The sequence below is a fragment of the Pseudolactococcus laudensis genome (assembly GCF_013449735.1).
Classification (GTDB): domain Bacteria; phylum Bacillota; class Bacilli; order Lactobacillales; family Streptococcaceae; genus Pseudolactococcus; species Pseudolactococcus laudensis.
Genome location: NZ_JACBNY010000004.1, coordinates 1 through 115,343, shown reverse-complemented (window position 1 = coordinate 115,343; position 115,343 = coordinate 1). Strand labels below are relative to the sequence as shown.

The window sequence follows — 115,343 nt, the reverse complement described above, 5'->3', positions numbered from 1 at the left end:
AATGGTTTTCCTGGGATTGACCAGAAGACTAAGACACATTTCGATGAAACACGCTATCCTAAAGTGAAAAAAATCGACACGTTGACGACTAAAGGTATCTTAGATTCTCAAGGTGCTGATGCCGTTGTTGATTTTGTCAAATCTCGTAAGGAAGTGCTGTTGACGGATACAACTTTCCGAGATGCTCATCAAAGTCTTTTGGCAACTCGCGTGCGTTTGCAAGATATGAAACAAGTCGCATCAGCAGTGGACCAAGGCTTACCAAATCTATTTTCTGCTGAGATGTGGGGAGGGGCAACCTTTGACGTGGCTTATCGTTTTCTGAATGAAAGTCCATGGTATCGCTTGCGTGAACTCCGAAAATTAATGCCAAACACCATGTTCCAAATGCTCTTTCGTGGGTCAAATGCGGTCGGTTACCAAAATTATCCGGATAATGTCATTCAGGAGTTTATTAAGGTTGCGGCGCAAGAAGGGATGGATGTTTTCCGTGTCTTTGATTCGCTTAACTGGCTACCTCAGATGGAAAAATCAATTCAGGCTGTTCGTGATACTGGTAAAATTGTTGAAGCGACAATGTGTTATACGGGCGATATTTTAGACAATAATCGTCAAAAATATAATATCAAATATTATAAAGATTTAGCTAAAGAGCTTGAGGCGACGGGTGCGCATATTTTAGCTATTAAAGATATGGCGGGGATTCTTAAACCGCAAGCGGCTTATCGTTTGATTTCAGAATTGAAAGAAACAGTTGATATTCCGTTGCATTTGCATACGCATGATACTTCCGGTAACGGGATTATTACTTGTTCTGCAGCGGTAACGGCAGGTGTTGATATCGTTGATGTGGCGACGGCAGCCATGTCATCAGGAACTAGTCAACCAAGTATGTCATCGCTTTATTACGCTTTGGAAAATGGTAAGCGGGCACCTGAATTGGATATTGATAATGCGACACAAATCAATCATTATTGGGAAGATGTTCGTAAATTCTATGCGCCATTCGAAAAAGGCTTAACAAGTCCGCAAACTGAGGTCTACTCGCATGAAATGCCTGGCGGCCAATATACTAACCTCCAATCACAAGCAACGGCTGTTGGTTTGGGCTTACGCTTTGATGAAGTGAAGGCGATGTATCATACGGTCAATATGATGTTTGGTGATATTATCAAGGTGACACCTTCTTCTAAAGTTGTTGGCGATATGGCACTCTTTATGGTGCAAAATGACCTCACTGAGGAAGATATCTATGAAAAAGGTGACACGCTCAGTTTCCCTGAGTCGGTGATCAGTTTCTTCGCAGGTGATTTAGGTCAACCTGTTGGTGGTTTCCCAGAAAAATTACAGAAAATTATTCTAAAGGATAAACCTTTTATCACTGATCGTCCTGGTTTGCACGCAGCTCCGGTTAATTTTGATGATGTGGTTGCTGAGTTGACTGAGAAGTTAGGCTATGAGCCTGGTCAACATGAAGTCTTGAGTTATATTCTTTATCCGCAAGTCTTTCTTGATTACCAAAAAATGCAAAATGAATTTGGTAGTGTGACGTTACTTGATACACCGACTTTCTTTAACGGGATGCGTGTAGGTGAAAAGATTTCGGTTGAAATCGAAAAAGGTAAGGTTTTACTCATTCATTTGGATAGCATTTCTGAGCCTGATAGTGAAGGTAACAGAACGCTCTTCTTTAACCTCAATGGTCAACGTCGTGAGGTAATTGTCAAGGATACGTCGATTAAATCGACAGCGATTGCCAAAGAGAAAGCAGAGCCGTCTAATCCGCATCATATCGGTGCGACGATGCCTGGTTCAGTTGTGACAGTCCTTGTTAAACCTGATGAGAAAGTTGTCAAAGGACAGCCACTCATGGTAACAGAAGCGATGAAGATGGAAACAACTATTGAGGCGCCATTCGATGGTGAGATTAAAAGAATTTATGTGAAGGCATCAGAAGCGATTGCCACGCAAGATTTATTAATCGAAATGAAATAAAATAAAGACAATAAAACTTACGATTCCAGATAGTTAATGGGATGCGTAAGTTTTTTGCTGAAGTAAAAATGATGTAAATTTATCTGTAATTTTCAGTAAATAAGTGGTAAAAATTGAAGAAAATAAAATAAATCCACTAAAAACTAGAATAATCCTTCACAAAGTGGTATAATTAACTCGTTAAATAAATTTTGGAGGAACTTAAGAAATGGCAATCGTTTCAGCAGAAAAATTCGTTGCAGCAGCTCGTGAAAATGGCTACGCAATCGGTGGATTCAATACAAACAACTTGGAGTGGACACAAGCTATCTTGCGTGCAGCTCAAGCTAAACAAGCTCCAGTACTTATCCAAACGTCTATGGGCGCTGGTAAATACATGGGTGGCTACAAAACAGCTAAATACATCATTGAAAACCTTGTAGAATCAATGAACATAACTGTACCAGTTGCGATTCACCTTGACCACGGTCATTATGAAGACGCTAAAGAAGTTATCGAAGTTGGTTACACATCATTGATGTTTGACGGTTCACACCTTCCAATCGCTGAAAACCTTGAAAAAACTAAAGAAATCGTTGAGCTTGCTCACGCTAAAGGTATCTCAGTCGAAGCTGAAGTTGGGACTATCGGTGGTGAAGAAGACGGTATCATCGGTTCTGGTGAATTAGCACCAATCGAAGATGCAGTTGAAATGGTTAAAACAGGTATTGACTTCCTTGCAGCTGGTATCGGTAACATCCACGGTCCTTACCCAGCTAACTGGACTGGTCTTGACTTGGATCACCTTAAAAAATTGACTGAAGCTGTTCCTGGTTTCCCAATCGTACTTCACGGTGGTTCTGGTATCCCTGATGACCAAATCCGTGAAGCAATCAAAATGGGTGTTGCTAAAGTTAACGTTAACACTGAATCACAACAAGCCTTTGCAGCAGCAACTCGTCAATTTGCACGTGACTACGATGCTAACGAAGCTGACTACGAAGCTAAAAAATTGTTTGACCCACGTAAATTCCTTAAACCAGGTATTGACGCAGTTCAAGCAGCAGTTGAAGAACGTATCGACGTTTTCGGTTCTGCAAACAAAGCTTAATTAAATCAATAAATATAAAAGAAAGGCTTACCAGATTGGTAGGTCTTTTTTTTATGAGTTTGGACAGTTACCAAGGTATCAAAAAAGCTTACTTTGAAAATATCAAAGCAAACTCTTGTAGTTCATATGTGACACTTTTAAAGTTCGGTTTTAAACATCTAGACGTAGAACATCTGAATATTCTGGTTTGGCTTTAAATTCCTTTTGGGCAAAGGGGCAGATTGGGAAGATTTTTTTATCTTCACGGCGGGCTTTTTCGACAACTTTAGCGACAAGTTGTTCGGCCAATCCGTTGCCCCGAAATTCAGGATTAACACCAGTATGTACGATGATAAGGGTATCTTCCGCCTCCATAAAGGCAATTTCGCCCGCTTGTTGGTGCGTGTCTGCGTTGATCAAAGCAATTTGATCCCCTTGATCTTCAAATGTAAAGTTTGGCATGGTAGTTTCCTTCGTGATTAGAGTATCTTGACCGTGGTAGAGCCATTTTAAAGCACCACTGGGACAAGAGTTAACGACAGTGATACATTGCTCAGCAGAGGCAGCATTGCTTGTGATAATCCAAGGTCTACGGCTTACCTCAAAGACATTGGAGTCTCCACGAACACAATTACCCACGTGCGCACAAATATCTTTATTGTAGAAAACATCTAGGTCGTCAGAATAATACTTCCGATAGCCGAGCGCTAATAAGTCTGACTCAGTGACTGTCTTTCCGTTGATTTTATTACCTTCCATAATCGCCTCTTTTTCTAGTATTATCTAAATACAGTCTCATATTAAAGTCTGCACTAAAAAATGAATTGACGTTCATACTTTTTAATTTTAGCATAGACTTTGATAAGCTTATTATATCATTTATCGCTTAACTAAGTGCTTGAAAAACATCGCATTTTGCGTTAGAATTTGTGTATGGCTTATAAAAAACAACAAAAAACAACTTTTCAAAAAGTTGTCATGCTCATTGTCTGGTTGATGCTGATTTTAACTGTTTTTGCAGCAGTTGCAGCAGCGATTTCAGTCTTCATCTAATCTCATCTTTGGATGAGTTTTTTTATTTGGTATCAATAATCTTATAAAATTAAATATGGTACAGAGGACTTGCCTCAACATGACTTGTATCTAAAACTTGCACATCGTTTTTGGCATCAATGTCATGCTGCATCAAAGTATTCTCCATCGTCATATGCGCCAATTCTTTTAGATTATTTTCTTGACTACGGTGACCAAGCAAGATTTTCTTAGTTTGCTTGCCGATGACAGAGATAGCCGTACTTGCGCCGTCCTCATTGGACAAATGGCCGTGATCAGAAAGAATCCGTTGTTTTAACCGCCAAGGGTAGTTACCCATACGCAGAATTTCGACATCGTGATTAGATTCCATCAGGTAAGCATCAGCATTTTCGATTGTTCCCCGCATCCGATCACTTACATAGCCAGTATCTGTTAACATGACAAAGCTTTTGCCATCTTTCATAAATTTGTAAAATTGAGGTGCAGCAGCATCATGACTAACACCAAAACTTTCAATGTCAATATCGCCAAATGTTAGCATTTTGCCCATTTCAAAAATATGTTTTTGAGTCGTATCAATCTTGCCACAAGCATCAGCAATGGCTTGCCAAGTTAGCTCATTAGCATAGAGATCCATTTTATACTTGCGGGCAAGCACACCTAATCCTGCCACATGATCCTTATGCTCATGTGTCACAAGTAAGCTATCGACATCGATTAAACTACGGCCGATTTCGTTCATGAGGCCTTCGATTTTTTTACCGGAAAGTCCAGCATCAACTAAAATTTTACGTTCAGGCGTTTCGATATAAGTAACATTACCAGTAGAACCACTGGCTAATATACTGTATTTAAATCCATTTTCTTCTGTCAATTTTGTATCCTTGCTAAAAGTAGACTACCATGATTCTTGAGAACACGCGAATCATGGTAGTTTTTCTGTTTGTTTTGTATAAGACAGACTAGTCTGTCAGTCCAGTCCAATCGTCAACCTCTGAATCAGTCTCAGCCTCAAGTGGTGCATAAGGGAGAACGACAGTGAAAGTTGTACCGGTTTCACCGTCAGACTTTGCCCAAACGAAACCATCGTGCATCTTCACGATATCACGAACGATTGCAAGACCAAGTCCTGTACCGCCTTGTTCGCGGCTACGTGCTTTATCCACACGATAGAATCGGTCGAAAATTTTAGGGAGGTCTTTTTTAGGTATGCCAAGCCCTTCATCGCTAATGCGTAAGAGGACTTGCGTATTAGTCTGCTCCAAGCTGACAGTAATCTTACCACCAGCTGGGCTGTATTTGATAGCATTATTCATCAGATTATCGATGACTTGTCCCATTTTATCGGTATCAATTTCCATCCAAATTGGTTGTAGCGGGATTTGGCGGACAATCTTAAACTGCTTTTCATTTTCATCACTATTGCCGACAATCTGGTCAAAACGATTGAGTTGATAGTGAAGAAAGGCGATGAAATTTATCACTTCTTTTTCAAGGGCAATCGTATCAGAGTCCATACGAGATAAAGTCACTAAATCTTGAATCATGCGAATCATACGATCTGTTTCCTTTAGTGACACTTTAATAAAGCCTGGAGCAATGTCTGGGTCATTGATAGCACCTTCATCAAGTGCCTCCAGATAAGATTTAACAGAGGTCAGAGGTGTCCGCAACTCATGTGACACGTTAGAAACAAACAAACGTCTTTCTCGCTCATTTTTTTCTTGCTCAGTGACGTCGTGTAAAACAGCAACGACACCTGAAATGAATCCTGATTCCCGGCGGAAAAGCGCGAATTTAATGCGTAGTGTTGTAAATTCACCCATGGCGTTTTCGGAGTCAATAATAATCTCTGGCTCATTCTCAAGCAAATCTCGGAAGGTGTAGTTAGAGGCGATATCAAGCGCGTCAATGATTTTGCGAGATAGGAGATTTTTTTCTGAGACGTTGAGATATTCTAAGGCTGCCGTGTTAGCGAGGACGATTTTACCGCGACGGTCCGTGGCGATAACGCCGTCCGTCATATAAGTTAAGATACCGTTCAATCGGGTACTAGAGGATTCTAGTCTTTCTTGCGCGTGCTCTGTTTTTTCACCGAGGTTAACAACCTTATCATAGAGTTGGTTGATTTCGGTATGGCCGGGGATTTGTTTTCTGACCGTGTATTTTTGCTCGGTGAAATCATCGATCTGGTCAGAAATCTGATTTAAACCAATGGAAATTCTCGTCGTAAACCAGATTAGTAGCAAAAGTGAGCTGACATAAAAAATGCTAAATCTCGTAAAAGATGCCTCGCGTGTCAGAAAACCATGCGCATTCCAAGCAAATAAAGCTGAAAAAAGCAGTAAATGTGAGATTACCGCTTTAAATAAAATGGTGCTTGTGAAAGGGAGTTTATTTTTCATTAGGATTACTCAAATAATAACCAACGCCACGACGTGTCGCAACGTATTCAGGACGGCTCGGTGTGTCTTCAACCTTCTCACGTAAACGACGAATCGTCACATCAACCGTGCGAACATCACCAAAATAATCGTAACCCCAAACCGTTTCAAGCAAATGCTCACGCGTCATTACCTCACCAACGTGCTGTGCCAAATAGTGCAAAAGCTCGAACTCGCGGTGCGTCAGGTCAATATGCTTATCATTTTTATAAGCCGCATATTTCTCTGGCGCAATGGTGATGTCACCAATTCTGATTTCTTTTTTATCAGCATTAGCTGAAGTAGTCTCAGCCGTCACGTTAGAGCGACGTAAATTAGCTTTGACGCGGGCTAAAAGTTCGCGGTTTGAAAAAGGTTTGGTGACATAGTCGTCCGCCCCTAATTCTAAACCGATGACTTTATCAAATTCACTGTCTTTGGCAGAAACCATGATAATCGGTACTTCTGAAGATTTTCGAATTTCGCGTGCTACCTCAAGACCGTCTTTTTGAGGCAACATTAAATCTAGTAAAATGAGGTCGGGCTGTTCAGCAGCGAAAATCTCAAGTGCCTCCTCGCCATCAAAAGCAGTCAAGACCTCGTAGCCTTCTTTTGTCAGATTGAATTTGACAATATCTGAAATTGGCTTTTCGTCATCAACAACAAGAATTTTTTTCATATGTAATTTCTCCATTATTGCCTCTATTATAACGTTTTTTAATCATTTCAGCAATCAAAAGCGTCTATAGTACGATTGCTTTTGGGAAATTTACGAATAGAATTGTTTGACAATTCAGAAATTAAGTGGTAAAATAGGCATATGTTACAACTTGTAACATGTTATCTCATTGTCGATTTTATAAAATCACATCGTATAACAAAAGACAACTAAAATATAGATAGATGAGGAGTCTCAAATGCCGCTTATAGCGTTTAAAAATGTCCAGAAATATTACGGCGATTATCATGCTCTGAAAGATATCAATTTAGAGATTGAAGAAGGTCAAGTAGTGGTATTATTAGGCCCTTCTGGTTCTGGTAAATCGACCTTGATTCGAACAATCAATGCTTTAGAAGGGATTGAATCTGGGGAATTGATCGTAAATGGTCACCATGTTGATCATGCGACAAAAAAAGATCTCGTTGAACTTCGAAAAGAAGTTGGCATGGTTTTCCAACATTTCAATCTTTACCCACATAAAACCGTGCTAGAAAATGTTACATTAGCACCAACAAAAGTTCTCAAACGTGAATTGCGTGATGCGACTGTCACCGCTGAAAAATACTTGAAGTTTGTGAATATGTGGGATAAAAAAGATGCCTTTCCAGGCCAATTGTCAGGTGGTCAAAAGCAACGGGTTGCGATTGCACGTGGTTTAGCTATGAATCCTAAGCTCTTATTATTTGATGAGCCAACGTCAGCACTCGACCCAGAAACAATTGGTGATGTTCTATCTGTCATGCAAGGTCTTGCTAAAGATGGCATGAACATGATTGTTGTCACGCATGAAATGGGCTTTGCACGTTCTGTTGCTGACCGTATTATTTTCATGGATGCAGGTGAAGTGTTAGAAGATACGACAGATGTTGCCGGTTTCTTTGATAATCCACAAGAACCGCGTGCCAAACAGTTCCTGAGTAAAATTATTAACCATTAGACTTGAGATTTATTCTTTGACAAAGTCATACAAGACAAGTCGCTCAATTCGATAAAAAAGGGAATAAAAAGGGAGAATCATGATGAAAAAATCAATTAAAGTATTAGCGATGCTCGCAACTGTTTTTGCTGCTGTCACATTGGCAGCATGCGGTGCATCAAAAGAGGACAGCTCTAAATCTGCGACCGATAACATCAAAGCAAAGGGCAAGATTGTGATTGGTGTCAAACAAGATGTGCCTAACTTTGGTTATAAAGACCCTAAGACAAATAAATTTACAGGTGTTGAAATTGATTTAGCTAAAAAAATTGCTAAAGATCTTGGTGTGAAAGCTGAATTTGTGCCAATCACTGCCCAAACTCGTGGTCCTTTGCTTGATAATAAGCAAGTTGATGCTGTCATTGGCACGTTTACGATTACGCCTGAGCGCCAAAAGTCATACAACTTTACAACGCCTTACTTTACAGATGAGGTTGGTTTCTTAGTGAATAAAGCCTCAGACTTTAAGTCAGTCGAAGATTTAGACGGTAAAACGATTGGTGTAGCACAATCTGCATCTACTAAGAATGCACTAGAAGCATTGGGTAAAGAAAAAGGACTCTCTTTCAAATATTCTGAATTGGCTGATTACCCAACTTTGAAAACTGCTTTAACATCAGGTCGTATTGATGCTTTCTCAGTTGATAAATCAATTTTGTCAGGCTACGTTGATGCTAAGACTGAAATTATGGGAGATGGCTTTGCCAGTCAAGAATACGGGATTGCAACTAAAAAATCAAACACTGAATTAGCAGACTACCTTGATAAAGAAGTTAAGACACTAAAAGCAAATGGTGAGCTTAAAAAAATGACCGATAAATATGATTTGAAAGATGCAACCGCTAAGTAAGTGCTGCTAGAAGTATGACAGCATTGTAGGTTAGAACATTGAAAAAGCATGCTTAATGCTTTTTTATTAAAGAAAGGTGTAATATGAGTCCTTTTGCTTTAGAACGTTGGCAGGCATTTTTTGCTGATTTTGGCCAATTTGCAAATGGTTTTCTCTATACGTTGGAGATTTCTATTGGTGCTTTACTACTCGCCATGCTATTAGGCGTTATATTTGGCTCGTTATCTGCCACACGAAATAAGATTTTACGTGGCATCAGTCGAGTTTATGTCGAGGTGTATCAAAATACGCCTTTATTGATTCAATTTGTTGTGGTCTATTATGGTTTTCCACTTCTAAATAAAGATTTAGTTATTTCCGCATTTTGGACAGCCATTATTTGTGTCGGTTTATATCATGGTGCCTATATCGCAGAGGTTATCCGATCTGGTATCGAAGGAGTTCCTAAAGGTCAGACTGAGGCTGCAGAATCACAAGGTTTCACGTATGGTGATACCATGCGCCTGATTATTTTGCCCCAAGCTATTCGGATGATTTATCCGCCATTGACGAATCAGGTAGTCAATTTGATTAAAAATACATCGACGGTTGCGATTATATCGGGTGCTGACCTTATGTTTACGGCCAAATCGTGGTCGTCAATGAATGTTAACTATATTCCAGCCTTTGTTGGGGTTGGTGTACTTTATTTTGTTCTATGTTTCCCGCTTGCAACTCTAGCGCGTCGCATGGAAGAAAAGAATAAAAATGCCTATAGTGTCGGCTAGAAAGAGAGGAGATGACACATGAGTTTAGCACAAGAAGCGGCGCAGGTTTTCACGGCGACCAATATTCGATTTCTCTTTCAGGGTTTAGGCTTGACACTTTTTATCGCCTTTATTTCTATCTTTCTTTCAACAATTTTTGGGACATTACTAGCAGTCATGCGTAACGGTAAAAATCCATTTTTCAAATTGATTGCGAGTGTTTATATTGAGGTGGTCAGAAATGTCCCCAATCTGTTATGGATTTTTGTGGTTTTCTTGATTTTTCAAGTCAAGTCAGTGCCTGCAGGGATTATTTCCTTTACGGTCTTTACGACAGCTGCCCTTGCGGAGATTATCCGTGGTGGTTTGAATGGTGTACCAGAAGGTCAAACTGAGGCTGGTAAGTCACAAGGGTTTTCAGATGCTCAGATTCTGATTTATATCGTATTGCCTCAAGCCATTCGTAAGATGTTGCCCGCCATTATTTCACAGTTTGTGACGGTCATTAAGGATACCTCGTTTTTATATTCAGTTATTGCTTTACAAGAGTTATTTGGTAATTCACAGATTCTCATGGGGCAGTATTTCCAAGTTGGCCAAGTTTTCATGCTTTACGGCTTTGTGGCTTTAATTTATTTCGTTATCAACTTTGCGATTTCACAATTATCACGCAAGCTCCAGAAATCTTGGGCGAATTCACTTGAATAATGTTAAAATGGAGCCGAGAGGTTCTTTTTTATATGACTGAAAAACAAACGCTGTCGGAACTAGAGTCGACACCTAACACATTAAATGAACAATTTATAGCAATTTATAAAAAAATAGAGGCATTTGCCAATAAAAAATTCAATAAAACAGGCAAGTATATGCCGATGTCACAGCTAACAGATGCCATTATGGCCTATATGCCCGGTGCGCGTGAGTATGCAATGGACTTTGAATTGTTTAATAATTTACGCAATATGATGCAGCATAAGCTATCTGACAACTATTTTGTCATTCAACCAGAAGTCGTGACACTGATTCAACACGTCTATGAGGTCCTGACTAAACCGATGACAGTTGGCCAGCTCTTTACATCAGAGGTTATCTTTGTGCCAGAATTTGCTGGTTTTGAGACCGTGATGGATTTGATTAAGCGACATCATCATACCCAGTTTCCGGTCATTCGTAATGGTAAATTTGTCATGCGTAAAATCATCACGGCCAATGCCTTAGTCCATGCATTAACGGTTTCAAAAAAACCGTCAGTGTCAGACATGTTAGCTCAGTCACAAGCGATTGTGAGGTTTATCCCAGCATCAGCCTCAATTTTTGAGGCGGAAAAAATACTGCTTGACGAAATGAAACACGGTCAAAAATCTGTCGTTCTACTGATTACCAAAGTAACGGATTATAAAAAAGTACGCCCAGTAGATGTGATTGGGTTAATCAATATCGCGGATTTGCCCCAAATTTTGGCAAAAAAATGATATAATTTAAACTATGACTAAAGGAATTTTGATCACGTTGGAAGGGCCTGAGGGCGCTGGGAAAACAACGATATTACATAAAATTTTACCGATGCTAACACAAACGGGCGCAGATATTTTAACGACGCGTGAACCGGGTGGTATTCGGATTGCAGAGAGTATTCGTGAAATTATACTGGCACCTGAAAACACTGCGATTGATGGTAAGACAGAGTTGCTCTTATTTGCTGCTGCACGTAGACAACATCTGAATGAAAAAGTACGCCCCGCCTTAGCTGAAGGCAAAATTGTTATCATTGATCGGTTTATCGACTCATCAGTGGCCTATCAGGGCTATGCGCGTGGAATTGACGTAGCGGATGTTGAAACAATTAACACTTTTGCAACGGATGGTCTCTTACCAGATTTGACTCTGTATTTTGATGTTGACACAGAAGTTGGCCTTTCACGCGTTATGACAGGTGAGCGTGAAGTTAACCGTCTTGATTTAGAAGCGCAGGAAATGCATCAAAAAGTGCGTGCGGGTTATCAAGCCATTGCTAAAGCAAATCCTAAGCGTATTGTGACGATAGATGCCTCGCAAGCGGTAGACCAAGTTTTGGCAGCGACACTATCTACTTTACAATCAAGGTTCCCGGAGATTTTTGATGGCAATTTCTGAATTACAACCTGAACTTTTTGCTCGTTTTTCTCAAGTATTAAAGCATAACAAGTTACACCATGCTTTCTTGTTTTCAGGTGGCTTTGGTGCGATGGAAATGGCTATCTGGTTAGCTCAGTCGCGCTTTTGTAGTGACCTAAAAAATAGGCTGCCTTGTGGTCAGTGTCGAGAATGTCGGCTTGTTGCGGCTAACGACTTTACGGATTTACATCTTGTAAGTCCTGACGGGCAAACAATTAAAACGCAGCAGATCCGTGATTTATTACTTACTTTTTCACAATCTGGTTTTGAAACGAATCGGCAAGTTGTGATTATAGATGGGGCTGAAAAACTTCATGTGAATGCCGCTAATGCTTTACTCAAGTCTATCGAGGAGCCAGAGTCTGAAATTTACATCTTTCTTTTAACAGCATCTGAGAACATGGTGCTTGAAACCATTAAGTCGCGTGCCCAAGTCATTACTTTTCCAAGTCAATCTCAGTTTATTCAAAACTATTTGGAGCAAAAAGGGACGCTCAAGACAGATGCTAGTATCATTTCAGAAGTTGTGACGTCCTTGCCTGAGGCTGAGGAGTTGGCAGCAGATAAGGTTTTTTTAGAAAGTGTCAAGCAGTTAGATAAATTCACTAAGGCCTTGGCTAGTAATGCTGATGATGCTTTGTTGCAAATCATGCAGTTAGCGCCTTTGTTTAAAGATAAAAGACTGCAAGGCTTGTCGTTTAATATCCTTGCTATCTTTTTTGTCAAAAGACGCCAACCTAAATGGGCGCAAAATGTATTTACAGCACAAAAATACTGGCGTGCGAATGTGAATTTCCAAGCCAGTCTTGAAAAAATTATTTTAGGATAAGGTGAACGGCTATAAAGTCGTTTCTTATTTGATTATTTAACGATGCTTTGAGGCATTAAGAAAGAAAATTATGAATTACGAAATCAAATTTACACATGGTGAGGACAATCTCTTTGTCTCAAGTAATAGTCATTATGAGATTGCTGACACTGTAGTGATTAAAACTGAAAAATATAAGATGATGGGACGTGTTGTGCGTGAGGTTTCGTCTGAGCTAGTAAGTGATGGCTATATCGTTTCTCAGGCTAATATTCTAGACTTTGAATTAGCTGACAAGGTTGCTCAGGATTCTGATGCTGCTAAGATAACAGTTAAGCGTTTGGTGCAAGACCACAATCTTGATATGAAAGTCATTGAGGTCAAGTATACGCTTGATTACAAACGCTTATATATTAGCTTTACGGCAGAACATCGGGTGGATTTTAGAGCGCTTTTAAAAGATTTAGCTAGTAGTTTTAAAACTCGGATTGAATTGCGTCAAATTGGCTCACGAGATGTTGCCAAAACATTTGGCGGTATTGGCCCTTGTGGGCGTCCTCTTTGCTGTTCAGAATTTATGGGTGAATTTCCCAACGTCAGCATTAAGATGGCTAAAAATCAGGCTTTATCGCTGAATCAGAGCAAGTTAAATGGTCTATGTGGTCGTTTAATGTGTTGTTTGAGTTATGAAGATGATTTTTACCGTCAGGCGCGTAAGAATTTCCCAGATTTTGGAGATACAATCAAGACGGCTGACGGTCAAGCACGAGTAATTGGTCTGAATATCTTATCCAATACTGTCAAAGTACGATTGGATAATCATATTCAGGACTATGATATTTCAGAAATTGAGGTGGTTTGATGACAGATAAAATGTCTTTCTTTGAGCATCTATCTGAACTTGAAGAAGGTTTGGTTGCCACACTCACGCAAGTTAGTGATATTAAAACCAACTATCAAAAATTATTAACAGAGAATACCAGCCTACGCTTAGAAAATGCGCGCTTGCGCGATCGTTTGACTGAATTTTCAGAGCCGCATAGTCCGGAAAATAAGAATGAAAATTTGACTAAAAAAGTACCAATGTCAAATTTGCAGGAAATTTACGAAGATGGTTTTCATGTTTGTCGGGATTTTTATGGTCAGCGTTTGGAACCAGGGGAGACGTGTCTGTATTGCGCGGAGATTTTGTATAGATGATGAATTTTCAGCAAAGTTTTAAGGGCGCAAAATCAGCAGGGACGTTGTATCTAGTGCCGACACCAATCGGTAATTTGGATGACATGACTTTTCGGGCGGTCAAAATTTTGCAAACAGTTGATTTGATTGCCTCGGAAGACACGCGCAATACGCAAAAATTGCTCAATCATTTTGAGATTGAGACACCACAAGAGAGTTTTCACGAGCATAATAGTGGTTTGAAACTTTCGAAAATGGTGCAATTTTTAGCATCGGGTAAATCTATTGCTCAGGTTTCTGATGCAGGTTTACCTTCGATTTCTGACCCAGGACATGACTTGGTTTTAGCCTGTATCTCTGAAGCTATTGATGTTGTTGCCTTACCGGGTGCAAGTGCGGGAATTACAGCCTTGATTGCCTCTGGTATTGCACCGCAACCACATATTTTTTATGGGTTTTTACCACGTAAAAAGTCTGAACAAGTCGCTTTTTTAACTGAAAAAGTGGCTTATCCAGAAAGTCAGATTTTTTATGAGTCACCTCACCGAGTGGCTGCAACGCTGACTAATATGTTGGCTGTTTACGGTGACCGTGAGGTGGCTTTTGTGAGAGAATTGACCAAGCTTTTTGAAGAATATCGACGTGGTCGTATTTCTGAAGTTTTGGCATCGTTAGAGACGCATCCAATTAAGGGTGAATGCTTGATTATTGTGAGTGGGTCTGATGCTATCAAACAGGATGAAACATCTGATTTAACAGATTTAGAGGCTGTTGAGGCCTTGATTCAAGCAGGTGAAAAACCTAATGCAGCTATTAAAAAGGTTGCCAAAATACGTGGTTTGGTTCGTCAGGAACTCTATCAAAGCTATCATGATTTATAAAAGAAATGATCAAAATTGGTCATTTCTTTTTTTAAAGTCGTCATACAATTTTTAAAAGCAGTCCTTTATGATTTTTATGGTAAAATGAGATTTATCAATTTGAAAAAGGGGATTTTTTGATTATGAGATTTAAAAAAGTAGCAGCGCTTGCTGCTGTCGGCTTACTAAGTGTTGCATTTTTAGCAGCGTGTGGTAAGTCAAATAAAGATGCGACGGATACATCTAAAAAAGTGACAACAATCACGGTGGCGCAAACGGCTGACTCCAAGCCTTATGCTTATAAAGATGGCGATACCTTGACAGGTTTTGATATTGAGGTATTGAAAGCTGTTGATAAAAAATTGCCTGATTATAAATTCAACTATAAAATTGTATCTGATGAAGCAATTTTAACGGATTTAGATGCAGGCCGTAGTCAAATTGGTGCCAATAACTTTGGTAAAACACCTGAACGAGAAAAGAAATATTTATTTACTTATCCGATTTCTGAAAATGTCAATGCTATCTTTTCAAGCACGAAAAATAATTATACATCAATTAAAGATCTAATTGGTAAGAAAACAGAGATTCCTGCAGGAACTAATTATGGTGCTATTTTTGAAGCCTGGAATAAGAAATATCCAGATAAAAAAATCGAAGTGACTTATTCAGAACGATCATTAGCTGACCGTTTGGCTGCGGTTGAGTCTGGTCAAATTGACTTTCTATTTGCCTCAAAATCAGCAGCTGAAAACTTAGCTAAGACACATGGTGTCACAGTTGCTAGCAACATTCCTGATTTAAAGGAATACCCGACATTTAAAACCTATGAATACTACATCTTGGATGACACACAAGAAAAACTTAAAGGTGAAATGGATAAAGCCATTAAAACCTTATCGGAAGATGGCACTTTAAAAAAACTGTCTGAAAAATTTTATGGTGGCGATTATACACCGTCAGCAGAGGCTTTGAAATAAATTAAATATTACTTGAGTTAACTATCAAAAGGTCGTGATTAGGATTTCCTATCACGACCTTTTATTATTTTTAAGACTAGGTCATTGATTCAGGGTTAAAATGGTAAGAGAAATATGGTAAAAATATGATGCTGTTTAAGGAGGGAATATGGCTAGTCAAATGATGTCCGAAGCTTTGCAGCAGTATATACATGCAATGGGCGTCACGTTAAAACTTGCAAGCATTGGTATTGCACTTGCTTTAATTATTGGTTTGATTTCGAGTTTTGTCATCTATTTTAAATTACCAATTTTTCGGCAAATTGCCAGTGCCTATACAGAAATATCACGTAATACGCCTTTATTGATTCAACTCTTTTTCCTATATTATGGCTTGCCACGTATTGGGATTCAACTAGAAAAAGAAACAGTTGGCATTATTGGGTTAGCCTTTCTAGGTGGCGGTTATATGAGCGAAGCTTTTCGAGGAGGGATTGAATCAGTTGCAAGGATTCAAGTAGAAAGTGGTCGTGCGCTTGGTCTGACAAGAGTACAATTGGCACGTTTTATTATTTTTCCGCAAGGATTTGCCAATAGTGTCCCAGCTGTTGGTGCGAATGCGCTCTTCTTACTGAAAGAAACTTCGGTTTTTTCAGCTATTGCTATTATGGATTTGACCAATGTGACACGGGATTTGATTGGTATGTACTACTTGACTCGGGAATACTTGCTGATGTTGGTTATTTCCTATGCGGTCATTTTAATACCTTTGTCACTCATTATCAGTTATATCGAAAGGAGAGTTCGCCATGGCATCTTCGGGTCTTAATATCCTTTTTGATGGTAACAACATGTCCCGAATTTTGGGTGGTATGTGGTTAGCTGCTAAAATTTCAGTTGTTTCTCTCGTCATTGGTTTACTACTAGGTGTGTTATTTGGTATACTCAGAACCTCGAATTCAAGGATGATCAAACTGATTTTCAAGATATATTTGGAAGTTTTTCGGATTATGCCCTTACTGGTTTTACTATTTGTTTTTTATTACATCCTGCCAGAAGCTTTAAATTCGGATATTAGCCAGTTCACAGTTTCTGTACTAGTCTTCGTCCTTTGGATTTCCTCCGAAATGAGCGATGTCGTCAGGTCAGCGTTGATTAGCGTTCCGAAAACACAAATCGATGCAGGACGTGCGCTTGGTCTGTCTAAAAGACAACAATACTGCTATATTTATTTGCCTCAGGGTCTACCACTTGTAATCCCCGCAACCCTGAATCTTATAACGCGCGTCATTAAAACAACCTCCATTCTCTTGATAATTGGCGTACCAGAGATGATTAAGGTAGGTCAGCAAATCATAGAAAATTACACGATTAAAATTCCGACAGCCTCACTTTGGGTCTACGGTTTCATTTTCTTCCTGTATTTTATCCTCTGTTGGCCCTTATCAGTACTAGCTAAACGCCTAGAAAGGAAGGCACGTACATGAGTGTTTTAGAAGCTCAGAATATCCATAAGAAATTCGGCAAAAGCGACATATTAAAAGGCGTATCGCTAACCATTGACAAGGGAGAAGTACTCGTTTTACTTGGTCCTTCCGGAAGTGGTAAATCCACGCTACTTCGTACGCTCAATGGTCTAGAGACAATTGATAGCGGAGAAATTATTTTCAACGATAGAATTTTAGAACTTAGTGAGCTAGCTTGGCAGAAAATTAGACCAGAGATTGGGATGGTGTTTCAGTCCTATGACCTCTTTCCAAATTTAACCGTGCTAGATAATATTTTATTAGGCCCCCTAAAAGTTCAGAAACGTGAAAAAACAGCAGTCGCATCAGAAGCCATTGCCCTTTTGGAACGGATTGGACTAGCTGATAAGGCTGAAAGCTATCCCCGTGAATTATCCGGAGGTCAAAAACAACGGGTTGCCATTATCAGAAGTTTGGTCATGCAGCCACAAGTTTTACTTTTTGATGAAGTGACAGCCTCCCTTGACCCAGAAATGGTGAGAGAAGTCCTAAGCGTGATTCAAGGGCTTGCTTTAGAAGGTATGACCATGTTGATTGTCACACATGAGATGAATTTTGCTAGACAAGTCGCTGACCGTGTTATCTTTATGGACGCAGGTCAAATTCTCGTAGAGACAAATTCAGAAGCTTTCTTCACAACAGAAGACAACCCTCGTGTTAAACAATTTTTATCTAGTTTAGCCTATTAATAAAAATATATAAATTGAGTTTCGGCTCTTTGAGGCTATGAAAAACAGTCGCCTCAACATCTTAAATGGAGAATCAGATTATGAAAATTTGGAAAAAAGCAGTCGGTATTTTAGCAGTTGCAGGTGTAGCTCTTTCACTTGTTGCGTGTGGTACATCTGGAGACGAAAAAGACAATACCGCGAAGGATAAGAATCCCTCAAGTGTTGATGCTATTAAAAAACGTGGTGAAATTAAAATTGCAGTATTTGGTGACTTATCACCCTATGGGTATCTGGATGCTGACGGTAAAAATCAGGGCTATGATGTCTATCTCGGCAATCAAATTGCAAAAGATTTAGGTGTTAAGGTTAAATATGTCATTGTCAATGCAGAAGAACGTGTGGATGCCCTCAAGTCTAATAAAGTTGATTTAGTCCTTGCTAATTTTACTAAAACACCTGAACGTGAAAAAGTGATTGATTTTGCTAATCCCTATATGAAAGTCGCAATCGGAGTGGCAAGTCTTAAAGAAAAACCTATTACAGAAGTTTCACAGCTTAAGGGTAAGAAAGTCATTGTTAATAAAGGGACAACAGCAGAGGCCTATTTTACAAACAAACAACCAGATGTAACACTTGAAAAGTATGAATCTAAAACACAACAATTTCAAGCTCTGAAAGATGGCCGTGCGGATGCAATTGCAGATGATAATAGTTACTTGTACGCTTGGGTTAAAGAAAACCCAGAGTTTGAAGTTGGTATTAAAGAGCTAGGTGACGTCTCAACGATTAACCCAGGAATCAAAAAAGGGAATCAATCCTTGCTCGAATGGACAAATCAGGAACTTGAAAAACTTGGGAAAGATGGCTTTTTTGCCAAAGACTATGCCGCAACTTTGAAAGATTTCTTTGGCAGTGATATTACAGCTCAGGACATAGTCCTTGAAGGCAAGGACCAGTAAAATAGCAACTTAAAATATTTTAAAAAATGCAAGATGAAATGCCTTTCTCTTGCGTTTTTTAACAGTTTTGAAAAACAAAAATTTTCAATCTAAATGTTGGCGCTATCTTATGTTTTGAGGTAGAATGAAAGTATAACATAACTCATCAATCAGAGAATTAAAGAAAGAGGTACCAACATGGCACACACACTTCCAGAACTACCTTACGCATATGATGCACTCGAACCATTTTTCGACGAAGCAACGATGAAATTGCACCATGACAAACACCATGCAACTTACGTGGCTAACTTGAACGCTGCAATTGATAAACATCCTGAATTGGCTGACAAATCAGCGCTTGAACTCGTTAAAGATTTGGCTTCAGTTCCTGATGATATTCGTACTGCTGTTCAAAACAACGGTGGTGGTCATGTTAACCACAGTTTCTTCTGGGAAATCTTGGCACCAAATGCTGGTGGTGCGCCAACTGGTGCAATCGGTGAAGCTATCGTCGCTAAATTTGGTGACTTTGATGCCTTCAAAGAAATATTCAAAACAGCAGCAACTGGTCGTTTCGGTAGCGGCTGGGCATGGTTGGTAGTAGATGCTAATGGTGAGCTTAAAGTGACATCAACAGCAAATCAAGACAATCCGATTACAGATGGCGAAACACCTGTACTTGGTTTGGATGTTTGGGAACACGCTTACTACCTCAAATACCACAATGTTCGCCCTGACTACATCGCAGCATTCTTCGAACTCGTTAACTGGGATAAAGTCAACGAACTTTACGCAGCAGTGAAATAACTAGCAAATATAAACCCCCACAAAATTGATTTTTTGTGGGGGTTTTACTATAAAAATTTAGTGGTCAATAGCACAAGTCATGCCAGAGCTGTCTAAACGTTTTCACGACGTTTATAACTAATCGTTCCTAAAATGGTTAGAACACTCATGATAAGAAGTGCAGCTGTTACCGAAGTATTGCCTTTAGCCTTATGATTCGTTTTGGCAACCGCTCCCGTAGGCGCTGCTGTTGACGTTGCTTTAGCTGTTATTGAAGGTGTCGCTGTTGTTACGGCAGGGTCATTTGTCGTCGGAATGGATTGACTTGTTACAGGAGGGGTTACAATAGCAGCTCCTGGTGTGACTTCAATCGTGGTCCCCTCCACAGCAGTTTCTTGATGTATAAACTCTACATCTGGATATTTATCTAAACTATCTTGAGAGACTTTATAGGTATAGCATAACGTTACCGTGCCAGTTTTTAACGCTTGCCACTCACCATTTTTAGAAACTGCTAAGATACTTGGGTCAGTCACTGAAAATATTGTTTCAACATCTAAGTCATAACCTTCGGTATCCCATGAATACGGTGCAGAAAATTTACCAGATGTACCGACAATAACTTTTGTTGGAATTTGTGATGTATCAAAACGAGGACCGAGTGAAACCACTGTTTTACCAGCAGCGCTAACCTTACCACCAAAACCAATGAAACAAACGATTGACAGTAAAGCAATTAAGATTTTTTTCATTTTAAAATTCTCCTATTTTTTGACTAACTGAATTTGGATGGCTTCTAAGCGTAATGATTGTCCAGTCGTGCCAGTCATCTGACCGTTACTTTTCCAAGCTTGCCAGCCGATACCTTGCACATGAGAGCGGTAGCGAACATTATAAATCTTCGCCAACTCTCCTGTCAGCTTGATTTCCAGTGCCTCTAGTCGATTAGACTGTCCTGTTGTTCCAGCCATTGCGCCATTTTTTTGCCAGCCTTGCCAACCGATATTTTGAACGTGTGCCCGATATTCAATATTGCCAGAATAAGAGCTGTCTGAGAGGCTAAGGTTGATAGCTTCTAACCTTTTGGATTGACCTGTCGTCCCAGATATGCCTGTATCATTTACCCAGCCTTGCCAGCCGATATTTTGGACATGACTTCTATAGGACAATATGGCGGTATCCGCTATTTTTTTAGCTATCTCAAAATTTTGGAGATTCATTCTAGTACCAGAATTGACTGTGCCATGAGCGTAGGCATGAACGCCGATGACTTGATTACCAGTATTGTAAACTGATGAACCACTTTGCCCGCCTTCAGTATCCAAATCATAATAGATTTTATTTGCTGCACTATTTTTAAGCTTGCCTTTTTGAGAGTACATTTTATAGCCTCTATCTCGAGGGGCAGGAAAGCCTGTTAAGCTAATATCATTGCTTAAGGTTGTTGTCAATCCCAGCCAACCAGTTGTTTTCCCAAGTTTTTGGTCTAACTTGATATAACCTATGTCATATTCTCTATAGTCATATTCCTTAGATGTCAAATTAATCCACCTATCTAGGGTATAAAACGATTTGCTGTTTGCTTTGCCAAAAGGAGAGTAGCTCCCATCTCTTCCAGCATAAACTTCTATGCGAGTAGCCCAACCACCATATCTTGTGTCATAAACACAATGTCCAGCTGTTAAAACGGTATCGCTAGAAATTAAATTACCACTTCCGTATGATATTCCGTCAGGAAAAGTGATGACTAATAAACATGATGTTCGATAAGGAAAAAGTGTGGTATTTGAAACGATTGATCTATTATCTGTTCCGATGATACTCTCTGGTATAGCCGGAATAGTGGCGTCTGGAATAGGTAAAACGGTGTCACCTTCCTGCACCATACCTGTTCCCTCAAATGCTGGGATTCCGACATTTGTAGTTTCAGAGGTAGCAGATAATGGCGGTGTCGTTATCTGCTCGCTTCCGGGATTAGAAATGATGTCCCAATCCGCTGCCTTGACAGGAATGGAAAAAGTCATCAATAATAAAATGATGATAGTTAGAAAAATAGAACTGCTTTTGATTTTTCGCATCTAAAAACTCCCTTCTTTTGTTAGAAATTTACTATAAGAAATATTAAATCATGATTAGCTTACAGTATAATTATAACAAAAGAAAGATAGCTATATTTTTAGGAGTCGTGAATGCGCTTCAAAATAGCATAAGCGTTATTCTTAATCGCCAGTGTCAAGTATTTAGTGCGTTCACGACGATATTCTATTCAGTCATGACATGAAAAAGGAATTTTAAATATATTTTGATATACTGAAGATAATGAAAATATTTATTTATGAAGAAGAAAAAATTTATAGGGACAGGCTTCAAAATCTAATAGACGATTTTTTAGCTGCAGAAGAAATTAAACCTTTAGAGCAATGTATCATCGAAAATGATGCGCACATTCATAAATTGATGACAATCATGTCACAGCATAATATTTATTTTATTGATTTAGAAAATGACGGCTTGAACATTGCGCGTACCGTTCGAGATTTAGATCCGTTAGGCTATATCATTTTATTAAGTCAAGAAAACTTTGATTGTAAAGCTATATTTAATAAAAAAATATCTGCTTTAACACTTATTCATAAAAATGATAGTTTTGATTTTGAGCTTATAGATGTCTTTAAATACATTGCAAGGCGATATAAACAAGTTAGAAAAATAGATAATGTTATTGAGATTCAGTCTAAACCTAATCAGCTCACGTTTGTTATAAATGAAATCGTTTACTTTGAAGCCTCTAGCCTTCCCCATAAAGTCTGGATGTACGGTCACCATCGTGATATTGAATTTTATGGTACACTATCAGCTGTTGAGCATGCGTCTGAACAATTTGTCCGTGTACATCGTGGCATTATCGTCAATATTGCGAATATTGATTACATTGATGACTCTAGTCGAGTGATTTATTTATCAAATGGTGATAATGTACGATATAGTCAACGGAGTAGGAAAATATTATTTGAAAAATATCACACCTTTCAAAAACATAGGAATAGAAATCGAAGTAATAAGAAAAGAGTTTAAATAAGCCCTTATAAGATATAATATGTGATAATAGCTTATACCATCAAGACGCTTTCAAGCCCTAAAATTTAAAAAACTCGCCAAATGAGACGAGTTTTTGTTCCTGTCTTTCTTGATGTTCCTATTGACTAGATTTTTCTGATTATCAACGCACATCTTGATAGTGTATTAGTAGAAGTCCTATGATAAAGCAATTCAATGTCCAGAAAAATTGAACAAGCAATCGCTGATAACCATTTAACAAGTTTGGGGCATGATTTGAAAAGAACAAATTCATCGTTGCTAAATCGGGTAAATATTTCGCAAACTTAGTTAGAGCAGCAAACATTTGACTGAGTCCTAGAATAAGCGAAAACATAATGGCAATCGGTATGGTTTGTGATTTGGTTACGAGGATCAAAGAGGCTGTCAACCAAGTGATGAATAACCAACTCAACATAGCAATCATGACTTGAGTTAAAAAGTTGTTGACTAGTGGAAAGGTTAGTATCCTCTGGTATTGTCCAATAATTATACCTAAACAGATGAGATTTGAAATAATACCTATTCCCAAAACGATTATTGATAGCACTAGTATCTTAGATATAACAAGTTTCATCCGAGAAGGAATGGTTAATAATGTTGTACGTAAATAAGCATTTGAAAATTCTTGTCCAAAAAAACTAGCAGCGATAATGACAAGTCCCGCTTGGCTTAAAAATAGATTTCGTAGACTAGCAGATAATAAGCGATTAAGATTTTTTTCATTTTAAAATTCTCCTATTTTTTGACTAACTGAATTTGAATGGCCTCTAAGCGTAATGACTGACCTGTTGTCCCAGTCATCTGACCGTTACTTTTCCAAGCTTGCCAGCCGATACTTTGTACATGAGAGCGATAACGGATATTATAATTTTTTGCCAAGTCCCCTGTAAGTCTGATTTCCAGTGCCTCCAGTCGCTTAGACTGTCCCGTAGTTCCAGCCATTGCGCCGTTTTTTTGCCAAGTCTGCCAACCGATATCTTGAACGTGTATCCGATATTCAATATTGCCAGAATAGGAACTGTCTGAGAGGTTGAGATTGATAGCCTCTAGTCTTTTGGATTGTCCTGTCGTACCAGTTGTACCTGTATCATTTACCCAGCCTTGCCAGCCGATATTTTGGACATGACTTCTATACGACAGCATGGCAGTATCGGCTATTTTTTTAGTTGTCTCGAAATTTTTGGCATTCATTCTAGTTCCCCAATTATATGCTACGTCGCCATTGGTATGAACACCGATGATATTATTGTTAGTATTGTAAACTGCTGAGCCACTTTGTCCGCCTTCAGTATCTAGCCCATAAAAGATATTATTTTCGGAACTATTTTTAAGTTTACCTTTTTGGGTATACATTTTATAGTCTCTGTTTTTGGGCGTAGGAAAGCCTGTTAAGGTAATATCATTGCTCAATGTTTTTGTAAGTCCTAGCCAACCAGTTGTCTTTCCGATTTTTTGGTCTAATTTGATATGACCTAAGTCGTATTCTCTACGTTTATCTATCGTAAGTGAGAGATTAAGATACTCACTTGAGACGTAAAAAGATTTGGCATTAACTTTGCCAAAAGGAGAGGAGAACCCATTTCTTGCGGGATAGACTGCTATGCTAGTCGCCCAACCGCCAAGTGTTTCATCGTAAATACAGTGTCCAGCTGTCAAAATAGTATCGCTAGAAACTAAATTACCACTGCCATATTTTATTGCGTCAGGAAAAGTTGTCACTATAAAACATGATGTTCGGTAGGGAAAAAGCGTAGTGTTGGAAACAATTGAGCGATCATCTGTTCCGATAATACTCTCTGGTGTCGTTGGGAATGTAGTGGCATCTGGAATAGGGAAAACGATATCACTTTCTTGCGTAATACCTTTCCCTTCAAATGCAGGTAGGCTGTTATTTGTGGTTTCGGGAGTAGGTGTTGTAATCTGCTCACTTCCGGGAGCAGCGACGATATCCCAATCAGCTGCCTCTGTCTCACTGGTAAGGCAAATAGATAACAATGCTACTGCTGCTAAAAAAACTAAATTACTTTTGCGTTTTTTCATGTCAACTCATCCTTCTTTCTAATTTTAGTGTAGATATATCATTATAAGTATATCAAAAAATAATACTAGTATTTAAAAGAAGTCATAAACGATTAATAATATATCTTAAACGTTATTAATTTACTATTTTTATGACATTTTATAATATTAAATGAATATTTTGATAATTTTTTTGATACAATATAACTATGAAAATACTTATTTATGAAGAAGAGAAAATCTATAGAGATAGACTTCAAGATAGGATAGATGATTTTTTAGCTGAAAAAGATGTGAAACCTTTGGAACAATTAGTCATTAAAGATGATACGCAAGTCTACCAAATAATGGCAACTATTTCTCAGAATAATATTTATTTTATTTCTTTAGAAAACATCGGTTTGAACATTGCACGTGTTATTCGTGATTTAGACCCTTTAGGCTATATTATTTTATTAAGTTTGGGATTTCCTGATTATCAAGCTATATTTAATAAAAAAATATCTGCTTTAACAGTGATTCATAAAGACGTGAACTTTGATTATGAGCTTACGTCTATTTTTCAATATATTCTAAGGCGATACAGACAAGTTAGAAAGATAGTGAATGTCATTGAAATTCAGTCTAAACCCGTCAATCTTGTGCTAGTTAAAAATGAAATCGCTTACTTTGAAGTTTCTAGCATTCCACATAAAATCTGGATGCACGGTAATAATCGTGACATTGAATTTTACGGTACATTATCAGTTATTGAGGCTATGTCTGAACACTTCGTACGTATTCATCGAGGGATTATCGTCAATATTGCTAATATTGATTTGATTGATGATGTAAATGCGACAATTTATTTATCAAATGGTGATGATGTCCAATATAGTCAACGGTGTAAGAAGGTATTGTTAAAAAAATATCATGCCTTTCAAAAATATATAAGCAGGAATGAAAACGGTAAAAAATAATGAGTCGTTAATTTAATAAGATTAAGCAGACTACCTGACTGATAAGCAATCTGTTTAAGTCAGTATTTATTTTAAAATAAAAAAACGTCAATTTGACGTTTTTAATTTTGAGGTTTATAAAAAATTTATTCCCCGAAATCATAAAGGAAAGTAGAGAGATAGCGCTCACCATTGTCAGGCGCAACAGCAAGGACTTTTTTGCCTTTTCCAAGTTTCTTGGCGACTTGTTTGGCTGCGTAAACAGCTGCACCGCCTGAAATGCCGAGAAGGAATCCTTCTTGGCCGCCAATGACACGACCAGCTGCAATGGCATCGTCAGAGGTTACACGGATGATTTTATCGTAAGATTTGGTATCAAGTGTGCCAGGGATGAAACCTGGTGAGATGCCTTGAATTTTATGCGGTCCTGGTTTCTCACCAGAAAAGACCGCTGATTCATCAGCTTCTACAACATAGATTCCGATATTCGGATTAGCTTTTTTGAGGATATGTGACACACCTGATACAGTGCCGCCAGTGCCAGCACCTGCAACAAAGGCATCTAAACCATTTTCGCCGAAGGCGGCGATGATTTCAGGGCCGGTCGTTTCTTCGTGAATGCGTGGGTTGGCTGGATTTTCAAATTGTAAGGGTAAGAAGTAGCCATTGTCTTCAGCCAGTTCTTTGGCTTTGGCAATGGCAGCGCCCATGCCGCCAGCAGCGGGGGTTAAGACGAGTTCTGCGCCGTAAGCTTGGATGAGGCGACGACGTTCAATTGAGAAAGTTTCAGGGAGGACGATGATGACTTTGTAGCCAAGTGCTGCACCAACGAAAGCAAGACCAATCCCAGTGTTGCCTGAAGTTGGCTCAACAATTGTGCCGCCAGGTTTGAGGGAACCGTCAGCCTCAGCTGCACGAATCATGTTCAAGGCGATACGGTCTTTGACAGAACCGCCAGGATTAAAGGCCTCTAACTTGACATAGACATCAGCCGAGTCTTCGTCGACATGACGCAATTTGACGATAGGTGTATCGCCAATTAAATCTGTAATATTGTCGTAAATTTTTGACATGTCAGTGTCCTCCAAAATGTTAGTAAATAGTTTATAATACTATTATACAGCTTAAAAAAATTTTCGGCTTATCAAAAAACGAAAACGGGTATAAAAAAAATTTATGAAGATTAAACATATCACGCCGATGGGTTATTGCTACGGTGTTATCGACGCTATGGTTATTGCCAAAAATGTCGCGAAGAGTCCGGATTTACCGCGCCCTATCTATATTCTAGGTATGATCGTGCACAACCACCATGTGACGGAAAGCTTTGAAAAAATCGGGGTGCAGACGATAGACGGTGAAAATCGTCTAGCCATTTTAGAAAATATTGACCATGGTACTGTGATTTTTACAGCGCATGGTATTTCTGACGCCGTAAGACAGCGAGCCGCTGAAAAAGGATTAAGGGTAGTCGATGCGAGCTGTCCTGATGTTCTGATCACGCATGAAATCGTCAAGAAACGCTTGGCAGATGGTTATGAGGTCATTTACATTGGCAAGAAAGGACATCCAGAACCAGAAGGGGTATTAGGGATTGACCCTGACCGTATTCATCTCTTGTCTAATTTACAAGATTTAGAGGCGCTTGAGTTAACTGGCAAAGTTTTCATGACCAATCAGACGACCATGAGTATGTGGGATGTGTCGGATATCATGGCTGCAGTACATGAGAAATTTCCACAAGTCGTGGAGCATAGTGATATTTGTCAAGCAACATCTGAACGCCAAGAGGCTGTTGCTGAGCAGGCGGTCGGATGTGATTTGACAATCGTCGTTGGTGACCCACGTTCAAATAATACGAATCGTCTCGCAGAAGTCTCTCGAAATCAAGCTGGTGTGCCTGCTCATCGAGTGGCAGATGTGTCGGAAATTAAGCCAGAATGGTTGAGCGATCTGCCAGAGGATGCGACAGTTGCGGTTACCGCGGGTGCCTCGACACCAACAGCCATTGTCCGTGAGGTCATGGATTATTTGAAACAGTTTAATGGACAGACCGCGCAAAGTCATGTCACTTATGAAGATATTATCCCTCGTGGTGCCGTTCGTGATTTGACTAAAAAACGGGAGAATCGCTTGCAAAAACTGCGTGAACAGGCATTTGAGGGTGAAGATTAAGACAGGTGACAGTAATGTCGTGTAGCACATGGCAAATGTAAGTAATGGAAGAAGTAGGGATATTTTATCCCTGCTTTTTTATTGAATTGATAATAGGGATTTTACCGATTTCGCATTGTTTTGGCAAAAGAATTCCAATTTGGTAAAAAATCAGTGTATTTCTGCCCGATTTCGTATTGTTTTGGCAAAAGAATTCCGATTTGGTAAAGAATCAGTGTATTTCTGCCCAATTTTGGATTGTTTTGAAAAAATGAAGCTATCATTTAAAGATAGAGAGCATCGTTTAGAAAACTGTTGGGACAGAAGTTATCTAAATTAAAAGTTTATTATTTTCAGAAAATTCAGTTGACAAATTCTGTGAAATATTTTACAATAGCTACTAATACTGAAAAATAAACGGTATTTGCGTACCATTTAAGAGGTAAGTACAAAGGAGAAGTTATGAGTGAAATTACGAATTATAAGTATTATGTTGGTGGCAAATTTATCCAGTCGACTTCCGGTAATTTGATTGAGATTATCTGTCCATATGATCAAAGTATTATTGGTCGCGTTCAAGCTATTTCAAAAGAAGAGGCTGACGTAGCTATCGCTGCTACAAAAGCAGCGCAAAAAGATTGGGCTGATACTGATTTATTTAAACGGGCAGATCTTTTAAATAAATGGGCAGACCAACTAGAAATAGATGCAGAAGAAATTGCTCAGATGATTATGCGAGAAGTCGGTAAAACCTGGAATGATGCGGTGAAAGAAGTAACAAGAACGGCAGAGTTCATCCGTTATACCGTGCAAGAATTTATCCATACCAATGATGCTGCGATGTCAGGTGCCAACTACCCAGGCGGCTCTAAAAATAAATTCGCTATCATCAAAAGAATCCCACTTGGAACGGTGCTTGCGATTTCTCCCTTCAACTATCCAGTTAATTTATCCGTTGCGAAACTCGCACCCGCATTAATCGCCGGTAACGCCGTTGTCTTTAAACCAGCGACACAAGGTGCAATTTCTGCCGTGAAACTCATCGAGTCTTTCGACAAAGTCGGTTTTCCAGCGGATATTTTGCAGTTAATCACTGGCAAGGGCTCAGACATTGGCGATTATGTTAGCGAACATGACGGAATTGACATGATTTCATTTACAGGTGGTGCGACGACTGGGCGTCATTTGTCGAGCTTTTCGACCATGAAACCGATGGTGCTTGAGTTGGGTGGTAAGGACCCAGCTATCGTCTGTGAGGATGCGGACATCGATAAGACCGTTGCTGAAATCATGAGTGGCGCTTTTAGCTACTCGGGTCAGCGCTGTACGGCGATTAAGCGCGTTTTGGTCCATGCTACTGTGGCTGATGAACTTTCTGAAAAATTGAAAACGGCAGTAGAAAAACTCTCAGTCGGCATGCCGATAGATAATCCTATAATTGTGCCATTGATTAACGAAGGGGCGGCTGATTACGTTCAAGGTCTCATTACAGATACCATTGCTGCAGGTGCTGAGTTACTCGTTGGCAATAAGCGTGAAGATAATTTGATTTATCCGACACTCTTTGACCATGTCACGACAGATATGCGTTTGGCTTGGGAAGAACCATTTGGGCCAGTCTTGCCGATTATTCGTGTGGCATCAGACGCTGAGGCTATTGAGATTGCCAATGCCTCTGAATATGGTTTGCAGGCATCAGTCTTTTCACAAAACTTTTCACGTGCTGTTGCCATTGCTGAAAAAATAGAGGCGGGTTCTGTCCAAATTAATGGCCGGACAGAACGTGGCCCTGACCATTTCCCGTTCCTAGGTGTAAAAAATTCAGGCATGGGCGTGCATGGGATTTCTCGAACGATTGAATCAATGACGCGTGAGAAATTACTGATTATTAATGTTTAAAATTAAAAACGCTGCTTTTAGCGTTTTTTTCTAGGGTTCAGACGGACTTTGTATCGGAAAAAAAGGCTGACTTTTGCTATAATAAGGAAAGCAGAGCGCAGGTATGGGCATGCGGTTTAAATCTTTGACCATTTTTGACCAATGCGCTATAATAGAATCTATAAAAAAGAAAATAAAGGAGTTAATCACATGGCACTCATTCCTACAGTCATTGAACAATCAAGCCGCGGTGAACGCGCGTATGATATCTACTCACGTCTTTTGAAAGACAGAATCATTATGTTGACAGGTGAAGTTGAAGACAATATGGCTAATGCAGTCATTGCGCAACTTTTATTCTTAGATGCACAAGATTCAACTAAAGATATTTATCTCTATATTAATTCACCTGGTGGGTCAGTCTCTGCAGGTCTTGCGATTGTGGATACAATGAATTTCATTAAATCGGATGTTCAGACAATTGTTATGGGCGTTGCTGCGTCTATGGGAACAATCATCGCGTCTTCAGGGGCTAAAGGTAAACGTTTCATGTTGCCGAATGCTGAATATTTGATTCACCAACCAATGGGCGGTACTGGTGGTGGTACGCAACAAACAGATATGCAAATCGTTGCTGACCACTTGTCAAGAACTCGTAAAACATTGGAAAAAATCTTGGCAGATAACTCTGGTCAAACAGTCAATAAAATCCATAAAGATGCTGAGCGTGACCGTTGGATGTCAGCAGAAGAAACTTTAGAATACGGTTTTATTGATGAAATCATGAACCGTAATGATTTGAAATAAGAACTATGAAGTTAGGCTGGGATAAAAGTCCTCAGTCACTAAAAGAGAAAAGTAACCGAGCAAGGTTACTTTTCTCTTTTTTGGTATTACTCGCTGAAAAATACGAGTTTATCACGAAATACCGATAACGTATTGTTTTACCAAAAGAATGCCAATTTCGCACAAAAACATCATTTTTCTTACCAATAACGTATTGTTTTGTCAAAAGAATACCAATTTCGTATTGTTTTCAATGAATCATCATGTTGTTTTACGATTTTTGTCTTACACTCTTGTGATGGTTGGTCAGAATCACCAATTTTTGATATAATAAAACTAATGTTGATAATTGATGAAAAAATAATAGAATTAGATGAATTGGCAGATAGAGTGGCAGCTGCTTTCATGAAATTGGATGTGGTGGCTGATTTTAAGGCACGAAAGCTAGCCTTTGAATCAGATGATGAGCTACAACAAAAATTACAGACGTTAGAAGAAAACAGAGATTATATCACCTATCGACCAGAAATTCGCGCTTTGCAGCAGGAAATCTTGATGACTGATGCCATTTACCAGCTTAAAATAGCGGAAAATGATGTGCAGATGTCGCTTTCGGATTTGGCTAAGGCGATTTCGGGTGTGATTTCTGATGCAATTGTTGTTGATGAAAATCTTCCCTTAAAGAAAGGAGGTCACCATGGCCATCACCACTGAGGTTGAAAAAACGGCGATTCCTCCGCTTGATATTGTAGGTAGGACTGCTATTTATGTTTTTTACAGTAGTTATAAATATGTGCGTCAGCTAAGTCGATTTGGCGATTTGGGTTATAGCAGTAAAAAAGCTCGTTATGCGCTTTTGTATGTTGATACGGCAATGCTTGACGAGGTTGTACCTAAATTGATGGATTTACATTTTGTAAAAGCTGTTAAGGTTTCTGAATTTGATCATTTGAATCGAGATTTTTCAAGTGCTTTTCAAGAAACGATACAAGAAGCTAAAAATGAAGAGATGAAAAAAGCAGTTGAACTTTAAAGTTCAGCTGCTTTTTGATCTAAATAAGCAAAAATTTGACTTTGTGGGCGGTGCTCGATTTTGATAGCATCGTCTTTGAAGTAAATGAAAGTTGTCGGTAGTGTGCTTAGTTTTTCTGAATGGAAATTACGTTGACTACGAACTAAACTTGCCCTAGCGTAGGGGAAATGTTTGACAAAGTCGGAGATATTGAAGTTGAGTTGGTGTAGGATTTTGAAAAGCATTTGATTATTATAATCAAGTGGGGTTTTGCCGACCATTTCAGCTTGGAGTGCGAGAAGGAAACGACGTCCTGTATGCCGCCCAGCAAAACTGACAGTCAGAAAGTCTAGGGTAGCCTTATAAACGCGATCAAGGACGGCATTATAAGTTGTGACATCCTTAGTTAATTGGTAGGTGTCGCGAATTTTTCTGACCGCTTTTGGCGTAACGACGGGATTTAGGAACCAGTCGTGTATCTCTGTTTCAAAATAGCTGAAATCGTCATTAAAAAGTGTAAAGTAGTGTTGGATTTCACTAGTCATGATCATACCTGAATTTCTTAATAGTCTGTCATCTGAAAAAGTATAAAATTCCAATAAAATGTTTAAGCTAGTTTTCGATAAGACGGATGAACCATGTCACTGTCCCGAGATATAGCGTGTCAAAGAGTAGGGAATAGAAAAAAGTTTTTCGATGTATGTGTTACTATTATTCTACCAGAATATCGGCTGATACTAAAGTAATTTGATATGGAAAATGAGCGTGAAAACGATTACTATGTTGGTGTTAAAGGCTTTGAGGAGAGAAGTGTCTTGTGAGAACGTTATTTATAAAATTTAAGGCATTTTACCGATAGATTCTAAGAATCTGACAACTTTGCTACGGGCGTAACGGTATTCAATCTGATTGTCTTTTAAAAAATGATTGAAGTTTTTTTCGCCACTCAGTGCATCGGCTACTTCTAATTCCAATTCGTAATCCAATTTACCTGAATATTCATTTTTGTCTAGTGCCATGAGACCAATATTTGTCTCGTACTCTCGTCGAGTTGTTGTAAGTGAGCCTAGAACATGAATCGCAGAGATATTAATCTCGTAGCTGTTTAAAATCTCAAGGATGCTTTGGATATTGATACAGTTCTGAGGGAGTGTTTTGGTCGCTAAAATCGCCATAGCCTCTTCTGAGGTCAAAGCGATATTATGCTCTAAATTACCAACTTTTTGTGGGATTTTGAGCGTCATTTCGGCCGCATTATCAAAGGTACGAATGCGTAAGGATAATTTATTTCCTCTTAATCTAAGGTCAGGTGTATCAAAGTAATGATTTGTTTGGCGGACGGGGGCAATGTGGCTAAACCGTTTACCTAGCTGATCGAATTCGGATAAGCTGAGTAAAGTTTTATATTCAATTTCAAGATTAGTTTGCATAGAAATCCTCTTTTTTAGGGTTGAATTGGACAATTTTTCAAAAATCCCGATAAATAGCAGTTTAGAGCTATTTTAAAATTTGTTAGCTTTTTTGTCAACTATCGGTCATAGTTTCTATCATCTAAAATGACATATTGCGCTAATTGAAAAAGTCTAAAGCCAGCAATCGCTTGCTGACTTTAATTTTAATAGCAATTTGTATTTAGATGCTTTCAAATACAAGTGTAACCATTAAACGACCTCCAAGACTTAATCCTTTACTACCACCATTTGCAGTGGTAATTGTGTGCAAGCGATAGCCTTTAGCGCACTGTTCGTTGATAATCACTTCCAGCTCAGGTAGATTTTTAGAGCCTTTTCCGACAAACCTTTCATCCAGGACGACCTCCAAAACAACATAATTAGGGATCATGATTGCCTCCTTTGCCAACTTCAAGATGGCTAATAGACATGTTTGTTATAAATAAATTGCGCGACCGTTGTTAGTGTGCCACCTATTTTCAACTATATTTTAGCACAAAGTGATAGAAAATAACATATTTTTAATATTAAATAACAAAATATTAATAGATATATATGTGTAGCTATTAATAGAAACTTACGGTGTATCGAATTTAATCTGCGTTGGTAAAGATCAAGAAAATAGGAGAATCAAGCTCTGTTTTGATTTTTTTGTTATCAACTATTGTACATGTCAGCTCGGTTAATTCTTTATTTTGCTTGACACTGACAAGGTATTCAGGCGTTGGCGCTTGTATTTATTTTATGGTAAAATAAGTAAGAAATATTGAATTTATTGTACTAAAAAAGGAGAGATAGCAAATTTTTACCACTAGGATATGGGGGGAATTTAGAGCTAGTCAGGTGTGATTGAAGTATATGGACAGCGTCTGCGTCTGTTTAACTGCTCTTACAAGTCATATAACTAGTTCAGAACAGCTTGATAAGAAACGCTTGTAATCAAGTCATGTCTAGTAAAAATGCGCTATCCAGACCACATTATGACAGAAAAATTTAACTGGGAAGCCTTTCTCGATCCGTATATTCAAGCGGTCGGAGAACTCAAAATTAAACTACGTGGCGCGCGTAAACAATATCAAAAGCAAAATCGTCATTCGCCGATTGAATTTGTGACGGGTCGTGTCAAACCTGCTGAATCTATCAAGAACAAGGCACGTTTGCGCGGATTTAAACCTGAAAATATTACAGAAATGCAAGATATTGCGGGTGTGCGCGTGATGGTGCAATTTGTAGAAGACGTAGAAGAAGTCTTAAACTTGTTACGCCAGCGTAAAGATTTTAAAATTGTTCAAGAACGCGATTATATCAATAACCAAAAGGAGTCGGGTTATCGCAGTTATCATGTGATTATTGAGTATCCAGTTGAAATGGTTGACGGTCGAAAAAATATTTTGGCAGAAATTCAGATCAGGACCTTAGCAATGAATTTTTGGGCGACAATTGAACACTCGCTCAATTATAAATATCAAGGTGCTTTTCCTGATGAACTCCGGAAACGTTTGGCAGTCACAGCTAAAATTGCTTATGCTTTAGACGAAGAAATGAGTACAATTCGAGAAGAAATTCAAGAAGCTCAGCTTTTGTTTAATCCATCACGACGTAAAGTTGATGATGGTGTAGAAAATCGGGATGATTTTGATGAAGAACACAACTGGTAAGAAGATTTGGATTGTTAAGAATGCTTATAAAAAAACCCAAGCCATTGCATCAGCATTGGAAGCTTTATGCCTAGAGGCTGGGTTTATTTTCGATGAAGAAAATCCAGAGATTATTATCTCTGTCGGTGGCGATGGCACGCTACTTGCTGCGCTTCATTATTATGAAACCCAATTAGAGACAGTCCGATTTATTGGTGTTCATACCGGCCACCTAGGATTCTATGCAGATTTTCAAGAACATGAATTGGAGCAGGTCGTTGAAACAATTCAAAATGAAAAACCAGAAGAAGCCTTCAAATATCAGCTCTTGAAGGTACAAATTCATTTTACTGATGGCCGCCTCAAGACGCATTTAGCTTTGAACGAATCAGTTATTAAGCGAGCATCAAAGACCCTGGTCGCGGATGTCAAGATTTCAGATTTTCTTTTTGAAAAATTCCGCGGTGATGGTTTGTCTGTCTCAACTCCAACAGGCTCAACAGCTTATAACAAGTCAATTGGTGGGGCGGTCATGCATCCTCGTGTCCACGCTTTTCAAGTGACAGAGGTCGCCTCTTTGAATAATCTGGTTTACCGTACATTAGGAGCACCGATGATTATTGCTGAAAAAGATACAGTCACGATTGAGCTAGAAAATGCTGATGATTATTTATTAACGGTGGATCAGCTAGAATACTTTTATGATCAAATCGCTTCTGTTACATATAGTCTGGACGGTGGTGAGATTTCCTTTGTCAATGGGGGACATACTGGATTCTGGCACCGTGTAAAAAATTCCTTCATTGGTGAAGTCAAATGAGATTCGATTTCACAGTCAATACAAGGCAAGACGGTATCTTATTAAAAACTTTGCTCAAACAACACGGTATTTCTAAAAATTTATTAGCTAAAATCAAGTTTGATGGTGGTGATTTATGGGTCAATGGTGTCAAACAAAACGCTATCTATAGAGTATCTGAAGGCGAAATTGTGAGTATTCATATTCCTGCTGAGACAGCCACAGTGCCCTTGAAACAGCAAGAAATGCCCTTGACTATTGTCTATGAGGATGATCATTTCCTCGTGCTTGATAAGCCAGCAGGTATTGCAAGCGTCACAGGCGTGAACTATCCAGATAGTACGATGAGTAATTATGTTGCAGGCTATTTAAAAGCACAAGATTATGAAAATAAAAAAGTACATGTGGTTACAAGATTAGACAAAGATACATCTGGTCTCATGCTTTTTGCCAAGCATGGGTATGCCCACAGTTTGCTAGATAAAATGTTACAGAAAAAAGGCGTGACGAAGCGATATTTTGCCTTAGTCCACACATCTGTTCAACTGGAACAATCAGCTGAAATCCAGGTGCCGATTGGTCGTAAAGAAGGGTCAATTATTGAGCGTGCAGTAGTAGATGCTGAGCATCCAACTGCTAAATTTGCACATACATCCTACGAAATTGTTCGCTCACAGCCCCACTTTACTTTAGTAGACATTCAACTTCATACAGGTCGGACACACCAAATTAGGGTTCATTTTGCGCATTTAGGTGCGCCTTTATTGGGAGATGACTTATATGGGGGCAGGCGTGATAAGATTTCACGTCAAGCTTTGCATTGTCACTTTCTTAGTTTTAAACATCCATTTACAGATGAGATGATCATGTTAGAATCACCCTTGCCACAGGATATGCAATTGCTTTTAGAACAGACTTAAAAATGGAAATTATCAAAAGGACTTCTCGTCATTTGTGAGCGAGAGGTCTTTTTTTGTAATTTAATCAATGCTTTTACAGAATATGATATCATCTTTAAATTTAATAATAAATGAAACTAAAAATGATAAACATTGGCGCTTGATAAAAAAATAACATTATATAATTAAAATATTAAATAAACAAGTCGTCTCTATCATCATACACTCAAAGAAAGTATCTTTCTACGTGCTAAAAGGGCTGTAACATACGTTAAATGTCTTGTATCTGAAAGGAATACACAATGTCCCCCAATTTAAGAATACTGTTTACCTCTCGCATTTTTAGCGAATTTGCAAGAGCGATGTATCCAGTAGTATTGCCATTATTTATCTTAAAAATGACAAATTCACTTGCCATCTCAGGACTATTTTTTACATGTGCGATGTTGCCACAGATGTTTCTAATGCCACTTGTTGGCGTATGGATTGAAAAACAGTCAAAGAAAACAGTTGCTGTTTTAGGCTTGTTAGGTTTGTTGACCTTAACGACGATAGAATTTATTATTTTGCTATTGGGATTCAAGCCTCTCATCGTGATTGGGATTATTTCAGCTCTGATGAGCTTACTCGCTGCAACGGTTGAGTTAGCAACTAAGGTTTTATTTACAGAGATTGTCTCCAAAAATCAACTTGAGAAATATAACGGTCTGAAATCTGTTTGGGATAACATTGCCACTTTCGGTGCACCTATGTTATCAACTGTTATTTATGGATTTTTCGGTTTCAAATTCGTCGCACTGCTATGCGCTATGATGTATCTGATTGCCAGTCTTGTTCTGTCATAAATGCTTTATCAGGTCAATCGTGATGAAGAAGTAAAAGAAACACATGGTTTTATCAGCAATTTGAAAGAAGGTGTGGTATTTGTCAGGGAACATAAAGGGGTAAGGAATTTTTATCTTTTGGCATCTGCCTTGAATTTTTTTGTAGCCAATCAAGAAGAAGTCATTTTTCCAGGGATTGTGATTCAAAAATATCATATTTCGTCTCAGTTTTACGGTTTACTTTTGGTTATCTACACACTTGGGGTTATTTTGGCAGGTCTCTATCTATCCAAAAAATCTGAGGGGAATTCACGACAGTTACTTTCAAAGCTATTCATTGCCAATTCGAGTGTGATGGTCGTCATGGGGTGTTATCAGTTGTCTTTCATGGACAAGCAAGATTTGTTTTCTTCTCCATGTTTTTGGCGCTAGAACTTGTCCTCGGTTTTATTACGATACTCATTAATGTTCCGATGACTTCTTATTTTCAAAGTGTGGTGCCAGTAGGCTACCAAGGGCGTGTGTTTGCACTTCTGAGTTTTATTTCAGGTTTTTCCATTCCGCTTGGTGTGACTTATTCCGGTTTTCTAGCCTCAAAAATTGGTGCTGACTGGGCTTATATTATGAATAATATTTGTGTGATTTTAATTGTGCTCCTTGTTTTTAGCAGACAATCTGTTAATGAGCGTAAAAAAATATAGGACTTAAAGTAAAATTTAAGAAATGAAAGAGGAGCAATCATGTTTGCAGATAAGTATATAGAACGAGTGATTAGAACAAGATCACATCTTTGTGTCGGGTTAGACCTTATCTTGGACAGGTTTCCAAGTGTCATTCTGGAAAGAGCAGAAAAAATGTATGGTAAAACGCCTAAAGGTGCTGGTCATGCTATTTTTGAATTTAATAAACTAATCATAGATACCATTGCTGATAAAGTACCTATAGTGAAACCACAACTGGCTTATTATGAAAAATATGATCATTTTGGCGTGGCAGCTTTTTGGCAAACAGTCGAGTATGCCCAGAAACGAGGTTTACTTGTTATTGCGGATGCTAAAAGAGGGGATATTGGGACGACTTCTCAAGCGTATGCAGAGGCGTTTTATAAAAGTACTGAGGATGAATGGGTATCATCTATAGCTGTCGATGCCGTGACTGTTAATCCTTACTTAGGAAGTGATGGGTTAGAGCCATTTGTTAATTTAAGTATTGGCAATGATAAAGGAACGATTATATTAGTCAAAACAAGTAATCCCTCCTCAGGTGAATTTCAGGATCAGATTACTGAGGCTAGTGGGAAATCAATTTCAGAATCAGTTTGTGATTATATTAATAGCCGCTCAAATCCGATTGGCAAATACGGTTTTTCAGATGTTGGCGCAGTTATTGGTGCGACATACGCGAAAGACTTGGCTAGATTCAGAGAAATATTGCCCAATAGTTTATTTTTAGTACCCGGAATTGGCTATCAAGGAGGGGACGTTGAACAATTAGCGCTAGCATTTAACGAAAAAGGACTGGGAGCCATTATCTCATGTACTAGAGCTATTAATTATGCCTACCAAACCGTCGGTGTGAGCGAAGAAGAAGTGAAAGCTAGTATTTTAAAAGCAGTTGATAGTTTTAATCAGTCAATCAATTCAGCATTGATTGAGGCTGGTAAATTTTTTAGTGATGAAGTGTTGATGTGAAGTATTTTGAGTTGAGGAGAAAAAATGAATCTTGAAGTGATTGACGGCTATTTACAGATAGGGACATTTAAATTAGACTGTATCAATCTTAGTTTTGCTCCGGGTGCATATCACATTATTATTGGCAAAAATGGTTCAGGTAAAACACAACTATTAAAAACATTGATAGGTCTCAATAAACTTAGCTCAGGCGTTTTAAAAGCCAATGATTCAGTTCTCACCTCAAAGACTCAAAAACAATATTTAAAATCAATTAACTATATATCTGCTGATTCAAGACAACTTTTTCCAGAGTTAACAGGCTGGGAAAATTGTCTGTTTTTTGCAAAGCTTTATGGGATTAAAAAGTCGTCCGCAACCGAAAAAATTATAAAACTGGCAGCTGATTTTGAATTGACAAATCAAGATTTGTTAAAAAAGTTATCAATTTATTCGAATGGTATGTTACAAAAAATACATTTTATTCGTGCTTTTTTAAATGAGCCCAAAATTATTTTTCTTGATGAACCTACAACTGGATTAGATATCATACAAACTAGGAGAATGTATGACACATTGAAAAATAAACAGAAACAAGGCTTAACAATTATTAGTGTGGAGCATAACTTGGTTGAAGTTAGTCAATATGTTGATACAGTAACAATGGTTGCTGACGCCTCAGTTGTTTTCACTCAAAGTAAAAAAGAACTGTTAAATAGATATCCTAAGGTATTGCAATTCATTGATTTTGATGTTTGTAATGAACAGCATATACGAGATGCTTTGTTAAAAAAAGAACAATTATTTTTTTCTGATACGCCAGAAAATAATTTGATTCAAAGGTTTGTTAGTCCAGATGAAATAGAAGTATCTCAGGGTCAGATTATTCGCTCTGGTACAAGAGCAACAAATTTATCAGATGTGTTCAGAATTGAAAGTGGAGAATGGATAAAATGATTGGTGCTGTTAAGTTACTTTTAACGAAAAAAATTTTATTAGATAAACAAAATATCATTCAAACTTTTGTTAGAATACCGTTTTCTTTAATTTTCCCAATACTTTTTCTAGGTCATTTCTTACATCTAGGTCAAAATAATATAATTGTATCGGTGATTATCTGGACATGCTGCACCACTGTTTTTTTCGATAGTTATTTGATAACAGATTATGAGTTGAAAAATAATTATGTGACTTATATCAAGTTGACAGGACATTCCTATTATAGTTTTAGAATGGTTTCTAATTGTCTATTATTTGCAATAAATACGATACTATATAGTATTTTAATTGTAGTATTAATCATAATAAAAATAGTAAGGATGAATCAATTATCCTTTAATTCTCTATTACCGATAGCTTTTTCCGTATTCATCTCTGTTAACTTTGTAAATTCCTTACAAGTCAGATTTAAAGGGAAACAGATGTTCAATATTTTCAATAGTGTAATTGACATATTGTTTATCGTCTCAGGTGTGATGTTTCCAATTCATTATTTGGGCCAGCGTGCGATAATCTTATATTTAATTCCTACAGCATTACCGTTTGCTTTATTGAATGGAGAGTCGATGATTTCGTGGACTGAACCAATTTTGTTCCTCTTATCTATATCAGTGATGTTATATGTAACAAGTAAAAATTTTAAGGTAGGAAATGAATGATATCTCTGTTGTATTTATCTCAAATCAGATTTAAGTTGCTATTTAAAAACATTACTGATACGCTATCTATTCAGATTAGAACTGTGACGACAGTGTTACCCTTTTTAATCATGACGATAGCAGAGACATCGCAAAATAATAAAATTATTTTTGTTTTAACTTCTTTTTTATTGACCTTGTTTATTGGTAATAATGTGATTATGTGCAGTATTTATGCTTTGGAAGAAAAGCGAATGGGTCGAGGAAACTATTATCAAGTTATAGGTATCAAGCCGAATATTATTGTGCTTGGGAATATGGTACCATGGATAATAATTTCTTTTTTATCAACGATTTTAACTTTTAGTCTGTCAATCTATGCTTTTCATCTTTCTTTTTTATCAAGTAATTTGTATGAGGTCATATCTATTATAGTCCTCTTGACTATCCAAAGTTATTGTATCGGTTTTATAATTGCTTATTTTGCTGTTATAAAAAATAATATCAAAACGACTTTTTATATCTTTACCTTAATTCAATTTTTTTCAGGGTATATTTATCCCGTTGATCATATCCCGATGCCATTTAGATTTTTTGTCTATATGAATCCATTTTTTTATGGTGTTGATAGTTTTAGACAATCACTTCACTTAGATTATGATTTAGACATCCCTTTTTATATAAAATTAAGTTTGATATTCTTGATTACAGTGTTGTTGTTAGGAGGCCTCAAAATAATTTCTACTAGGAAGTGGCAGTGGGATGATGCTTAAGCAGTGAAATCAAGTGTTATGTTGAAAATAGATTTTTCTTAAACTTGATAAAATAAGGGTTAGGAAAGAGATAAAAACGAGAATGCTGTCATGTTATTTCAAGGAATAACAGATGCTTTGAACGGCAACCAAACCTATTTTACTTCAGTAAAAAAAATAAATTTTCTCATATAAATATCTAGCCAAGTAGAATGTAAAGTGATACAATAAAATGGTATCTAGGTAGTCTGATAAGACACAAAGGGCTAAGGATTAGACCTAATACCTAAAATGTGTGAGTATTCCCACTTTGTCAGTGTATAGATAACTATATTTTGTTTCAAATAAAAATCATTGTTAGATGAGGCTCCTATACTGGAAATATGCTGCAGCCGCGAAATGTCGAGAGACGCCAAGTTGGTTAAACAGATGTGATCGTGAAGGTCAATGTCAATGTAGCTAGATTTTATCTTACGCCGTATAGTGCTAAAGTTCAACGATAGGCCAATGTACAAAGTAATCAACAGCTGTACATCAACTTATGGTTGGTGTACAGTTTTAATTTGTTTAATTGGTACCATAAATAACAAATAGGAAAGACTTTGAGCGGACCAAAGTTCGCGAGTGACCTCGCTTGGTAAGAGCGCTAGCGTGGGTCAAGTTTCAAGATTTCACAAGAAGTGAAATCGTAGAAAGGAGTCCTTAACATAAATGAATAATGAAGATTTGACGACACAAGATGTTTTCGAAAATTTACAAGAACTCCTAGAGCATAATGAAATTAGAGAGTTCCGAGAAGCTTTTCTGGATCACCATATCTATGATCAAACGCAATTTTATCTGGATTTTACGGATGATGAGCGTTTAGAGCTTTACAGTATTTTATCACCTCAGGAATTGTCAGAGATTTTTGAGAATATTGATTTTGATGAAGTTGATATTAAACCTTATCTCAAGGAAATTTCGCCTGAATATTTATCAGCGATGTTTGATGAGATGTCATCAGATAATGCGGCAGATATCTTAACAAATCTGACTAAACGAGAACGCAGAGCTATCTTTTCACAGATGACCCCCGAAAATGTGACGGAGATTCGTAACCTCATGCATTATGATGAGGAAACTGCCGGTTCATTGATGACAACGGAGTTTGTTGCTGTTGTGGCTAATCAAACTGTAAGTTCTGCTATGACGGTTATCAAAGCCACAGCCGAAGATGCCGAAACAATTTATTATGTCTACGTGTTGGATAATGACAAACAACTTCTAGGCGTGATTTCCTTGCGGAGTCTCTTGATTTCTCATGATGATACATTGATTTCAGATATTGTCAATGAACATATTATTAAAGTTGATGTTGAAGAGCCACAAGAACGAGTCGCTCGATACTTTAGGGACTATGACTTGCTTGCGTTACCAGTTATTAGTCATGATAATATCATGTTGGGAATTGTTACCGTCGATGATATCATCGACGTTATCGATGATGAAGCGCAAAGTGACTACTCTGGTTTGGCGGGGGTTAACACCGATAATGTCAATCAAAATCCAATTCAATCTGCTGCAAAACGCTTACCTTGGCTTGTTGCACTCTTGTTTTTGGGAATGGGAACGGCAAGTTTGATTGACCATTTTGACGGGTTGGTGAGTAAGGCCTCTGTTCTGGCAATTTTTATCAGTCTGATTACCGGAACAGCCGGGAATGCTGGGACGCAGTCCCTCGCGGTCTCTGTTCGTAGAATTTCACTTAATGATGAAGAAAATCGCTCCTTCTTTGGTTTGATTTTAGCTGAAATTGCGACGGGGTTAGTGACTGGAGCGGTGACTGGCCTGACGATTTTTATCGTAGTCAGTCTATGGAAAGGTAATATGATTCTTGGTCTCGCAGTTGGTGTTGCTATGTTTTGTGCGATTACTGTTGCGAATTTGGCAGGCTCTTTGATACCTGTTGCTATGGACCGGTTAGGGTTTGACCCTGCTGTTGCCTCAGGACCTTTTATTTCAACTATGTCAGATTTAACCAGTGTCTTTATCTACTTCTCTATTGCAGGTATTTTTATTCACTTCTTTTAAATAAATAAGAGAAACAAAAAAATGACGGGTTAGCGGATAGCTAACCTGTCATTTTTTTTGAAACGTTGGGGATCTTATTTTTTAGAAAGGATTTCGACAACGAATTCAAGTGGACCAGATGTTTCAGCTGATGGTGCTTGACTACCATAAGCCATGTCTGCTGGCATAGTCAATTTGTAAATACCACCCACTTTTTTACCAGCCAAGCCTTTTGTCCAACCAGGGATAACACCTGTTAATGGAAACTCAATCGGCGTAAGCGGTGCATCTGCAGATTTTTTAGTTGAGTCAAAGATGACACCTTCAGCGTTCCAACCCGTGTAGTTGGCTTTAATCGTGTCAGTTTCAGCAACCACATCACCGTCTCCAGCTTTAAGTTCTTCAACTTTCAACTCTTTTACCTTCGCAGCGTCGAATTTCTTAGCTTTGGCGAGTTTGGTAAAGACTTGCATACCGTTTTTAGCTTGGACAGCAGACTTATCTGCCGTTGAGCTTTTACTTGGTTTGTTTGCGACAAAGACCAGTCCCGCAGTGATAGCTGCAAAAGCTACAACCAGGAGGACAAGCCATAAAGGATTATTTTTAGTTTTCATACTCATTATTCTACCATAATTCCCCTATTTTTTCTAAAGAAAAGCTATTTTAGGGATAAATCAGAAAATCTGTCACAATTTTCAGAAATCATGCTATAATTGAATATATTACACAATGGAGAGAATATGTCCTATATTATAGAAATTTTACCACAATTATTGGATGGCCTGAAATTAACAGTTCTAGTCTTTATTTTAACGCTTATCCTATCAATTCCCCTAGGCATGGTTTTGGCCTTCCTACTTAGGATTCCAATCGTCAAATGGTTCGTAAACCTCTACGTTTGGATGATGCGCGGCACACCACTCTTGGTACAGCTCATCATCATCTTCTACGCCCTCCCTATGGTTGGTCCAACCTTGCCACGCTTTCCAGCAGCCCTACTTGCTTTCACTTTGAATTATGCCGCCTATTTTGCTGAGATATTCCGAGGCGGTATTAAGGCTGTGCCTAATGGTCAATTGGAGGCAGCAAAGGTGTTGAAACTAAGCAAGTGGCAGACGATTCGATACATTCAAATGCCACAAGTGGTAAAAATTGTTTTGCCGTCAGTCTTTAATGAAATCATCACCCTCGTAAAAGATTCATCTTTGATTTATGTTGTCGGACTTGGTGATTTATTGCGGGCAGGTAAAATTGCCATGAGTCGTGATGTGTCACTTGTACCGATTATGATGGCAGCTTTGATTTATTTGATTTTTATTGGTATTTTGACCATTCTATCGAAGAAAATCGAACAACGCTTTGATTACTATAAATAGGAGGTCAGATGCTAGAATTAAAAAATATTACTAAAAAATTTGGTGACAAAGTGATTTTTGATGGTTTTGATTTGACTATCACAAGTGGCGAAGTTGTCGCCATTGCCGGTCCTTCAGGTGGCGGTAAAACAACCTTGTTAAGAATGCTTGCCGGTCTTGAAACGATAGATGCTGGACAAGTTATTTTTGACGGTGAGACAGTTGAGCTAGACGCACTGATTACTCGAAATCTACTAGGATTCGTTTTTCAAGATTTTCAGCTTTTTCCACATATGACAGTATTAGAGAATCTTATTCTCTCACCTATGAAAACCATGCAAGTCTCAAAAGATATAGCAATTGCTAAAGCTGAGGAACTTTTGAGTAACTTGGAAGTTATCGAGCAAAAAAATGCCTATCCCTTTAGTTTATCAGGTGGGCAAAAGCAACGGGTTGCACTAGCTCGTGCCATGATGATTGATCCTAAAATTATCGGCTATGATGAACCAACCTCAGCTCTTGACCCTGCCTTGCGAGATCAAGTAGCCAATCTCATTTTGGAAAATAAAAAATTGGGCATGACACAAATCGTTGTCACCCACGATATGGATTTTGCCGAGAAAATCGCGGATACTATCATCAAGGTTAATGCTAAATTAGACTGATTTCAGTTAAATAAATTTTAGGAGAAATGACGTAAATGAACTTGAAAAAACTTTTAGGGATGGTAGCTGTTTTAACAGCTTTTGTAACATTAGCGGCTTGCACTCAAAAGACTGAAAAAGATAGCTGGCCTGAGATTCAAAAGAAAAAAGAAGTCGTGATTGGTTTTGATAATACGTTTGTTCCGATGGGATTCAAAGATGAAAACGGGAAAAATGTTGGTTTTGATATTGATCTCGCCAATGCTGTTTTTAAAAAATATGATGTCAAAGTTAAGATGCAGCCGATTGATTGGGATATGAAGGAAACTGAGCTAAAAAATGGCTCAATTGATCTTATCTGGAATGGTTATTCCGTGACTAAAGAACGTGAGAAAAAAGTTCTATTTACCAATCCTTACATGAAAAATGAACAAGTACTCGTGACTAAAAAATCAAGTAAAATTGACGATGTTGCAGGTATGAAAAACAAAGCTCTAGGTGCTCAACAAGGGTCTTCAGGCTATGATGCCTTTACCAAACAACCTAAGATTCTTATGGACATTGTCAAAGACAATGATGCGACGCTATACGATGATTTTAACTCAGCTTTACTAGACTTAAAAGCTGACCGCATTGACGGCTTGTTGATTGATAATGTTTACGCGAATTATTATCTGACTAAAAATGGTGAGATTAAGGACTATAATATCCTGTCAACTGGTTATGATTCGGAAAATTTTGCAGTTGGCGCACGCAAATCAGATAAAGAATTAGTTGATAGTATCAACAAAGCTTTTAAAGAACTGCACGCGGACGGTGAATTCCAGAAAATCTCTGAAAAATGGTTCTCTGAAGATGTTTATCCAGGAAAATAAAAAATAACTAAAAAAAACTTCTCTTACTTAACGTATAAAGTTAATAAGAGGAGTTTTTTTATTGTTGCGTTTATCATGAGAAATTGTTAAACTTTAGGTAATCATATCCATGCTATCGCTATATCACAAGCTATGAGCGAGTTACAAATCAAAAAAGGAAACTAAAAGGGACGGTCTATGAAAAAAATGTTGGTGCTATTAACGATGGTAGTCATGACTTTTGGTGTGACAGTTGCTCATGCTGAGGCGAACTATGTCAAAGATGATGCGGGAGTCTTAAATCAATCACAAGTTCAAAATTTGAATGAGATGTTGAACGTGCTTGTGATGAGTCAAACAAAATCTGGTGAAATGGCGCATCTGGAGTATGCCATTATGACGGTTGAATCGCTCAAAGGGGATGATGTTGAAGATTATGCGCGCGATATTTTCAATAAAAAACAGATAGGTGACAGTCAGCATAATTTAGGGGTTCTGTTTCTCATTTCGATTAAAGATCATGAGTATCGCATTCAATTAGGAGATGGCTGGGAAAAGACTAAATATGTCAATGAAGACAACATCAAAAAATGGGTTTATACGGATAATGTGACAAGGATGCTACGTTCAAACAATTATGGTGAAGCGATTGAGACGATAACAGAGAACATGATTGCGCTTGTAGGTCAGGATGTTGTATTACCACAGTCACAAGAGGCATTTGCTAAATCATTAGGTGTTCGAATTGCCAAGTCAGAGGCAGCGCATGCCAAGCGTTTAGCAAATTTGAAAACATTTGGTCTAGGAACAGTTATCGCCTTATTAGGCGGTGGCATCAGTTTTTTTAGTGTAAACAGTTGGCGGAAATTTGCCAAAAAACGCTACCTTAAAAAGCACCGTGCCTTAGTCTTATCAATTTTAGAGTTAGAACTTGGTTTTTACGCTGAGAAAGAACGCTTATATATTTCAGATGAAAGTTTAGCAGATGCTTTTAATGAAACAAAATTACCCCCAACGATTGAAAATGTTCAGATGTTCCTTGACAATTTTAAATGGCATGATGCTTTGATCAAGCAAGGGGATGCACAATATAAGGAAGACCGTAAGCCTCGTGAACAAGAGGAGATGGCGCTTAGAATCACGAAAAAGAAACCTAGCAGACGTTATCATGATTTTAATGACATGAATGATAGTTTCAGACACGATAGATTCTGGCGCGGTTATTATTATGGTACTTTGCTCTATCCAGTAGCTGCACCTCAAACGGCTTTTGCTGATCATGATAACTCCGATTCAAATTCTGGTAATGATACTTGGACTGGATTTGGTGGCGGTGGTGGGTTCTCATCAGGTGGTGGTGCCTCTGGCAGTTGGTAAGGCAATTGAAATAAGCTAGGAATTATCTAACAATTCAAAATTTTTCTGCTTTTTCCTTGACAAGTGTCTTATAAAACGATAAACTATAATAAAAATAAGAAAGGTTCTACGGTTGATTGAATGAAAACGTCAAACACAAACTTGCGATTGTTGGTGAAGGGCACACGCTAAGAGATTACTCTTACTGTTGTGTCCTGTTTGGCGTTCATTCATCAAGTAGGACAGGTTCAGCGTCTTGCTTAATAAGTGAGACGCTTTTCTTTTACCAACTATTATTAGACAATTTAATTTAATTTCGGTTCCTTGGTGTTAGGAAAATAGATAAAAGGACGCACGAACGTTGTTCGTTTACGCCTTTTCCTAATTCACTCCTGCGATTACTTGTCGCGGAAAAGAATTCTACACACCAAAACAGTCGCCTCAACATCTTAAATAATTGAGTTTCGGCTCCTTGGTGTTAGGAAAATAGATAAAAGTACGCACGAACGTTGTTCGTTTACGCCTTTTCCTAATTCACTCCTGCGATTACTCGTCGCGGAAAAGAATTCTACACACCAAAGCAGTCGCCTCAACATCTTAAATAAGGAGAATATTATGCGTAAAATAGAATTTTTAGACACTAGCCTTCGGGATGGGGAACAAACACCAGGCGTCAACTTTTCAATTAAAGAAAAAGTTGCCATTGCCAAACAACTTGAAAAATGGGGCATCTCAGCCATTGAAGCAGGTTTTCCTGCAGCTAGTCCTGACTCATTTGAAGCAGTCAAACAAATCGCGGATACCTTAACGAAAACGTCAGTGACAGGTCTGGCTCGGGCTGTCAAATCAGATATTGATGCAGCTTATGATGCCTTGAAAAATGCCAAATATCCACAGATTCATGTTTTTATCGCGACAAGTCCAGTCCATATGCAGTATAAACTTAAAAAGACACCGGATGAAGTTATTGCATCAATCACGGAACATGTAACGTATGCTAGAAGTCTCGTTGATATTGTTGAATTTTCACCAGAAGATGCGACGCGGACGGAGAAAGACTTCCTCCTCAAAGCAGTTCAAGCAGCGGTGAATGCGGGGGCAACCTACATCAATATCCCCGATACAGTCGGCTACACAACACCGACGGAATATTATGAGACCTTCAAATTCTTGATTGAAAATGTCACATCTGATCGAGACATCATCTTCACCCCCCATTGTCACGATGACCTTGGAATGGCGACAGCCAATACTTTGGCAGCAATCAAAGGTGGCGCGGGTCGTGTCGAAGGTACGATCAATGGGATCGGAGAGCGAGCAGGTAACGTAGCATTAGAAGAAGTTGCGGTTGCACTTAAAATTCGGGAGGATTACTACCAAGCATCATCAGATATTGTCCTTAGTGAAACTTTTGCAACATCTGAAATGGTTTCGCGTTTTTCAGGGATTCCAGTTCCGAAAAATAAGGCAGTTATTGGTGGTAACGCTTTTGCACACGAGTCTGGTATTCATCAAGACGGCGTTCTTAAAAATCCTGAAACCTATGAAATCATCACCCCTGAACTGGTTGGGGTTAAGAAAAACTCTCTGCCATTGGGTAAACTGTCAGGTCGTCATGCTTTTGTGACGAAACTTCAGGATCTTGGCTTTGACGAGGTAACAGAAGATGATATGAAAGAGCTCTTTTCTAAATTTAAGGTTCTGGCTGACAAGAAACATGAGATCACTGATGCTGATATTCGTGCATTAGTCGCTGGAACGACAGTAGAAAATCCAGAAGGTTTCCAATTTGATAACCTGTTCATCAGTTCTAATGATGATGGCACACAAACGGTGACCATTAGCTTGAAAAATGAAGGGGAAGAAATTATCGAAACAACTGCTAATGGTAGTGGCTCGGTAGAGGCAACCTTCAATGCTATCGATCAATTCTTCAATCAGTCTGTTAAACTCGATAGTTATAATATTATCGCAGTAACTGAAGGGATTGATGCTCAGGCAGAAGTGCATGTTACTGTTGAAAATAATGACACGGGCACAATCTTCAATGCTAATGGACTTGATTTTGATGTCTTACGGGCGAGTGCTATCGCCTATGCTAATGCCAACACTTTGGTTCAACGTGAAAATGCAGGGATTATTACTAGAAAAATTTCTGAAAAAGCAAATCCAGAAGACTAAGATAGTGTAAGCTAAGTCTCCTTATAGGTAGAAAGAATGAAAAGAAACATGACAAAAAAAATTGTAACCTTAGCAGGTGATGGGATTGGACCAGAAATCATGGCAGCGGGTCTGGAAGTTTTAGCAGCTGTTGCACCGAAAATTAATTTTGACTATACAGTAGATGCGCAACACTTTGGCGGTGCGGCCATTGATGTTGAAGGACATCCATTGCCAGAAGCAACCTTAGCGACTGCAAAAGAGGCTGATGCGATTCTCTTAGCAGCCATTGGTGGCCCACAATACAATGAAGCAGCAGTTCGACCAGAGCAAGGCTTGCTCGCCCTACGTAAAGCATTAGGTCTGTTTGCCAATATCAGACCCGTACAAATTTTTGAAGCCCTCAAACACTTGTCACCCCTTAAACCAGAAATTATTGAAGGGGTTGACTTTGTGGTTGTCCGTGAGTTGACTGGTGGTATCTACTTCGGTGAACATACCTTGAATGACCGTAGTGCGCGTGACATTAATGACTACACATATGAAGAAATTGAGCGAATTATCAAGATTGCTTTTGAGATTGCGCGTGGTCGTGGTAAGAAAGTGACCTCAGTTGATAAACAAAACGTGCTTGCGACTTCGAAACTCTGGCGTATCGTCGCTGAGGATGTCGCAAAAGAGTATCCAGATGTGATTCTTGAGCATGCACTTGTTGACAGCCTTGCTATGAAAATGATTACTAATCCTAGCGATTTTGACGTCATTGTCACAGAAAACCTATTTGGCGACATCTTATCAGATGAATCAAGCGTGCTCCCAGGTACTTTAGGCGTTATGCCCTCTGCCTCTCATGCGGCTAATGGTCCCAGTCTTTATGAACCGATCCACGGCTCAGCGCCTGATATAGCGGGGTTAGGCATTGCTAATCCAATCTCTATGATTTTGTCAGTGGCTATGATGTTACGTGAAAGTTTTGAAGCAACAGCTGGGGCTCAGTACATTGAAAATGCAGTCAATAAAACATTACTAGAAGGTGTTTTAACAAAAGATTTGGGCGGCACAGCGAGTTTATCAGAAATGACAGCAGCGATTATTGCTAATTTATGATGATAAAAAATGTTTTAATAGGCTTACTTATTCTTTGGAATTTGGTGGTTTTCGGGCTCTATACTGAAGACAAACGTCGTGCCAAGCGTGGGCTCTGGCGAATTAGCGAAAAGACTTTGTTATTCTCATCCTTCATGTTTGGGGGTATCGGAGCTATTATTTCAGCACACATTTGCCACCATAAAACGAGAAAATGGTATTTCCAAGTCGTTTGGTGGTTAGGTGTGATACTGGATATTTTGGTCATCGTGTTCATCTTAAAAAAGTAAATGATGTTGCGTTAGTTAAATAGAAGGAAGTATTTTATGGGAAAAACAATTTTTGATAAACTTTGGGAGCGTCATGTGATTACGGGTGAAGTTGGTGAACCACAACTGCTTTATGTGGATTTCCACATGATTCATGAAGTCACTAGCCCACAAGCTTTTCAAGGCTTGCGTGATGCTGGTCGGAAAGTTCGTCGTCCGGATTTAACTTTTGGGACAACTGACCATAATGTACCGACGGTTGATATTTTTAATATCTCAGATTTGATTTCGAAAAATCAAATTGATACGTTAGCGCGTAATGTCGAAGAATTCGGGATTGATGCTGCGACGCATGGGTCATCTCGTCAAGGGATTGTTCACATGGTGGGACCTGAGACTGGAAATTCACAACCTGGTAAGGTTGTTGTTTGTGGTGACTCTCACACAGCGACAAACGGGGCTTTTGGAGCTATTGCTTTTGGGATTGGCACAAGTGAAGTTGAGCATGTTTTTGCGACACAAACACTTTGGCAAGTGAAACCAAAACAGATGAAAGTTAACTTTGTTGGCAAACCTGCTAACGGGGTTTATTCTAAGGATTTTATCCTAGCCTTGATTGCTAAGCATGGGGTTGATGCTGGCGTTGGTTATGCTGTTGAATATACAGGTGAGGCGATTGCGGCACTTGAAATGGAAGAACGCATGACGATTTGTAATATGGCCATTGAATTTGGCTCAAAAATTGGGCTCATGAATCCAGACCAAAAAACGTATGATTATGTGACTGGTCGTGATTTCGCACCGAAAGATATGGCTGCAGCAATTGCAGACTGGCAAACTTTGCCGTCTGATGAGGATGCCGTCTATGATAAAGTTATCACGATTGATGTCTCAAAACTTGCGCCTATGGTAACTTGGGGAACTAACCCGGAAATGGGGATTGAATTTACAGAAACGTTCCCAGAAATCAAAGACTTCAATGATGAACGTGCTTATCAATATATGGATTTAACACCAGGCGGTAAGCCAAGTGATATTGACCTAGGTTATGTCTTTATCGGATCTTGTACTAATGCCCGTCTCAGTGACTTACAACTGGCTGCTGAGATCGTCAAAGGTCACAAAATTTCTGATAAGCTGACAGCTATTGTCGTGCCAGGCAGCCGCCCAGTAAAAAAAGCGGCGGAAGCACTCGGTTTGGATAAAATCTTTATAGATGCTGGCTTTGAATGGCGTGAGCCTGGTTGTTCGATGTGTCTGGGTATGAACCCTGACCATTTGCCAGAAGGCGTTCATTGTGCGTCAACGTCCAACCGTAACTTTGAGGGACGTCAAGGCCATGGCGCGCGGACACACCTTTGTAGTCCGGTCATGGCAGCTCTAGCTGCTATCAATGGCAAATTTGTAGACGCACGGGAGGTGCTTGCCTAATGGAAAAATTTACAGTTTATAAAGGCACAACCGTGCCACTGATGAATGATAATATTGATACCGACCAAATCATTCCCAAACAGTTTTTGAAGGCAACAGATAAAACAGGTTTTGGTAAAAATATGTTTTTTGAATGGCGTTATCTGAGTGATGGTGAGGCAGAAAACCCTGACTTTATCCTCAATCATCCGGAATATCGTCAGGCAACGATTTTGATTTCAGGGGATAACTTTGGCTCTGGATCATCTCGTGAACACGCGGCTTGGGCGATTAAGGATTATGGTTTTCGCGCAGTAATTGCTGGTTCGTTTTCCGATATTCACTATAATAATGAGCTAAAAAATGGGATTCTCCCTATTGTGCAACCTATAGAAACTCGTGAAATTCTAGCAGCTTTATCGCCAGATGAAACGATTGAGATTGATTTGCCTCATCAAGTCATCAAAACATCAAAAGGTGATTTTACTTTTGACATTGATGCGGAATGGAAGCGAAAACTTGTCAATGGCCTTGATGATATTGGCATTACGTTACAATATGAAGAACTAATTACCGCTTATGAGAAGCAAAGACCAGCCTATTGGCAATAAAATGACCAACTAAACTCTTTATCTTTTGATAGAGAGTTTTTGTTATTTTTTTTGATATTTTTCTAATAAAAAAACATAGCAAGATAAACTTAAAATGTAAAACACATCCGACAAAACCTTGCTACTATTGCGATTAAGGGTATTATTTTTTTCGATTAAAATAAAAAAAGTAATAGAAAAGTGGCAAAAAAGTGATATAATAAACCTATACAAAAAAATGTAAGCGCTTGCCAAATTTCTGTTTGAGAAACTTGGTAAGTTGACGGGTCATTAGTTGATAATCATGAAGGGAGTAACAGTAGTGATTGAAAGAAAAATTGTTCAAGCTGATTTTGTTGAAACAGAAAGTCAAAAAGAAGAATTTGAAATGGCGCTATCACGATTAGGAAGCCAACGAGGGGCACAGATGCCCTTATTGCAGGAAACGCAACGGATTTATGGCTATCTACCAAAAGAATTGTTAGAACGAATGGCAAAGGCTTTAGATGTGCCATTAGAAGAACTCTACAGCACTGCAACATTCTATTCGCAATTTTCTTTTGTAGCAAAAGGAGAGTATACGATTAGCATCTGTATGGGAACGGCTTGTTACGTTAAAGGTGCTGGTGATATTTTGGATGATTTATCCACACTATTAGCTATTAAGTCTGGCGAAACGACAGAAGACAAAAAATTTACTTTGGAGTCTTGTCGTTGCATAGGTGCTTGTGGTTTGGCGCCTGTACTAAAAGTTAATGAAGAAGTTTATGGCCGATTAAACAAAAAGAAAAGTGAAAAGGTTCTTGCGACTTACCAAAAGGAAGCGTCGGGTGTTTAAAGTTCAGTTTCAGGTTAAGTTTCAAGATTTCACGGAGTGGAATCGCAGAAAGGAGTGAGTAGGTTTGATCAAAAATTGGAAGCAATTAACTGATTTACGAAATGTCAATCGGCAATCTGTCGCTATGCGGATGGAAGAAGCGGGTGATCACCCGTTTGATTTTGAGATCATGGTCTGTGCAGGGACGGGATGCCTTTCTTCAAAAAGTGATGATTTTGTCGCAGCTGTAAAAGAAGAGCTAGCTAAAAATGACATGACGGATAAGGTTAATGTTGTTCGGACGGGGTGTTTTGGACTTTGTGCGCAAGGACCGATTGTTATCGTCTATCCAGATGGTGTTTTTTATCATCAAGTTAAACCAAAAGATGCCAAGAAAATTGTGAATCAGCATTTGATAAAGGGTGAGTATGTTGAAAAGCTCTTATATCATGATCATAAAACAAAAGAAGTTGTCAATAAGCTAATGGATACACCGTTTTATCATAAACAAAAACGGGTAGCGCTTGATAACTGTGGTCGAATTGATCCAGAAAAAATCTCAGATTATATCGCTTTTGATGGCTATCAAGCCTTAGCTAAAGTTGTCAACGATTATACGGCAGACGATATCATCAAAATTTTAGAAACTTCAGGATTGCGTGGCCGTGGTGGTGGAGGCTTTCCAACTTTTCGAAAATGGGCATTTGCTAAGGCGAGTGTTTCAGATCAGAAATATGTCATTTGTAATGCAGATGAAGGAGATCCAGGCGCTTTTATGGATCGTTCTGTTTTAGAAGGAAATCCGCATGCTGTTCTTGAAGCAATGGCGATTGCAGGCTTTACAATTGGTGCCAATCAAGGCTATATTTATGTTCGTGCAGAATATCCCACCGCTGTTGAACGCTTAGAGATTGCAATTGAACAAGCTCGAGCATTAGGTCTACTTGGTCAAAATATATTTGGCACAGGCTTTGATTTTGATATTGATTTACGTTTAGGCGCGGGTGCCTTTGTCTGTGGTGAAGAAACAGCCCTTCTTGAAAGTATTGAAGGACGTCGAGGGGAGCCACGACCAAAACCACCATTTCCTGCAGTAAAAGGCTTGTTTGGCCAACCGACGATTGTCAATAATGTCGAAACTTATGCTAATATTCCGAAAATCATTCTTGAGGGTCCGGAATGGTTTGCAAGTATGGGGACTGAAAAATCCAAGGGAACCAAAGTTTTTGCACTTGGTGGCAAAATTGAAAATACAGGATTGGTTGAAATTCCATTAGGCACCACATTAAGAGAAATCGTTGAAGATATCGGTGGCGGTATTCCAGATGGTAAGCAATTTAAGGCAGCACAAACAGGTGGGCCATCTGGTGGTTGTATTCCGATGCAACATTACGATATTCCAATTGACTATGATAATTTGATTGAAATCGGCTCGATGATGGGCTCTGGTGGTTTGATTGTCATGGACGAGGGCAACTGTATGGTTGATATTGCCAAGTTCTTCCTTGAATTTACAGTTGAGGAAAGCTGTGGCAAATGTGTGCCTTGTCGTATTGGTACCAAACGTTTACTGGAAATACTTGACAAGATTACCATGGGTAAAGCGGCACTAGAAGATTTAGATAAAATGGAAGAGCTTTGTGACCATATCAAAGGCAATTCCTTGTGTGGTTTAGGACAAACTGCACCAAATCCAGTCCTGTCAACTCTACGTTATTTCCGGGATGAGTATGTCGCACATGTTGTAGACAAACGGTGTCCGGCAGGTGTTTGTAAGAATCTCATTCGCTATGAGATTCAACCTGATTAATGTACAGGTTGTACAGCTTGCGCTAGAAATTGTCCGGTAGCGGCGATAAATGGCGAGGTCAAAAAAGTGCATGAAATTGACCAAGAAATCTGTATTAAATGTGGCGTATGTTATGACACTTGTCGCTTTGATTCGATTAACATTGTCTAGAAGGAGTTGTTGAAATCATGGCCTGCCCTGGTGGTTGTGTCAATGGTGGCGGACAACCCGTACAGCCCGGTTCTGTTAGGAATTTCGTGGATTTGCAGTCCAAGCGCGCACAAGCACTCTATGTTGAGGACCGTGGAAAAGGCTTGCGCCGTTCGCACGAAAATCCTGTCCTACAAAGGATTTATCAAGAATTTCTTGAAAAACCAGGTAGTCATAAAGCACATCATATCTTGCATACGAGTTTTCAAAATCCTAATCTTATAGAAGAATAGGCAATCTCGTCAAGCAAGTATCACTTAATATTTTGGAGGAAAAAAGATGTCAGATTTTGAAAAAACATTAGCGTTGATTAAAAATGGAGAATTGACAAAATTAGAACTGCAACAACTCAGTATGGCTATCCAGTCTAGAATTTTAAGTAAACCTTCTGTGCAAGCAGATATTAGTGTCTAAGTAATCTAAATAGAAAGAGGTAAAAGATAGTTTCAAGACATGTGAGCTATCGAATAATTATGAGTAAAAAAGCCTTAACGCTTACCCAAACAGCCGTTTTATTAGCTCTGATTGTCGTTGTTGAGTATTTAATGGTGGGACCCCAGTATATTCTAATTAAAGGGTCAATTGTTAATTTAATTTTAGTAGTTGCAACTCTTTTAGTTGGTTTGCCAGCGGGCATATTAATCAGTATTTTTACCCCACTGCTAGCAGTCGTAACAGGACATCTGGCAATGCCAGTTTTAGCTCCTGTTGTGGCGGTTGGTAATCTTGTTTTTGTTATCTTGTGGTGGCTGATTGTTCGCCATGTCAAGGTAGTACAGTCTTTGATTAGCTATGTTGTAGCTACGATTGTCTCATCACTTGCAAAATTTGCTTTTCTATATTTAGCTGTTGCTTGGTATATCTTACCTGTCATGCTAAAAGGCATTGTAGCCAAAAAACCACAAATCAAAGTTGCCTTACTTGCGCAATTTGGCATGCCCCAGTTAATCACTGCAGTGATTGGTGGTGTAATTGCCATGCTTATCTTGCCGCGTTTGGTCAAAGCTATCCAATCAATAGAAAAAAATTAAATCTATAAACACATCAAACAACATGAACACATTTTTGAAAGAATAAGAAAGGTCGTAAAACACATGACAGTTGTAAAAATCGTATTTTCAAGCACAACAGGAAACACTGAGGCATTGCAGAAATTTTAGAGGAAGAATTCCAAGCACTAGATGCTGAAGTAGAGGTTATCGATGCAGACGATGATGTAGACGAAGACGTCTTTGAAGATGCAGATGTTTGTGTGGTTGCCACCTACACTGATGGAGACGGAGAAATACCATTTAACTTGCAAGAATTTTATGAAGAACTACCAGAGATTGATTTATCAGGTAAAGTATTTGGCGTTGTAGGTAGTGGTGATAGTGAACTTTATCCAGATGCGTTTTGCCAAGCAGCGATTGATTTTGAAAAAGCTTTTGAAGCAACTGGTGCAACAAAAGGGGCAGACACGGTGAAAATTGAAAATGCCGCTGAGGATGATGACATTGATACTTTAAAAGCTTTTGTTGCTGCCTTACTGTAAACGATGAATTTGAAGAGTTAAGCGTCTTAAACTTTTTGACAAATCAAAGCCGATTAATCAAAATCTCGCGCATTGGCGTAAGCCTTATGTAGGGGTAAAATATATCAAGTATAAGGATTGATGCCTTTGAGGTATCGGTTTGAGCGCTTAAAAGAGGTGAAAATAAATGAAAAAAACCAAAACAATGGATGGGAACGCTGCTGCGGCATATATTTCTTATGCGTTTACAGAAGTTGCTGCAATTTATCCAATTACGCCAAGTTCGACAATGGCAGAATATGTGGATGAGTGGGCTGAGCAAGGACAAGAAAATATCTTTGGTGAGCCTGTTCGCGTGATTGAAATGCAAAGTGAGGGTGGTGCAGCAGGTACTGTCCATGGCTCTTTAAAAACAGGTGTGTTGACATCGGCTTATACGGCCAGTCAAGGTCTGCTTTTGATGATTCCTAATATGTTCAAAATTGCAGGTGAGTTATTGCCGAGCGTCTTTCATGTGGCGGCGCGTGCTGTGACAACAAATGCGCTTAGTATTTTTGGTGACCATAGCGATGTGATGGCAGCGCGTCAAACAGGTTTTTGTATGCTGGCAGAGGCGAGTGTTCAAGAAGTAATGGATTTATCAGCTGTCGCGCATTTGGCAAGTATCGAAGGTAAGTTGCCTTTCATGAACTTCTTTGATGGGTTTAGAACCAGCCATGAGTTGCAAAAAATTGAAGTTCTAGATTACGAAGATTTGAAGGCGATGGTGGATTGGGAGGCACTTGCTGATTTCCGAGCGCAAGGGATGAATCCAAATCATCCGAGTATTTCAGGGACGGCACAAAATCCGGATATCTATTTCCAACAACGTGAAACGGTTAATCAATTTTATGACCGGATGCCTGCAATTGTTCAAAAATATATGCAACAAATCAATGATTTGCGTGGTACGTCTTATGACTTGACTGATTATTATGGTGACCCAGAAGCGACAGAAGTTATCATTTCAATGGGTTCAGTTTCACCGACTATCCAACAAACAGTTGATTATTTGAACAAACAAGGTCGCAAGGTTGGGCATATTAATATCCATTTGTATCGCCCGTTTCCTGCAGAAAACTTGCTTGACAAATTACCAAAAACGGTGAAAACTGTTGCTGTTTTGGACCGGACGAAAGAACCTGGTTCAGATGGTGAGCTACTCTTACTAGATGTACAAAGTGTCCTCTATCGTCATGAAAATCGTCCGATTGTTATTGGTGGTCGTTATGGTATCGCCTCAAAAGACATCACACCAGACCAGATTGTAGCCGTTTATGACCATATGTTAGTGCCAGCTGAACAGATGAAACTACGCTTTACGGTCGGTATTGTAGACGATGTGACGAACTTGTCATTGCCAATGGGAGAAATCCTTGACTTAACACCAGATAGTACTTTCCAAGCTAAATTCTGGGGCCTTGGCTCAGACGGTACCGTTGGTGCCAATAAACAAGCCATTAAAATTATTGGTAACAACACCGATTATTATGCACAAGCCTATTTTGCTTATGATTCTAAGAAATCAGGTGGCTTGACAATTTCTCATATCCGTTTTGGACAAGAACCGATTTTATCGACTTACAATGTGGACCGTAGCGACTTTATCGGCTGTCATAACAGCGCCTATCTGCATAAGTATGACTTGATTAAAGGGCTTAAAGACGGCGGTACTTTCCTCTTAAATACTGTTTGGGACGAAGAAAAAGTCAAACAACATTTGCCAATACGACTGAAACGTTATTTGGGCGAACACAATATCAAGTTCTATACAATCAATGCCGCAGGAATTGCGCAAAAGTTAGGCTTGCAGGGTCGAATTAATACGATTATGTCAGCAGCTTTCTTTGAACTGTCGACCATTATGGACAGAGACACATTTTTGCCGCTGATGTGAGATGAAATCAAGGCTGCTTACGGCAAAAAAAAACAATGAAAATTGTTGAGATTAACTGGCAGGCGATTGACGCAACATTTGATGCCCTAACTCAGGTCGAAGTACCCGCTGAATGGGCAACGCTTGAATTGCCAGAAGAAAAAGCTGATACAGCAACAAAACCAAGTTATATCACAAATATTTTGGAGCCAATCAACCGTCAAGAAGGTAACGATTTATCAGTTGGCGATTTGATTGACAACGGTATGTTAGGTGGCTTTATGCCAATGGGAACATCTGCTTATGAAAAACGTGGTGTCGCCTTAGAAGTACCTGAATGGTCAGTTGATAAATGTACCATGTGTAACGAATGTGCCTTCATTTGTCCGCACGCTGCGATTCGTCCGTTCCTAGCTGATGAGGCAGAACTTAATGAAGCACCGGAAGGCTTTATTACACGAGAAATGCGTGGCGCAGATGGCTTACAATATCGGATTCAGGTGTCACTTGAGGACTGTACTGGTTGTGGACTCTGTGTTGAAGTGTGTCCAGCTAAAGAAAAAGCCTTGGCATTGAAGCCTTACGATGCACAAAAAGAACAAGCTATTAACTGGGCATTTGCCATGACCTTGAGTCAAAAAATCAATCCTGTCAAGAAATTCTCAGTTAAGGGCTCTCAGTTTGAAAAACCATTGCTTGAGTTCTCAGGGGCTTGTAGTGGGTGTGGTGAGACGCCTTATGTCAAGCTGTTAACGCAGCTTTATGGGGATCGCATGATGATTGCGAATACGACAGGGTGTTCGTCTATTTGGGGAGCCTCTTCGCCAGCGACACCTTATACGACAAATGACGCAGGGCAAGGTCCGGCATGGAGTAACTCGCTTTTTGAGGATAATGCTGAATATGGTTTAGGGATGCATGTTGCGAATCAAATTAAGCGAGATCGATTAGCCAATAAAGTGACTGCAGCGCTTGCAGCAGAGCTTGGGTCAGATGATACAAAAGCTTTGCTAACAGATTGGTTGACTAATAAAGACGAGGGTGAAGGTAGCCGGCAACGTGCGAGCAAACTCGCTGCTGCCTTGAAAACTGAAACAAATGAAGGATTACAAGCTATCTTAGCTGATGAAGATATGCTAGTGAAACCAAGTCAATGGATTATCGGTGGCGATGGCTGGGCTTATGATATTGGTTATGCAGGGATTGATCATCTGCTTGCGACGAATGAAGACGTCAATATCCTAGTCATGGATAATGAGCTTTATGCCAATACTGGTGGTCAAATGTCTAAAGCCACACCAACTTCTGCGATTGCTAAATTTGCAGCTGGTGGTAAGAAGACTAAGAAAAAAGATTTGGGCATGATGGCGATTGCTTACAACGATGTTTATGTGGCGCAAATTGCCATTGAAGCCAATCCAATGCAAGCCATTAAAGCGATTCAAGAAGCAGAAAACTATCCTGGTCCTTCTTTAATTATCGGCTACACACCTTGTATTAATCATGGTTTACGTGGTGGCATGAGTCAAACCATTAAGGAATCAAAAGATGCTGTTGAGTCTGGCTATTGGCAACTTTATCGCTATGATCCACGCCTAGCTGCTAAAGGTAAAGATCCGATGCGAATTGATTACAAAAAAGCTGACTTCAGCAAAATGTCAGATTTCCTTGAGCAACAAACACGTTTCTCTGCTTTACGTAGCGTTAAGAAAGATGAACAAGAAGTTCAAGATATGTTACATCATACAGTCGAAGCAATGACGGAGCGAAGTGAGAATTATAACCGTCTCGCAGCTTATAAAAAAAGTAAAGTTTAATGCTTGTTAACTATCTTGGTTATTGATAATCGAAAATCGCCTAAATTGGCGATTTTTTTATGGTATAATAGAAGAACGACTACTAGAAAAACGAGAAAAATATGCAATTCACAGATTTTAATTTTAAACCATTTATTAACGACACTTTAGAAAGCATTCGCTTTAAAACGGCGACACCAGTCCAAGAAAAGTTGATGCCAATTGCGCTTGAAGGGCGTGATATTGTTGGCGAATCTAAAACAGGTTCTGGTAAAACACATACATTTTTACTCCCAATTTTCCAAAAATTAGATACAACGATTGATGGCGTCCAAGCTGTTATTACAGCACCCTCACGTGAGCTTGCAACGCAGATTTACAATGCAGCGCAAGAATTTACAAAGTTTGATGACAGTATCCGCATTTCAAACTTTGTGGGTGGTACGGATAAAAAACGTCAGATTGAAAAGTTATCTGGTAATCAGCCTCATATCGTCATTGGTACGCCAGGTCGTATTTTAGACTTGATTAATGCGCAAGCTTTGAAAACTTATACGGCGAAAATTTTCGTTATTGATGAAGCAGACATGACTTTGGACATGGGATTTTTAAACGAAGTGGACCAAATCGCAGGTACTTTTGACAAAAAGGTGCAGATGCTTGTGTTCTCAGCAACCATTCCGCAAAAGCTCCAACCTTTCCTAAAAAAATATCTCAATAATCCAGTCATGGAAAAAATCGCAACCAAAACGGTAATTAGCGACACTATCGACAACTGGTTGATTTCGACTAAGGGGCGTGGTAATAATAGCGCGATTCTTGAAGTACTACAAACGCTTAATCCGTATTTGGCGATGATTTTTGCCAATACCAAGGATAGAGCCGATGAGATTCATAGCTTTTTAGCCAACAATGGCTTTAAAGTTGCGAAGATTCATGGGGGCGTGCCGCCACGTGAGCGCAAGCGGATTATGAAGGCAGTGCAAAATCTCGACTATCAATATGTTGTGGCGACAGATTTGGCAGCGCGTGGGATTGACATTGAAGGTGTCAGTCATATTATTAATGATGGGATTCCTCGTGATTTGGAATTCTTCGTTCATCGTGTTGGTCGGACTGGTCGTAATGGGATGACTGGGACAGCGATTACGCTTTACCAACCGTCTGATGATGCTGCTATTCATGAACTTGAAAAAACAGGTATCAAATTCACACCAAAAGTCATCAAAAATGGTGAGATTACAGATTCTTACGATCGCGATCGTCGTGAAAAGCGTGAAAAATCTAAAGAAGCTCTTGATATTACCATGATCGGGCTTGTGAAGAAGAAAAAGAAAAAAATCAAACCTGCCTACAAGAAAAAAATCGGCTGGGAAATTGATAAGCAAAAGAAAGCTAAGAAACGAATTGAAGGTCGTGCGCAAGGTCGTGCTGAGCGGAAATCTAAGCGTCAATCTTTCTAAGCAACTATTGAAAATGTCTGACCGACTATCAAAGGTCAGGCATTTTTTATATTTGTGCAAATTGTATAGTAGTCATGTGCAATCTGTTTATCAAAAAATGAAAGCGGTTACGGTATAATGAGTTATCAAATAAAAAGAGGTAAATACAATGACAACCCTTAAATTAGAACACGTAGACAAAGTATATCCTAATGCCAAAATCAAAGCGGTAGAAGATTTTAATTTAGATGTTAAAGATAAAGAATTCATCGTTTTCGTAGGACCTTCAGGTTGTGGTAAATCAACAACACTTCGGATGATCGCAGGTCTTGAAGATATCACAAGTGGTGAATTCACGATTGATGGCGTGCGCATGAATGATGTGGCACCTAAAGACCGTGACATCGCTATGGTCTTCCAAAACTACGCCCTCTACCCACACATGACTGTATTTGACAACATGGCCTTTGGTTTGAAATTGCGCAAATACAAAAAAGATGAAATCAAAAAACGTGTTGAAGAAGCGGCTGCTATTCTTGGCTTGACAGAGCTCTTAGATCGTAAACCAGCTGATATGTCTGGTGGTCAACGCCAACGTGTGGCAATGGGACGTGCCATTGTCCGTGATGCTAAAGTCTTCCTTATGGATGAACCTTTGTCAAACTTGGATGCCAAACTCCGTGTATCAATGCGTGCTGAAATTGCGAAAATTCACCGTCGTATCGGAGCAACAACAATTTACGTAACCCATGACCAAACAGAAGCGATGACACTTGCGGATCGTATCGTTATCATGAGTGCATCTAAAAGTGCTGATGGCACAACTGGTCGTATTGAGCAAATTGGTGCGCCTAAAGAACTCTATAACGAACCTGCTAACAAATTTGTCGCTGGCTTTATCGGTAGTCCAGCTATGAACTTCTTTGAAGTAAATGTTGACGGTGCGAGCATGACAAATGGTGCTGGTCTTGATATTGCTATTCCAGAAGGTCAACAAAAAGTCCTTAAAAATGCTGGCTATGACAAGAAAAAAGTTTGGTTTGGTATTCGTCCAGAAGATATCTCCGCAGACGGTCTTGTTCAAGAAGTCTTTCCAAATCAAAATGTTAAAGCTGAAGTTGTTGTTTCTGAATTGCTTGGTGCTGAAACAATGCTTTATTCTAAAATTGGTGATACTGAATTTGTTTCAAAAGTGGATGCGCGTGACTTCCGTCAACCAGGTGATGAAGTTGATTTGACATTCAATGTCAATAAAGGACACTTCTTTGACTTTGACACTGAGCAACGCATTGTCGGCTAAAGCAATAGACTGAAAAAACGTCAATGACGTTTTTTTGTTACATTTTATTTTTCTCTCAAGGTGTAAAGGCTAGTTAATCGATATTTGGCACTAAAACACATTTTTTTGATAAAATAGTCTTATGAAAAAATTTTTATTCAGTTTATTTTGTATCCTATCCGTAATTGTCTTATCTTCTTGCCACAAAGCTGTTAAATCTGAACAACATGGCACAGCAACATTAATCGTCAAATACGATAATGCAACAGTTAAGACTTATCAAGATATACCTATTCAGACTGATGAAACAGTATTAGAGTTACTGCAATTAAAGACAAGAGTAACCCTAAAATCAGGTATCATTACAGAAATTGATGGCATTACTCAAATTGAGTCAGCTAATCTTTATTGGCTCTTTAAAGTCAACGGTAAGCTCGCAGACAAGGGAGTCGCAGAAACCAAAGTGAAGGCAGGCAGTAAAATTGAATTTTATCTGGGAGAATTTAAATAAAGGACTAGAATATTGTGATATAATAAAAGATATTACTATTTTCAGAAAGTAGAGTCTTATGAGTTTTAATTTTATCGATAAATTCCTGCCTTATTTTAATGACGGCTTGATTGTTACCCTGATGATTTCGGCTTTTGTTGTCGCAATCGGTACCGTACTTGGGACACTGATTGCCTTAGCAAAGTTATCAAAGATACGCATTTTACGCTGGTTGGCTAATGTTTACATCGAAGTTTTTCGAGGAACACCGATGTTGGTCCAAATTATGATTGGGTTCCAAATTCTTGGAAAAATGCCACTGCCAGAGTTTCAATTGGGTATTTTGACTGAAGATTTATCACGTTTGGTACCAGGGATTATCGTTTTGTCAATGAACTCAGGTGCTTATGTTGCTGAAATCGTTCGTAGTGGAATTAATGCTGTACCTAAAGGACAGACAGAAGCAGCTTACTCGCTCGGTATCCGACCGCATCAAACAATGATGAAGGTTATCCTACCACAAGCAATTCGTAATATCTTACCTGCCTTAGGTAATGAATTTGTGACCATTATCAAAGATAGCTCGCTTTTGGCAACGATTGGTGTTATGGAACTCTTCAATGGTGCGCAAACAACAAGTTCAACAACTTATCAAAGTTTGTCACCTTGGTTATTAGTTGCGGGCTATTATTTTGTGGTAACCTTTATCACAAGTCGACTCATCAATCTACTTGAGAAAAAACTTGGGAAAGGATACGCAAAATGAGCACACATAATTTGATTGAAATTAAAGATCTGCATAAATATTTCGGTAAAAATGAAGTGTTGAAAGGTTTGGATATCCAGATTAAAAGAGGCGAAGTTGTTGTCATGATTGGCCCTTCTGGGTCTGGTAAATCAACTTTTCTTCGGACTATGAATTTACTTGAAACGCCAACTAAAGGTGATATTTATTTTGAAGGCACAAATATTGCTGATAAGTCAGTTGATGTCTTTAAACATCGCGAAAAAATGGGCATGGTATTCCAACAGTTTAACCTTTTTCCAAATATGACCGTGCTTGATAATCTAACTTTGGCACCAATGACAACTGGTAAACTATCAAAAGAAGAGGCAGTTGAAGTTGCGATTGAGTTATTAGCTAAGGTTGGGCTGTCTGAAAAAGCTGATGCTTATCCTCAAAGTTTATCAGGGGGACAACAACAACGGGTAGCGATTGCTCGGGCACTAGCTATGAACCCTGACGTTATGCTATTTGATGAGCCTACATCTGCTCTCGATCCTGAAATGGTTGGGGATGTCTTAAATGTCATGCAAGATTTGGCAAAAGACGGGATGACTATGGTTATTGTGACGCATGAGATGGGCTTTGCTAAAGAAGTTGCGGATCGTGTGATCTTTATGGCGGATGGCAAAATTGTCGAGAGTGGTACGCCAAACGAGTTGTTTGATCATCCTAAAGAGCCACGGACTCAGGAATTTTTGGCACAGATTTTATAAGATTGATAGAGCATCGCAATCACTCAAAAGCGCTATTTTTAGCGCTTTTATGGTATAATAGATGTTCAGGGAATCTGAAGTAGATGAGTTCCCTGAAACGAAATGTGAGGTTAGTACGATGGAATATAAACAAATCAATGATAAAACAATAAAAATTTCCCTGACTTTTGAAGATTTAAAGGCGCACGATATTAAAATGAGTGATTTCTTGGTCAATCAAGGAATGGTCGAAAAGTTATTCTATGAGTTGGTTAGCGAATTAGAAATTGAAGATAAGTTTGCCAATACTGGGATGATGACTTTTCAAGTTCGCCCTCATCCACAAGGTGTGGATTTGCTAGTGACGGAAGAAGTCAACATGGAGAACATGCAATTTCCTGAAGGCTCAGAGGGCTTACAAGAAATGATGGATGAGGCCATGGAACAGATGGGTGATATGGCAAATCTCATGGATAGCATGTCAAGTAAACCAAATTTTGATGTGATGGATGACCATGCAGACTTTGTCTACTTTATCCTTAAATTCAATAAAATATCAGATGCGGTGAAACTGAGCCAGGCTGTAATTGATGATGTAGAAGAGTCTGAACTTTTCCAATTTCAAGATAATTTTTACCTGACTATTCTTGATAATCAAAAACGTAAAGGTTTTAAAGAAGTGAGTCTACTACGCGCTAGAATGTTGGAATATGGTGAGCCGTCTGATTTTTCACGCGAGGCATTACTGGAGCATGCTAAGACGATTTTCCGTGAGGAAGCACTTGAAAGTCTGCAACAGATTTGAAGTTAAATCAAGAAAAATTAATAACGAGAAATCGTTATTTTTTTGTTTGCATCTTAAAACAAGCCGATTATAAAAAAACTGAAAAATTCATACTATTTGGGTTATAATAGATTTAATCAGAATGAAAAGGGGAAATAGGGATTCGTTATCGTGTGATTATATTTGATTTGGATGATACAGTATTAGATTTTAAAGCTGGCGAAAAAAAGGGACTAGAGACGGTTTTCAAACACTTTGATACGGTGGGTGTGAACTATGAGGCCTGGGTGATAGCCTATACAGACGTTAATAAGCGTATTTGGCAAGCGATAGAAAAAGGGGCTGAGCCGCAGCCGCTTTTGAATCAAAGGTTCTCAGAAACTTTCGCTGTTTTTAATCAAGACATTGATGGTGTAGCGGCAGAAGTAATTTATCGTCAGGTTTTGGATGCTAACGATGCCATTATAACAGGTGCTGATAAGGTGTTAGAAACATTGCACCAAAAGGGCTATAAATTAGTAGTTGGTACAAATGGTAAGACGGCAACGCAGTACCAACGCTTGAAATTGACGGGTTTTCATCGGTATTTTGAGCATGTTGTTATTTCACAAGAGATTGGTCATGCAAAGCCGAGTCAGGCCTTTTTTGAACACATTTTAGCACTATATCCAGAGCAACCCAAATCGGCATTTTTAATGGTTGGTGACACACTAGCAACTGATATTTTAGGTGCTAATCAGGCTAATATTGCGAGTGTCTGGTTAGAGCAATCAAAACAGCAAAGACTTGCGCGTGCATATGAGCCAACATATAGCATAGCAAGTCTATCGGAACTTCCGTCTGTCCTAGCAAATTAAGCATTTTTAGTGAAGTAGGGCTGATATGCAATGTGTTAAGATACGAGAATGGACGACAAGGCAAATGGTATCTTGTCGTTTTTTGATAGGCTTGAATTAGAAAATCGACTTTAAATGAAATTCTAGTAGACCAGAAAACTAAGGTTTTTAGCTCAGATTATCACATATAAAAAAAGAAGAATATGGTATAATAATGGTATATGCATAACTTATCTGAATTTCCTTTTACGGTCAAATATATTATTATTTTATTAGTAACGGCTATCATTGCTTTGATTCTAACACCTATTATGGTGGTAGTATCTCGCAAAATTGGTGCAGTTGATAATCCAAACGCCCGTCGTATTAATGTCAAACCGATGCCTTCAGCAGGAGGTGTTGCTATTTTTATTGCCTTCTCTGCTGTCACGCTGTTAGTTTTACCACGATTTGTCAGCATGCCAAATTATAAAGGGATTAATGAGTCGTATCTTAGCTATGTCTGGCCTTTTGTTTTAGGTGGTGGTATTGTAGCTGTGACAGGACTGATTGATGATATTGTAGAACTTGGTGCAAAAAGTAAATTATTAGGTCAAATCGCAGGTGCTTGTGTCATTTGGTTTTTCACGACGAGTCATTTTGATAATTTCAAGATACCTTTTGGTGGACCACTCTTTGTTTTCCCAGATTGGTTGTCTTTTTTAGCCACTATTTTCTGGATTTTAGCGATTACCAACGCTGTTAATTTGATTGATGGTTTAGATGGTTTAGCTAGTGGTGTGTCAATTATTAGTCTGACAACCATGGGTTTGGTCGCTTATTTCTTTTTGGGGACGACTAATGTCTATCTACCGATTACGATTTTTGTTCTCGTCTTTGCTATCGCTGGCTTTTTCCCCTATAATTTTCCACCCGCCATTATTTATCTTGGAGACACGGGTGCCTTATTCTTGGGATTCATGATTTCAGTGTTGTCCTTGCAAGGCTTGAAAAATGCGACAGCTGTGGCTGTCGTCACACCAATGCTGATTCTAGGAGTACCATTGACCGATACGGTCGTAGCGATGATTCGCCGTAAACTCAATGGTGGTAGTATGGTTGAGGCCGATCGGATGCACTTGCATCATCGTCTTTTGAGTTTGGGTCTAACCCAGCATGCGGCTGTTTTAGTCATCTATGGGATTGCAGGGATATTTTCATTTATCGCTTTGATTCTTAATGTGTCGTCACGTTGGGGCGGTACCTTTTTGCTTGTCTTTAGTTTGATTGGGTTAGAAGTGTTGATTGAGCTGATTGGCGTGTTAGGTGAAAATCGAACACCTCTCTTAAATGTCGTTAAATTTATTGGCAATAGTGAGTATCGCCAAGAGGTTAAAAAACGGCGAAAAATGTAAAAGTTTATAGACAGAATAATGTTATTTTGTCTTTTATTTTGATAAAATAGTGATTAGAACAATAATTGGAGGAACCTATGTCTACATTAGAAATTAAAGATTTATACGTCCGTGTTGAGGAAAAAGAAATCCTTAAAGGTGTGAACCTGACAATCAATACAAATGAGATTCATGCTATCATGGGACCAAATGGTACCGGGAAATCAACACTTTCTGCTGCGATTATGGGTAACCCTAATTTTGAAGTAACCCAAGGCGAAATTTTGCTTGACGGTATTAATGTATTAGAACTTGAAGTAGACGAACGCGCGCGTTTAGGTCTTTTCTTGGCTATGCAATATCCAAGTGAAATTGCTGGTATTACGAATGCTGAATTCATGCGCGCTGCAATGAATGCTGGCCGTGAAGAAGATGACAAAATTGGTGTCATGGACTTCTTGAAAAAATTGGACAGCAAAATGGACTTGCTCAATATGGACGAAGCCATGGCTGAACGTTACCTCAATGAAGGCTTTTCAGGTGGTGAGAAAAAACGTAACGAAATTTTACAGTTACTCATGCTTGAACCTAAATTTGCTATCCTAGATGAAATCGACTCAGGTCTTGATATTGATGCCTTGAAAGTCGTTTCTAAAGGTGTGAATGCGATCCGTGGTGAAAACTTCGGTGCCTTGATCATCACTCACTACCAACGTCTCTTGAACTACATCACACCAGATGTAGTGCACGTGATGATGGAAGGTCGCGTTGTCATGACAGGTGGCCATGAATTAGCAGCACGCTTGGAAACTGAAGGTTACCATGGCATCGCTAAAGACCTTGGTATTGAGTACAAAGAAGAAGCTTAAGAAGGAGCATAATATGGCGAAAGAAAATATTATTGCTTTTTCACAGGCACATGCGGAACCAGAATGGTTGCAAGTGCGCCGTCAAACGGCATTTGATAAAATCAGTGAATTGAAACTCCCCTTAATTCAGCGTGTCAAGCTTGACCGTTGGAACTTTGGTAACAACGATATCACTGAATCTCTTGACAGTTCAAACGTGCCAGATTTTACAAACTTAGGTGAAAATCCTAAATTGATTCAAGTCGGCACGACAACTGTTTTCCAACAGTTATCACCAGATTTGGCGAATAAGGGTGTGATTTTCACAGACTTTTATTCAGCCTTGGAAGAAATTCCAGAAATCATTGAACAGTATTTTGGGACAGCCTTGCCTTTTGACGAAGACAAGTTAACAGCTTACCATACTGCTTATTTTAACTCAGCGGCAGTCTTATACGTGCCAGATAACGTTGAAGTGAATGTACCAGTCGAAGGTCTCTTTTACCAAGATTCTGACGAAGCGGTACCTTTCAATAAACACGTTTTGATTATCGTCGGAAAACACGCCAAGTTGTCATACTTGGAACGTTTTGAAAGCCTTGGCAAAGATAGCGTTAAAAATACAGCCAACATTGCAGTTGAGGTAATTGCACTTGAAGGCGCACAAGTTAAATTTTCAGCGATTGACCGTTTAGGTAGCAATTTGACAACTTTCATCAGTCGTCGTGGTCGCTTAAATAAAAATGCACAAATCGACTGGAACCTTGGCGTGATGAACGAAGGTAATGTCGTTGCTGATTTTGACAGCGACTTGGTCGGTGAAGGTAGTCATGCAGAACTTAAAGCGGTGGCGATTTCTTCAGGCAAACAAATTCAAGGTATCGATACACGTGTGACCAACTATGCGCCACATTCGATTGGGCATATTTTACAACACGGTGTCATTTTAGAAGCCGGAACCTTGACGTTCAACGGCATTGGCCACATCATCCGCGGCGCCAAAGGTGCTGATGCGCAACAAGAATCACGTGTCTTGATGTTGTCTGATAAGGCACGTTCGGATGCTAACCCGATTCTTTTGATCGATGAAAATGATGTGACGGCAGGTCACGCGGCGTCAATCGGTCAAGTTGACCCAGAAGATATGTACTACCTCATGAGTCGTGGTCTTGACCAAGATACTGCTGAGCGTTTGGTCGTTCGTGGTTTCTTGGGCGCTGTCATCGGTGAAATTCCGGTTAAGGCCGTTCGTCAAGAAATGATCGACGTGATCGAAAGTAAACTAGACAAACGCTAAGTCTCACAAGTGGTAGAGATGAGCAGTTTAATGTAGGAGTGAGACTAGATGACCTTAGAAATCTCAAAAATCCGGAGTGATTTTCAAATTCTGGATCAAATCGTCAACGATGAGCCTTTGGTTTATCTGGATAGTGCGGCAACAACGCAGAAACCTCGACAAGTCTTAGATGCCATTCGTGCTTATTATGAGCATGATAATGCCAATGTGCACCGTGGTGTGCATACTTTGGCAGAGCGTGCAACAGCTGATTATGAAGCGAGTCGTGATAAGGTTCGCGCCTTCATCAATGCCAGTTCTCGTAAGGAAGTGTTGTTCACGCGTGGGACAACGACTGCCTTAAACTGGGTGGCAAAATTTGCTGAGCAGATTTTACAACCTGAAGATGAAATTGTCATCTCAATCATGGAGCATCATTCTAATATTATTCCTTGGCAACAAGCGGCAGCTAAAACAGGTGCAATCCTGAAATTCGTTTACCTTAAAGACGGTGAACTGGATATGGTTGACTTACGGGATAAGGTCACAAATAAGACAAAATTTGTCAGTATCACTCATGTTTCTAACGTCTTAGGTGTGATTAACCCTGTCAAGGAAATTGCCCAGATTGCCCATGAACATGGTGCAATCATGGTCGTGGATGGTGCCCAATCGACACCACATATGACGGTAGACGTACAAGACTTAGACTGTGATTTCTTCGCGCTATCTGGTCATAAAATGGCGGGACCTACGGGTATTGGTGTTTTATATGGCAAAGAAGCCTTGCTTAATCAGATGAATCCGATTGAGTTTGGTGGCGAAATGATCGACTTTGTCTATGAACAAAGTGCAACCTGGAAAGAGTTACCCTGGAAATTTGAAGCGGGAACGCCAAATATCGCAGGCTCTATCGGACTTGGTGCAGCAGTTGATTATCTGACTGAAATAGGCCTTGACAATATCCATCAACATGAGCAAGATTTGCTGAACTATGTCATGCCAAAATTGCGTGAGATAGAAGGTTTGACCATTTATGGTCCAGAAGATAATCAACGTCGTGGTGGTGTGATTGCCTTTAATCTGGACGGTCTTCATCCCCATGATGTCGCAACTGCGCTTGACATGGAAGGTGTTGCCGTTCGTGCAGGACATCACTGTGCACAGCCACTGATTGATTATCTGGGCTTGCCTGCAACAGCTCGCGCTAGTTTTTATATCTATAACACTTTTGCTGACTGTGATAAGTTAGTCGAAGCGATCAAATTAACCAAGGCGTTCTTTGGCGTTTAATATTGTATGTTTAAACAGATTGTGCCAAACGACTTCGCCAACGTATGACCAAAGGAGTAAGCATGGCCCTTTCTAAATTAGATAACCTCTATCGTCAGGTGATTCTTGATCATTCAAGTCACCCGCATCACCACGGCCAATTACAGGACGGTGAGACGGTAGATTTGAATAACCCAACCTGTGGCGACGTAATCAAACTCTCGTTGAAATTGGACGGCGATACTATTTCAGATATCGCCTTCGACGGCTCAGGTTGTAGTATTTCGACAGCCTCAGCCTCAATGATGACCGATGCTGTGATTGGCAAAAAATCAGGAGAAGTTCTTGAGTTGGCAGATATTTTCTCTGAAATGGTCCAAGGTAAAACAGATGAGCGTCAAGAAAGATTAGGCGACGGTGCCTTGCTATCTGGCGTTGCCAAGTTTCCACAACGGATTAAATGCTCAACTTTAGCTTGGAATGCTTTGAAAAAAGCCTTAGAAAATAGTAACGGCAGCTCTGAGGTTGCCAATTTATCAGGACACTGTGAAATTTAAATGACTCGAAATAAAGAAGCCTTAACGTTTGATATCAAACGTAAAATCCCCAATACCTTGGCACGTAGTGGTACGATTTCAACGCCACATGGAGACATCCAAACGCCAGCTTATATTGGTGCTGCAACAGCCGCAACCATGAAAACTTTGACAAATGCTGAGATTGATGCCCTTGGGGCCCAGTCAATTTTGTCAAACACCTATCACTTAATGTTACGACCAGGTGCTGATTTGCTGGCTAAGGCAGGTGGCATTCACAAATTTATGAACTACCACAAACCAATGTATACCGATTCAGGTGGTTTCCAAGTTTATTCACTAGGCATGGCTTTTAAAAAAGGCTTGGATGCGACCAGTCATACGACAAAAGGCTCAGCTGAAAATGCCGTGATGAGTGCTGACCAGTTAACCAAGGTTGAGAAGGAAGGCGTCTGGTTCAAGAGTCATCTCAACGGTGATAAGATTTATATGACACCGGAATATTCAATGGAGCTCCAACACCAAATCGCAGCCGATATCCACATGGCCTTTGATGAATTGACCTCTCCTCTAGCAGGTCGTGAGCAGATCAAATCTGCGCTCGACACGACACATGCCTGGGCAGAACGTTCATTACGTCGTCATGCGGAGCTCAACACTGTTCACGCTGAAAAAGGTGAATTGCAACAAGCCCTCTTTGGTGTCGTACAAGGCGCCCGTGAAGAAGACTATCGTCGCGAAAGTGCTGGTTTCCTAGGCGGTTTAACCCTTGAAAATGGTGAGCAGTTTGACGGTTTCGGGATTGGTGGGACTTTTCAACCAGAGGAATTGCCAGACGTGTTAACTTGGATTAATGAAACCCTTCCAGAAGGAAAACCAAGACATTTATTGGGGATGGGCGCACAGCCTGCTGATTTATTCCTCGGTGTTGAGTATGGTTGTGACACCTTTGACTGTGTTGCACCGACGCGTCAAGCCAGAAATGGTGCCATTTTTACTTATGATGGCCGCATCAACATTAAGAACAAGAAATTTGAAGATGATTTCACCCCACTTGATCGTGATTGTGATTGCTATACTTGTGAGAATCATACCAAAGCCTATCTCCGGCATTTGTTTAAGGCAAATGAAGTGACAGGCATGGTCCTTGCAAGTATTCACAATGAGCGTTTTGTGGTGAGAACAGTAGAAGAGATTCGTCAGAAATTAAACGACTCTGAAAATGCCTTCTGGGCTTATAAACGTGACTTTTTAGTCCGTTATTATGGTGAGGAGCGCGCCCGCGATTTCCTTTATACCAGTCCAGCAGAATGGCAATAAATAGACGGGTTTACCGTTAATTAAAAAAATGAAAGGCACCAAAAAATATGGCAGAAGATATTATCAAACCCAACATTGAAGAAGTCGACTTAGGTGACTATCAATTTGGTTTTCACGATGACGTGACACCGATTTATTCGACAGGCCGTGGCCTGACTGAAGAAGTCGTTCGCGCCATCTCAGCTGAAAAAGAAGAACCAGAATGGATGCTTGATTTCCGTTTGAAATCGTTAGAAGCTTACCACAAATTGCCACTCCCTAAATGGGGACCAGATTTATCAGGTGTCAATTTTGACGATATCATTTATTATCAAAAAGCATCAGATAAACCTGCTCGTTCATGGGATGATGTCCCTGAGAAAATCAAAGAAACCTTTGAACGTATCGGGATTCCAGAAGCAGAACGTGCTTATTTGGCAGGGGCCTCAGCTCAGTATGAGTCAGAAGTTGTCTACCATAACATGAAAGATGAGTTCACGAAACTCGGGATTGTCTTTACTGATACGGACTCAGCCTTAAAAGAATATCCTGAAATTTTCAAGAAATACTTTGCAAAACTTGTGCCGCCAACTGATAATAAATTGGCAGCACTTAACTCGGCTGTTTGGTCTGGTGGGACTTTCATCTACGTCCCTAAAGGTATCAAAGTTGATATTCCTTTGCAGACTTATTTCCGGATTAACAACGAAAATACAGGTCAGTTTGAACGGACCCTCATCGTTGTTGACGAAGGTGCCAGCGTGCATTACGTCGAAGGCTGTACAGCACCGACTTACAACAGTAACTCGCTTCACGCGGCAGTTGTAGAAATCTTCGCACTTGACGGCGCTTACGTGCGTTACTCAACCATCCAAAACTGGTCTGATAACGTCTATAACTTGGTAACCAAACGCGCTCGTGCTTTGAGCAATGCGACTGTTGAATGGATCGATGGTAACTTGGGTGCTGCGATTACGATGAAATATCCAGCGGTTTATTTGGATGGCCCTGGCGCGCGCGGTACCATGTTATCTATCGCCTTTGCCAATCGCTCACAAATCCAAGATACTGGGGCTAAAATGATACACAATGCCCCAAATACATCAAGCTCGATTGTGTCTAAGTCCATTGCCAAAGGTGGTGGTGAAGTCAACTACCGTGGTCAAGTGACCTTCAATCCAGCAAGTAAGAAATCAGTCAGCCATATCGAATGTGATACCATCATCATGGATGATATTTCGAAATCTGACACGATTCCCTTTAATGAGATTCACAATTCGCAAGTTGCCCTTGAGCACGAAGCGAAAGTGTCTAAAATTTCTGAAGAGCAGCTCTACTACCTCATGAGCCGTGGCTTGACAGAATCCGAAGCGACAGAAATGATCGTCATGGGATTTGTTGAACCGTTCACGAAAGAATTACCGATGGAATACGCGGTTGAATTGAACCGCTTGATTAGTTATGAAATGGAAGGGTCTGTGGGTTAAGACCCCAAAAGCTATATAAACATTTTGTTTATATAGCTTTTTTATGCGTTAAAATGCTAAAAGGAGAAGTGATACATACCTTCTAAAATCCCAAGATAGCTTGCCTGTTTTGTGATAAAAAACACGGTTTTTTATGAATTTAAAATAAAGTTCAATAAATTTTTTGAAAATTTTGGAAAAAGGCGTATAATAAAATCATGAACGTATGACTCAGGCAAGATATCAAGGAGGATATCAGATGACATCAATCGGAAAATACAAAATCAAAGACATTCAAAAAAAGAATCCTTTATTTTCAGCGATTAGAGCAACGGTCGAAACGGCCTTTTATGCGAATAATGTCGAGAAAATTGAGACGGTTGCTGAGGCCTACGCCTTAGCCAAAGAAACGTCAGGAACCATTATCAATGATTTGCCAATTCATGAGCCAGAGATTCACGGCTTTCCGGAGAACAGTAAAGTCCTTGTTTTCAACGATGGAGAAGTCGTCGGGCGAACTTCAGCGGCCAGGAAAATTATTGGCCAACCAGACGTAGACACAGCTTATTTTGCACGTCTTGTGCGTGAGGCAGTGTTTGGGGTTAGTCGAAGAAAAGTTTATACAACCGAAGTTTATGTCGGATTGAACCCCGAGTTTATGCTCAAAAGTCACCTGTTGTTGCCTGCTGCGTATGCCAACACCGTCTTAAATTACTTACTTAATTTCCAGCGGGAAACGACAGAATATCAAAAAATGTATGCTGAGTCTAAGCCCTATCAGACCGGTGATTTATATGTATTTGGCGACCCAGACTGGCAACATCCGGATTATCCTAATGGTCTAGCACTCTTTGACCCTAAGCATAATGTTGCTGTCATTTTAGGGTTACGGTATTTTGGCGAGTATAAGAAGGCGACTTTGACTCTGGCTTGGGCGACAGCGCATGACAATAATTATATTGCTTGTCATGGTGGGATGAAACAGTACACCTTGAGTGATGGTAAAAAGTATACCATGGCGGCATTTGGTTTGTCGGGTTCAGGAAAGTCAACGATTACGCTAGCTAAGAATGATAGTAAATATCAAGTGACCGTCTTACATGATGATGCCTTTATTATTAATCATCAAGATGGCTCGACGACAGCTTTGGAGCCTGCTTATTTTGATAAAACGCAGGACTATCCGATGATGAGTGAAATGGTCAAATATTTCTTGACCTGTCAAAATGTTGGTGTCACGCTAGATGAAGTTGGGAAGAAAGTTATTGTTACAGAAGATATTCGAAATGGTAACGGTCGAACAGTCAAGTCTAAACTGGTCACGCCGAATCGTGTGGACCATATTAAAGAGAAAATCAATGCTGTTTACTGGATTATGCAAGATGAGAGTTTGCCACCAGTTGTCAAGGTCAGCGACCCTAATTTGGCATCTATTTTTGGTTTAACACTTGCGACCAAACGCTCAACGGCTGAAAATATCGTTGGGGATATTGATGTAAATGAAATTGTGATTGAACCTTTTGCTAATCCGTTTCGCTCATATGCACTGGGTGAAGATTTCACGGCCTTTAAAAAGTTGTTTGAGGATAAAGCGATTGACTGTTATATCCTGAATACGGGTTATTTTAATGGTGCAAAAATTAAGCCACATCATACACTAGGCGCGATTGAGGCGATTATTGATGGTATTGGTAATTTTGTGCCTTTTGGACCAATTGAAGGTTTATCTTATCTGCCAATCAAACATCTCAATCCCGACTTTGAACATGAGGGTTATGTTGCATCCTTAAAAGCAAGTATGACAGAACGTTTACGGTTCATTGAGTCTAAAAAATTGGAAATGAATGCCTACCATGCCTTACCATTGGGGACAGAGGATGCTGTTAAAAAGATTTTAGCGGCGCTTGGCTAAGCAAAAAAGCAAGATAATCACGTTTATCTTGCTTTTTTTGATGGTTGGGAGCAACTATTTGTTAGTGATTAACTGCGAACATGAAAGACTTTATCCTTTAATTCATAAGTCACATCACTGCGTTTGGCAATATCGCTATCGTGGGTGACTAAAATGACGATTTTATTTTGCTCATGTGCAATTTTTTCAAATAAGGCAATCATCTCGCGTCCTGTTTCTTCATCTAAATTGCCTGTTGGTTCATCCGCAACGATGATATCAGCACCTGTAATCATAGCACGGACGATTGCGACTCGTTGCTGTTGTCCACCAGATAACTGTGCGACTTTTTTATGGTGCAAATCTTCGGTGATGGCAACTGACTTGAGACTTTCAGTAATGAAATCACGTTTATTTTCTTTTTTGACACCACTGATTTCAAGCGCACTACTTACATTTTGATAGGCAGTCATATAAGTCAAAAGATTGTAAGCTTGAAAAACATTGGCAAGATGCTGTCTTCTAAAGCGCGTTAGTCCGATTTTATCCAAGTTCTCTGAGTTGTAGAGAATGGCACCTTCTTTTGGCGATTCAAGGGCAGAAATGAGTGACAGAAAGGTTGTCTTGCCACTGCCACTTTTTCCGAGAATGGCATACATATTACCTGGTTCAAATTGTAAGTTAACATCCATAAATAAGGCATTTGCAGGGTCTTGATACCAAAACCCTAAATTTTTTGTTTCTAACATGTGTCTTCCTCCGATGGTTGGTTTATCTTTCGTCTGTTTAATTAGTAGTCAGTATAGCCTTTGGTTCCAACCTTAAAATACCGATAGAGGCGACAAATATCGCAATTAAAACAATTCCCAAAGCTAAAGCACCGAGTAGATAAATTGTTTTTGGTGTCATTTTAACATTCATCCGCTCAATTTGTTTTGCCTCTTGCTTACTTGGTGTGAATGGTCCACTAAGGTCGCCCATGAATCCTCCCCCACCTTGAGAAGTAGACGCGTTTTGTTTCTGCTCTTGTTGTGTTGTATTTTGTTGTGTCAAAAGCTGATTACCAATAGCATTACCGATGACATTTCCGGTTAAGCTGGCAAGACTCACACTAACAAGCATAATGACAAATAGTTCAATAAAAAATTGCCCAATAATTTTGGCTTTATTTTCACCCAGACTCATTAAGACACCAATTTCAAAGCGACGTTCTCGAATGCTTAGAATAACAATTAGACTAAGAATAATCACACCAGCAACCGCAACTAGAATGACGATATTAGTTGCAAAACTCGCGACATTGTTCAATGGTGTCAGCATTTGTTGATAGGCTTGGTCATTAGCAGTCAAAGTCATGGTATCAGTATCCAGTTTTTGACTAGCCGTTGCCACGAATTTGGTCATTTTCGCTGGGTCTTTCAGATAATAAACCGCGCTATCAATTGTTTGTTGACTAGTATCTGTTGCCCCTTCTTTAAAACTATTGGTCAAAACATAATGTGCATAAATCGTGTTGGCAGGATTTAATGAAGTCATTCTTTGTGTTGCTGCATCCGCAACTTTTGTCGTTTTGTAAATACCGACAACTTTAACTTCACGGTCTTTACTATCTTCATCTTTTAAAGTAAAGGTACTACCGACAGTTAGCTTATTAGCAGTTGCCAATTGACTTTCGATGACAACATTATTGGTGTTTTTATCCTTTTCAGTGATTGCACGCCCAGAAATGATTTTAGCTGTCCCATCCTCAAATGTAGGTAGTGTAAGTAAATTATTGACACCAGTAATATGGAAATCGGGATTCATAGCAACAGTGCTTTTTGAGGTGTCGACTTCCTCACCAGCTCTACCGCCCCCAAATCCCTGTTGGCTTGATGTATCGGAATTTCCAGTAATTGGTTTAATATTAGTACTGGCAGCAGCATTAGCAGACGTAGAAAAAGAATAGTCTTTGACATCAGACATTTTTGACACTTTTTCTGCCTGTTCAAGTGGCACAGGTGTTTCTTCGATACGAACAGGTGAGCCATCATTATTTGCGACGCTCATTGCTTTACGCATCATCTTATCGCGGTCGACTGATAAGGTAACAGATGCCCCAACTTCTTTTTTAGCATTCTCTGTCGCTTTAATAGCGGCTTGCCGAATGGTTAAACCAGCTAAAACAAATACCTTAATGGCAGTAAAAACGAGCATTAAGATAGCTGTTTTCCCCACTTTTGCTGTTAAATACAGCCACGCTCTTTTGAAAAAATTCATTCATTCCACCTTTCAATTTGACACTCCGAGAGTGTTTCTGTGATGACAAGCCTAAGTGTATAGGCTTTAACTTAAAAGAACCTAAAGATTTAGAAAAAGTTTACAATTCTCAGGCAATTCTTGTTTTTTAGTGCGCTTGAAATGAGAGAAGGAACATAGCTAATATAAGGTATTATCTCTTGAAAACAAGCTTAAAATATGCTATAATGTTTTAAAGAGTTTGTCGGCAAAATGCTAGGAAATATTGTCCCTAGTGCTTTGTGAGCAGCGAGAAGTTTTATTTTCGTTGCTTTTTTTGACGTCTTGAGCAGTGAAAACTGCAAAATGTAACGCAAAAAAAATCTTTCTGAAAATTCTTAACTTTTTCAGAAAAGTTCGTTGACAAACTAGAAATGGTCACTTTATCACGGTAAATTGACCACATTGCACACAATCCACTTTAAAGGTTGTCTCTTAATAACTTATAGAAACAACCGGAAGTATTAGAAGTGAGTTTAGGCACCTTGGGTTTAGAAAATTTCCGAGTTAATTCGGACGAGTGTTAATTCGTCTACATTAATTTCAGAAATTTCCAAGCTTTCAAGGCAGCTAACTCAACATCTTTTTAGAGGAGAAGATCTTGGCAGGACATGACGTAGCATACGGTAAACACCGTACTAGACGCAGTTTTTCGCGAATCAAAGAAGTACTTGATTTGCCGAATTTGATCGAAATTCAAACCGACTCTTATCAACGTTTCTTAGACCAGTCGTTGGCTGATGTATTCAAAGAAATGTTACCAATCGATAACTTCGCAGGCACAAAAGACCTGGAATTTGTCGGTTATGAAATGAAAGAACCTAAATACACAATTGAGGAAGCGCGTGCACATGACGCCAACTACTCAGCACCATTATTTGTGACTTTCCGTTTGGTTGACAAAGAATCTGGCGAGTTGAAAACACAAGAAGTGTTCTTCGGCGATTTCCCACTTATGACAGAAATGGGTACTTTCATCATCAATGGTGCTGAACGTATCATCGTTTCTCAGTTGGTTCGCTCACCTGGTACTTATTTCCATCCAAAAGTTGACAAAAATGGTCTGGAATCATATGGTCATACAACTATCCCTAACCGTGGCGCTTGGTTTGAGTTAGACACTGATGCCAAAGGTATCGGTTACGTCCGCATCGACCGCACGCGTAAATTACCATTTACGACAATCATGCGTGCCCTCGGTTTTGGCTCAGATGAAGGTATCTTTGAAATCCTTGGCGATAGCGAATTGACTCGCGCAACAATCGAAAAAGACATCCATAAATACGCTGGCGACACACGGACAGAAGAAGCCCTTAAAGACATCTACGACCGCCTTCGTCCTGGTGAACCTAAAACAGCTGACAGCTCACGTAGCCTGTTAACAGCTCGTTTCTTTGATCCACGCCGTTACGACTTTGCACCAGTTGGTCGTTACAAAGTTAACAAAAAATTAGCTCTTAAAAACCGTCTTTTGGGACTCACGCTTGCAGAGCCATTAGTTAGTGGTGAAACTGGCGAAATCTTAGTAGACAAAGACACAGAATTGACACGTGACGTGTTGGATAGCATCGAGACTGAACTTGATAATGGTTTGAACACTGTTACACTTTATCCGTCAGATGATGCTGTCATCACAGAGCCAATCGATATTCAAGTTGTTAAAGTTTACTCACCAAAAGATCCAGAAAAAGTGATCAACGTGATTTCAAATGGTCAAATCGCACCAGAAGTCCGTCACTTAACACCTGCTGATATTATCGCAAATGTTAACTACTGGTTAGCGCTTAACGAAGGTATTGGTCGTGTGGATGATATTGACCACTTGGGTAACCGTCGTATTCGCTCAGTTGGCGAATTGCTCCAAAACCAAGTTCGTATCGGTTTGAGCCGTATGGAACGTGTCATTCGTGAACGTATGAGTTCAGCTGATGATGAAAACATGACGCCACAATCTTTGATCAACATCCGTCCTGTAACGGCAGCTATTAAAGAGTTCTTTGGTAGTTCACAGTTGTCACAGTTCATGGACCAACATAATCCACTGTCTGAGTTATCTCACAAACGCCGTTTGTCAGCCCTCGGACCTGGTGGTTTGACACGTGACCGTGCCGGCTATGAAGTACGTGACGTACATTATACCCACTATGGCCGTATGTGTCCGATTGAAACACCTGAGGGACCAAATATCGGGTTGATCAATAACTTGTCATCATTTGGTAAAATCAATGAATATGGTTTCATCATGTCACCTTACCGTCGTATTGACCGTGCGAATGGTGTTGTAACCAGCGAAATTCATTATTTGACAGCTGATGAAGAAGATAACTACATCGTTGCCCAAGCTAACTCACCATTAACAGAAGATAATAAATTCTCTGGTGAAACAGTTATGGCCCGTACACGTGGTAACAATATTGAAGTTGAAGCGGATAAAGCTGACTTCATGGATGTATCACCTAAACAGGTAGTCGCAGTCGCAACAGCTTGTATTCCTTTCTTGGAAAACGATGACTCCAACCGTGCCCTCATGGGAGCCAACATGCAACGTCAAGCAGTACCATTGATTGATCCGCATGCACCATTTGTCGGAACAGGTATGGAGCATCAAGCAGCGCATGATTCAGGTGCTGCCATCCTTGCTAAACATGAAGGAACAGTTGAATTTGTTGACGGTGGTGAAATCCGCATCCGTCGTACAACTGGTGAATTAGACAAATATACGGTTACAAAATACCGTCGTTCAAACTCAGGAACATCTTACAACCAACGCCCACTTGTTCAAGTTGGTGACAAAGTTGAAAAAGATGAAATCATCGGTAACGGACCTTCTATGGAAGGTGGGGAAATGGCCCTCGGTCAAAACCCACTTGTTGCCTACATGACTTGGGAAGGGTATAACTTCGAGGATGCCGTTATCATGAGTGAACGTCTCGTTAAAGACGACGTTTATACATCAATTGCGATCGAAGAATATGAATCTGAAACACGCGATACAAAGCTTGGACCAGAAGAAATTACACGCGAAATTCCAAACGTTGGTGAAGAAGCCATGCGTCATTTGGATGAGTTCGGTATCATTCGTATTGGTGCTGAAGTTAAAGAAGGCGATATTCTCGTTGGTAAAGTCACACCTAAGGGTGAAACAGATCCAACACCAGAAGAACGTTTACTCCGTGCTATCTTTGGTGAAAAAGCGCGTGAAGTTCGCGATACATCACTTCGTGTGCCACATGGTGCCGATGGTATCGTTCATGATGTGAAGATTTTCCGTCGTGAAAATGGTGATGAACTTCAAACTGGTGTGAATACACTTGTTCGTGTCTTTATCGTTCAAAAACGTAAAATTCATGTTGGGGATAAAATGGCCGGTCGTCATGGTAATAAAGGGGTTGTATCCCGCATCTTGCCAGTAGAAGACATGCCTTACTTGCCAGATGGCACACCGGTTGATATCATGTTGAACCCACTCGGTGTACCATCACGGATGAATATTGGACAAGTTATGGAGCTCCATCTTGGTATGGCTGCTCGTACACTTGGTATCCACATTGCAACACCTGTCTTTGATGGGGCACGTGATGAAGACATCTGGAACACTGTTAAAGAAGCAGGCATGGCAGATGATGCTAAGACTGTTCTCTATGATGGTCGAACAGGTGAAGCCTTCGATAACCGTGTATCAGTTGGTGTCATGTACATGATCAAACTTCACCACATGGTTGATGATAAACTTCATGCCCGTTCAGTCGGACCTTACTCACTCGTTACCCAACAACCACTCGGCGGTAAAGCGCAGTTTGGTGGACAACGTTTTGGGGAGATGGAAGTTTGGGCACTGGAAGCCTATGGTGCTGCTAATATTCTACAAGAAATTTTGACTTATAAATCTGATGATGTCGTTGGTCGTACTAAAGCCTATGAAGCGATTGTCAAAGGTGAAAAAATTCCTGCACCAGGTCTACCTGAGTCATTCCGAGTTTTGGTAAAAGAATTACAATCACTTGGTTTAGATATGAAAGTCTTGGACGTCGATGATAATGTCCTTGAACTTCGTGAATTGGATGAAGATAATGATCCACATAACAATGACAAAGTAGAAGTAACAGTTGAAATGTTAGAAGCCAAGGAAGCAGAAGTTGCTGCAGCTGTTGAAGCTGAAGAAGTAGCAATTGAAGAAGCTGGCCAATAAGCATTCGTGCAAACACTTTTCAACTCGGTGTCAGAACAGAAAATCGAAAACAAAAGATTTTAGTTATTGTTTAATCAAATGATGACTAAAATCTTGCTGAGATTATCTTTAACAAGATTATCGCGATTCGTCGCAATTAAAGATAATTTCAATTTACAGGAGAAAAAATGGTCGATGTAAATAAATTTGAGAGTATGCAAATTGGGATTGCGTCTCCTCAAAAAATCCGTTTTTGGTCTTTTGGTGAAGTCAAAAAACCTGAAACAATTAACTATCGTACACAAAAACCAGAACGCGAAGGGCTCTTTGATGAACGTATTTTCGGTCCATCAAAAGACTGGGAATGTAGCTGTGGTAAGCTAAAAGGCGTTTTCTATAAAAACCAGGTCTGTGAAATTTGTGGTGTCCAAGTCACACGTGCGAAAGTTCGCCGTGAGCGCATGGGCCATATTGAATTAGCAGCACCAACATCACACATTTGGTACTTCAAAGGGATTCCATCACGTATGGGATTAGCCTTGGACATGAGTCCTCGCTCACTTGAAGAAATCATCTATTTTGCAAGTTATGTGGTGATTGACCCTAAAGAAACAGCACTTGAGAAAAAACAATTATTGACTGAGCGCGAATATCGCGAACAAATGCTCAAAAATGGTTTTGGGTCATTTGTTGCTAAGATGGGTGCTGAAGCCATTCAAGATTTACTTAAAAATGTGAATTTAGATGTTGAAATCTCAGCACTTAAAGAAGAGTTACAAACTGCAACAGGTCAAAAACGTGTCAAAGCTATCCGTCGTTTGGATGTCTTGGATGCCTTCAACAAATCAAACAATAAATTAGAGTGGATGGTACTCAATGTTTTACCAGTCATTCCACCTGATTTACGTCCGATGGTTCAACTCGACGGTGGTCGTTTTGCAACCTCTGATTTGAACGATTTGTACCGTCGTGTGATCAACCGGAATAACCGTTTGAAACGTTTGATGGAATTGAATGCACCAAATATCATCGTTCAAAACGAAAAACGGATGTTGCAAGAAGCCGTGGACGCGCTTGTAGATAATGGTCGTCGTGGTCGTCCGATTACTGGTCCAGGTAACCGTCCACTTAAATCTCTCAGCCATATGCTGAAAGGGAAACAAGGGCGTTTCCGTCAAAACTTGCTCGGTAAACGTGTTGACTACTCTGGTCGTTCGGTTATCGTCGTTGGTCCAACACTTAAAATGTACCAATGTGGTGTGCCGCGCGAAATGGCGATTGAGCTCTTCAAACCATTTGTTATGAGTGAAGTTGTTAAACGTGACATGGCACCTAATATCCGTGCCGCGAAACGTAAAGTTGAACGTCAAGACCCAGATGTTTGGGATGTGCTTGAAGATGTGATTAAAGAACATCCAGTTCTACTTAACCGCGCACCTACGCTCCACCGTCTCGGTATTCAAGCGTTTGAACCAGTCCTTATCGATGGTCGTGCGATTCGTCTTCACCCACTTGTGTGTGAGGCCTACAATGCCGATTTCGATGGTGACCAAATGGCGATTCACTTGCCACTTTCAGAAGAAGCCCAAGCAGAAGCGCGTATCTTGATGCTAGCTGCTGAGCATATTCTTAACCCGAAAGATGGTAAACCAGTTGTTACACCGTCACAGGATATGGTTTTGGGTAACTACTACATTACCATGGAAGAAGCTGGTCGTGAAGGTGAAGGCATGGTCTTTGCTAACGCTGATGAGGCAGAAGTTGCTTGGCGTAATGGTTTCGTTCACTTGCACACACGTGTTGGGATTGCAACGAAATCATTGAACAAACCTTGGACTGAAAACCAAAAAGATAAGATCATGGCTACGACTGTTGGTAAAATCCTTTTCAATGCGATTATGCCAGAAGAGTTCCCTTATCTGAATGAACCAACACAAGAAAACTTAACATCACAAACGGATGACCGTTTCTTCATGGCGCCTGGTGAAAATGTTACTGAATTCATCCAAAACCTTGATTTGGTCCCACCATTCAAGAAAAAACATTTGGGTAATATCATCGCAGAAGTCTTCAAACGTTTCCGTACGACTTTGACATCAGAAATGCTTGACCGCCTCAAAGACCTCGGTTACCACCATTCTACTAAGGCTGGTTTGACAGTGGGTATCGCTGATATCCCGGTTGTTGCAGATAAACATCTCATCATTGAAGAAGCACATGATAAAGTAGCACAAATCACGAAAAAATTCCGTCGTGGTGCGATGACTGATGATGAACGTTATACAATGGTAACAGACGTATGGCGTGGTGCTAAAGAAGAACTTGAGCGTCGCCTGATTGAAGCCCAAGACATGTCGAATCCAATCGTTATGATGATGGACTCCGGTGCCCGTGGTAATATTTCCAACTTCTCACAGCTCGCGGGTATGCGTGGGTTGATGGCAGCGCCGAATGGTAAAATCATGGAGCTCCCAATCATCTCAAACTTCCGTGAAGGCCTGTCCGTTTTGGAAATGTTCTTCTCTACTCATGGTGCCCGTAAAGGGATGACCGATACGGCCCTTAAAACAGCCGATTCAGGTTACTTGACACGTCGTCTCGTTGACGTTGCCCAAGATGTGATCATTCGTGAAGATGACTGTGGTTCTGACCGTGGTCTTGTGATTAGCGATATTGCGACAGGTAAAGAAATGGTTGAACCATTATCTGAACGTCTCAATGGTCGTTACACACGTAAAACAGTTGTTCATCCAGAAACAGGTGAACAAATCATCGGTGAAGATGAGTTGGTTACAGAAGCCATTGCAGCGCAAATCGTTGCAGCTGGCATCAAAGAAGTAACAATCCGTTCAGTCTTTACATGTAAAACACGTCATGGTGTATGTAAACATTGTTATGGTGTCAACTTGGCAACTGGTGATGCAGTTGAAGTTGGTGAAGCAGTCGGAACAATCGCTGCCCAATCAATCGGTGAACCTGGTACACAGTTGACCATGCGTACCTTCCACACGGGTGGTGTAGCGTCATCTGAAGATATCACACAAGGTCTCCCTCGTATCCAAGAAATCTTTGAAGCTCGTAACCCTAAAGGGGAAGCGGTCATCACTGAAGTAACGGGTGAAGTCATTGAAATCACTGAAGAACCAGCGACTCGTAAGAAAGAAGTAACAGTCAAAGGTGAAACAGATACACGGACATACGAAGTACCATTTACAGCACGTATGCACGTTGAAGTTGGTGATTTCATTCACCGTGGAACGCCTCTGACAGAAGGTTCTATTCAACCAAAACACTTACTTCAAGTTCGCGATACACTCTCAGTTGAAACTTACTTACTTGCAGAAGTGCAAAAAGTATATAGAAGCCAAGGGGTTGAGATCGGCGACAAGCACGTTGAGGTAATGGTCCGTCAAATGCTCCGTAAAGTCCGCGTCATGGATGCCGGCGATACAGATCTCTTGCCTGGTACACTCATGGACATTGCTGATTTCGAGCAAGCCAACCAACAAATTCTATTTGATGGTGGCGTACCTGCGACATCTCGTCCAGTTCTTATGGGTATCACTAAAGCATCGCTTGAAACGAACTCATTCTTGTCAGCTGCATCCTTCCAAGAAACAACACGTGTCTTGACTGATGCTGCAATCCGTGGCAAGAAAGATCCATTGCTTGGTCTTAAGGAAAATGTTATCATCGGTAAAATCATCCCAGCTGGTACTGGTATGGCACGTTACCGTAACCTTGAACCATTAGCAAAAGTTGCTGAAACACAAGAAGTTGTTGCAGAAGTAACTGAATAATCAATCAAAGGCTAGGACAAAAAGTCCTCAGTCAACAATATAGAAAAGCAGATTAGGGCAATCCATTTGATTATCCTAGTCTGCTTTTTTGTATTGTGTTAGGGAAGACATTAGGATTTAGCGCAAAATCGATAGTTTTTACCAAATTAGTATTGTTTTGCCAAAAGAATGCGAATTTCGCATAAAAATAGCAATTTTCTTACCAATTTAGTATTGTTTTGGCAAAACAATTCGAATTTCGCACAAAATCAAAAGTTCTTACAATACAACTACAATGCTTTACAATTTATCAATAAATAGCAATCGTTCATTACATATTTTTATTTCGTGATGATATGCTTTGGGGTTGTCATAAGTTGGTATCTCACCGTAAGAAAGCGCCACCATATTTCTTGAGAATTTAAACTAAATTAGATATAATATAAGTATGATAAAAAGATAAGATAAATACAAAACGGTGTCATAAAACTTTGGTTTTTATTAAACAAAACAAGAAATAGGAGGGACGACCTAGGGGATTTAAGAAAACTGATTCTGCTGTACTTTTAGTAAGGTAATATCTCAACAATATTACCTAAAATAATAGATGGAGGGAACGGATGGCACAGAAACAAAAGAAAAAACGACTAAGAGAGCACAGATTTTTAGTTCAAGCGGGCGCTTTTTTAGCAATTGTCGCGGGTGCTCTCAGAGTTGGATTTGTTGGTGTAAATGACCAGGTAGAAGAAACGCTAGACCCTGAAAAAGCAGTCGCTGAAACAAAAGAAACAACCTGTTTGATTAAAGATTTTAATGATATCAATGCGGCAGAATTGGGACATTTGTCACATACAGCTACAAAGATAGATACTGCAATAAATGACAGAACAGATGACGCCACTGTCTATGCAGATGAAGTGGCACCCAAAGGTCTGACAAATGTGAAACAAGTGTCGAGCGCAGACCACAATGAAACTAATTTAACTTATGAGCAAGCTAATCAAGTGGCAGATGCAAATGGCGCAGTAGTAACACCGGATAAGAACAATTCAGTCATTGGAACACCTGAGAATAAATCACCAGACGAAGTGAAAAATACCGTATCTGGTTTTTCTGATGTCATACCAGATTCAAACGGCAATATCTCAAGTGGTACGTACACCGCCTCAGATCACTCTCGAACAGCAATCGTTGGTAATGTGACTGACACCATTGGCACGGGGGTTCATAAATCAACAGAAAATGGCGATACTCTGCCAACTTATGATAGAACTTCTGGAAAAGTTACGGATGGCAAAACGATTATTTCGAATGTTACGACAACATCAAAGGATGGTGCTAGGACAGCGCATGCGACAGTCAATGGCGATGTCGCACCAAGTACGGTATATGATGAGAATGGTCGGCCCGTTCAATTAGAGGCTGCCCAAGTCGGTCAAACCTATTATACTGATGCGCAGCAAACATCTAAAATCATCTTTACGCAAAATAAACAAGGGAAAGTCGTAGATGAAACAAAAGGTTTTGCGATACCTAAGCAAATCAGTGATACTGTAACGGGACAAAATATCATCAACAGTGCAAGCCTAGACCAAGCAAATAATGTCATTCAGCTGACACCGGACAAAAACGACCAGGCAGGAACAGCTATTTTAGGTAGCGATAAAGGGATTGACCTCTCGCAAGATTTTGACCTGGATGCTAGCGTTAATCTGGGTAGCAATAGCGTCGAAAAAAGTGGTGGTAGGACCAATAAATGGGTCAAACAAAGTGATGGTACATGGGTGCAAGTCCACACCGGTTCTGAAAAAGGTGGCGATGGCATCTCTTTTGGTTTCAATCCAATCGGAAATGATGACGTCGGACATTGGGGAAATTCCTTTATGCGCAAAACAGAAGACGAGGCAGGTCAAATCATTGACACTGCCAATGCAACAGCCCAACAAATCATCAGTGATGCCCAAGCGGAAATCACTGAAAAAGAAGCGCAGTCTAGAGAAGAACTTGACCGACTTAAAGGTCGTATCGACCACTATTCAACTCAAATCAATGCCGCAGCGCAAACGATTGATACCTTATTAGGGACGATTAGCAGTTTGTGATTGAAATAAGATGAAAGCTTAAAACAAGGAGAGAAAATGACTATTTTTGATTTGAATAACTAAAAAAGAGTAAGGTCTAAATTGACCTACTCTTTTTTTTGAAAAAATGCGTTCTTTTAATTCTCAATGGGTTTGATACTTGCATCTCTTCTATTTGGTTTTTAGTGAGATAGTAAGGACACAAGGCGCTATTTTTGGTATAATAGACAAATGAAAACTAATGAACAAATCGAGAAAATTTCAACTCTACTTTCAATTTCGCCTAAGCAAATCAAGCAGGTATTAGACTTGACGAGCGAGGGCAATACCATTCCTTTTATCGCGCGTTATCGGAAAGAAGCGACGGGTGATTTGGATGAGGTTCAAATCAAGGCAATAGTGGACGAAAACGACCGTGCTATCAAATTGGATGAGCGTAAAACGGCTGTCCTTGCTAAAATTGAAGAATTGGGTAAGCTGTCAGATGACCTGAAGAAAAATATATTGGCAGCTGAAAAGTTATCAGAAGTTGAAGAATTTTACTTACCTTATAAGACGAAACGTCGGACGAAGGCGATGATTGCTAAAGAACGTGGCTTGTTTGGGTTGGCTAAAGTCATTATGCAAAATGGTGACGTCGCAACAAGTGCTGAAGGTTACTTAAACGAGGAGGTGCCCTCAGCTAACGATGCAATTTCAGGTGCGCTTGATATCTTATCTGAGGCCATTTCTGAAGATGTGAAGATGCGGGCTTGGGTGCTCAATGAAATCAAGCAAAACTCACGCTTGATGACGACTGAAAAAGATGATAGTCTGGATGAGAAAAATGTCTTTCAGATTTACTATGATTTTTCGGATAAACTGTCTGAAATCCCGAACTATCGAGTTTTAGCGGTTAATCGAGGTGAAAAACTTGGCGTTTTGTCGGTCAAGTTTGAGCACAATATTGATAAGATGACGCTCATGTTTGAGAGTCGTTATAATGCCAAGGCCAATGCGTATCTGAAAACAGCTATCAATGAGGCACTCAAATCGAAAATCATCCCAGCTATGGAGCGTAATGTTCGTGCTGAGCTTAAAGAGCGTGCGGAAGATGGCGCGATTGAAACCTTTGGTAAAAATCTGCGGAATCTCTTGCTTGTGGCGCCTTTGAAAGGTAAAGTTGTCCTTGGTTTTGACCCAGCTTTTAGAACTGGGGCTAAGATTGCCATTGTCGATAAAACTGGCAAAATGTTGATGACGACAGTAATTTACCCCGTTAAACCGGCTTCAGCTAAGCAAATTGAGCAGGCAAAAGTTGAACTTACCAAGCTGATTACAGATTATGACGTTGAAATGATCGCCATTGGCAATGGGACAGCATCACGAGAAAGTGAGCAGTTTGTTTCAGACGTGATTAAAGACAATCACTTATGTGCCAAATACGTTATCGTATCGGAAAGTGGTGCGTCTGTCTATTCAGCTAGTCCATTGGCGAGAGAAGAATTTCCAGATTTGACTGTTGAAAAACGCTCAGCCATTTCAATTGCTCGGCGCTTGCAAGACCCGTTAGCTGAATTAGTGAAAATTGAGCCAAAAGCGATCGGTGTTGGTCAGTATCAACATGATGTATCTGAGAAAAAATTGACAGAAAATCTGGATTTTGTCGTCGATACAGTGGTCAACCAAGTCGGTGTCAATGTCAATACGGCAAGTGCTAGCTTGCTCTCACACGTTGCAGGTTTGAATGCGACTATTGCTAAAAATATCGTGGCTTACCGAGAAGAAAACGGTGTAATCAAGTCACGTAAGGAAATCAATAAGGTGCCGCGTCTAGGGGCTAAGGCTTTTGAGCAGGCAGCAGGTTTCTTGCGTATTCCAAACAGTGCTAATATCTTAGACAATACAGGCGTTCACCCAGAGTCATACAAGGTTGTGGACCAATTGTTTTCTGAATTTGGTATTCAGGAGTTGGATGATGCGGCACGCGCTAAATTAGAAAAAGCTGACCTTAATCAATTAGCTGATAAACTTGAAGTTGGTAAAGCGACATTGAAAGATATCATTTCAGATTTGCTGAAACCAGGCCGTGATTTACGAGATGATTTTGATGCACCAATCTTACGCTCAGATGTTTTATCGGTCAAAGATTTACGTGTGGGTCAAAAACTGGAAGGTGTTGTCCGTAACGTTGTCGATTTTGGTGCCTTTGTTGATATCGGTATCAAAGAAGATGGTTTGGTTCATGTCTCACGCATGGCTAAAAAGTTCGTTAAGGACCCGTCAAGTGTTGTGGCTGTTGGTCAGATTGTAACCGTTTGGGTTTACCAAATTGACCAAAGCCGTGGCAGTAAAGTGGGCTTGTCAATGGTTGAACCTAAAGCCTTACCTGAAACAGATGACAAACAAAAATGATGCGTTACTAGCTTTTGTTCAATGGGTATCGTTAACGGATTTTGGCAAACCCTTTGAACATGAAGTTAAGTTTAATCGCCGATTAAAATCAACGGGCGGACGATTTTTTCCAAAAGATTTATATCTGGATTTCAATGAAAAAATGTATGATGTCTTTTCAGAAGATGTCTTTCGTAAAATCGTCCAACATGAGCTTGTCCACTATCATCTTTACCGTGAAGGCCGTGGCTATAAACATGCTGACCGTGAATTTAAAGTGTTGCTGTCGCAAGTTGGTGGTTTACGCTTTGCCCCACCGTTACCGGATGTTCAATATCTGACCTATACTTGTTTATCATGTGGTCAAACATATCGACGTCGCAGGCGATTGGACGTCAAGAAATATCGGTGTGGTAAATGTCGTGGTAAATTATATTCATTATAAGCAAAAAAATGTTTGCTTTGCTTTCTTAAATGACTATAATACTTGTGTGGAATAGGATAGAGGAGGGAGTAAGCTATGAAAAAATCGGAGCAAAAAAAATTAGTCAAATCAAGCGAGAAAATATTTAATAGTTTGACGAAAACGCAACAACTGATTGTCTTGGTTGTTCTTGTCCTTGGCTTTCTAGGCTACTTTGTCTTTTCACAATCAGGCAATAATAATCCTTTTTCGCAAGAAAAGGTGATTAAAGCAAGCAATGCTGATGAGCTACTCAAGCTACAATGGAACGGCTCTGATACTTATTATGTCAAGTTAAATGGTGGTAAGTCGACTTTTTCTGCTGGGGCACTAGCGCAGGATTCAAATCAGGACGACTGGCTAAAATTTTCTCCTCTTGATAGTTTAGGTAGAGCTAATCAAGCCAATGCACGTCTGAGTTACAATCGGTATATGCAAGTCAAAACCATGTCACGACCAAGAATTCCTAATAATCCAGCAGGTTGGTCTTACAATGGTCGGTCTAATAATCAGGAAATTTATTTTGAGAATGGTCTGGTGACGCTTTATAATCGGAGTCATTTGGTGGCTTGGATGTTTTCGGGTGATGCGGGCAGCAAGGAGAATTTGGTGACGGGCACGCGGGCTATGAATTCGCCTGGGATGCAAGATTTTGAGTCGCAAATTTCGGATGTTTTGTATTATAAGAAATTACATGTGCGCTATCAGGTTACGCCAGTTTATCAGGGCAATGAGCTCTTGCCTCGTGGGGTGCAGATGATGGCGAAATCTATCGAAGATGGTGGCAAAAGCTATGATTTGAATGTCTATGTATTTAATGTTCAGCCGGGTTATCAGATTGATTATCTGACTGGAGTCGGACAAAAAACTAAGTAAAAGAGATAGGAGTGGCTTATGCGGACATCGCGAGCAACAATTGAAAAGTTACCTAAAATAGAACTGCATTGTCATTTGGATGGCTCAATTTCGATGCAAACGATTCGGCAACTGGCGCAGCAGGCAGGAATAGAGTTGCCAGTTTCAGATGAGGATTTGCGTCTAAAAATTACTGCACCTCAAAATGCTGAAAGCCTGATGGATTACTTAACGCCTTTTGACTTTGTATTGCCGATGTTGCAAACTGAAACTTCGCTTGAACTGGCAGCCTATGACATCCTTGAGCAAGCGCAGAAAGACAACATCCGCTATATGGAAATCCGCTTTGCTCCAACCTTGCATACGGCAGCTGGCTTGACGCTATCACAAGTGGTTGCCGCGGTTACACGAGGCTTGGCAGCAGGTGAACGTGATTTCCAAGTTAAAGCCAATGCCTTACTCTGCGGCATGCGTCATGAATCAGTCGACAGTGTTCTAACAGTCGTCGATTTATTTGCAGACGGTGGCTTGACACATCTGGCTGGATTCGATTTGGCAGGAGTAGAAGTAGATGGTTTTCCAGAACACTTCGCATCAGTCCTTGAAAAGGTCAAGTTAAATCAGATTCCGTTGACCTTACATGCGGGTGAATGTGGTTGTGCTCAAAATGTTTTAGGCGCTATCAAGGCTGGTGCTAGTCGGATTGGCCATGGTGTGGCCTTAAAAGATGTACCAGGCAATTGGGAGGCTTTAGTCGCTGATAAAATTGCGATTGAAATGGCCCCAACCTCTAACTTCCAGACCAAGGCTGTCGATACTTTGGCTAATTATCCTTTCAAGAAACTCTTGGATGCGGGTGTCAGAGTGACCATTAATACAGATAATCGGACTGTTTCAGGCACGACCTTAAATGATGAATATGAAAAAATTGCTGGTTGGTATGACTTGAGTGAGGCGGAGTTTCGTCAAATCGGTCGTCATGCCTTTGAGGCAAGTTTCATGTCTCCTGAACAGCGTGATGCTTTAATCAGTGAGTTTTAAAGTCTCAACGACCAAAAAGAGAAAAGCAAACTGGTTAGTTTACTTTTCTCTTTTTGGTATCGGCAATTTTTTTACCCCGATTTCGTATTGTTTTGGCAAAAGAATACTGATTTGGTATAGAAACACCAATTTTTACATCAATCTTGTATTGTTTCTGATAAGAAAATCATTATGCTTGATAATTTATCGAAAGCTGATACAAAAATAGGCTATGAACGATTCTGATTAACATCAGAAAAGGTTCATAGCCTATTTTTTAGGTGGCATTTATCCTAGCCCCTTTGTATCATTTATTTTTTATCAGGTGTCAAGACCATTGGAATAATGATCGGTTCGCGTTCTAACTCACGATAGAAGAAAGGTTTAATTGCCTCTGTCATGGCGCGTGCAACACTTGCCTCATTAGCATTTTCATCATTCATGGCTTTACGAATGGCATTGAACAAGACGCGTTGCCCTGAGCGAATCAAATCACCAGACTCACGCATATAGATGAAGCCACGGCTGAGCATGTCAGGACCCGCTAAAATCATCTTACTCTTGAAGTCTACTGTTGCAACAGCGAGGACCACACCGTCTTCTGACAATTCATGACGGTCACGAAGGACAGCGTTGCCGATATCTCCGATACCATTACCATCAACGTAAGTATCTTGGGCGTTAAAGTGACCTGCATAACGAGCAGAGTCAGCAGTCAGTGCTAAGACATCACCATTTTCAAAAATGAAACAGTTTTCTTTTGGCACACCAGTATCTTGAGCGAGACCGGCATGGATTTTTAACATCCGGTACTCACCATGGACTGGCATGAAATATTTCGGTTTAATCAAGCGGAGCATGAGTTTTTGTTCTTGCTGACCACCATGACCAGATGTATGAATGTTGTTCATTTTACCATAAATGACTTTAGCACCAGCCTCAGAAATACGGTTAATTAATTGATTCACACCATGCGTATTCCCAGGAATGGCATTAGATGAGAAGACAACGGTGTCACCCATTTGCAAGGTCACAAAACGGTGCATGCCATTTGCAATTCGACTGAGTGCAGCCATTGGTTCACCCTGTGAGCCAGTACACATGATGAGTAATTCATGCGGTTGGTACTGGTTCACTTCACCAGGTTCAATAAAAGTGTCTTTTGGTGCTTTGATATAGCCAAGTTCAATCCCGTTAACAATGGCTTTCTCCATTGAACGGCCGAAGACAACGATTTTACGACCAGTCTTAACGGCACCTTCAACGGCTTGTTGCAAACGGAAGATATTTGAGGCAAATGAAGCGAAGATAATCCGACCTTCAATGCGCTCAAAGATTTTTTGAATAGAAGCGCCGACAACTTTTTCAGAATGTGAGAAAGTTGGAATTTCAGCATTTGTTGAGTCAGAAAGTAAAAGTAGTACGCCTTCTTCACCAAGTGCAGCCATACGGTGCAAGTCAGCAGGTTCACCAACTGGTGTGAAGTCAAACTTGAAGTCACCAGTGGCAACGATTTTACCTTGCGGTGTATCTATGACCATGGCGATAGGCTCTGGAATTGAGTGAGTCGTGCGGAAGAATGAAAGTTTCAAGTATTTGAAAGCAATCTCATCATCAGGATGAATTTCAAAGAGTTTAGCATCACGCAAGAGGCCATGTTCTTCAAGTTTTCCGCGGATTAAAGCAAGTGATAATGGGCCAGCATAAATGGGCACATTGGCTTGTTTCAGGAGGAAAGGAATCCCACCGATATGGTCTTCGTGACCATGGGTGATGAAAACACCTTTAATGCGGTCTTGATTATCAACGATGTAGCTATAGTCAGGAATGACATAGTCAACGCCGAGTAAATCGTCTTCTGGGAATTTGATGCCGGCATCAACGATGATAATCTCATCTTGATATTCGACACCATAAGTGTTTTTACCGATTTCACCGAGTCCGCCAATGGCGAAAACCGCGACTTCATCGGGTTTGATGTTTAGATTGGTGTAGCTATTAGTAGTCATCTTTCTCTTTTCTTTTTTATATGATCTATTTTTTTAGTTTATTAAAAAACTTGTGATGAATCTCACAAGTTGTAAGGTTTCTTAAAAGGTTGTGATGTTGAAGCCTTCAGATTCTCTTTCGTATGCTGCTTGCTCATCACTGATGGCATCGATAAATTCAACATGGTAATCTGTATTGTCGCGCATGATTTCGCGTGCTTGGATGACACCTTGACGAACGTCAGTCGTGTCAAGCTCTAAATAGAGCGAATGTGTTGTTTCGCGTTTTGGGCTACGTTTTTTAGTTTCTTGATAAAAGACTTTGAAAAGCATATTTTTTCTCCAGTATAGTAATTTAATTTTACAGGTGCACCTTTAATAAAGGTCGCATTATTGCAATTACTTATATTTTAGCATAAAATAGTAATATACTCAACCAACACATATTTTACCCAATTTCAAGTGGTAAACTGGTATGTTTGGTTGTAAAACATTAGGAAGATAATCCCAAGAAATGAAATTATTAGCTTTTGATACCTCAAGTCAGGCGTTATCTGTTGCTTTGACAGAAGACGACAACCTGCTTGGGAAGATTGATTTAAACATCAAGAAAAATCACAGTATAACGCTCATACCGGCGATTGATTTTTTAATGACGCATGCAGGGATAAAGCCAGAAGAACTGGACCGAATTGCTGTAGCACAAGGACCTGGTAGTTACACGGGTCTTCGAATTGCAGTAACAACGGCTAAAACTCTAGCTAGCACGCTTAACATCGACCTCGTTGGTGTGTCAAGCCTTGCTGCCATTGCGGCCAATGTTGATGTGACAGGCAAAGTTGTGCCTCTAATTGACGCTAGACGGCAGAATGTCTATGCTGGTATTTATGAAAATGGTCTTAGCATGAGTCAAGAACAGCATATGTCACTCGACAAGTTATTGGATACTCTAAAAAATGAGGAAGTGCTATATTTTACAGGTGAGGTAGCTAACTTTCGTGAGCTGATTTCACAGACTTTACCGCAAGCTAAGTTTGTTGAAAATGCAGAGCGCAGATTGCCTAACGCCTATCAAATCGCGCGCTTGGGCGCAGGTTATGAACCAGTAAATGTGGACGCATTTGTCCCAGTGTATTTGAAAAAAGTTGAAGCGGAAGAGAAATGGTTGGAGACACATGCAAAAAATCAAGGAAATGATACAAACTATATCCAAAGTATTTGAGGCTCAGGATTTTCGACAATATCGTGCTTTTGATGATGTTGATTTGGATGTGGTGATGGGTCAAACGCGCTACCGTATCGCTGAGCGTGAGGATATCGTGAGTTTTCTTGCGATTGAGCGTGATGTTTATGGTGGCGACACACCGTGGACATTTTCGCATTTTGAGCATGAAATCATGACTAATGACCTTGCGATTTTTATCACGGCAGAGGCAGATGGCAAGATTGTTGGTTTTATCGGGGGACGTGTGGTTCCTGAGAATAATTCAGTTCACTTATCAAATTTAGGTGTTTCAAGTGCTTTTCAGCGCCAAGGCATTGGGTCAAATCTGGTGAAGAGGCTGGCTGAATTAATGCGACAATTGGGCGTCGATTCACTGACTTTAGAAGTGAAAAGAAATAATTTACCTGCCCAAGCCATGTATCGTAAGTTGGGGTTTGAGACAAAAGAAATTTTACCTGGCTACTATGAAAATGCGCAAGATGGTCTTTGGATGGTGAAACAATTAGCAGCAATAGGTGATAAGCAAGCGGTATGATAACGATTAGAAAACTCAATTTTTTGACAGATTGTTATCGTGATTTTGCAGGAGATATTCAGGCGATTTTAGACGATTTATATGAGGAGTCGCCATGGACATTTGAGCAGACATTTGCGGACCTCTTACGAGAGGAGTCTGTTTACTATCTGGCTTTTACAGAAGAACAAAAAGTTGTTGGTTTTTTGGCATTATCAGTTGTCATGGATGAAATTGAAATCACCAATATTGGCGTTGCTAAAGCTTATCAATCGCAAGGAATTGCAAGCCTATTGCTCAAACAATTAACAAAACTTGAAGGAAAAATTTTCTTAGAAGTCCGTGCATCAAATGAAAGAGCGCGGCATTTATATGAAAAATTCGAGTTCGAGGCTTTTTATCAAAGAAAAAATTATTATCAAAATCCGCAAGAAGATGCGATTTTAATGAAGAGAGAAAAATGACAGATAATTATATATTAGCTTTTGAGACTTCTTGTGATGAGACGAGTGTTGCGGTCTTGAAAAATGGTCAGGAGCTGTTAAGTAATGTGATTGCGAGTCAAATCGAGAGTCACAAACGTTTTGGTGGTGTTGTACCGGAAGTTGCTAGTCGTCACCACGTCGAAGTAATTACCGCCTGTATTAATGAGGCAATGGCAGAGGCCGAGATTACACCCGCTGATTTGACGGCAGTAGCTGTTACTGAGGGACCCGGTCTTGTTGGCGCACTTCTAGTAGGTGTTGCAGCAGCCAAAGCTTTTGCTTGGGCGAATCACTTGCCACTTGTACCAGTCAATCATATGGCTGGTCACTTGTGGGCAGCTCGTCAGGTTAAACCACTTGAATTTCCATTAATGGCCTTGCTCGTCAGTGGTGGTCATACAGAGCTTGTCTATGTGGCAGCACCTGGGGATTATAAAATCATTGGTGAAACGCGAGACGATGCCGTTGGTGAAGCCTATGATAAGGTTGGGCGTGTGATGAACTTGACTTATCCTGCAGGGAGAGAAATTGATGGTCTAGCTCACCAAGGGCAAGACGTCTTTAACTTTCCACGGGCTATGATGAAACATGACGACCCTGCCCTTGAATTTAGCTTTTCAGGTCTTAAATCAGCCTTTATTAACACCGTTCATAATGCGGAGCAAAAGGGACAGACATTGGATAAAAAAGACTTGTCTGCGAGTTTCCAAGCTGCCGTGATGGATGTTTTGTTGGCTAAAACTAAAATAGCTTTAGAACAATTTCCGGTGAAAATGCTAGTGGTTGCAGGCGGTGTGGCAGCGAATCAAGGGTTACGTGAACGTTTAGCCGCTGAAATCACAGCTGTTGATGTGGTGATTCCACCACTTAGACTTTGTGGTGATAATGCTGGGATGATTGCCTATGCTAGTGTCTGCGAGTATAACCAAGGACATTTAGCAGGACTAGGCTTAAATGCGCGACCTAGTTTGACCTTTGAATCAATAAGTTAAATCGTTCAAAGTGATGATAGGTGGTAAGTGGTAAGAGGAATGCTTTTTAATTAGAATAAAAGCCTTTGTCAAGGGGATTATAAAGCTGGTTGACATGACGTTGGGGGAGACGGAAAATGACATACTACGTAGGATTTGATATTGGGGGAACAGCAGTCAAATATGGTCTGGTAAATGAAACAGGCAAGATAATTGAAAAAGGCTCGTTTGCGACAACACCAAATGACGGCGAGCAGTTAATTGCCAATATGGCAAAGCAAGTCGCAGCTTATCAGGAAAAGTATGCTATTCTAAGTGTTGGTGTTAGTGTGCCAGGCATTGTACGTAAAGACGGTTATATGATTACTGCAGGTGCCGTTACAGCTTTCTTTGATATCAACCTCAAGACAGTATGCGAAACAGCCTTTCAGTTGCCTGTTGTCGTTCAAAATGATGCCAATTGCGCTGCTTTGGCTGAGCAATGGATTGGTAATGCTCAAGGCGTTGAAAATTACATCGTGATTTCCTTGGGAACAGCTGTTGGTTGTGGGATTATCATTAATAATGCTATCTATCAGGGGGCACACGGTGCAGCTGGTGAAGTAGGCTGGACAATGCAGCAACCGCTTGATTATACACAAGACCTTGAAGCAGGCTCTTGGAACTTTACAAGTGGCGTTGTGCTTGGTCTCTATAATCGGTATCAACAAGCGACTGGTAAAGAAGTGACAGATGCGCGCGTGATCCTGGATCTTGTTCGTCAAGGCGATGCGCAAGCAAGCAAAGTCATGGATCGCTACTATGAAGATGTGGCTAAAGGCCTGCTCAATCTTGTCTGTGCCTTTGATCCAGAGGTGATTTTACTTGGTGGTGGCATTAGTGCCAACGATGAATTCTTAGGTCATTTGTCAGAGCGAATCGATAAGATTAAACAACATCACAAGTCATTAAACCACTTAACTGGTGTGACTGTTGCGGGTATCAAACCGTGTTTATTGCGTAATGATGCCGGCTTAATTGGTGCCGTTTATCAAGCTAAACAAATTATTGGATAAAATAAAAGAGGCTGAGACAAAGTCCTCTAAAAATAGGCGATGAACCATTTTCGAAGTTAATCGGAATCGTTCGTCGCCTATTTTTGTATCGCTTTGGATTAATGGTTAAGCAGCAAGATTACCAAATTGGTAGAAAAATGCTGTTTTCTAGTGAAATCGGTATTCTTTCTGAGAAAGATTACCAAATTGGTAAAAAAAATGCTGTTTTCTTGCGAAATCGGTATTCTTTCTGGGAAAGATTACCAAATTGGTATTCTTTGGGAAAAACAATATCAAAAAGAGAAAAATAAATGGAACACATCATTGCCAAGTCAGCTTTAATCTATTGGTAGCCGAGATTTTGTACTTGGTCCTTTTTAGTTGAGAAAAAATAGCGATGCCACCTGATCAATTCAGGAGACATCGCTATTTTAATGACAGCTAGTCAGCGCTTATTTGCGTTGTTTACCAGCATTACGATTTTTCTTTTTATTAGTTGAAATAGCCTTGTTAAAGTCTTGTTTAGCTTTGACAACGTTTTGTGGTGTTACATCTTTCAAGCCAGCAGTTTTAACAACAGGTGGGTTGGCTTCAAATTCTCTGTCAATTTTCTCACGTAAGTGAGGTTTGATGATGAAAGTCACAATGACTTGTTGGATGATACCGAAGATACCACCGATAACCCAGTAAAGGGTGACACCGGCAGGTGAACTGAATGAGAAGAAGACGATCATCAAAGGACTCATGAACATCATCGTTTTCATTTGTTTCTTCTGTTCTTCATCAATGCCAATAGTTGATAGGTAACTTTGAACGAAGTAGAAAACACCTGCAACGAGAGTTAAGACGATACTTGACTTGCCTAGGTCAATGCCCAGGAATGTCGCTGTTGAAATACCATCTGTATAACGTGCTGCGTAGAAGAGGGCAGAGAAGAAAGGCATCTGAATCAAGAGTGGTAGACAGCCCATCGAGCCGAACATACTAACACCATTTTCTTTTTGCGCAGCCATGAGTTCAGATTGAGCAGCCATTTTTTCTTCATTGGTCGTTGCGTTTTTCATACGGTTTTGGATTGGTTCCAAAACAGGTTTCAAATAACGCATTTTTTCTTGCATGTAGCTTGATTTGTAGGCTTGATTGAGACCAAGTGGCAAAATGACCAAGCGCACAATCACCGTTACTAAAATAATCGCTACACCGAATCCGAAACCAAGGTTATGCGCGAAGAATTCAACCGCAGCACTCATTGGCTTAACGAGAATGTTATAGACCAAGCCATCACCAGTTGGTTTACCATTTTTTGTTTTCACACAGCCTGTCAAAAAAAGTAGTGCCGTCAGCATAAAACCTGACAAAAAAAGTCGTTTAGTTGTTTTTTTCAAGATTTTTCCTAATTTCTAATGGTCAGCTTTGAAAAAGCGCCAAAAATATATATAGTCCTATTTTACCATAAAAAAAACAAGATTTTCAATAAGTCCTCAGACTGAAGTCTTGTTTTTTCAATTACAGCTATAAATATCGAATGTCTTATTTGATGAAAGCTTTGATTTCAGCATCAAAAGCTTCAAGTTTAGCAGCAGACAAATCCTGCGTTTCACCAACCGCAGCCAGATAGAACTTGATTTTTGGTTCAGTCCCAGAAGGGCGAACCGCAATCCAAGAGCCGTCTTCAAGATGGTATTTGAGCACGTTTGATGGTGGCGTTGTCAAAGTTTCGACAGAGCCATCAGCAGCAGTAGCAGTATTTTCAAGGAAATCTTCTGTCAAAGCAACTTTGATACCATTGAAGGCAGTTGGTTGATTGCCACGGAATTTATCCATAACTGCTTTGATTTGAGCCGCACCATCAATTCCCTCAAGGGTAACAGAAACTGTATTTTCAAGGTAGAAACCATATTCAGCATAAATATCTTGAATGCCGTCGTACAAAGTTTTGCCTAAAGATTTGTAATAAGCAGCTACTTCACAGATCAAAAGCAAAGCTTGAATGGCATCTTTATCACGAACGAAAGGTTTGATCAAATAACCAAATGACTCCTCAAATCCCATCATGTAAGTGTGGCTACCTGTTTCTTCAAATTCTTGGATTTTCTCAGCAATGAATTTGAAACCAGTTAAGACGTTGAACATCTTAACGTCGTAAGATTTGGTAATCGCTGTCACCAATTCTGTCGAAACGATCGATTTAACAACTGCAGCATTTGCAGGGAGAGTGCCTGCTTGCTTGTGTGCCTCAAGGATATACTTAGCCAAAACAGCACCGATTTGGTTACCAGAAAGCGGTTGGTAATCACCATTTGGCAAGCGAACTTCCACACCGATACGGTCAGCATCAGGGTCAGTTGCGACTAACATGTCAGCGTCTACTTCACGACCCAATTTTTCTGAAAGTTCAAAAGCAGCTTGGCTTTCAGGGTTTGGCGATTTGAGAGTTGGGAAGTCACCATCAGGAATAGCTTGTTCTTCAACAACAGCAATCTTTTCAAAGCCAGCTTGTGCTAGTGTTTTACGACCAAGCATTTCACCAGTACCATGAAGTGGCGTGAAGACGATATTGAGGTTTTTACCAAATTCATCAATAACAGCTTGATTAATCGTAACAGATTTCACATTTTCCAAATATTTCTTGTCAATGTCATCGCCGATGATGGTGATTAGCTCACTATTTTCATCAGCAAGTTCGATATGGAAGATATCCTCAATCTCATTGATATAGTCTGTCAATTGATCCGCATCTTCAGGCGGCATTTGTCCGCCATCTTCGCCATAAACCTTGTAACCATTGTACGGCGCGGGGTTATGAGAGGCAGTAATCATAATCCCTGTCAAAGTGTTCAATTCGCGGATGGCAAATGATAGCTCAGGCGTTGGGCGCAATGATTCGAAAACGTAAGACGGAATATCATGAAGGGCGAGGATGCGTGCTGCATCAAATGCAAACTCGCGTGAAAAATGACGTGAATCATAGGCAATTGCGACACCACGTTTTTTAGCATCGCCTTTAGAGTCCATGAGGCGGGCAAGACCTTCTGTTGTTTGACGAACAGTGTAGATGTTCATACGATTTGTGCCGACACCAATCAAACCACGTTGACCTGCCGTACCGAATTCAAGTGATGTATAGAAGGCATCTTCTTTTGTGTGCTCATCCATTGTTGCGAGCTCATTTTTAAGATAATCAGGTAATTCTGAAAAATCAGCCCATTTTTGATAAGATTCTTTGTAAGACATTCTGTCTCCTTTCGCTTTATAAGCATCTTTAATTTAGTTTTTAGAAAGCATTTTCATACAAGACTATTTTAACAAAAAAAAACGTGAATTTCACGCTTTCCGAAGTTTAATTACGAAATTTCATTAAAATAGGGACAATACTTGCCGTTAAAATGGTTGCAGCAATGGCCTCAGCGATTGAATTTGTCGCGATGATTGAGGCAATTAATGCCCTGAATGTCATATTCAGTTGGTTGTTGAATAATAGAAAAGCCGAGGTGAGGACCAAAATTGTGTTGGTAGCAGAGCCTAGAAAACCAGCAAGTCCAGCACCGAAACGATTTTTTGCCAATTGATAAATGAAAAATGGCAGAATCCCAACAAGAATTCGAGGGACAAAAGCGACAAAGAGTGACCAAATATTACCGTGAGGTGCAAATGGTGAGAATAAAAATGAAGTCGGAATTGGCGCAATTGTTGAGTTTAAAAAAGAAATCATCCCCATGACAAAGCCGAGAACAGCACCTTTACGCCAACCTAGAATGATTGAGCCTATAATGACAGGGATATGAACCAAGGTAGGCTGAATCGGAAAAGGCCAAAAGGTGTAGACAATTTTGGATAGGAGATGAATCACCACCATAATCGCGATAAAAATACTAAGTGTCGCAATATCAGAAGCTTTAGAATTATTTTTTTGGGGAGTCATATATGTGAGCGAGTCAGTTATGTGAACTGAACTCAGGTCCTTTCTATAAAATAAAGATGGGAAGACGATGTCAGATAAACATCATCCTTTACAAATATCCTGAACATATTGAACGATATCGGCGACATCAGCAAGTGCCCCGCGCCCAACATCTCCACAAGCAAGCAAGGCAACTTTAGGTTCAATCATCTTGAAACCAAGATCAAGCAAGGTTTGGATATTACGCTGGGTTAAAGGATTTTCATACATATTTGTATTCATAGCGGGTGCGATAACTTTTTTGACATCTTGTGGCAAAGCCAAAGCAACAGCTGAGACGATATCATCAGCACGGCCTTGCGCTAGGCGAGCAATCGTATCGGCAGAGGCTGGTGCGACTAAGAAAATCTCTGTCTCTTTAGCTAAGTCAATATGATTGACACTGTCAGCCTTATCTTCCGCCATGACATTCGTATGAACAGGGCGTTTAGAGAGGACTTGTAAAGTTAGTGGTGTGATAAAAGCCTGAGCAGCATCTGTCATTAGAACGGTCACTTGGTGACCAAGCTTACCCAATGCTGACGTGATATCGGCAGCCTTGTAGGCTGAAATGCTACCGGTTATGGCGAGTGTGATGTTTGTCATAAGTCTCCTCACTTTTTCGGACGATTAAGTCGGCAATTTCATGCTTCGTGTTTATTTCTATTATAGCATCTTTAGGGTTTTGACTGAGCAGTAATCCGTGATGCGTCGTTGCGGTAATCTCAGTCAGGTCATTAGCTAGGACATAGTCTGCTTGGTTTTGGCTCAATGCTGCCTGAGCGACGGAAATTAGGTGTTCTTTTGAAACATCAACCAAGAGTTTGAAGCCAAATAAGATAATATTTGGATTGTGCTTTTTAATAGAAGTAATCACCTTGGGTGTCTTTTTCAAAAACAAGACTTGATAGTCAGACTGAGAGGCTATCTTATCTTCTGTATTACTTTTGGCAAGAAATTCTTGAAGGTCAGATGATGTAGCTACCGTGTCGAAATCAGTCATGTAAACTGGTGTGTAATCAGAGACAGCCATACTATGGATGAAAACATCAGCTTGGGGTGTCCATTTAGCTGTAGCGGATAGTAAATCTGCGACATCAGTAATAGGTAGAATGGTTAATTTAGGATGCGGTTCAGGTAAAACAGCGCCTCGACCGGCTAATAAAATAACGTCATGATTTGCCATTAAAAAACGCTCAGCAATAAGTTTGCCTAAGTTACCCGTCGCAAAATTAGTGATCCCTCGAACTTGGTCAATGTTTTCAGTCGTCCCACCAGATGTGATAAGAATGCGCATGATAAGCCTTTCAAATATGTTTTTATCATTATATCACAAAAATGAAGGGGAGTGAAATATCTAATTTATCATTTTGTAATATAATTGTAATTGACAAATATAAATAACAAATATATAATAGAAATATAACGATTGGAAGGAGGGCGGGGTATCGAAATCGGTAGTATTATTACATGTCAACCTATTTCTTTCTCAGAAAAAATAACAGGAGTTGTGAGGAAAAAATACGTTAATACTTTTCTCGTAGAGGTGATGTCTTGGGAGAGTGAGGAGCATCATGACTTGATGGAACAATTTCGCTATGTCCTTGTTAAAGGATGAGCATTGCCTACATCGCAATCTTTGTAGTGTCCCGAGGCAGCGGGAAGGTTATCGCCACCATGAAAAGCGATTTTAGTAAGACTAGCAAATGACTAGACTTCAATAGATTTACAATAAATTACATAGTAACATCTGCCTACACATATTTAAATAATCGTTAAGTTAGACTGACGTTTAAATGAAAAAAATGAGTTCTGACAACATAACCAGAACTCATTTTTTTATTGATTTGCTTTTTTGATTTCACCTTGTGGGAAGTAAGTTCCTTCCTTCATATCGTTAATGAAAACATGGATGGCAGATTTTGGTGCACCTGTATTTTTGATGACAACTTCGGTGATATCGTGTGCAAGTGCAATTTTTTGTTCGTCAGTACGACCTTCGAATAAATCAACATGGACAAATGGCATAATGGTTACCCCTTTTCTTATATAGAAGTATTTTGACATACTTTCAAAAAAATATCAAGTTAAGTGTCGTGTCATCATTAAGCTAACAATTAAGAAATAATCAGATAAGAGATTTTTGAGCAATCTAATTTATTTTTAAAAAAGGTTTGACAAATTGGTATAGACCTGTTAAAATAATAAATGTTAACAGATGTAAACGATTTCATGTGACTAGATAATACTAGGCATGGCACAAGTCTGAAAAAAGGGAGATAATCCCTATTTCAGCTACGCCATGCCTATTTTTTGTCCGCATGGAGTGATTTATTTCTTTTCTGCAGGAGAAAGAAAATGATGGAAATTCAAAAAGCATTAAATCAAAATGCGGTACTTGTCCTTGACGAAGGACAAGCAAAAGTCGCAATTGGTAAAGGAATAGGTTTTAAAGCAAGACCAGGTGAAACAATTGCGCAAGACGCAATTGAACGCTTATTTGTCTTGGAACCTGAGGGTGTTAAGAGACTGCAAACACTATTAAGTCAGATTGATGAAAAGTTTTTCTTTGCTACTGAGGACATCATTGTTCATGCAGAGGCGGTGCTTGGGGAGAAGTTAAATCCTCATATCAATATTGGCTTATGTGACCACATCGCATTTGCGGCTGAAAATATTCAAAATCATATTTTTGTGCGCAATAAACTGTTGAAAGAAATTGAAGTCCTCTATCCCGAAGAGTTTTCAATTACCCAGTGGGCAGTCGACTATCTCAAGCGGGAATTGGATATTCCTTATAGCTTTGATGAAGCGGGGTATATTGCTATCCATATTCACACTGCTAGATGTAAAGACTCGGACAACAGTGAAAGTATTCGTGAGATTACGATTATTTCAGAAATTGTGCGTTTGGTTGAGCGTGAGCTGCAGTTTTCTTTTGACGGAGAAGACTTTGCGTTAACGTATTCTCGTTTGGTTAATCATTTGCGATTATTTATTCAACGCTCTCAAACGAATCGTTACGTAGGGTTAGACCAGGAAATTATGGGACTCGTCCAAGAAAAGTATCCTGAAAGCTTTGCTATTGCGAAAAAAATCCAAGTTTTGATGCAGCAGGATTTCAATTATTTAGTTTTAAATGAAGAATTAGGTTATCTAGCTATCCATATTGAGCGATTGCGGATGATTAAGAAATAAGACTTTACATGATTAATTATTTTTTATATTAAATGGAGGAACACATGCTATGAAAGCATACATGCAAAGAATGGGACGCTCATTGATGCTCCCAGTTACAACATTACCTGTTGCAGCACTTTTTTCAGGGATTGGTTACTGGATTGACCCAACGGGTTGGGGCGCAAACAATATTGTTGCTGCCTTCTTGTTAAAAGCAGGTGACTCAATTTTAGCCAATCTAGGTGTCTTGTTTGCCGTCGGTTTGGCACTCGGAATGTCAAAAGATAAAGATGGCGCATCAGCTTTGACTGGTTTGGTCGCATTCTTGGTACCAATGCAACTCTTGAATCCAGCAGCAATTGCTGCTTTCCAACACATTGACCTTGATAAAGTCAATGCGGCCTTCACAAAAATGAACAACGGTAACGTTTTCGTTGGGATTTTGGCAGGTTTATTAGCAGCAGCTATGTATAACCGTTTTTCAAATGTCAAGTTGCCAATGGCGCTTTCATTCTTTAGTGGGAAACGTTGTGTGCCTATCGTGACAGCAGCTTTGATGCTTGTTGTATCGGCTGCACTGATGTTTATCTGGCCACCAATTTTTGGTGCACTTGTCGCATTTGGTGAAACAATTGCCAAAATGGGAGCAGTGGGTGCTGGTCTCTATGGTTTCTTCAACCGTTTGCTTATCCCAACTGGTCTGCACCATGCCTTGAACAATGTATTCTGGTTTAATACCGCAGGTATCGATGATATCGGTAAATTCTGGGCTAACGAAGGTACTAAAGGGATCACCGGTATGTATCAAGCTGGTTTCTTCCCAGTTATGATGTTTGGTCTCCCAGCTGGTGCTTATGCTATCTACCGTCAATCACGTCCAGAAAAAAGAAAAGCAACAGCATCATTGATGCTTGCAGCAGCTTTTGCGTCATTCTTTACAGGGGTAACTGAGCCACTTGAGTTCTCATTCATGTTTGTTGCTTGGCCTTTATACGTGGTACATGCATCCTTGACTGGTATCTCAATGTTTGTCGCGGCGCTTTTCTACTGGACTGCTGGTTTTAACTTCTCAGCTGGTCTTGTCGATTTTGTTTTGAGTTTACGTGTGCCAATCGCTAACCAACCTTTGATGTTAGTTGTCTTAGGTTTGATCATGGCAGTTGTTTACTACTTCGTCTTTACTTTCGTCATTAAAACGTTCAACTTGATGACACCGGGTCGTGAAGAAGGCGAAGGCGAAGAAGATTTGGACCTTGATGCATCGCTTGGTGATAATAAATTCAAAGCTGACCAAGATAAAATCAAAGCAACTGGCGTACCAGGTGTTCGCGTCATTGACAAGGAAAACATCCAAGTCATTGTCGGAACAGAAGTTCAGTTCGTCGCAGATGAAATGAATAAAATGCAACAAAATGGTGGTGTGAGTGCTGTTGTAGCTGAAAGTGCTGCGGCGAAAGTAACACCAGTAGCACCTGAAACATCAGCGACTAGTGCTGCTACAATTAATGTTTATTCACCAGCACAAGGAACAATGATTCCAATGAATCAAGTTGCTGATGAGGTTTTCTCAACTAACATTATGGGTGATGGCTATGCCATTCAACCAACAGAAAATACAATTTACACACCAGTTGCTGGTAAAATTTCAAGCATTTTCCCAACACAACATGCTTTGGGGATTATGACACCAACAGGTCTTGAAGTCTTGCTGCACATGGGTGTAGATACAGTTGATCTTAAAGGTGAACCTTTCACAATGAAAGTTAAAGCTGGTCAAGAAGTTAAAGCTGGTGACGAAATTGCGATTATGGATCTTGCGGCTGTTAAAGCTGCTGGTAAAGGGACAGATATTATCGTTGCTTTCACTAATGGTGATGTAGTTGCTAACGTTGCTTTGACAGAACTTGGTAAAGCAGTAACGCCGAATCAAACCGTTGGTCAAGTGACTACTAAATAATAAGTAGAATACAAAAAAACTGTGAGACTGAAACAAAAGTCTTCTAAAAAATAGGCTATGAACAATTTATGATGTTAATTGTTCATGGCCTATTTTTATATCAATTAAATGAATTGTAACGCAACATAGTTATGTTATGAGAAAGATAAAGAAATTGGTAAATGATTAGCATTTTCGTGTGAATATGGTTATCTTTCTCAGAAAGACTACGAAATTGGTAAATGATTAGCTGATTTCGAGTGAATATGGTTATCTTTCTCAGAAAGACTACGAAATTGGTAAATGATTATCTGATTTTGTGTGAATATGGTTATCTTTCTCAGAAAGATAACGAAATTGGTAAATGATTATCTGATTTCGTGTGAATATGGTTATCTTTCTGAGAAAGATAACGAAATTGGTAAATGATTATCTGATTTCGTGTGAATATGGTTATCTTTCTGAGAAAGACTACGAAATTGGTAAATGATTATCTGATTTTGTGTGAATATGGTTATCTTTCTGAGAAAGACTACGAAATTGGTAAATGATTATCTGATTTCGTATGAATATGGTTATCTTTCTCAGAAAGACTACGAAATTGGTAAATGATTATCTGATTTCGTGTGAATATGGTTATCTTTCTCAGAAAGACTACGAAATTGGTAAATGATTAGCTGTTTTCGTGTGAATATGGTTATCTTTCTGAGAAAGACTAAGAAATTGGTAAAGCAATAGCTGATTTCATACGAAATCGTATCCTTTTCTATTTCGGTGACGGTGGTCTTTTTTTCTAGACGCTTTGTTTTTGATGTTTTAAATCGAGTTATCGCGTTATGAAGTGCTGAGTTTAGCTCATCTATGCTTTTATGGAGTTAAACGACCCTAGTTTTCAGATGTATTGTTTCAGAAAAGAGAGGGTTTGATCGTAACAGGCTTTTGCCTCGGGTGTCGCGTAGTTAAACTGATATTCATGGGGGATTTGTTTTTTGTCATTGTTGAAAAATAGGCTGGTGACGGGTACTGATAAGGATTTGAGGCGCTTTTCTAGTGCTATACCTTGGTCTTGGAAGGAGTAGAAGTTGCCGTCGGTGATATAGGTTGGCGGGAAGTTTTGGTTGACGTGGTTGACGAGGCTGCCTTGGTCTAATTTGAGGTTGGTCTGCCAGTGTTTGTCGTTAAGGAGCGACCAGGCAACTGTTTTGATGAAGAGCTGCATGGCATGATTGGGTGACTCTTCATGTGATAATTGTTTTAAATTGACTGGTCCGCTGTATGAGATAACGCCTTTAATGGCGTTTGGTAGGGTTTGGGGCATTGTCATTTCTTGGGCATAACTGGCATTGGTTTGTATCGTGGCGTACTGTAAAGCGATTTGTGAGCCCGCGCTGTCGCCACCGAAAAATAAGGTATCAAGATTGAGTATTGCCTTGTTGTTTTGTTGAAGTTGCTTGACAAGTTCATCCACTTGCATGACCTGGCTAGGGTAGTGGGCGTGGGGTGCTAGTTCATAGTTCATGGCTACGACTGCGATATGAGCATCTGCAGCGATTCGTGTCGCAAATTCTTTCATACCTGATTTATCCCCTCCAACAAAACCACCACCATGCACCCAAATTAAAACGGGCAATGGTTTGTCGGCGTTTTTAGGTGTATAGAGGTCATAGGTATTTTTGGCTTGCTTGGAGGTGTAGGTGATGTCTTGGGTGATATCAACTTGCTCGCGAGCTGCTTTGTAGGCTTGTTTATCGCCTATTTCAACTGGGCGATTAAACATCTGAGCAAATATATAAGCACCGGGTTTTGGTGACACTTGAAAAGCAATCCAGATAACTGCAATGAGCGTGATAATGGCAGAGAGTAACCATAAAGCGATTTTTAATAGTTTTTTTGTCATTAATTATCTCCTAGAATTGATACTGTTATCTCTATTTTAGTCTATTGTGAAATAAAAAGATAGTTTAAAGCAATAGAGCATATATTTGGGTATTTTGCGAATGATACAACTTTTTTCTTTAAAAAATATATCACTATAAGTATATCGCGTAAAATGGGGATTACATCAATAGGCGGATACAAAACTGATAGACACGATGAACATGGAGGCAATGTCTTTGTTTCTTGATTAAAAATAGTGAGAGGTTGAAATTAGGTTCGGGGTTAAAGGTGTCGGAGGGGAAGTTTATGAGTTTTATTTATTTAATGTTTTTAATCGGAAAATTCGAATTTTATCCCTAGTTGCAAAATTGACCAGAATCACTGAAAAAGGTGTGTTAACATGATATAATAGAGAGTAAATTGTCTACTCTCTATTTTTCTATTTAAAAATTAGTGCTATAATTTTGTAAGATGAATGCTTAGTTTTATAGAAAAAAACAGACAAGACATACAAAAGCGAATTCAGTTGTATCATCACTGAAAATTGCTGACAGCATATGCTGGATTGCGTAGGCTGAATACATAATAATTAAGGTAAAGGTGACATGGCACAATTATATTTTATATATGAGATTGAGCTGAATTAGTGTATATACAGTAGTCCTAGAAGATAGTCAGTGAAATTTCTGGGCAAAATCTGGGCAAATATTTAGAGAGTGGCCATTGTAATTTGAATAAAGAATAAAGTCTATCAGAAAGAAAAACTGGTGGGTTTTATTTTGTATTCAAATGTTTGACAGTTAGTACGTTTATTCAATATTTTTTTTAAAAAATAGAAGTACAGATGCATAATTTATTAAATCTTGCATCTGTACTTCTTGACGTAATCTCTATTGTTTTGAAACTGGTAAATCAAATTGTATTTCATCATTATATAGCTCTGAGGTGAAGATAAAGTTTATTCTTTCACTCGGTGTCGCTAACAAAACTGTTGATGTGACAAGTTTTGTTTCATCATTTTCAACTTCATAATTCTCTTTTTTTGTTTTATATTCATTATCCAACTGATAAGTGCCAAACTCAGTTGAACTAGAGTTCTCGTTTTTCCATCCTCCAACATTAGTTATACCGGCAGAATCTTTAATTTTTATATCGTCTAAAAATGGAGCACTGATTGTTTTTCCACTTGAATTTGATATTTTAATGGTAATGCTTACAGCTTGTTTTGCTTGATTTGAAGAATAAAAATCAAGATAATTCGAATCGTTTATTGATTTGTTTTTAGCTTCTTCAGTTACGTCTATAACTTTGGTTACTTCTAACGTATAGGCAACTTTACTACCATTTTTTATAGTTCCTAAAATATTAATATCTGAAATTTTTTGCATCGAATTAGATTTTTTATTTATTTTTGTGTTTTTTTCATTTTTATCAGTTGAAGAAGTATTTGGTTTTATTTGATTTTTATTTTCACTTGTAGAAGAGCATCCGGTTAGTAATGTTGTTAATAATACTACAATTAAGAGTGTGAGTTTTTTCATTTTTTCCTCCGAGAGATGTTATAAGAATGGTTTAAAGATAAAGATTAAAATGATAAAGTTACAATTTCTGTCAATACTTAGTATATCATAAGCCAGGTATCTTTCCTAGCCTTCACTTTTTAATGCTTGTTCATTATAATTTATCAGATTAAAATATGACGATAAAAATAAGTCCAGATAGCTTTTTTAAAAAAGAGATAGAATTACATAATGTTAGAACTGTCTTTTAGTCAGTATATGGTAATATGCTTTGGGTACTTGTGGATTTTCTCCTCATGCTTTACGCTATTCTCACATTAAATATTAGTGAAATCGGGTACTAATCTAGTTGCGATTATGGAGAGAATATGGCCTTCAGATCCTAATATTACTACTAAAAGTCTCCAAAAAAAGGTATGTATTAACTAAGTATAAATAATTGAGTAAAAAATAAAATCTATCAGTAAGCATAAACTGATGGACTTTATTTTGAAACAATATGTTTTATACTAGGGGACATGCCAATTTTATCAGATATAATGTTGTTAAATTCATACATAATTATACCATCGAGATGATAACGGAGTTTTAAAATTTCTATCAGGCGAAAATTCGTTTTGTCGCTTAATTATTTTATGATCTATTATATTAATTAGTCTTTTGCTTCAAATTCTAGATTATCGTTATGATCTTATATATAGTTAAAGTTAATATTTTTTAGATTGAAAATCTAAAATATCTGAATCGATAATTTTTCCGTTTTCTATGATAGTTGCTTTACTTAAAACTTCATTTTCAGTTTTAAATATTAGATCATCAAGAAAGGGGAATATTGCTTGAGAGATACTTTTAGATGCGGTTCTATAAAGTAAACTGGGAGTATGATCAATAACATAGTGGTTGATTTGATCTTGTGTATATAAAGGGGTGTTCATCGTTGTAATATGGGAACTTTCGATACCACCCGCAACATCAGCAGAAATATCTATAATTAAAGTTCCAGCATTCATCTGTGCTAAATCATCAAGAGATATTAAGTGATCATGTCTGTTAACATCCCAAAGAGCAGCGTTTACAATAACATCATATTCATTAAGGGATTTACTTAATAATTCCTCTTGATTATGTTTAAATACCGTAACGTCGGCACCAAGACCTTGTAATATTTTTATTGCGCCAAAAGCAACATTCCCTCGACCTATCACTGCAACTTTTGTATCGTAGGGCATTTGTCCTGTTAGAAGAAAGGCATGCATAATTGCTGCCTCACCAGCAAGTTCGTTATTACGCCAAAAGATATGTCGATTATCTGAATACATTTCTTCCCAAGCAATGGCACGAACTTTGGTTTCTAAAAGTACATTTGTAATATCTTGATTTTGTTTTGCATGAAGCCATCCAAAAACAGTCTGATGTTTCTGTAATCGATGTAAAAAATCAGACTCACCAATCTTTGGATCACAAATAATGTCTTGCTCTAACGCAACATCTCGAGATACAATATGAGCACCTAAGTTTGTGTAATCATTATCTGAAATTCCTAAATCACTGCCATAATTCTTTTCCAAATAAATTGAATTTGGATCTACTAATTTAGATAATTCCTGAGGTAATAATGCGATACGACGTTCATACTTTTTATGACTTTTTAAAAAGCCAATTGTATTTTGATTGTTCATATTGCTCCATTCGTTGAGCGACTATTAATAGTTTCTGACAATCGTTCTAGTCTAAGTATAACACGAAAACGATTTCATTAACGAAAAGATTAATAAACACTGCTTAACTAACAATAATAAAGTAAATATAAAAAGTACTAATTGATTGATTTGCTATTTTTTAGTGGTACTAATGTACCAATTTTGGTTATAATAAATGCAATTGATAGAGAAAATTTAAATATTTTCAATCTAGTATAAAACTGATATTCTATTATACTAACATTCTTGAGACCAGCTTTCAAAAACATACTTTTATGTAAGTTTCAATAAGCTTTAATATCATGGTTTTCTTGAGTTTTCAACGTTAATCATTTCCACTGATTTCAATCAGTTTCAACTGAATGGTGTGAATTTTTCCGTCAAAATATATGAATTGAGCTGATTAATACTAAAAATTCACACCATTTCATCGTTGAATAAAAAATAAAGTCTATCAGCAAACATAAACTGGTGAATTTTTATTTTCTTTGGAAAGTCAACGAAAAACTAGACACGGAGTTAAGAGAATTTAAGAATTATATTTTTCAAAGTCTTTTGGAGACTTGTAATCAAGAGCTGAATGCATCCTTTTTGTATTGTAATAGGTCTCAATGT

At 39.4% G+C, this 115,343-nt stretch carries 105 protein-coding genes, 6 pseudogenes and 1 riboswitch (1 of these 112 running past the window's edge); of the genes and pseudogenes, 84 read left to right on the top strand and 27 right to left on the bottom strand.

All coding sequences use genetic code 11. The features are described 5' to 3' along the window. Positions 1-1,995, top strand: partial view of a pyruvate carboxylase gene (locus HZR21_RS04050; RefSeq protein WP_180746554.1) — the 3' portion only. Its footprint begins 1,419 nt before the window's first position; only the last 1,995 of its 3,414 coding nucleotides appear in the window; the start codon falls outside the window, past its left edge; its stop codon occupies positions 1,993-1,995. A 208-nt stretch (positions 1,996-2,203) separates the two neighbouring features. Further along, entirely contained in the window at positions 2,204-3,085 is an 882-nt protein-coding gene (locus tag HZR21_RS04045; RefSeq protein ID WP_003137602.1) for a class II fructose-bisphosphate aldolase, read from the top strand. Positions 3,086-3,235: 150 nt separating this feature from the next. On the opposite strand, the pseudogene HZR21_RS04040 reads toward HZR21_RS04045, so the two are convergent. Next, positions 3,236-3,511: pseudogene (locus HZR21_RS04040) on the bottom strand (GNAT family N-acetyltransferase); the annotation flags it as partial. 54 nt (positions 3,512-3,565) lie between these two features. Further along, positions 3,566-3,823 (bottom strand): annotated as a pseudogene (locus HZR21_RS04035) ((4Fe-4S)-binding protein); the annotation flags it as partial. A 174-nt stretch (positions 3,824-3,997) separates the two neighbouring features. On the opposite strand from HZR21_RS04035, the gene HZR21_RS04030 reads away from it, so the two are divergent. Continuing rightward, positions 3,998-4,117 carry a DUF4044 domain-containing protein gene (locus HZR21_RS04030; RefSeq protein ID WP_003137598.1) on the top strand — a complete coding sequence of 40 codons (120 nt, stop codon included), beginning with the start codon at positions 3,998-4,000 and terminating at the stop codon, positions 4,115-4,117. Between the two features lie 49 nt (positions 4,118-4,166). On the opposite strand, the gene HZR21_RS04025 is transcribed toward HZR21_RS04030, so the two are convergent. The 3 genes from HZR21_RS04025 to yycF all read right to left on the bottom strand — a co-directional run bounded on the left by HZR21_RS04025 (position 4,167) and on the right by yycF (position 7,201). Then, positions 4,167-4,973 (bottom strand): MBL fold metallo-hydrolase, encoded by an 807-nt coding sequence (locus HZR21_RS04025; RefSeq protein WP_180746553.1) that lies wholly within the window; start codon positions 4,971-4,973, stop codon positions 4,167-4,169. Between the two features lie 88 nt (positions 4,974-5,061). Then, a complete protein-coding gene (locus HZR21_RS04020) occupies positions 5,062-6,504 on the bottom strand; it encodes an ATP-binding protein (protein ID WP_180746552.1) in 1,443 nt (480 codons plus the stop codon). Then, a complete protein-coding gene (yycF, locus tag HZR21_RS04015; protein ID WP_180746551.1) occupies positions 6,494-7,201 on the bottom strand; it encodes a response regulator YycF in 708 nt (235 codons plus the stop codon). The genes HZR21_RS04020 and yycF overlap by 11 nt, the downstream gene beginning before the upstream one ends. A 238-nt stretch (positions 7,202-7,439) precedes the next feature. On the opposite strand from yycF, the gene HZR21_RS04010 reads away from it, so the two are divergent. The 16 genes from HZR21_RS04010 to HZR21_RS03935 all read left to right on the top strand — a co-directional run bounded on the left by HZR21_RS04010 (position 7,440) and on the right by HZR21_RS03935 (position 19,720). Next, on the top strand, positions 7,440-8,180 hold the full coding sequence (locus HZR21_RS04010) for an amino acid ABC transporter ATP-binding protein (protein ID WP_003137591.1): 741 nt from the start codon (positions 7,440-7,442) through the stop codon (positions 8,178-8,180). Between the two features lie 82 nt (positions 8,181-8,262). Continuing rightward, complete coding sequence (locus tag HZR21_RS04005) at positions 8,263-9,069, top strand: transporter substrate-binding domain-containing protein (protein ID WP_180746550.1); 807 nt, start codon at positions 8,263-8,265, stop codon at positions 9,067-9,069. 83 nt (positions 9,070-9,152) lie between these two features. Then, complete coding sequence (locus HZR21_RS04000) at positions 9,153-9,836, top strand: amino acid ABC transporter permease (RefSeq protein WP_180746549.1); 684 nt, start codon at positions 9,153-9,155, stop codon at positions 9,834-9,836. An 18-nt stretch (positions 9,837-9,854) separates the two neighbouring features. Further along, the gene (locus tag HZR21_RS03995) at positions 9,855-10,523 is read left to right on the top strand and encodes an amino acid ABC transporter permease (protein ID WP_003137586.1); all 669 of its coding nucleotides are present in this window, start codon (positions 9,855-9,857) and stop codon (positions 10,521-10,523) included. 32 nt (positions 10,524-10,555) lie between these two features. Beyond that, positions 10,556-11,287: a CBS domain-containing protein gene (locus HZR21_RS03990; protein ID WP_180746548.1), complete on the top strand. Its 732-nt coding sequence runs from the start codon at positions 10,556-10,558 to the stop codon at positions 11,285-11,287. Between the two features lie 13 nt (positions 11,288-11,300). Next, positions 11,301-11,948: a dTMP kinase gene (gene tmk / locus HZR21_RS03985; RefSeq protein ID WP_180746547.1), complete on the top strand. Its 648-nt coding sequence runs from the start codon at positions 11,301-11,303 to the stop codon at positions 11,946-11,948. Next, complete coding sequence (locus HZR21_RS03980) at positions 11,935-12,798, top strand: DNA polymerase III subunit delta' (RefSeq protein WP_180746546.1); 864 nt, start codon at positions 11,935-11,937, stop codon at positions 12,796-12,798. The genes tmk and HZR21_RS03980 overlap by 14 nt, the downstream gene beginning before the upstream one ends. 70 nt (positions 12,799-12,868) lie before the next feature. Continuing rightward, positions 12,869-13,639 carry a PSP1 domain-containing protein gene (gene ricT / locus HZR21_RS03975; RefSeq protein ID WP_180746545.1) on the top strand — a complete coding sequence of 257 codons (771 nt, stop codon included), beginning with the start codon at positions 12,869-12,871 and terminating at the stop codon, positions 13,637-13,639. Further along, entirely contained in the window at positions 13,639-13,977 is a 339-nt protein-coding gene (locus HZR21_RS03970) for an initiation control protein YabA (protein ID WP_180746544.1), read from the top strand. The genes ricT and HZR21_RS03970 overlap by 1 nt, the downstream gene beginning before the upstream one ends. Then, entirely contained in the window at positions 13,977-14,837 is an 861-nt protein-coding gene (gene rsmI, locus HZR21_RS03965) for a 16S rRNA (cytidine(1402)-2'-O)-methyltransferase (protein WP_180746590.1), read from the top strand. Before HZR21_RS03970 ends, rsmI begins: the two co-directional genes overlap by 1 nt. 122 nt (positions 14,838-14,959) lie before the next feature. Continuing rightward, positions 14,960-15,796, top strand: a complete 837-nt coding sequence (locus tag HZR21_RS03960; RefSeq protein ID WP_180746543.1) for a transporter substrate-binding domain-containing protein — start codon at positions 14,960-14,962, stop codon at positions 15,794-15,796. Positions 15,797-15,944: 148 nt separating this feature from the next. Beyond that, positions 15,945-16,604, top strand: a complete 660-nt coding sequence (locus tag HZR21_RS03955; RefSeq protein WP_180746542.1) for an amino acid ABC transporter permease — start codon at positions 15,945-15,947, stop codon at positions 16,602-16,604. After that, on the top strand, positions 16,585-17,262 hold the full coding sequence (locus HZR21_RS03950) for an amino acid ABC transporter permease (protein WP_180746541.1): 678 nt from the start codon (positions 16,585-16,587) through the stop codon (positions 17,260-17,262). The genes HZR21_RS03955 and HZR21_RS03950 overlap by 20 nt, the downstream gene beginning before the upstream one ends. After that, complete coding sequence (locus HZR21_RS03945; protein WP_138492571.1) at positions 17,259-17,990, top strand: amino acid ABC transporter ATP-binding protein; 732 nt, start codon at positions 17,259-17,261, stop codon at positions 17,988-17,990. Before HZR21_RS03950 ends, HZR21_RS03945 begins: the two co-directional genes overlap by 4 nt. Positions 17,991-18,070: 80 nt before the next feature. Continuing rightward, on the top strand, positions 18,071-18,931 hold the full coding sequence (locus HZR21_RS03940; RefSeq protein ID WP_180746540.1) for a transporter substrate-binding domain-containing protein: 861 nt from the start codon (positions 18,071-18,073) through the stop codon (positions 18,929-18,931). A 177-nt stretch (positions 18,932-19,108) separates the two neighbouring features. After that, on the top strand, positions 19,109-19,720 hold the full coding sequence (locus HZR21_RS03935; protein WP_180746539.1) for a superoxide dismutase: 612 nt from the start codon (positions 19,109-19,111) through the stop codon (positions 19,718-19,720). Positions 19,721-19,812: 92 nt separating this feature from the next. Here the strand turns inward: HZR21_RS03935 and HZR21_RS03930 are convergent, their stop codons facing one another. Further along, complete coding sequence (locus tag HZR21_RS03930; RefSeq protein WP_138492568.1) at positions 19,813-20,451, bottom strand: hypothetical protein; 639 nt, start codon at positions 20,449-20,451, stop codon at positions 19,813-19,815. 12 nt (positions 20,452-20,463) lie between these two features. Beyond that, positions 20,464-21,777: a trypsin-like serine protease gene (locus HZR21_RS03925; RefSeq protein ID WP_180746538.1), complete on the bottom strand. Its 1,314-nt coding sequence runs from the start codon at positions 21,775-21,777 to the stop codon at positions 20,464-20,466. 241 nt (positions 21,778-22,018) lie between these two features. Between HZR21_RS03925 and HZR21_RS03920 the strand changes: the two genes are divergently transcribed. After that, the gene (locus HZR21_RS03920; RefSeq protein WP_180746537.1) at positions 22,019-22,774 is read left to right on the top strand and encodes a LytR/AlgR family response regulator transcription factor; all 756 of its coding nucleotides are present in this window, start codon (positions 22,019-22,021) and stop codon (positions 22,772-22,774) included. Between the two features lie 145 nt (positions 22,775-22,919). Here the strand turns inward: HZR21_RS03920 and HZR21_RS03915 are convergent. Further along, positions 22,920-23,477, bottom strand: a pseudogene (locus tag HZR21_RS03915) (ABC transporter permease); the annotation flags it as partial. 56 nt (positions 23,478-23,533) lie between these two features. Then, positions 23,534-24,838, bottom strand: coding sequence for a trypsin-like serine protease (locus HZR21_RS03910; protein WP_180746536.1), 1,305 nt, complete (start codon positions 24,836-24,838; stop codon positions 23,534-23,536). Between the two features lie 188 nt (positions 24,839-25,026). Here HZR21_RS03910 and HZR21_RS03905 point away from each other — a divergent pair, with 188 nt between their 5' ends. Beyond that, positions 25,027-25,776, top strand: a complete 750-nt coding sequence (locus tag HZR21_RS03905; protein ID WP_180746535.1) for a LytR/AlgR family response regulator transcription factor — start codon at positions 25,027-25,029, stop codon at positions 25,774-25,776. Between the two features lie 125 nt (positions 25,777-25,901). Here HZR21_RS03905 and cysK read toward each other — a convergent pair whose 3' ends face one another. Then, complete coding sequence (gene cysK / locus HZR21_RS03900; RefSeq protein ID WP_180746534.1) at positions 25,902-26,828, bottom strand: cysteine synthase A; 927 nt, start codon at positions 26,826-26,828, stop codon at positions 25,902-25,904. A 103-nt stretch (positions 26,829-26,931) separates the two neighbouring features. Here cysK and HZR21_RS03895 point away from each other — a divergent pair, with 103 nt between their 5' ends. The 5 genes from HZR21_RS03895 (at position 26,932) to HZR21_RS03875 (ending at position 31,606) form a co-directional block, all read left to right on the top strand. Beyond that, on the top strand, positions 26,932-27,930 hold the full coding sequence (locus HZR21_RS03895) for a 4-hydroxy-3-methylbut-2-enyl diphosphate reductase (protein ID WP_180746533.1): 999 nt from the start codon (positions 26,932-26,934) through the stop codon (positions 27,928-27,930). A 441-nt stretch (positions 27,931-28,371) separates the two neighbouring features. Then, positions 28,372-29,808, top strand: coding sequence for an NADP-dependent glyceraldehyde-3-phosphate dehydrogenase (locus HZR21_RS03890; RefSeq protein WP_180746532.1), 1,437 nt, complete (start codon positions 28,372-28,374; stop codon positions 29,806-29,808). Between the two features lie 189 nt (positions 29,809-29,997). Next, positions 29,998-30,594, top strand: coding sequence for an ATP-dependent Clp protease proteolytic subunit (locus tag HZR21_RS03885; protein WP_003137559.1), 597 nt, complete (start codon positions 29,998-30,000; stop codon positions 30,592-30,594). A 318-nt stretch (positions 30,595-30,912) separates the two neighbouring features. Next, on the top strand, positions 30,913-31,287 hold the full coding sequence (locus HZR21_RS03880) for a hypothetical protein (RefSeq protein ID WP_180746531.1): 375 nt from the start codon (positions 30,913-30,915) through the stop codon (positions 31,285-31,287). Next, entirely contained in the window at positions 31,271-31,606 is a 336-nt protein-coding gene (locus HZR21_RS03875; RefSeq protein ID WP_180746530.1) for a DUF2129 domain-containing protein, read from the top strand. The genes HZR21_RS03880 and HZR21_RS03875 overlap by 17 nt, the downstream gene beginning before the upstream one ends. Here the strand turns inward: HZR21_RS03875 and HZR21_RS03870 are convergent. The 3 genes from HZR21_RS03870 to HZR21_RS03860 form a co-directional block, all read right to left on the bottom strand. Continuing rightward, on the bottom strand, positions 31,603-32,130 hold the full coding sequence (locus tag HZR21_RS03870) for a DsbA family protein (protein WP_180746529.1): 528 nt from the start codon (positions 32,128-32,130) through the stop codon (positions 31,603-31,605). The two genes, HZR21_RS03875 and HZR21_RS03870, sit on opposite strands and share 4 nt — an antisense overlap. Positions 32,131-32,424: 294 nt before the next feature. Further along, positions 32,425-33,015 (bottom strand): CYTH domain-containing protein, encoded by a 591-nt coding sequence (locus HZR21_RS03865; RefSeq protein ID WP_180746528.1) that lies wholly within the window; start codon positions 33,013-33,015, stop codon positions 32,425-32,427. 202 nt (positions 33,016-33,217) lie between these two features. Continuing rightward, complete coding sequence (locus tag HZR21_RS03860) at positions 33,218-33,427, bottom strand: DUF4177 domain-containing protein (protein ID WP_219605568.1); 210 nt, start codon at positions 33,425-33,427, stop codon at positions 33,218-33,220. A 589-nt stretch (positions 33,428-34,016) separates the two neighbouring features. Between HZR21_RS03860 and yjbM the strand changes: the two genes are divergently transcribed. The 11 genes from yjbM to mgtE all read left to right on the top strand — a co-directional run bounded on the left by yjbM (position 34,017) and on the right by mgtE (position 43,327). Further along, positions 34,017-34,694 carry a GTP diphosphokinase gene (yjbM, locus tag HZR21_RS03855; protein WP_040525941.1) on the top strand — a complete coding sequence of 226 codons (678 nt, stop codon included), beginning with the start codon at positions 34,017-34,019 and terminating at the stop codon, positions 34,692-34,694. Next, positions 34,675-35,493 (top strand): NAD kinase, encoded by an 819-nt coding sequence (locus tag HZR21_RS03850; protein WP_180746527.1) that lies wholly within the window; start codon positions 34,675-34,677, stop codon positions 35,491-35,493. Before yjbM ends, HZR21_RS03850 begins: the two co-directional genes overlap by 20 nt. Continuing rightward, positions 35,490-36,392: an RluA family pseudouridine synthase gene (locus HZR21_RS03845; RefSeq protein ID WP_180746526.1), complete on the top strand. Its 903-nt coding sequence runs from the start codon at positions 35,490-35,492 to the stop codon at positions 36,390-36,392. Before HZR21_RS03850 ends, HZR21_RS03845 begins: the two co-directional genes overlap by 4 nt. Positions 36,393-36,733: 341 nt before the next feature. Continuing rightward, complete coding sequence (locus HZR21_RS11730; protein ID WP_246307797.1) at positions 36,734-37,216, top strand: MFS transporter; 483 nt, start codon at positions 36,734-36,736, stop codon at positions 37,214-37,216. Beyond that, entirely contained in the window at positions 37,217-37,627 is a 411-nt protein-coding gene (locus tag HZR21_RS11725; RefSeq protein ID WP_246307796.1) for an MFS transporter, read from the top strand. It begins immediately after the preceding gene. Next, positions 37,618-37,896, top strand: a complete 279-nt coding sequence (locus HZR21_RS11720; protein ID WP_246307795.1) for an MFS transporter — start codon at positions 37,618-37,620, stop codon at positions 37,894-37,896. Before HZR21_RS11725 ends, HZR21_RS11720 begins: the two co-directional genes overlap by 10 nt. A 39-nt stretch (positions 37,897-37,935) precedes the next feature. Beyond that, positions 37,936-38,886: an orotidine-5'-phosphate decarboxylase gene (gene pyrF, locus HZR21_RS03835; protein WP_180746525.1), complete on the top strand. Its 951-nt coding sequence runs from the start codon at positions 37,936-37,938 to the stop codon at positions 38,884-38,886. Positions 38,887-38,910: 24 nt separating this feature from the next. Further along, positions 38,911-39,822 (top strand): ATP-binding cassette domain-containing protein, encoded by a 912-nt coding sequence (locus tag HZR21_RS03830; RefSeq protein ID WP_180746524.1) that lies wholly within the window; start codon positions 38,911-38,913, stop codon positions 39,820-39,822. Beyond that, complete coding sequence (locus tag HZR21_RS03825; protein WP_180746523.1) at positions 39,810-40,523, top strand: hypothetical protein; 714 nt, start codon at positions 39,810-39,812, stop codon at positions 40,521-40,523. Before HZR21_RS03830 ends, HZR21_RS03825 begins: the two co-directional genes overlap by 13 nt. Next, positions 40,520-41,275, top strand: coding sequence for an ABC transporter permease (locus HZR21_RS03820; protein ID WP_259276381.1), 756 nt, complete (start codon positions 40,520-40,522; stop codon positions 41,273-41,275). The genes HZR21_RS03825 and HZR21_RS03820 overlap by 4 nt, the downstream gene beginning before the upstream one ends. Positions 41,276-41,600: 325 nt before the next feature. Further along, positions 41,601-41,766: riboswitch (M-box (ykoK) riboswitch) on the top strand. A 199-nt stretch (positions 41,767-41,965) separates the two neighbouring features. After that, positions 41,966-43,327, top strand: a complete 1,362-nt coding sequence (gene mgtE / locus HZR21_RS03815) for a magnesium transporter (RefSeq protein WP_246307794.1) — start codon at positions 41,966-41,968, stop codon at positions 43,325-43,327. 74 nt (positions 43,328-43,401) lie between these two features. On the opposite strand, the gene HZR21_RS03810 is transcribed toward mgtE, so the two are convergent. Continuing rightward, positions 43,402-43,920: an FKBP-type peptidyl-prolyl cis-trans isomerase gene (locus tag HZR21_RS03810; protein WP_180746521.1), complete on the bottom strand. Its 519-nt coding sequence runs from the start codon at positions 43,918-43,920 to the stop codon at positions 43,402-43,404. Positions 43,921-44,046: 126 nt separating this feature from the next. Here HZR21_RS03810 and HZR21_RS03805 point away from each other — a divergent pair, with 126 nt between their 5' ends. The 32 genes and pseudogenes from HZR21_RS03805 to HZR21_RS03660 all read left to right on the top strand — a co-directional run bounded on the left by HZR21_RS03805 (position 44,047) and on the right by HZR21_RS03660 (position 77,362). After that, positions 44,047-44,682 carry an amino acid ABC transporter permease gene (locus HZR21_RS03805; protein ID WP_180746520.1) on the top strand — a complete coding sequence of 212 codons (636 nt, stop codon included), beginning with the start codon at positions 44,047-44,049 and terminating at the stop codon, positions 44,680-44,682. An 8-nt stretch (positions 44,683-44,690) separates the two neighbouring features. Next, positions 44,691-45,326 (top strand): amino acid ABC transporter ATP-binding protein, encoded by a 636-nt coding sequence (locus HZR21_RS03800; protein WP_180746519.1) that lies wholly within the window; start codon positions 44,691-44,693, stop codon positions 45,324-45,326. 35 nt (positions 45,327-45,361) lie between these two features. Beyond that, the gene (locus tag HZR21_RS03795; RefSeq protein WP_180746518.1) at positions 45,362-46,180 is read left to right on the top strand and encodes an amino acid ABC transporter substrate-binding protein; all 819 of its coding nucleotides are present in this window, start codon (positions 45,362-45,364) and stop codon (positions 46,178-46,180) included. A 177-nt stretch (positions 46,181-46,357) separates the two neighbouring features. Next, a complete protein-coding gene (locus HZR21_RS03790) occupies positions 46,358-47,536 on the top strand; it encodes a TPM domain-containing protein (RefSeq protein WP_180746517.1) in 1,179 nt (392 codons plus the stop codon). Positions 47,537-48,130: 594 nt separating this feature from the next. Continuing rightward, positions 48,131-49,696 (top strand): 2-isopropylmalate synthase, encoded by a 1,566-nt coding sequence (locus tag HZR21_RS03785; protein ID WP_180746516.1) that lies wholly within the window; start codon positions 48,131-48,133, stop codon positions 49,694-49,696. 48 nt (positions 49,697-49,744) lie between these two features. Then, positions 49,745-50,782, top strand: a complete 1,038-nt coding sequence (gene leuB / locus HZR21_RS03780; RefSeq protein WP_180746515.1) for a 3-isopropylmalate dehydrogenase — start codon at positions 49,745-49,747, stop codon at positions 50,780-50,782. Beyond that, positions 50,779-51,051 carry a DUF1294 domain-containing protein gene (locus tag HZR21_RS03775; protein WP_374940018.1) on the top strand — a complete coding sequence of 91 codons (273 nt, stop codon included), beginning with the start codon at positions 50,779-50,781 and terminating at the stop codon, positions 51,049-51,051. Before leuB ends, HZR21_RS03775 begins: the two co-directional genes overlap by 4 nt. Before the next feature lie 36 nt (positions 51,052-51,087). Then, entirely contained in the window at positions 51,088-52,461 is a 1,374-nt protein-coding gene (leuC, locus tag HZR21_RS03770) for a 3-isopropylmalate dehydratase large subunit (RefSeq protein WP_180746514.1), read from the top strand. Continuing rightward, positions 52,461-53,051, top strand: coding sequence for a 3-isopropylmalate dehydratase small subunit (gene leuD, locus HZR21_RS03765; protein WP_180746513.1), 591 nt, complete (start codon positions 52,461-52,463; stop codon positions 53,049-53,051). The genes leuC and leuD overlap by 1 nt, the downstream gene beginning before the upstream one ends. 301 nt (positions 53,052-53,352) lie before the next feature. Then, positions 53,353-53,868, top strand: a complete 516-nt coding sequence (locus tag HZR21_RS03760) for an NADH-quinone oxidoreductase subunit NuoE family protein (protein ID WP_310592548.1) — start codon at positions 53,353-53,355, stop codon at positions 53,866-53,868. Between the two features lie 64 nt (positions 53,869-53,932). After that, positions 53,933-55,657, top strand: a complete 1,725-nt coding sequence (locus tag HZR21_RS03755; protein ID WP_281366878.1) for an NADH-ubiquinone oxidoreductase-F iron-sulfur binding region domain-containing protein — start codon at positions 53,933-53,935, stop codon at positions 55,655-55,657. Between the two features lie 12 nt (positions 55,658-55,669). Further along, positions 55,670-55,807: pseudogene (locus HZR21_RS12135) on the top strand (4Fe-4S binding protein); the annotation flags it as partial. A 17-nt stretch (positions 55,808-55,824) separates the two neighbouring features. Continuing rightward, complete coding sequence (locus tag HZR21_RS03750; RefSeq protein ID WP_180746511.1) at positions 55,825-56,079, top strand: iron hydrogenase small subunit; 255 nt, start codon at positions 55,825-55,827, stop codon at positions 56,077-56,079. Between the two features lie 46 nt (positions 56,080-56,125). Beyond that, positions 56,126-56,260, top strand: a complete 135-nt coding sequence (locus HZR21_RS11885; protein WP_259276382.1) for a hypothetical protein — start codon at positions 56,126-56,128, stop codon at positions 56,258-56,260. A gap of 59 nt (positions 56,261-56,319) precedes the next feature. Next, positions 56,320-56,877 carry an ECF transporter S component gene (locus HZR21_RS03745; RefSeq protein WP_180746510.1) on the top strand — a complete coding sequence of 186 codons (558 nt, stop codon included), beginning with the start codon at positions 56,320-56,322 and terminating at the stop codon, positions 56,875-56,877. A gap of 63 nt (positions 56,878-56,940) precedes the next feature. Then, positions 56,941-57,380 (top strand): annotated as a pseudogene (locus HZR21_RS03740) (flavodoxin). 166 nt (positions 57,381-57,546) lie between these two features. Beyond that, positions 57,547-61,091 (top strand): annotated as a pseudogene (nifJ, locus tag HZR21_RS03735) (pyruvate:ferredoxin (flavodoxin) oxidoreductase). Between the two features lie 101 nt (positions 61,092-61,192). Next, positions 61,193-62,533 (top strand): DEAD/DEAH box helicase, encoded by a 1,341-nt coding sequence (locus HZR21_RS03730; protein WP_180746509.1) that lies wholly within the window; start codon positions 61,193-61,195, stop codon positions 62,531-62,533. A 148-nt stretch (positions 62,534-62,681) separates the two neighbouring features. Further along, positions 62,682-63,812, top strand: coding sequence for an ABC transporter ATP-binding protein (locus HZR21_RS03725; RefSeq protein WP_180746507.1), 1,131 nt, complete (start codon positions 62,682-62,684; stop codon positions 63,810-63,812). A gap of 121 nt (positions 63,813-63,933) precedes the next feature. Continuing rightward, positions 63,934-64,302: a DUF4430 domain-containing protein gene (locus HZR21_RS03720; RefSeq protein ID WP_180746505.1), complete on the top strand. Its 369-nt coding sequence runs from the start codon at positions 63,934-63,936 to the stop codon at positions 64,300-64,302. Between the two features lie 58 nt (positions 64,303-64,360). After that, positions 64,361-65,047, top strand: a complete 687-nt coding sequence (locus tag HZR21_RS03715) for an amino acid ABC transporter permease (RefSeq protein ID WP_180746503.1) — start codon at positions 64,361-64,363, stop codon at positions 65,045-65,047. After that, positions 65,044-65,781, top strand: a complete 738-nt coding sequence (locus HZR21_RS03710) for an amino acid ABC transporter ATP-binding protein (RefSeq protein WP_180746501.1) — start codon at positions 65,044-65,046, stop codon at positions 65,779-65,781. Before HZR21_RS03715 ends, HZR21_RS03710 begins: the two co-directional genes overlap by 4 nt. A gap of 118 nt (positions 65,782-65,899) precedes the next feature. Then, positions 65,900-66,565: an adaptor protein MecA gene (locus HZR21_RS03705; protein WP_003138664.1), complete on the top strand. Its 666-nt coding sequence runs from the start codon at positions 65,900-65,902 to the stop codon at positions 66,563-66,565. A gap of 152 nt (positions 66,566-66,717) precedes the next feature. Beyond that, positions 66,718-67,401: a YjjG family noncanonical pyrimidine nucleotidase gene (locus HZR21_RS03700; protein WP_310592549.1), complete on the top strand. Its 684-nt coding sequence runs from the start codon at positions 66,718-66,720 to the stop codon at positions 67,399-67,401. Between the two features lie 200 nt (positions 67,402-67,601). Next, complete coding sequence (locus tag HZR21_RS03695) at positions 67,602-68,774, top strand: MraY family glycosyltransferase (protein ID WP_003138660.1); 1,173 nt, start codon at positions 67,602-67,604, stop codon at positions 68,772-68,774. Positions 68,775-68,851: 77 nt separating this feature from the next. After that, a complete protein-coding gene (gene sufC / locus HZR21_RS03690; RefSeq protein WP_180746499.1) occupies positions 68,852-69,622 on the top strand; it encodes a Fe-S cluster assembly ATPase SufC in 771 nt (256 codons plus the stop codon). A gap of 13 nt (positions 69,623-69,635) precedes the next feature. Then, complete coding sequence (gene sufD / locus HZR21_RS03685; RefSeq protein WP_003138655.1) at positions 69,636-70,898, top strand: Fe-S cluster assembly protein SufD; 1,263 nt, start codon at positions 69,636-69,638, stop codon at positions 70,896-70,898. Positions 70,899-70,946: 48 nt separating this feature from the next. Continuing rightward, a complete protein-coding gene (locus HZR21_RS03680; RefSeq protein WP_180746497.1) occupies positions 70,947-72,170 on the top strand; it encodes a cysteine desulfurase in 1,224 nt (407 codons plus the stop codon). A gap of 62 nt (positions 72,171-72,232) precedes the next feature. After that, positions 72,233-72,706, top strand: coding sequence for a Fe-S cluster assembly sulfur transfer protein SufU (sufU, locus tag HZR21_RS03675; RefSeq protein ID WP_180746495.1), 474 nt, complete (start codon positions 72,233-72,235; stop codon positions 72,704-72,706). Further along, positions 72,707-74,005 (top strand): tRNA guanosine(34) transglycosylase Tgt, encoded by a 1,299-nt coding sequence (tgt, locus tag HZR21_RS03670; RefSeq protein ID WP_180746494.1) that lies wholly within the window; start codon positions 72,707-72,709, stop codon positions 74,003-74,005. It abuts the gene before it with no gap. Positions 74,006-74,052: 47 nt separating this feature from the next. Beyond that, the gene (gene sufB / locus HZR21_RS03665) at positions 74,053-75,471 is read left to right on the top strand and encodes a Fe-S cluster assembly protein SufB (RefSeq protein ID WP_003138648.1); all 1,419 of its coding nucleotides are present in this window, start codon (positions 74,053-74,055) and stop codon (positions 75,469-75,471) included. A gap of 238 nt (positions 75,472-75,709) precedes the next feature. Next, a complete protein-coding gene (locus tag HZR21_RS03660) occupies positions 75,710-77,362 on the top strand; it encodes a phosphoenolpyruvate carboxykinase (ATP) (protein ID WP_180746492.1) in 1,653 nt (550 codons plus the stop codon). Between the two features lie 68 nt (positions 77,363-77,430). Here the strand turns inward: HZR21_RS03660 and HZR21_RS03655 are convergent, their stop codons facing one another. Continuing rightward, positions 77,431-78,090 (bottom strand): ABC transporter ATP-binding protein, encoded by a 660-nt coding sequence (locus HZR21_RS03655; RefSeq protein ID WP_180746490.1) that lies wholly within the window; start codon positions 78,088-78,090, stop codon positions 77,431-77,433. Between the two features lie 37 nt (positions 78,091-78,127). Beyond that, complete coding sequence (locus tag HZR21_RS03650) at positions 78,128-79,600, bottom strand: ABC transporter permease (RefSeq protein WP_180746488.1); 1,473 nt, start codon at positions 79,598-79,600, stop codon at positions 78,128-78,130. Between the two features lie 619 nt (positions 79,601-80,219). Here HZR21_RS03650 and rpoB point away from each other — a divergent pair. The 7 genes from rpoB (at position 80,220) to add (ending at position 94,378) form a co-directional block, all read left to right on the top strand. Further along, on the top strand, positions 80,220-83,807 hold the full coding sequence (gene rpoB, locus HZR21_RS03645; RefSeq protein ID WP_180746486.1) for a DNA-directed RNA polymerase subunit beta: 3,588 nt from the start codon (positions 80,220-80,222) through the stop codon (positions 83,805-83,807). Between the two features lie 167 nt (positions 83,808-83,974). Beyond that, the gene (gene rpoC, locus HZR21_RS03640; RefSeq protein ID WP_180746484.1) at positions 83,975-87,586 is read left to right on the top strand and encodes a DNA-directed RNA polymerase subunit beta'; all 3,612 of its coding nucleotides are present in this window, start codon (positions 83,975-83,977) and stop codon (positions 87,584-87,586) included. Positions 87,587-88,185: 599 nt separating this feature from the next. Then, a complete protein-coding gene (locus HZR21_RS03635; RefSeq protein WP_180746482.1) occupies positions 88,186-89,667 on the top strand; it encodes a lectin-like domain-containing protein in 1,482 nt (493 codons plus the stop codon). 210 nt (positions 89,668-89,877) lie between these two features. Then, positions 89,878-92,040 carry a Tex family protein gene (locus tag HZR21_RS03630; RefSeq protein WP_180746480.1) on the top strand — a complete coding sequence of 721 codons (2,163 nt, stop codon included), beginning with the start codon at positions 89,878-89,880 and terminating at the stop codon, positions 92,038-92,040. Further along, positions 92,024-92,464 carry a SprT family protein gene (locus HZR21_RS03625; RefSeq protein ID WP_180746478.1) on the top strand — a complete coding sequence of 147 codons (441 nt, stop codon included), beginning with the start codon at positions 92,024-92,026 and terminating at the stop codon, positions 92,462-92,464. The genes HZR21_RS03630 and HZR21_RS03625 overlap by 17 nt, the downstream gene beginning before the upstream one ends. A gap of 75 nt (positions 92,465-92,539) precedes the next feature. After that, on the top strand, positions 92,540-93,358 hold the full coding sequence (locus HZR21_RS03620; protein ID WP_180746476.1) for a DNA/RNA non-specific endonuclease: 819 nt from the start codon (positions 92,540-92,542) through the stop codon (positions 93,356-93,358). 18 nt (positions 93,359-93,376) lie between these two features. Continuing rightward, the gene (add, locus tag HZR21_RS03615; protein WP_180746474.1) at positions 93,377-94,378 is read left to right on the top strand and encodes an adenosine deaminase; all 1,002 of its coding nucleotides are present in this window, start codon (positions 93,377-93,379) and stop codon (positions 94,376-94,378) included. Between the two features lie 290 nt (positions 94,379-94,668). Here the strand turns inward: add and rnjA are convergent, their stop codons facing one another. Continuing rightward, positions 94,669-96,366: a ribonuclease J1 gene (gene rnjA, locus HZR21_RS03610; RefSeq protein WP_180746472.1), complete on the bottom strand. Its 1,698-nt coding sequence runs from the start codon at positions 96,364-96,366 to the stop codon at positions 94,669-94,671. Between the two features lie 81 nt (positions 96,367-96,447). Next, a complete protein-coding gene (locus HZR21_RS03605) occupies positions 96,448-96,678 on the bottom strand; it encodes a DNA-directed RNA polymerase subunit epsilon (protein WP_003140175.1) in 231 nt (76 codons plus the stop codon). Positions 96,679-96,859: 181 nt separating this feature from the next. Here HZR21_RS03605 and tsaB point away from each other — a divergent pair, with 181 nt between their 5' ends. The 6 genes from tsaB (at position 96,860) to HZR21_RS03575 (ending at position 100,885) form a co-directional block, all read left to right on the top strand. Next, positions 96,860-97,567 (top strand): tRNA (adenosine(37)-N6)-threonylcarbamoyltransferase complex dimerization subunit type 1 TsaB, encoded by a 708-nt coding sequence (gene tsaB, locus HZR21_RS03600; protein ID WP_180746470.1) that lies wholly within the window; start codon positions 96,860-96,862, stop codon positions 97,565-97,567. Further along, positions 97,539-98,105, top strand: coding sequence for a ribosomal protein S18-alanine N-acetyltransferase (rimI, locus tag HZR21_RS03595; RefSeq protein ID WP_246307793.1), 567 nt, complete (start codon positions 97,539-97,541; stop codon positions 98,103-98,105). Before tsaB ends, rimI (HZR21_RS03595) begins: the two co-directional genes overlap by 29 nt. Further along, complete coding sequence (rimI, locus tag HZR21_RS03590) at positions 98,102-98,548, top strand: ribosomal protein S18-alanine N-acetyltransferase (protein WP_180746466.1); 447 nt, start codon at positions 98,102-98,104, stop codon at positions 98,546-98,548. The genes rimI (HZR21_RS03595) and rimI (HZR21_RS03590) overlap by 4 nt, the downstream gene beginning before the upstream one ends. Next, a complete protein-coding gene (gene tsaD, locus HZR21_RS03585) occupies positions 98,545-99,561 on the top strand; it encodes a tRNA (adenosine(37)-N6)-threonylcarbamoyltransferase complex transferase subunit TsaD (protein ID WP_180746464.1) in 1,017 nt (338 codons plus the stop codon). Before rimI (HZR21_RS03590) ends, tsaD begins: the two co-directional genes overlap by 4 nt. 116 nt (positions 99,562-99,677) lie before the next feature. Next, positions 99,678-100,595, top strand: a complete 918-nt coding sequence (locus tag HZR21_RS03580; RefSeq protein WP_180746462.1) for an ROK family protein — start codon at positions 99,678-99,680, stop codon at positions 100,593-100,595. 101 nt (positions 100,596-100,696) lie between these two features. Continuing rightward, positions 100,697-100,885 (top strand): hypothetical protein, encoded by a 189-nt coding sequence (locus HZR21_RS03575; RefSeq protein WP_180746442.1) that lies wholly within the window; start codon positions 100,697-100,699, stop codon positions 100,883-100,885. A gap of 141 nt (positions 100,886-101,026) precedes the next feature. On the opposite strand, the gene yidC is transcribed toward HZR21_RS03575, so the two are convergent. From yidC to HZR21_RS03545, 6 genes are all read right to left on the bottom strand, one after another. Then, positions 101,027-101,959, bottom strand: a complete 933-nt coding sequence (yidC, locus tag HZR21_RS03570; protein WP_180746460.1) for a membrane protein insertase YidC — start codon at positions 101,957-101,959, stop codon at positions 101,027-101,029. A 145-nt stretch (positions 101,960-102,104) separates the two neighbouring features. Continuing rightward, the gene (locus HZR21_RS03565; protein WP_180746458.1) at positions 102,105-103,808 is read right to left on the bottom strand and encodes a phospho-sugar mutase; all 1,704 of its coding nucleotides are present in this window, start codon (positions 103,806-103,808) and stop codon (positions 102,105-102,107) included. Positions 103,809-103,914: 106 nt separating this feature from the next. After that, entirely contained in the window at positions 103,915-104,496 is a 582-nt protein-coding gene (locus HZR21_RS03560; RefSeq protein ID WP_180746456.1) for an ECF transporter S component, read from the bottom strand. An 81-nt stretch (positions 104,497-104,577) separates the two neighbouring features. Next, entirely contained in the window at positions 104,578-105,120 is a 543-nt protein-coding gene (coaC, locus tag HZR21_RS03555; protein ID WP_180746454.1) for a phosphopantothenoylcysteine decarboxylase, read from the bottom strand. Next, entirely contained in the window at positions 105,089-105,811 is a 723-nt protein-coding gene (locus HZR21_RS03550; protein WP_180746452.1) for a phosphopantothenate--cysteine ligase, read from the bottom strand. Before HZR21_RS03550 ends, coaC begins: the two co-directional genes overlap by 32 nt. Before the next feature lie 542 nt (positions 105,812-106,353). After that, positions 106,354-106,542, bottom strand: coding sequence for a 4-oxalocrotonate tautomerase (locus tag HZR21_RS03545; RefSeq protein WP_031365976.1), 189 nt, complete (start codon positions 106,540-106,542; stop codon positions 106,354-106,356). Positions 106,543-106,875: 333 nt separating this feature from the next. On the opposite strand from HZR21_RS03545, the gene HZR21_RS03540 reads away from it, so the two are divergent. Together HZR21_RS03540 and HZR21_RS03535 are read left to right on the top strand one after the other, a co-directional pair. Continuing rightward, entirely contained in the window at positions 106,876-107,712 is an 837-nt protein-coding gene (locus tag HZR21_RS03540; RefSeq protein WP_180746584.1) for a PRD domain-containing protein, read from the top strand. 49 nt (positions 107,713-107,761) lie between these two features. Continuing rightward, positions 107,762-109,651: a PTS sugar transporter subunit IIABC gene (locus HZR21_RS03535; RefSeq protein WP_180746450.1), complete on the top strand. Its 1,890-nt coding sequence runs from the start codon at positions 107,762-107,764 to the stop codon at positions 109,649-109,651. Positions 109,652-110,522: 871 nt separating this feature from the next. On the opposite strand, the gene HZR21_RS03530 is transcribed toward HZR21_RS03535, so the two are convergent. From HZR21_RS03530 to HZR21_RS03520, 3 genes are all read right to left on the bottom strand, one after another. Further along, positions 110,523-111,527 (bottom strand): alpha/beta hydrolase, encoded by a 1,005-nt coding sequence (locus tag HZR21_RS03530; protein WP_180746448.1) that lies wholly within the window; start codon positions 111,525-111,527, stop codon positions 110,523-110,525. Positions 111,528-112,398: 871 nt separating this feature from the next. After that, a complete protein-coding gene (locus tag HZR21_RS03525) occupies positions 112,399-113,049 on the bottom strand; it encodes a hypothetical protein (RefSeq protein WP_180746446.1) in 651 nt (216 codons plus the stop codon). Positions 113,050-113,735: 686 nt separating this feature from the next. Then, the gene (locus HZR21_RS03520; RefSeq protein WP_180746444.1) at positions 113,736-114,707 is read right to left on the bottom strand and encodes a N(5)-(carboxyethyl)ornithine synthase; all 972 of its coding nucleotides are present in this window, start codon (positions 114,705-114,707) and stop codon (positions 113,736-113,738) included. Positions 114,708-115,343 lie beyond the last annotated feature (636 nt).

What these genes read in the sequence shown, in the direction of transcription:
- HZR21_RS03540 (WP_180746584.1), top strand. Translation starts at nt 106,876, where the DNA reads ATGGAAATTCAAAAAGCATTAAATCAAAATGCGGTACTTGTCCTTGAC.
- HZR21_RS03710 (WP_180746501.1), top strand. Translation starts at nt 65,044, where the DNA reads ATGAGCACACATAATTTGATTGAAATTAAAGATCTGCATAAATATTTC.
- HZR21_RS03865 (WP_180746528.1), bottom strand. Translation starts at nt 33,015, where the DNA reads ATGCAAACTAATCTTGAAATTGAATATAAAACTTTACTCAGCTTATCC.
- tsaD (WP_180746464.1), top strand. Translation starts at nt 98,545, where the DNA reads ATGACAGATAATTATATATTAGCTTTTGAGACTTCTTGTGATGAGACG.
- HZR21_RS04045 (WP_003137602.1), top strand. Translation starts at nt 2,204, where the DNA reads ATGGCAATCGTTTCAGCAGAAAAATTCGTTGCAGCAGCTCGTGAAAAT.
- HZR21_RS03790 (WP_180746517.1), top strand. Translation starts at nt 46,358, where the DNA reads ATGAAAAAAATGTTGGTGCTATTAACGATGGTAGTCATGACTTTTGGT.
- HZR21_RS03730 (WP_180746509.1), top strand. Translation starts at nt 61,193, where the DNA reads ATGCAATTCACAGATTTTAATTTTAAACCATTTATTAACGACACTTTA.
- mgtE (WP_246307794.1), top strand. Translation starts at nt 41,966, where the DNA reads ATGAATAATGAAGATTTGACGACACAAGATGTTTTCGAAAATTTACAA.
- HZR21_RS03655 (WP_180746490.1), bottom strand. Translation starts at nt 78,090, where the DNA reads ATGTTAGAAACAAAAAATTTAGGGTTTTGGTATCAAGACCCTGCAAAT.
- HZR21_RS03750 (WP_180746511.1), top strand. Translation starts at nt 55,825, where the DNA reads ATGGCCTGCCCTGGTGGTTGTGTCAATGGTGGCGGACAACCCGTACAG.
- HZR21_RS03575 (WP_180746442.1), top strand. Translation starts at nt 100,697, where the DNA reads ATGGTTAAGCAGCAAGATTACCAAATTGGTAGAAAAATGCTGTTTTCT.
- HZR21_RS03535 (WP_180746450.1), top strand. Translation starts at nt 107,762, where the DNA reads ATGAAAGCATACATGCAAAGAATGGGACGCTCATTGATGCTCCCAGTT.
- HZR21_RS03810 (WP_180746521.1), bottom strand. Translation starts at nt 43,920, where the DNA reads ATGAAAACTAAAAATAATCCTTTATGGCTTGTCCTCCTGGTTGTAGCT.
- HZR21_RS04000 (WP_180746549.1), top strand. Translation starts at nt 9,153, where the DNA reads ATGAGTCCTTTTGCTTTAGAACGTTGGCAGGCATTTTTTGCTGATTTT.
- HZR21_RS03845 (WP_180746526.1), top strand. Translation starts at nt 35,490, where the DNA reads ATGAGATTCGATTTCACAGTCAATACAAGGCAAGACGGTATCTTATTA.
- HZR21_RS11730 (WP_246307797.1), top strand. Translation starts at nt 36,734, where the DNA reads ATGTATCCAGTAGTATTGCCATTATTTATCTTAAAAATGACAAATTCA.
- rimI (WP_246307793.1), top strand. Translation starts at nt 97,539, where the DNA reads ATGATACAAACTATATCCAAAGTATTTGAGGCTCAGGATTTTCGACAA.
- HZR21_RS03580 (WP_180746462.1), top strand. Translation starts at nt 99,678, where the DNA reads ATGACATACTACGTAGGATTTGATATTGGGGGAACAGCAGTCAAATAT.
- HZR21_RS03925 (WP_180746538.1), bottom strand. Translation starts at nt 21,777, where the DNA reads ATGCGAAAAATCAAAAGCAGTTCTATTTTTCTAACTATCATCATTTTA.
- tmk (WP_180746547.1), top strand. Translation starts at nt 11,301, where the DNA reads ATGACTAAAGGAATTTTGATCACGTTGGAAGGGCCTGAGGGCGCTGGG.
- leuB (WP_180746515.1), top strand. Translation starts at nt 49,745, where the DNA reads ATGACAAAAAAAATTGTAACCTTAGCAGGTGATGGGATTGGACCAGAA.
- rpoC (WP_180746484.1), top strand. Translation starts at nt 83,975, where the DNA reads ATGGTCGATGTAAATAAATTTGAGAGTATGCAAATTGGGATTGCGTCT.
- HZR21_RS03960 (WP_180746543.1), top strand. Translation starts at nt 14,960, where the DNA reads ATGAGATTTAAAAAAGTAGCAGCGCTTGCTGCTGTCGGCTTACTAAGT.
- HZR21_RS03950 (WP_180746541.1), top strand. Translation starts at nt 16,585, where the DNA reads ATGGCATCTTCGGGTCTTAATATCCTTTTTGATGGTAACAACATGTCC.
- HZR21_RS03945 (WP_138492571.1), top strand. Translation starts at nt 17,259, where the DNA reads ATGAGTGTTTTAGAAGCTCAGAATATCCATAAGAAATTCGGCAAAAGC.
- HZR21_RS03910 (WP_180746536.1), bottom strand. Translation starts at nt 24,838, where the DNA reads ATGAAAAAACGCAAAAGTAATTTAGTTTTTTTAGCAGCAGTAGCATTG.
- HZR21_RS03605 (WP_003140175.1), bottom strand. Translation starts at nt 96,678, where the DNA reads ATGCTTTTCAAAGTCTTTTATCAAGAAACTAAAAAACGTAGCCCAAAA.
- HZR21_RS03830 (WP_180746524.1), top strand. Translation starts at nt 38,911, where the DNA reads ATGAATCTTGAAGTGATTGACGGCTATTTACAGATAGGGACATTTAAA.
- pyrF (WP_180746525.1), top strand. Translation starts at nt 37,936, where the DNA reads ATGTTTGCAGATAAGTATATAGAACGAGTGATTAGAACAAGATCACAT.
- HZR21_RS04005 (WP_180746550.1), top strand. Translation starts at nt 8,263, where the DNA reads ATGAAAAAATCAATTAAAGTATTAGCGATGCTCGCAACTGTTTTTGCT.
- HZR21_RS03955 (WP_180746542.1), top strand. Translation starts at nt 15,945, where the DNA reads ATGGCTAGTCAAATGATGTCCGAAGCTTTGCAGCAGTATATACATGCA.
- sufU (WP_180746495.1), top strand. Translation starts at nt 72,233, where the DNA reads ATGGCCCTTTCTAAATTAGATAACCTCTATCGTCAGGTGATTCTTGAT.
- HZR21_RS03930 (WP_138492568.1), bottom strand. Translation starts at nt 20,451, where the DNA reads ATGAAAAAAATCTTAATTGCTTTACTGTCAATCGTTTGTTTCATTGGT.
- rnjA (WP_180746472.1), bottom strand. Translation starts at nt 96,366, where the DNA reads ATGACTACTAATAGCTACACCAATCTAAACATCAAACCCGATGAAGTC.
- yjbM (WP_040525941.1), top strand. Translation starts at nt 34,017, where the DNA reads ATGACAGAAAAATTTAACTGGGAAGCCTTTCTCGATCCGTATATTCAA.
- HZR21_RS03650 (WP_180746488.1), bottom strand. Translation starts at nt 79,600, where the DNA reads ATGAATTTTTTCAAAAGAGCGTGGCTGTATTTAACAGCAAAAGTGGGG.
- HZR21_RS03625 (WP_180746478.1), top strand. Translation starts at nt 92,024, where the DNA reads ATGACAAACAAAAATGATGCGTTACTAGCTTTTGTTCAATGGGTATCG.
- tgt (WP_180746494.1), top strand. Translation starts at nt 72,707, where the DNA reads ATGACTCGAAATAAAGAAGCCTTAACGTTTGATATCAAACGTAAAATC.
- sufB (WP_003138648.1), top strand. Translation starts at nt 74,053, where the DNA reads ATGGCAGAAGATATTATCAAACCCAACATTGAAGAAGTCGACTTAGGT.
- HZR21_RS03880 (WP_180746531.1), top strand. Translation starts at nt 30,913, where the DNA reads ATGTTGATAATTGATGAAAAAATAATAGAATTAGATGAATTGGCAGAT.
- HZR21_RS03695 (WP_003138660.1), top strand. Translation starts at nt 67,602, where the DNA reads ATGCATAACTTATCTGAATTTCCTTTTACGGTCAAATATATTATTATT.
- HZR21_RS03980 (WP_180746546.1), top strand. Translation starts at nt 11,935, where the DNA reads ATGGCAATTTCTGAATTACAACCTGAACTTTTTGCTCGTTTTTCTCAA.
- HZR21_RS03550 (WP_180746452.1), bottom strand. Translation starts at nt 105,811, where the DNA reads ATGCGCATTCTTATCACATCTGGTGGGACGACTGAAAACATTGACCAA.
- sufC (WP_180746499.1), top strand. Translation starts at nt 68,852, where the DNA reads ATGTCTACATTAGAAATTAAAGATTTATACGTCCGTGTTGAGGAAAAA.
- HZR21_RS03660 (WP_180746492.1), top strand. Translation starts at nt 75,710, where the DNA reads ATGACATCAATCGGAAAATACAAAATCAAAGACATTCAAAAAAAGAAT.
- HZR21_RS03935 (WP_180746539.1), top strand. Translation starts at nt 19,109, where the DNA reads ATGGCACACACACTTCCAGAACTACCTTACGCATATGATGCACTCGAA.
- HZR21_RS03520 (WP_180746444.1), bottom strand. Translation starts at nt 114,707, where the DNA reads ATGAACAATCAAAATACAATTGGCTTTTTAAAAAGTCATAAAAAGTAT.
- HZR21_RS03875 (WP_180746530.1), top strand. Translation starts at nt 31,271, where the DNA reads ATGGCCATCACCACTGAGGTTGAAAAAACGGCGATTCCTCCGCTTGAT.
- HZR21_RS04010 (WP_003137591.1), top strand. Translation starts at nt 7,440, where the DNA reads ATGCCGCTTATAGCGTTTAAAAATGTCCAGAAATATTACGGCGATTAT.
- HZR21_RS03565 (WP_180746458.1), bottom strand. Translation starts at nt 103,808, where the DNA reads ATGTCTTACAAAGAATCTTATCAAAAATGGGCTGATTTTTCAGAATTA.
- HZR21_RS03905 (WP_180746535.1), top strand. Translation starts at nt 25,027, where the DNA reads ATGAAAATACTTATTTATGAAGAAGAGAAAATCTATAGAGATAGACTT.
- add (WP_180746474.1), top strand. Translation starts at nt 93,377, where the DNA reads ATGCGGACATCGCGAGCAACAATTGAAAAGTTACCTAAAATAGAACTG.
- ricT (WP_180746545.1), top strand. Translation starts at nt 12,869, where the DNA reads ATGAATTACGAAATCAAATTTACACATGGTGAGGACAATCTCTTTGTC.
- HZR21_RS03800 (WP_180746519.1), top strand. Translation starts at nt 44,691, where the DNA reads ATGCTAGAATTAAAAAATATTACTAAAAAATTTGGTGACAAAGTGATT.
- HZR21_RS03620 (WP_180746476.1), top strand. Translation starts at nt 92,540, where the DNA reads ATGAAAAAATCGGAGCAAAAAAAATTAGTCAAATCAAGCGAGAAAATA.
- HZR21_RS03940 (WP_180746540.1), top strand. Translation starts at nt 18,071, where the DNA reads ATGAAAATTTGGAAAAAAGCAGTCGGTATTTTAGCAGTTGCAGGTGTA.
- HZR21_RS03545 (WP_031365976.1), bottom strand. Translation starts at nt 106,542, where the DNA reads ATGCCATTTGTCCATGTTGATTTATTCGAAGGTCGTACTGACGAACAA.
- cysK (WP_180746534.1), bottom strand. Translation starts at nt 26,828, where the DNA reads ATGTCAAAAATTTACGACAATATTACAGATTTAATTGGCGATACACCT.
- HZR21_RS03820 (WP_259276381.1), top strand. Translation starts at nt 40,520, where the DNA reads ATGATATCTCTGTTGTATTTATCTCAAATCAGATTTAAGTTGCTATTT.
- HZR21_RS03680 (WP_180746497.1), top strand. Translation starts at nt 70,947, where the DNA reads ATGACCTTAGAAATCTCAAAAATCCGGAGTGATTTTCAAATTCTGGAT.
- HZR21_RS03630 (WP_180746480.1), top strand. Translation starts at nt 89,878, where the DNA reads ATGAAAACTAATGAACAAATCGAGAAAATTTCAACTCTACTTTCAATT.
- HZR21_RS03970 (WP_180746544.1), top strand. Translation starts at nt 13,639, where the DNA reads ATGACAGATAAAATGTCTTTCTTTGAGCATCTATCTGAACTTGAAGAA.
- HZR21_RS03990 (WP_180746548.1), top strand. Translation starts at nt 10,556, where the DNA reads ATGACTGAAAAACAAACGCTGTCGGAACTAGAGTCGACACCTAACACA.
- HZR21_RS03775 (WP_374940018.1), top strand. Translation starts at nt 50,779, where the DNA reads ATGATGATAAAAAATGTTTTAATAGGCTTACTTATTCTTTGGAATTTG.
- HZR21_RS03870 (WP_180746529.1), bottom strand. Translation starts at nt 32,130, where the DNA reads ATGACTAGTGAAATCCAACACTACTTTACACTTTTTAATGACGATTTC.
- HZR21_RS03560 (WP_180746456.1), bottom strand. Translation starts at nt 104,496, where the DNA reads ATGACTCCCCAAAAAAATAATTCTAAAGCTTCTGATATTGCGACACTT.
- HZR21_RS03715 (WP_180746503.1), top strand. Translation starts at nt 64,361, where the DNA reads ATGAGTTTTAATTTTATCGATAAATTCCTGCCTTATTTTAATGACGGC.
- HZR21_RS03785 (WP_180746516.1), top strand. Translation starts at nt 48,131, where the DNA reads ATGCGTAAAATAGAATTTTTAGACACTAGCCTTCGGGATGGGGAACAA.
- HZR21_RS03530 (WP_180746448.1), bottom strand. Translation starts at nt 111,527, where the DNA reads ATGACAAAAAAACTATTAAAAATCGCTTTATGGTTACTCTCTGCCATT.
- HZR21_RS03805 (WP_180746520.1), top strand. Translation starts at nt 44,047, where the DNA reads ATGTCCTATATTATAGAAATTTTACCACAATTATTGGATGGCCTGAAA.
- leuC (WP_180746514.1), top strand. Translation starts at nt 51,088, where the DNA reads ATGGGAAAAACAATTTTTGATAAACTTTGGGAGCGTCATGTGATTACG.
- HZR21_RS03635 (WP_180746482.1), top strand. Translation starts at nt 88,186, where the DNA reads ATGGCACAGAAACAAAAGAAAAAACGACTAAGAGAGCACAGATTTTTA.
- rimI (WP_180746466.1), top strand. Translation starts at nt 98,102, where the DNA reads ATGATAACGATTAGAAAACTCAATTTTTTGACAGATTGTTATCGTGAT.
- coaC (WP_180746454.1), bottom strand. Translation starts at nt 105,120, where the DNA reads ATGACAAACATCACACTCGCCATAACCGGTAGCATTTCAGCCTACAAG.
- leuD (WP_180746513.1), top strand. Translation starts at nt 52,461, where the DNA reads ATGGAAAAATTTACAGTTTATAAAGGCACAACCGTGCCACTGATGAAT.
- yycF (WP_180746551.1), bottom strand. Translation starts at nt 7,201, where the DNA reads ATGAAAAAAATTCTTGTTGTTGATGACGAAAAGCCAATTTCAGATATT.
- HZR21_RS03850 (WP_180746527.1), top strand. Translation starts at nt 34,675, where the DNA reads ATGAAGAACACAACTGGTAAGAAGATTTGGATTGTTAAGAATGCTTAT.
- HZR21_RS03890 (WP_180746532.1), top strand. Translation starts at nt 28,372, where the DNA reads ATGAGTGAAATTACGAATTATAAGTATTATGTTGGTGGCAAATTTATC.
- HZR21_RS03705 (WP_003138664.1), top strand. Translation starts at nt 65,900, where the DNA reads ATGGAATATAAACAAATCAATGATAAAACAATAAAAATTTCCCTGACT.
- HZR21_RS11885 (WP_259276382.1), top strand. Translation starts at nt 56,126, where the DNA reads ATGTCAGATTTTGAAAAAACATTAGCGTTGATTAAAAATGGAGAATTG.
- HZR21_RS03720 (WP_180746505.1), top strand. Translation starts at nt 63,934, where the DNA reads ATGAAAAAATTTTTATTCAGTTTATTTTGTATCCTATCCGTAATTGTC.
- HZR21_RS04020 (WP_180746552.1), bottom strand. Translation starts at nt 6,504, where the DNA reads ATGAAAAATAAACTCCCTTTCACAAGCACCATTTTATTTAAAGCGGTA.
- HZR21_RS03725 (WP_180746507.1), top strand. Translation starts at nt 62,682, where the DNA reads ATGACAACCCTTAAATTAGAACACGTAGACAAAGTATATCCTAATGCC.
- tsaB (WP_180746470.1), top strand. Translation starts at nt 96,860, where the DNA reads ATGAAATTATTAGCTTTTGATACCTCAAGTCAGGCGTTATCTGTTGCT.
- HZR21_RS03525 (WP_180746446.1), bottom strand. Translation starts at nt 113,049, where the DNA reads ATGAAAAAACTCACACTCTTAATTGTAGTATTATTAACAACATTACTA.
- HZR21_RS03920 (WP_180746537.1), top strand. Translation starts at nt 22,019, where the DNA reads ATGAAAATATTTATTTATGAAGAAGAAAAAATTTATAGGGACAGGCTT.
- HZR21_RS03895 (WP_180746533.1), top strand. Translation starts at nt 26,932, where the DNA reads ATGAAGATTAAACATATCACGCCGATGGGTTATTGCTACGGTGTTATC.
- HZR21_RS03860 (WP_219605568.1), bottom strand. Translation starts at nt 33,427, where the DNA reads ATGATCCCTAATTATGTTGTTTTGGAGGTCGTCCTGGATGAAAGGTTT.
- HZR21_RS03825 (WP_180746523.1), top strand. Translation starts at nt 39,810, where the DNA reads ATGGATAAAATGATTGGTGCTGTTAAGTTACTTTTAACGAAAAAAATT.
- HZR21_RS03995 (WP_003137586.1), top strand. Translation starts at nt 9,855, where the DNA reads ATGAGTTTAGCACAAGAAGCGGCGCAGGTTTTCACGGCGACCAATATT.
- HZR21_RS03885 (WP_003137559.1), top strand. Translation starts at nt 29,998, where the DNA reads ATGGCACTCATTCCTACAGTCATTGAACAATCAAGCCGCGGTGAACGC.
- rsmI (WP_180746590.1), top strand. Translation starts at nt 13,977, where the DNA reads ATGAATTTTCAGCAAAGTTTTAAGGGCGCAAAATCAGCAGGGACGTTG.
- HZR21_RS03745 (WP_180746510.1), top strand. Translation starts at nt 56,320, where the DNA reads ATGAGTAAAAAAGCCTTAACGCTTACCCAAACAGCCGTTTTATTAGCT.
- HZR21_RS04030 (WP_003137598.1), top strand. Translation starts at nt 3,998, where the DNA reads ATGGCTTATAAAAAACAACAAAAAACAACTTTTCAAAAAGTTGTCATG.
- sufD (WP_003138655.1), top strand. Translation starts at nt 69,636, where the DNA reads ATGGCGAAAGAAAATATTATTGCTTTTTCACAGGCACATGCGGAACCA.
- HZR21_RS03795 (WP_180746518.1), top strand. Translation starts at nt 45,362, where the DNA reads ATGAACTTGAAAAAACTTTTAGGGATGGTAGCTGTTTTAACAGCTTTT.
- HZR21_RS11725 (WP_246307796.1), top strand. Translation starts at nt 37,217, where the DNA reads ATGCTTTATCAGGTCAATCGTGATGAAGAAGTAAAAGAAACACATGGT.